Annotated in this window: 96 protein-coding genes (1 of these 96 running past the window's edge); 39 read left to right on the top strand and 57 right to left on the bottom strand. The window is 33.9% G+C overall.

Going from position 1 to position 115,343, the window contains the following annotated elements:
* Positions 1–325 precede the first annotated feature (325 nt).
* From IE051_RS14225 to IE051_RS14285, 13 genes are all read left to right on the top strand, one after another.
* Positions 326–2,053 (top strand): hypothetical protein, encoded by a 1,728-nt coding sequence (locus IE051_RS14225; RefSeq protein ID WP_189361824.1) that lies wholly within the window; start codon positions 326–328, stop codon positions 2,051–2,053.
* A gap of 188 nt (positions 2,054–2,241) precedes the next feature.
* Complete coding sequence (locus tag IE051_RS14230; RefSeq protein WP_189361826.1) at positions 2,242–2,688, top strand: DUF1572 family protein; 447 nt, start codon at positions 2,242–2,244, stop codon at positions 2,686–2,688.
* 92 nt (positions 2,689–2,780) lie between these two features.
* Positions 2,781–4,154, top strand: a complete 1,374-nt coding sequence (locus IE051_RS14235) for a serine hydrolase domain-containing protein (RefSeq protein ID WP_189361829.1) — start codon at positions 2,781–2,783, stop codon at positions 4,152–4,154.
* 468 nt (positions 4,155–4,622) lie between these two features.
* Entirely contained in the window at positions 4,623–5,147 is a 525-nt protein-coding gene (locus IE051_RS14240) for a hypothetical protein (protein ID WP_189361831.1), read from the top strand.
* A gap of 127 nt (positions 5,148–5,274) precedes the next feature.
* A complete protein-coding gene (locus IE051_RS14245; RefSeq protein ID WP_189361833.1) occupies positions 5,275–5,961 on the top strand; it encodes a DUF4386 domain-containing protein in 687 nt (228 codons plus the stop codon).
* Positions 5,962–6,185: 224 nt separating this feature from the next.
* Positions 6,186–6,344: a hypothetical protein gene (locus tag IE051_RS14250; RefSeq protein WP_189361834.1), complete on the top strand. Its 159-nt coding sequence runs from the start codon at positions 6,186–6,188 to the stop codon at positions 6,342–6,344.
* 171 nt (positions 6,345–6,515) lie between these two features.
* Positions 6,516–7,046, top strand: coding sequence for a GNAT family N-acetyltransferase (locus tag IE051_RS14255; protein WP_189361836.1), 531 nt, complete (start codon positions 6,516–6,518; stop codon positions 7,044–7,046).
* Between the two features lie 530 nt (positions 7,047–7,576).
* Positions 7,577–8,269 (top strand): DUF6090 family protein, encoded by a 693-nt coding sequence (locus IE051_RS18625; protein ID WP_229796826.1) that lies wholly within the window; start codon positions 7,577–7,579, stop codon positions 8,267–8,269.
* A 43-nt stretch (positions 8,270–8,312) separates the two neighbouring features.
* Complete coding sequence (locus tag IE051_RS14265) at positions 8,313–8,924, top strand: MarC family protein (RefSeq protein ID WP_189361838.1); 612 nt, start codon at positions 8,313–8,315, stop codon at positions 8,922–8,924.
* A 99-nt stretch (positions 8,925–9,023) separates the two neighbouring features.
* Complete coding sequence (locus IE051_RS14270; protein WP_189361840.1) at positions 9,024–9,803, top strand: hypothetical protein; 780 nt, start codon at positions 9,024–9,026, stop codon at positions 9,801–9,803.
* Between the two features lie 42 nt (positions 9,804–9,845).
* Entirely contained in the window at positions 9,846–10,355 is a 510-nt protein-coding gene (locus tag IE051_RS14275; RefSeq protein WP_189361842.1) for a GNAT family N-acetyltransferase, read from the top strand.
* 23 nt (positions 10,356–10,378) lie between these two features.
* Positions 10,379–11,044 carry a PH domain-containing protein gene (locus IE051_RS14280; protein ID WP_189361844.1) on the top strand — a complete coding sequence of 222 codons (666 nt, stop codon included), beginning with the start codon at positions 10,379–10,381 and terminating at the stop codon, positions 11,042–11,044.
* Positions 11,045–11,176: 132 nt separating this feature from the next.
* Entirely contained in the window at positions 11,177–12,088 is a 912-nt protein-coding gene (locus IE051_RS14285) for a 3-keto-disaccharide hydrolase (protein WP_189361846.1), read from the top strand.
* A gap of 103 nt (positions 12,089–12,191) precedes the next feature.
* Here IE051_RS14285 and IE051_RS14290 read toward each other — a convergent pair whose 3' ends face one another.
* Positions 12,192–13,139 carry a nicotinic acid mononucleotide adenyltransferase gene (locus IE051_RS14290; RefSeq protein ID WP_189361848.1) on the bottom strand — a complete coding sequence of 316 codons (948 nt, stop codon included), beginning with the start codon at positions 13,137–13,139 and terminating at the stop codon, positions 12,192–12,194.
* Positions 13,140–13,270: 131 nt separating this feature from the next.
* Between IE051_RS14290 and IE051_RS14295 the strand changes: the two genes are divergently transcribed.
* Complete coding sequence (locus IE051_RS14295; protein WP_189361850.1) at positions 13,271–14,272, top strand: NAD(P)H-dependent glycerol-3-phosphate dehydrogenase; 1,002 nt, start codon at positions 13,271–13,273, stop codon at positions 14,270–14,272.
* A gap of 44 nt (positions 14,273–14,316) precedes the next feature.
* Here the strand turns inward: IE051_RS14295 and IE051_RS14300 are convergent, their stop codons facing one another.
* The 3 genes from IE051_RS14300 to IE051_RS14310 all read right to left on the bottom strand — a co-directional run bounded on the left by IE051_RS14300 (position 14,317) and on the right by IE051_RS14310 (position 16,281).
* Entirely contained in the window at positions 14,317–14,712 is a 396-nt protein-coding gene (locus IE051_RS14300; protein WP_189361853.1) for a hypothetical protein, read from the bottom strand.
* A 4-nt stretch (positions 14,713–14,716) separates the two neighbouring features.
* Positions 14,717–15,736 (bottom strand): phenylalanine--tRNA ligase subunit alpha, encoded by a 1,020-nt coding sequence (gene pheS, locus IE051_RS14305; RefSeq protein ID WP_189361855.1) that lies wholly within the window; start codon positions 15,734–15,736, stop codon positions 14,717–14,719.
* A gap of 188 nt (positions 15,737–15,924) precedes the next feature.
* Positions 15,925–16,281 (bottom strand): hypothetical protein, encoded by a 357-nt coding sequence (locus IE051_RS14310; RefSeq protein WP_189361857.1) that lies wholly within the window; start codon positions 16,279–16,281, stop codon positions 15,925–15,927.
* Positions 16,282–16,359: 78 nt separating this feature from the next.
* Here IE051_RS14310 and IE051_RS14315 point away from each other — a divergent pair, with 78 nt between their 5' ends.
* Positions 16,360–16,884: a CvpA family protein gene (locus IE051_RS14315; RefSeq protein ID WP_189361859.1), complete on the top strand. Its 525-nt coding sequence runs from the start codon at positions 16,360–16,362 to the stop codon at positions 16,882–16,884.
* A 160-nt stretch (positions 16,885–17,044) separates the two neighbouring features.
* On the opposite strand, the gene IE051_RS14320 is transcribed toward IE051_RS14315, so the two are convergent.
* The 13 genes from IE051_RS14320 to IE051_RS14380 form a co-directional block, all read right to left on the bottom strand.
* Positions 17,045–17,674 (bottom strand): carbonic anhydrase family protein, encoded by a 630-nt coding sequence (locus tag IE051_RS14320; RefSeq protein ID WP_189361861.1) that lies wholly within the window; start codon positions 17,672–17,674, stop codon positions 17,045–17,047.
* A gap of 15 nt (positions 17,675–17,689) precedes the next feature.
* Positions 17,690–19,552: a SulP family inorganic anion transporter gene (locus IE051_RS14325; RefSeq protein ID WP_189361863.1), complete on the bottom strand. Its 1,863-nt coding sequence runs from the start codon at positions 19,550–19,552 to the stop codon at positions 17,690–17,692.
* Positions 19,553–19,634: 82 nt separating this feature from the next.
* A complete protein-coding gene (locus tag IE051_RS14330) occupies positions 19,635–20,429 on the bottom strand; it encodes a putative universal stress family protein (RefSeq protein ID WP_189361865.1) in 795 nt (264 codons plus the stop codon).
* Between the two features lie 7 nt (positions 20,430–20,436).
* Complete coding sequence (locus IE051_RS14335) at positions 20,437–22,029, bottom strand: SulP family inorganic anion transporter (RefSeq protein ID WP_189361867.1); 1,593 nt, start codon at positions 22,027–22,029, stop codon at positions 20,437–20,439.
* A gap of 86 nt (positions 22,030–22,115) precedes the next feature.
* A complete protein-coding gene (locus IE051_RS14340) occupies positions 22,116–22,418 on the bottom strand; it encodes a hypothetical protein (protein ID WP_189361869.1) in 303 nt (100 codons plus the stop codon).
* A gap of 53 nt (positions 22,419–22,471) precedes the next feature.
* Positions 22,472–23,227: a tetratricopeptide repeat protein gene (locus IE051_RS14345; RefSeq protein WP_189361871.1), complete on the bottom strand. Its 756-nt coding sequence runs from the start codon at positions 23,225–23,227 to the stop codon at positions 22,472–22,474.
* A 1-nt stretch (position 23,228) separates the two neighbouring features.
* A complete protein-coding gene (locus IE051_RS14350) occupies positions 23,229–25,007 on the bottom strand; it encodes a BatD family protein (RefSeq protein WP_189361873.1) in 1,779 nt (592 codons plus the stop codon).
* A gap of 49 nt (positions 25,008–25,056) precedes the next feature.
* Entirely contained in the window at positions 25,057–25,905 is an 849-nt protein-coding gene (locus IE051_RS14355) for a tetratricopeptide repeat protein (RefSeq protein WP_189361875.1), read from the bottom strand.
* 94 nt (positions 25,906–25,999) lie between these two features.
* Entirely contained in the window at positions 26,000–27,037 is a 1,038-nt protein-coding gene (locus tag IE051_RS14360; protein ID WP_189361877.1) for a vWA domain-containing protein, read from the bottom strand.
* 15 nt (positions 27,038–27,052) lie between these two features.
* Positions 27,053–28,057 carry a vWA domain-containing protein gene (locus tag IE051_RS14365; RefSeq protein ID WP_189361879.1) on the bottom strand — a complete coding sequence of 335 codons (1,005 nt, stop codon included), beginning with the start codon at positions 28,055–28,057 and terminating at the stop codon, positions 27,053–27,055.
* Positions 28,057–29,715 carry a BatD family protein gene (locus IE051_RS14370; RefSeq protein WP_229796827.1) on the bottom strand — a complete coding sequence of 553 codons (1,659 nt, stop codon included), beginning with the start codon at positions 29,713–29,715 and terminating at the stop codon, positions 28,057–28,059. The genes IE051_RS14365 and IE051_RS14370 overlap by 1 nt, the downstream gene beginning before the upstream one ends.
* Before the next feature lie 14 nt (positions 29,716–29,729).
* Entirely contained in the window at positions 29,730–30,596 is an 867-nt protein-coding gene (locus tag IE051_RS14375; protein ID WP_189361881.1) for a DUF58 domain-containing protein, read from the bottom strand.
* A 104-nt stretch (positions 30,597–30,700) separates the two neighbouring features.
* On the bottom strand, positions 30,701–31,702 hold the full coding sequence (locus tag IE051_RS14380) for an AAA family ATPase (protein WP_189361882.1): 1,002 nt from the start codon (positions 31,700–31,702) through the stop codon (positions 30,701–30,703).
* Between the two features lie 259 nt (positions 31,703–31,961).
* On the opposite strand from IE051_RS14380, the gene IE051_RS14385 reads away from it, so the two are divergent.
* The gene (locus IE051_RS14385; protein ID WP_189361883.1) at positions 31,962–32,711 is read left to right on the top strand and encodes an SDR family NAD(P)-dependent oxidoreductase; all 750 of its coding nucleotides are present in this window, start codon (positions 31,962–31,964) and stop codon (positions 32,709–32,711) included.
* 20 nt (positions 32,712–32,731) lie between these two features.
* Entirely contained in the window at positions 32,732–33,865 is a 1,134-nt protein-coding gene (locus IE051_RS14390; RefSeq protein WP_189361884.1) for an ATP-binding protein, read from the top strand.
* 155 nt (positions 33,866–34,020) lie between these two features.
* Here the strand turns inward: IE051_RS14390 and IE051_RS14395 are convergent, their stop codons facing one another.
* The 6 genes from IE051_RS14395 to IE051_RS14420 all read right to left on the bottom strand — a co-directional run bounded on the left by IE051_RS14395 (position 34,021) and on the right by IE051_RS14420 (position 41,457).
* On the bottom strand, positions 34,021–35,211 hold the full coding sequence (locus IE051_RS14395) for a DUF1501 domain-containing protein (RefSeq protein ID WP_189361885.1): 1,191 nt from the start codon (positions 35,209–35,211) through the stop codon (positions 34,021–34,023).
* 2 nt (positions 35,212–35,213) lie between these two features.
* Positions 35,214–36,590 (bottom strand): DUF1800 domain-containing protein, encoded by a 1,377-nt coding sequence (locus IE051_RS14400; RefSeq protein WP_189361886.1) that lies wholly within the window; start codon positions 36,588–36,590, stop codon positions 35,214–35,216.
* A 153-nt stretch (positions 36,591–36,743) separates the two neighbouring features.
* On the bottom strand, positions 36,744–38,297 hold the full coding sequence (gene amaB / locus IE051_RS14405; protein WP_189361887.1) for an L-piperidine-6-carboxylate dehydrogenase: 1,554 nt from the start codon (positions 38,295–38,297) through the stop codon (positions 36,744–36,746).
* Positions 38,298–38,437: 140 nt separating this feature from the next.
* The gene (locus tag IE051_RS14410; protein ID WP_189361888.1) at positions 38,438–40,252 is read right to left on the bottom strand and encodes a T9SS type B sorting domain-containing protein; all 1,815 of its coding nucleotides are present in this window, start codon (positions 40,250–40,252) and stop codon (positions 38,438–38,440) included.
* A 178-nt stretch (positions 40,253–40,430) separates the two neighbouring features.
* On the bottom strand, positions 40,431–40,973 hold the full coding sequence (locus tag IE051_RS14415; protein ID WP_189361889.1) for a YciI family protein: 543 nt from the start codon (positions 40,971–40,973) through the stop codon (positions 40,431–40,433).
* Between the two features lie 10 nt (positions 40,974–40,983).
* A complete protein-coding gene (locus tag IE051_RS14420) occupies positions 40,984–41,457 on the bottom strand; it encodes a CYTH domain-containing protein (RefSeq protein WP_189361891.1) in 474 nt (157 codons plus the stop codon).
* Between the two features lie 812 nt (positions 41,458–42,269).
* On the opposite strand from IE051_RS14420, the gene IE051_RS14425 reads away from it, so the two are divergent.
* Both IE051_RS14425 and dinB read left to right on the top strand, forming a co-directional pair.
* A complete protein-coding gene (locus IE051_RS14425; protein WP_189361893.1) occupies positions 42,270–44,258 on the top strand; it encodes a DUF5916 domain-containing protein in 1,989 nt (662 codons plus the stop codon).
* Between the two features lie 155 nt (positions 44,259–44,413).
* Positions 44,414–45,514: a DNA polymerase IV gene (dinB, locus tag IE051_RS14430; RefSeq protein ID WP_189361895.1), complete on the top strand. Its 1,101-nt coding sequence runs from the start codon at positions 44,414–44,416 to the stop codon at positions 45,512–45,514.
* Between the two features lie 24 nt (positions 45,515–45,538).
* On the opposite strand, the gene IE051_RS14435 is transcribed toward dinB, so the two are convergent.
* Positions 45,539–46,879 (bottom strand): deoxyguanosinetriphosphate triphosphohydrolase, encoded by a 1,341-nt coding sequence (locus tag IE051_RS14435; protein ID WP_189361897.1) that lies wholly within the window; start codon positions 46,877–46,879, stop codon positions 45,539–45,541.
* Between the two features lie 273 nt (positions 46,880–47,152).
* Here IE051_RS14435 and IE051_RS14440 point away from each other — a divergent pair, with 273 nt between their 5' ends.
* The 3 genes from IE051_RS14440 to IE051_RS14450 all read left to right on the top strand — a co-directional run bounded on the left by IE051_RS14440 (position 47,153) and on the right by IE051_RS14450 (position 51,971).
* Positions 47,153–47,533: a carboxypeptidase-like regulatory domain-containing protein gene (locus tag IE051_RS14440; RefSeq protein WP_189361899.1), complete on the top strand. Its 381-nt coding sequence runs from the start codon at positions 47,153–47,155 to the stop codon at positions 47,531–47,533.
* Positions 47,534–47,852: 319 nt separating this feature from the next.
* Complete coding sequence (locus tag IE051_RS14445) at positions 47,853–50,609, top strand: TonB-dependent receptor (RefSeq protein WP_189361901.1); 2,757 nt, start codon at positions 47,853–47,855, stop codon at positions 50,607–50,609.
* A 168-nt stretch (positions 50,610–50,777) separates the two neighbouring features.
* Complete coding sequence (locus IE051_RS14450) at positions 50,778–51,971, top strand: beta-helix domain-containing protein (protein WP_189361902.1); 1,194 nt, start codon at positions 50,778–50,780, stop codon at positions 51,969–51,971.
* Positions 51,972–52,046: 75 nt separating this feature from the next.
* On the opposite strand, the gene IE051_RS14455 is transcribed toward IE051_RS14450, so the two are convergent.
* A complete protein-coding gene (locus tag IE051_RS14455) occupies positions 52,047–52,364 on the bottom strand; it encodes a toxin-antitoxin system YwqK family antitoxin (RefSeq protein ID WP_189361904.1) in 318 nt (105 codons plus the stop codon).
* Positions 52,365–52,743: 379 nt separating this feature from the next.
* Between IE051_RS14455 and IE051_RS14460 the strand changes: the two genes are divergently transcribed.
* Both IE051_RS14460 and IE051_RS14465 read left to right on the top strand, forming a co-directional pair.
* Positions 52,744–53,946, top strand: a complete 1,203-nt coding sequence (locus IE051_RS14460; protein WP_189361906.1) for a porin — start codon at positions 52,744–52,746, stop codon at positions 53,944–53,946.
* A gap of 71 nt (positions 53,947–54,017) precedes the next feature.
* Positions 54,018–56,363, top strand: a complete 2,346-nt coding sequence (locus IE051_RS14465; RefSeq protein WP_189361908.1) for an inorganic phosphate transporter — start codon at positions 54,018–54,020, stop codon at positions 56,361–56,363.
* 39 nt (positions 56,364–56,402) lie between these two features.
* Here IE051_RS14465 and IE051_RS14470 read toward each other — a convergent pair whose 3' ends face one another.
* Positions 56,403–58,190, bottom strand: a complete 1,788-nt coding sequence (locus tag IE051_RS14470) for a Na/Pi cotransporter family protein (RefSeq protein WP_189361910.1) — start codon at positions 58,188–58,190, stop codon at positions 56,403–56,405.
* A gap of 120 nt (positions 58,191–58,310) precedes the next feature.
* Between IE051_RS14470 and ppnP the strand changes: the two genes are divergently transcribed.
* Complete coding sequence (gene ppnP / locus IE051_RS14475) at positions 58,311–58,592, top strand: pyrimidine/purine nucleoside phosphorylase (RefSeq protein WP_189361912.1); 282 nt, start codon at positions 58,311–58,313, stop codon at positions 58,590–58,592.
* Positions 58,593–58,771: 179 nt separating this feature from the next.
* Here the strand turns inward: ppnP and IE051_RS14480 are convergent, their stop codons facing one another.
* The 6 genes from IE051_RS14480 to trhO all read right to left on the bottom strand — a co-directional run bounded on the left by IE051_RS14480 (position 58,772) and on the right by trhO (position 65,589).
* Complete coding sequence (locus tag IE051_RS14480; RefSeq protein WP_189361916.1) at positions 58,772–61,117, bottom strand: penicillin-binding protein 1A; 2,346 nt, start codon at positions 61,115–61,117, stop codon at positions 58,772–58,774.
* Positions 61,118–61,178: 61 nt separating this feature from the next.
* Positions 61,179–61,676: a gliding motility lipoprotein GldH gene (locus IE051_RS14485; RefSeq protein WP_189361917.1), complete on the bottom strand. Its 498-nt coding sequence runs from the start codon at positions 61,674–61,676 to the stop codon at positions 61,179–61,181.
* Positions 61,663–62,913 (bottom strand): PSP1 domain-containing protein, encoded by a 1,251-nt coding sequence (locus tag IE051_RS14490; RefSeq protein ID WP_189361919.1) that lies wholly within the window; start codon positions 62,911–62,913, stop codon positions 61,663–61,665. The genes IE051_RS14485 and IE051_RS14490 overlap by 14 nt, the downstream gene beginning before the upstream one ends.
* A 116-nt stretch (positions 62,914–63,029) precedes the next feature.
* Positions 63,030–63,260 carry a ferredoxin gene (locus IE051_RS14495; protein WP_189361921.1) on the bottom strand — a complete coding sequence of 77 codons (231 nt, stop codon included), beginning with the start codon at positions 63,258–63,260 and terminating at the stop codon, positions 63,030–63,032.
* Positions 63,260–64,504, bottom strand: a complete 1,245-nt coding sequence (locus IE051_RS14500; protein ID WP_189361923.1) for a peptidase U32 family protein — start codon at positions 64,502–64,504, stop codon at positions 63,260–63,262. Before IE051_RS14500 ends, IE051_RS14495 begins: the two co-directional genes overlap by 1 nt.
* Before the next feature lie 11 nt (positions 64,505–64,515).
* Positions 64,516–65,589 (bottom strand): oxygen-dependent tRNA uridine(34) hydroxylase TrhO, encoded by a 1,074-nt coding sequence (trhO, locus tag IE051_RS14505; protein ID WP_189361925.1) that lies wholly within the window; start codon positions 65,587–65,589, stop codon positions 64,516–64,518.
* Positions 65,590–65,961: 372 nt separating this feature from the next.
* Between trhO and recA the strand changes: the two genes are divergently transcribed.
* From recA to IE051_RS14520, 3 genes are all read left to right on the top strand, one after another.
* Positions 65,962–66,963, top strand: a complete 1,002-nt coding sequence (gene recA, locus IE051_RS14510) for a recombinase RecA (protein WP_189361927.1) — start codon at positions 65,962–65,964, stop codon at positions 66,961–66,963.
* Between the two features lie 239 nt (positions 66,964–67,202).
* On the top strand, positions 67,203–67,745 hold the full coding sequence (locus tag IE051_RS14515) for an RNA polymerase sigma factor (RefSeq protein ID WP_189362269.1): 543 nt from the start codon (positions 67,203–67,205) through the stop codon (positions 67,743–67,745).
* Positions 67,746–69,224, top strand: a complete 1,479-nt coding sequence (locus IE051_RS14520; RefSeq protein WP_189361929.1) for an outer membrane beta-barrel protein — start codon at positions 67,746–67,748, stop codon at positions 69,222–69,224.
* 13 nt (positions 69,225–69,237) lie between these two features.
* Here the strand turns inward: IE051_RS14520 and IE051_RS14525 are convergent, their stop codons facing one another.
* A complete protein-coding gene (locus IE051_RS14525) occupies positions 69,238–69,987 on the bottom strand; it encodes a lysophospholipid acyltransferase family protein (RefSeq protein WP_189361931.1) in 750 nt (249 codons plus the stop codon).
* Positions 69,988–70,161: 174 nt separating this feature from the next.
* Here IE051_RS14525 and trpS point away from each other — a divergent pair, with 174 nt between their 5' ends.
* Positions 70,162–71,130, top strand: coding sequence for a tryptophan--tRNA ligase (trpS, locus tag IE051_RS14530; protein ID WP_189361933.1), 969 nt, complete (start codon positions 70,162–70,164; stop codon positions 71,128–71,130).
* Positions 71,131–71,144: 14 nt separating this feature from the next.
* Entirely contained in the window at positions 71,145–72,617 is a 1,473-nt protein-coding gene (locus tag IE051_RS14535) for a hypothetical protein (RefSeq protein WP_189361935.1), read from the top strand.
* Here the strand turns inward: IE051_RS14535 and dprA are convergent.
* Entirely contained in the window at positions 72,614–73,717 is a 1,104-nt protein-coding gene (gene dprA, locus IE051_RS14540) for a DNA-processing protein DprA (RefSeq protein ID WP_189361937.1), read from the bottom strand. The two genes, IE051_RS14535 and dprA, sit on opposite strands and share 4 nt — an antisense overlap.
* A gap of 105 nt (positions 73,718–73,822) precedes the next feature.
* Here dprA and IE051_RS14545 point away from each other — a divergent pair, with 105 nt between their 5' ends.
* Together IE051_RS14545 and IE051_RS14550 are read left to right on the top strand one after the other, a co-directional pair.
* Complete coding sequence (locus IE051_RS14545; protein ID WP_189361940.1) at positions 73,823–74,755, top strand: HU domain-containing protein; 933 nt, start codon at positions 73,823–73,825, stop codon at positions 74,753–74,755.
* A gap of 172 nt (positions 74,756–74,927) precedes the next feature.
* Complete coding sequence (locus tag IE051_RS14550) at positions 74,928–75,437, top strand: acyl-CoA thioesterase (protein WP_189361942.1); 510 nt, start codon at positions 74,928–74,930, stop codon at positions 75,435–75,437.
* A 65-nt stretch (positions 75,438–75,502) separates the two neighbouring features.
* Here IE051_RS14550 and IE051_RS14555 read toward each other — a convergent pair whose 3' ends face one another.
* From IE051_RS14555 to IE051_RS14665, 23 genes are all read right to left on the bottom strand, one after another.
* Positions 75,503–76,732 carry a murein hydrolase activator EnvC family protein gene (locus tag IE051_RS14555; RefSeq protein WP_189361944.1) on the bottom strand — a complete coding sequence of 410 codons (1,230 nt, stop codon included), beginning with the start codon at positions 76,730–76,732 and terminating at the stop codon, positions 75,503–75,505.
* Positions 76,729–77,499, bottom strand: a complete 771-nt coding sequence (gene lolB1 / locus IE051_RS14560) for a lipoprotein insertase outer membrane protein LolB1 (protein ID WP_189361946.1) — start codon at positions 77,497–77,499, stop codon at positions 76,729–76,731. The genes IE051_RS14555 and lolB1 overlap by 4 nt, the downstream gene beginning before the upstream one ends.
* Positions 77,499–78,833 carry a tetratricopeptide repeat protein gene (locus tag IE051_RS14565; RefSeq protein ID WP_229796828.1) on the bottom strand — a complete coding sequence of 445 codons (1,335 nt, stop codon included), beginning with the start codon at positions 78,831–78,833 and terminating at the stop codon, positions 77,499–77,501. The genes lolB1 and IE051_RS14565 overlap by 1 nt, the downstream gene beginning before the upstream one ends.
* 22 nt (positions 78,834–78,855) lie before the next feature.
* Positions 78,856–79,173 carry an antibiotic biosynthesis monooxygenase family protein gene (locus tag IE051_RS14570; RefSeq protein ID WP_189361948.1) on the bottom strand — a complete coding sequence of 106 codons (318 nt, stop codon included), beginning with the start codon at positions 79,171–79,173 and terminating at the stop codon, positions 78,856–78,858.
* Positions 79,174–79,190: 17 nt separating this feature from the next.
* Positions 79,191–80,210: a sugar phosphate nucleotidyltransferase gene (locus IE051_RS14575; RefSeq protein ID WP_189361950.1), complete on the bottom strand. Its 1,020-nt coding sequence runs from the start codon at positions 80,208–80,210 to the stop codon at positions 79,191–79,193.
* A gap of 35 nt (positions 80,211–80,245) precedes the next feature.
* Positions 80,246–80,680, bottom strand: a complete 435-nt coding sequence (gene dut, locus IE051_RS14580; RefSeq protein ID WP_189361952.1) for a dUTP diphosphatase — start codon at positions 80,678–80,680, stop codon at positions 80,246–80,248.
* Positions 80,677–82,143, bottom strand: coding sequence for an oligosaccharide flippase family protein (locus IE051_RS14585; protein WP_189361954.1), 1,467 nt, complete (start codon positions 82,141–82,143; stop codon positions 80,677–80,679). The genes dut and IE051_RS14585 overlap by 4 nt, the downstream gene beginning before the upstream one ends.
* Positions 82,144–82,305: 162 nt before the next feature.
* A complete protein-coding gene (locus IE051_RS14590; protein WP_189361956.1) occupies positions 82,306–82,872 on the bottom strand; it encodes a hypothetical protein in 567 nt (188 codons plus the stop codon).
* Positions 82,857–83,348 (bottom strand): RNA polymerase sigma factor, encoded by a 492-nt coding sequence (locus tag IE051_RS14595; protein WP_189361958.1) that lies wholly within the window; start codon positions 83,346–83,348, stop codon positions 82,857–82,859. Before IE051_RS14595 ends, IE051_RS14590 begins: the two co-directional genes overlap by 16 nt.
* A 3-nt stretch (positions 83,349–83,351) precedes the next feature.
* Positions 83,352–84,197 (bottom strand): alpha/beta fold hydrolase, encoded by an 846-nt coding sequence (locus tag IE051_RS14600; RefSeq protein ID WP_229796829.1) that lies wholly within the window; start codon positions 84,195–84,197, stop codon positions 83,352–83,354.
* A gap of 135 nt (positions 84,198–84,332) precedes the next feature.
* Positions 84,333–85,193, bottom strand: a complete 861-nt coding sequence (atpG, locus tag IE051_RS14605; protein ID WP_189361962.1) for an ATP synthase F1 subunit gamma — start codon at positions 85,191–85,193, stop codon at positions 84,333–84,335.
* 45 nt (positions 85,194–85,238) lie between these two features.
* A complete protein-coding gene (gene atpA / locus IE051_RS14610; RefSeq protein WP_189361964.1) occupies positions 85,239–86,819 on the bottom strand; it encodes a F0F1 ATP synthase subunit alpha in 1,581 nt (526 codons plus the stop codon).
* A 29-nt stretch (positions 86,820–86,848) separates the two neighbouring features.
* Positions 86,849–87,385: an ATP synthase F1 subunit delta gene (atpH, locus tag IE051_RS14615; RefSeq protein ID WP_189361966.1), complete on the bottom strand. Its 537-nt coding sequence runs from the start codon at positions 87,383–87,385 to the stop codon at positions 86,849–86,851.
* A gap of 6 nt (positions 87,386–87,391) precedes the next feature.
* Complete coding sequence (locus IE051_RS14620; protein WP_189361968.1) at positions 87,392–87,892, bottom strand: F0F1 ATP synthase subunit B; 501 nt, start codon at positions 87,890–87,892, stop codon at positions 87,392–87,394.
* Positions 87,893–87,967: 75 nt separating this feature from the next.
* A complete protein-coding gene (atpE, locus tag IE051_RS14625; protein ID WP_046746066.1) occupies positions 87,968–88,159 on the bottom strand; it encodes an ATP synthase F0 subunit C in 192 nt (63 codons plus the stop codon).
* Positions 88,160–88,195: 36 nt separating this feature from the next.
* Positions 88,196–89,272, bottom strand: a complete 1,077-nt coding sequence (atpB, locus tag IE051_RS14630; protein ID WP_189361970.1) for a F0F1 ATP synthase subunit A — start codon at positions 89,270–89,272, stop codon at positions 88,196–88,198.
* A gap of 102 nt (positions 89,273–89,374) precedes the next feature.
* A complete protein-coding gene (locus IE051_RS14635) occupies positions 89,375–89,773 on the bottom strand; it encodes a DUF6168 family protein (RefSeq protein ID WP_189361972.1) in 399 nt (132 codons plus the stop codon).
* On the bottom strand, positions 89,770–90,003 hold the full coding sequence (locus tag IE051_RS14640) for an AtpZ/AtpI family protein (RefSeq protein WP_189361974.1): 234 nt from the start codon (positions 90,001–90,003) through the stop codon (positions 89,770–89,772). The genes IE051_RS14635 and IE051_RS14640 overlap by 4 nt, the downstream gene beginning before the upstream one ends.
* The gene (locus IE051_RS14645) at positions 89,960–90,379 is read right to left on the bottom strand and encodes a bactofilin family protein (protein ID WP_189361976.1); all 420 of its coding nucleotides are present in this window, start codon (positions 90,377–90,379) and stop codon (positions 89,960–89,962) included. Before IE051_RS14645 ends, IE051_RS14640 begins: the two co-directional genes overlap by 44 nt.
* A 17-nt stretch (positions 90,380–90,396) precedes the next feature.
* Positions 90,397–92,949, bottom strand: a complete 2,553-nt coding sequence (gene porW, locus IE051_RS14650; RefSeq protein WP_189361979.1) for a type IX secretion system periplasmic lipoprotein PorW/SprE — start codon at positions 92,947–92,949, stop codon at positions 90,397–90,399.
* Positions 92,950–93,228: 279 nt separating this feature from the next.
* Positions 93,229–93,924, bottom strand: a complete 696-nt coding sequence (locus IE051_RS14655; protein ID WP_189361981.1) for an ABC transporter ATP-binding protein — start codon at positions 93,922–93,924, stop codon at positions 93,229–93,231.
* Positions 93,925–93,947: 23 nt separating this feature from the next.
* Positions 93,948–95,420 (bottom strand): DUF5687 family protein, encoded by a 1,473-nt coding sequence (locus IE051_RS14660; protein WP_189361983.1) that lies wholly within the window; start codon positions 95,418–95,420, stop codon positions 93,948–93,950.
* 62 nt (positions 95,421–95,482) lie between these two features.
* Positions 95,483–95,890 (bottom strand): DUF2059 domain-containing protein, encoded by a 408-nt coding sequence (locus IE051_RS14665; protein WP_189361985.1) that lies wholly within the window; start codon positions 95,888–95,890, stop codon positions 95,483–95,485.
* Positions 95,891–96,262: 372 nt separating this feature from the next.
* Here IE051_RS14665 and IE051_RS14670 point away from each other — a divergent pair, with 372 nt between their 5' ends.
* The 7 genes from IE051_RS14670 to IE051_RS14700 form a co-directional block, all read left to right on the top strand.
* On the top strand, positions 96,263–97,318 hold the full coding sequence (locus IE051_RS14670; RefSeq protein ID WP_189361987.1) for a ferredoxin--NADP reductase: 1,056 nt from the start codon (positions 96,263–96,265) through the stop codon (positions 97,316–97,318).
* A 665-nt stretch (positions 97,319–97,983) separates the two neighbouring features.
* A complete protein-coding gene (locus IE051_RS14675) occupies positions 97,984–101,052 on the top strand; it encodes a SusC/RagA family TonB-linked outer membrane protein (protein ID WP_189361990.1) in 3,069 nt (1,022 codons plus the stop codon).
* A gap of 12 nt (positions 101,053–101,064) precedes the next feature.
* Positions 101,065–102,639, top strand: a complete 1,575-nt coding sequence (locus tag IE051_RS14680) for a RagB/SusD family nutrient uptake outer membrane protein (protein ID WP_229796830.1) — start codon at positions 101,065–101,067, stop codon at positions 102,637–102,639.
* Between the two features lie 80 nt (positions 102,640–102,719).
* Positions 102,720–106,028: a VCBS repeat-containing protein gene (locus IE051_RS14685; protein ID WP_229796831.1), complete on the top strand. Its 3,309-nt coding sequence runs from the start codon at positions 102,720–102,722 to the stop codon at positions 106,026–106,028.
* 40 nt (positions 106,029–106,068) lie between these two features.
* Positions 106,069–110,271 carry a hybrid sensor histidine kinase/response regulator transcription factor gene (locus IE051_RS14690; RefSeq protein ID WP_229796832.1) on the top strand — a complete coding sequence of 1,401 codons (4,203 nt, stop codon included), beginning with the start codon at positions 106,069–106,071 and terminating at the stop codon, positions 110,269–110,271.
* Positions 110,272–110,311: 40 nt separating this feature from the next.
* Positions 110,312–112,606 (top strand): sulfatase-like hydrolase/transferase, encoded by a 2,295-nt coding sequence (locus IE051_RS14695; RefSeq protein ID WP_189361992.1) that lies wholly within the window; start codon positions 110,312–110,314, stop codon positions 112,604–112,606.
* 1,180 nt (positions 112,607–113,786) lie between these two features.
* Positions 113,787–115,343: the 5' portion of a SusC/RagA family TonB-linked outer membrane protein gene (locus IE051_RS14700; protein ID WP_189361994.1), read on the top strand. Its footprint extends 1,497 nt past the window's final position; 1,557 of the gene's 3,054 nt are visible here — the first part of the coding sequence; its start codon is at positions 113,787–113,789; its stop codon lies beyond the right edge, outside the window.

Consider the following 115,343-nt stretch of genomic DNA (forward strand, 5'->3'; position numbering starts at 1 on the left):
AAAAGAGAGGGGATTTTCAATGTTGACGAGATCTATAGTCTCTGCGTATATAATAACCTTAATCCTCTCTTTTGTGCTTTCTTATTTATATGCCTGAATTTAGTATTTTTATTAAAATGCTAACTTAAGTAGTATATAAAAAATTGCTACTTTGTGCTAAACCAATGTGAGTTGCTTTGTTTGCTTGCATCCGATTTTCCTTCGGAAAATCCTCGCACACTAACACTCACTATTCTTATACCTACACGTTATACCTGATTAAAACTTAAAAAGTGTAACAATTCTTTTCTTTATTAGTCATTCTTATTAAGAAATAAGAATTAACATGAAAAAAATAACTATTACGAGCATAATCCTTTTCCTTTTAATAAATATAAATTATACGTTTTCCCAAACTAAAAATAACACTATTCAGAACCCTTTAGAATATGCCAATCAAAGAACTAAAGCAATAAGCCTAGTTAAGAATGAAAAATGGCAAGAATCTATTGAAATTTTAAAAACCCTAACCACGCAATATCAAAACGATGCTGATTTATTTTATTTATTAGGATTGTCCTATTATGAAACTGGACAGTTTAAAAGTGCAATTATTGTATTAAAAAAAACTATTGAATCTGGAGGTACAATATTAAGGGATATTCCAACAGGTTCAGCACCTTCAAATGATATAATGATTAAAATTGCCAAAGCCTATGCTGAAGATGGAGATAAGGAGCATGCATTATTATGGCTGCAAAAAGGTTTTGCATCTCGTTATGACGAAAAACCGTTTTTAGAAGGCGAACCTGCTTTTAAAAATTTCAATACAGATGATGAATTTTTAGCCCTATTTGGGAATGATAATCAAACAAAAATTACAAGAGAAGAAAGCTGGACTAAAGATCTTTCATATTTAGAAAAAAGAATTAACGAGTTACATTATAGTCCTAATCACTCCATTTCCAAAACAGAATTATCAAAAGAATTTCAAAATTTAAAAACAAAAATAGCAACATTAAATGATGAACAGATAGTTGTAGAATTAATGAAAATTATTGGTAGTATGGGTAATGGCCACAATTTAATTATTCCAACATCCCCAAACAAAGGCACTTTAAAAAAGTTTCCTGTTCAGTTTTATCAGTTTAATGATGGATTATTTATTGTTGATGCTGAGGTAGGTTATGAACAATGGATTGGTTATGAAGTAGAGTCGATTGAAAATACAACTGCTGAAGAAGCACTTCAAAAAACAAATAAAGTAAATGCTAAGGATAACGATATGCAAAAACTTTGGTTGGGTCCATATTATTTAGGACTACCAGATGTTTTAAAAGGTTTAGGAATTGTTGAGAATGCTAATCAAGTAACAATTACTTTGAATGACAGAAATGGAAAGTCTCAAAAGGTAATAATGAATCCGGTATCTTGGAACTTTTCCGGCTTTCCAAAAATGCCAAAACTAAAAGACAGTGAACAACCATTATTCCTATCGAAAATAGAAGACCCTTATTGGTATAAATTGATTCCAGAAAATAATAGTATATATGTTCAGTTCAATATCGTAACACAAAAGAAAACCCAATCTTTAGAAGATTTTAATATCGAATTACGTAGAAAGACATCTAAAAATAACGTACAACATTTAATTTTAGATTTGAGACATAATCATGGAGGAAATGGTTCTATATTGCCGCCAATGTTAAAGACCATTATCAATTTTGAAGTTATGAATCCAGATGGAAACGTCTTTGTGTTAATGGGTCGAGAAACTTTTTCTGCAGCTCAAAACTTATTAACGGATATTACAAAATACACTAATGCAATTCTTGTAGGAGAACCCAGTGGTTCAAAACCAAATCATATAGGAGAAGCAGGATGGTTTAAGTTACCATATTCAGGATTAATGGGACTTATTTCGACACAATTTCATCAAACTTCAAAAGCAGAGGACCATCGTAAATGGATAGCTCCTCATATTCCAATAAATGTATCATCAACCGATTATTTTAATGGAAATGATAAAGCTTTGAATACCATAATGGAAGTGATAAAGTCTTATAAAAACTAGGTATAACAGGGTGTATAGCTCATTGCGACTGCATTCCTAATCGGAATTCATTGCAATTCGGTATCTTTAGGTTTCAGCGGAAAATCATAGCTTACTTTCCACAACGAGCCATACACAGCATCAGAATCTGATTTACGCTTCGAGATATATAAGTCTTAAATACTAATGAAAATTAATAGATTTTACAAATGAATAAAAACGAGTTAATAACCTTTTTTGAAAGTGACCTGAACAACTTAATCACTGAAATAGAACTTTATAAGAATGAAGAGAATATTTGGCGAATAGAAAAAAGCATCTCTAATTCAGCAGGAAATTTAACTTTGCATTTAATTGGGAACTTACACACTTTTATTGGAAAAGAAATTGGAAAAACAAACTATATTAGGAATAGAGAACTTGAATTTACTCAAAAAAAAGTTCCAAGAATTGAATTGATTAACGGTATAAATACCACCTTAGAAATGGTTAAAAAATCACTGTTATCTATTACAAACGAAGAATTGAAAAACGATTATCCAATTTTGAAGTTTTCCAAAGTAGAAACAAATGAATACTTACTAGTTCATTTAATAAAACATTTGACTTATCATCTTGGACAAATAAATTATCATAGGCGGCTAATAGATGAATAAAGACTACCACTATCAACGTATATAAAAAACCGTTTCGACTGTAACAAATTAAGCTTTTGCATGTCTTACTGATAATTAATCAAACAATCAAAATGAAAAGCAAAAGTTTAACTTTAATATTAGTACTTATAATCTCAATTTCAGGATATTCTCAGAATTTTGAAAAAGAGTTTGACCTTTTACTGAGCAAGAAATATGAAACCTCAGATCCCGGTGCCACAGCTTTAGTAGCAGTTAATGGAAAAGTCATCTATAAAAAAGCTTTTGGAAAAGCTAATTTAGAATTGGGTGTAGATATGTCAGATAACAGTGTATTTGAAATTGGATCAAATTCAAAGCAATTTACTGCAGTCTCTATATTGATGCTTGCTGAACAAGGGAAATTAAAAATAGACGATGAGATTACTAAATATATAAAAAACTATCCTACTCATGGTCATAAAATAACAATACACCATTTACTATCTCATACATCGGGTATCGGCAATTTTACATCTTCAGATGAATGGTGGAACAACAGAAAAAAAGATTATACTAAAGAAGAATTTATCAATTTATTTAAAAAACTACCTATGCTTTATGCTCCTGGTGAAAAATATCTCTACAGTAATACTGGTTATTTTTTACTTGGTGCAATAATTGAAGAAATCTCTAATAAAACATACGAAGAATTTATTAGAGAAAATATTTTTAAACCTTTAGAAATGAATAATACTGATTATGGCAGCAGATCAAAAATTATCTTAAAGAGAGCATCAGGCTATGATAATGTATATGATAAAGGAGGTGAAAAATTTAATGAAAATGAAACTGTTAATGCAGAGCCAATAAGCTTTATCCAATGGCACAGTGCAGGTGCTATTGTATCAACCGTTCATGACCTTTTTCTATGGAATAGAGCTATAAGAAATAACAAGCTTATTAGTGAGGAGAATAAAATAAAAGCATTTACAAACTATCAATTAAAAGACGGAAAACACACAAATTATGGATACGGATGGGCTATAGAAGATATCAACGGCATCTCATCCGTCGAACACAACGGAGGTACTATGGGCTTCAGAAGTACTATTATTTATTTGCCTAAAGAAGATGTTTTTGTAGTTGTTTTGTCTAATCAAACATATAATGCCCCTGATTACGTTTCTGCGAAAATGGCCGCCATTGCAATCAATAAACCTTACCCTGAGATCGATACAAACAAAGTAAATACCGACCCCGCATTTCTACAAAAAATTGCTGGGACTTATGAATTTGATGATGGTTCGGTAATAATAATCTCAGAGGAAAACAATAAGTTATACAGTCAGAGACCTAATGGAAGTAAATCTATAATTTATTCAATTGAAAAGAATAGGTTTTATTTTCTCAATAGTTTTTCCAGTTTAACTTTTGATGTAAATAAAGAACCTTCTGTTATTTATAAAAATAGAATCTATAAAAGCAAAGGGAGAAAAGTGAAGTAAAACAGCATAGAATAATGTATAATCGTAAAGACTTTAATGAACACCTGTGCAAAATTGGAAACAAAAGACGAAAAATCAAGAATCAAAGCCCTTCAAAAAGAAATTAAACAGCTTAAAAAACTAGTTCTTAAAAAGGATCTTGACCATATTTACATGAACGTCTATTATATAGAACCAATTCAGAAAGCATTACAATAATTAGATAATGATAGATGTCCTCTAAAATATTATAAGGCATACGCTATGGAGGGATTACAGGGAGTGGACCCATACAGTACAATGAGTACAAATGGTTACGATGAAGCTCTTAAATTGAAAGTAGAGGTTGAAAATGTGAATTAACTTTGTGAATAAAATGAAAAAAATAAATATTCAAATCTCATTTTATTTTATCTTATTTATTACTGTATTTTATGTAATATAAACACGGATGAAACTAATAAAGAAAGTGTTGCAATCATAACATTATTGTATAATAATCAATTGTTATATTTTCATTCTCCGCCACCTCCTCCACCTCCGAAAGACATTCCATTTGATGAAATTAAACCAGTAGAAAATACTGAAATAAAAAAATATGATTCTGACAAAATCATATTGGAAGGAAAGTTTGCTATCGTAATGGACAATGAGAATGATTTAAAAAAATCAGATTTAAAAATGTTTCCAACCGAATTTAAGGAAATATATGCAAACCCATATCATCTAATATCTGTCGAACAATTAAGAAAAATAGATTTAAGAGATAGCTTTAATAAAAAAATTCCAATTCTAAATAAACAAGGAATAAAAATTCAAGATTTGGCAGAAAAAAATAAGGTTTTAGGTATTCTTTTTGTTTCTGAAATTAAATTTAATAAAGAATTTAATAAAGCTATTTTGATTTTTGCAAGTTATACGCATGAATTGGCAGGAAGTACAAGTGTAATTGGCTTAAAAAAAATAAAAGGAAAATGGGAAATTAAACATGGTCAAATTTTATCTGAAAGTTAATTAATGCAAGCCACAACACGGCATGTAAATATGCTACTTTTCTTATACAAGTAGGTTAAGACAAAGCTGTAACAATTACCCTCTTACATCGTCAAACTTTAGTATGAATTACTAAAAGTAAACAAATATGGATGTAAATAAAGAACAGAAGAATTTAATTAAGACCGCTAGAATAACGGGGTTATGGTATTTAATGATGGCTATTACAGGAATTCTAGGGTTTATGGTCTATCATTCTCAAATATTTGTATCTGGTAATCCTGCGCGAACGCTAACAAATTTAGTAGAATTAGAATCTACTGCAAGAATTAGATTGCTATTAGAGTTTGCTATCGTAATAACTCAAGCACTTACCGCAGTTTGGTTTTTCAAATTATTTAAAGATAATTATGAATGGGAAGCTTGGACTTTAGGTATATGGGGAATGGTAAATGCTTTGGCTATTATGATAAGTGCAATTTCAATCGCTACGGCAATAGGTATTGCAAATTCTGATATAAGTGCTACAGAAGACAAAGTTTTACTAATTCAGGTTTTTCAAAATATTATTTCAAATGCTTGGGGTATAGGCGGCCTATTTTTCGGGTTATGGCTATTTCCCATGGGATACATAGTTATCAAATCTAAAAGGTTGCCTGTCTGGTTAGGAAGAGTTATTATTTTAGGTGGTATAGGTTATCTAATTTCTACAGTTATACGCTACGCCGGAATTGATTTTAGTTACAATAGATTTCTTATTCTACCTGCAACCATTGGAGAATTTTGGATGATAGGTTATTTACTAATTTTTGGCATAAGACCTAGTATTGAGTGAAATTATATTAAAACCGCACCCAGTTATAACTATAAGTAATTGCTTTTCTTGTCTACCTCTGAAAATCCTCGCGAATTTTCTATTCGGTTTGTATTTGCTAATTTAGTTTCTGAAACACGTAACGACATCAGACACAAACACGTTGCTTACAATTATGAAAAGAATCCTGTTTACATCAATATTAGTATTTATTTTCAATTTTGTTTTCTCTCAAAATTTGCTTAATGATAAATATTAAACAATTAGAGCTTTATGAAAAAACAAAAACAGGAGATATTTACGGAAGTGGAATTACAGCGAAATTAATAGCAACAGAAATGATAAAATTAAATTTAAGTCCATTAAAAGCAAAAGACCGAATTGAAAAAGCATTGAGAAAATAACTGTGGGCAACAATATGCTTAGTTAATGGCATTGGCTCGTACTCACTTGGAAAATTTCTTCGGAATTTTCTTGCGTCCAATTTTGTTTACTAACTTAGTTACGTAAAATTCATTTTTAACCTGTAGCCCTATTTCAACATAAACGGATCACAGAAGCAACCAGAAAAACAAATGGAATTAACTATAAGAAAAGAAAATCCAGATGATTTTAAAATGGTCTTTAACCTTATAGAAAAGGCATTTGAAAATGAACCAATGAGCGACCAAAAGGAACAGTTTTTAGTGGAACGGCTGAGAAAATCAAATGTTTTTGTTCCCGATCTTTCAATGGTAGCCATAATAGAAAACAAAATTGTCGGACATATTTTACTGACCAAACTGAAAATAAAAAATGGCCAAAATGAATTTGACTCTTTGGCTCTTGCTCCAGTTTCAGTACTTCCGGAATATCAAGGGAAAGGAATTGGTGGAATGCTTATAAAAGAAGCTCATAAAAAAGCAAAAGAATTGGGATTCCATTCGGTCATATTACTCGGTCACGAAAAATATTATCCGAAATTCGGATACAAGAAAGCCAAACTATTTGGAATTGAATTGCCATTTGAGGTACCAAAAGAGAATTGTATGGCAATCGAACTTACCGAAAACGGATTAAAAAATGTTAGCGGAACAGTTGAATACCCAAAAGAATTTAGTGAATAAAACCAATTGAACCGACAACTGAACTGAAACTTGATACTTTGAATGCAGACAATTACAATGTTCTTTTCTTTCATCCAAACCAATCTGAGTTTAATGAATTTCTGAAAAGGAATGGGGAAGCATCTGGACTGTATGAGGTTGACATCAGGATTTTTCCAGAATTTGATGTATTTAATAGAAACTGCAAATAACATGGTATTAATAAATTTGCTAGTTTTATACTAAATAAATGTTAGTTGCTCGTTTGCCAACTTCTGATTTTCCTTCGGAAAATCCTCGCGCAAAAGCACGCAACAAACAATACATTTGTTGAATTATTAAAATAAAAACGTTTGCTAACAATGTGTAAAAATAATGCGTAAGTTTATTCCCCAATCGTAAGTCCGTGCCGATTTGCTTGCGTCCGATTTTCCTTCGGAAAATCAAACTCTCTCAAATCCGCACTATTCTTACACCAACCGTTGTGCTTCATTATGAGAAACCGTTAACCAATGATAAAATTCTTTAGAAAAATTCGCCAAAACTTGCTTATGGAAAATAAAACTGGAAAGTATTTTAAATATGCTATTGGTGAAATTGTTCTTGTTGTTATTGGAATTTTGATCGCATTGCAAATTAATAATTGGAACGAAAACAGGAAATCATCTGCTACAGAATTACTTCTATTAGAAGAATTAGATAAATCATTAGAAAACAATAAAGATATTTTATCTTCTCGTATAGAGAAGTTCAAGTTAATAGAAAAAGAGGCGGAATTATTAATTGAACACATAGATGCTAAAAAAGAATATAATGATTCATTAGCTAGCTATTTTTCTTTACCATTAAGAAATTTTTCTTTTAGATTATCTTATGCTTCTTTTGAAAATCTCAAAAGCCAAGGATTCGAAACTATCTCAAATGAGAGTTTACGCCTAAATATTATAAAATTATTTGATGAGGATTTTGGACTGGTTTTAGATAATGAAAATAAAGCAAGTGACTTATTTATACCTTATACTACATTTCTCAATAAACATTTTAGGACTATGATAGAAAATAATATTGTAATTGTAATTCCGAATGATTACGAATATATACTATCATCATCAGAGTATAAAAACATAATTTCTTTTACTAAAGTGTTATCAATTTTGTTCAATTCTAGATCTAAAGAAGTTATAGAAAGAATAGAAATTTTGAAAAATGAAATTTCATTGGAAATAAAATCAAAAACTAAATAACGAAAGCACAACAATGTATATATAAATTTAAAAAACTATCATCATGTTAGATGCTTTATTAACATCATTCATTACATTTTTCACAGTAATTGATCCAATTGGTACTATACCTGTTTTCATAGCCGTTACTTCATCCGCAAACAAAAGCGAAAGAAAAAAAATCGCTATCAAAGCGGCTCTAGTTGCAGCAGGAGTTCTATTATTTTTTATCGTATTAGGGGAGTTAATTTTAAATGCTATAGAAATTCCTTTACCAACTTTTCAAATTGCTGGTGGTATTGTTTTATTCCTTTTTGCCCTCACCATGATTTTTGGAGAGAGTAAACCCGAAACAGAATTATCTGATATTGATAAAAAAGAAGATAAAGCGATTTTTCCATTGGCTATGCCTTCATTGGCTAGCCCAGGGGCAATACTAGCAGCAATTCTACTTACTGAAAATAGCAAGCATAATATTCTGGATCAATCACTAACTGCATTAATGATGTTAGTTGTTGTGGCTATCGCCTTAATCCTGATGGTCTTGTCAGCAAAGATATTCAAATACATAGGTAACAGTGGTGCAGCAATAATTAGTAGAGTAATGGGTCTTCTTCTTTCAGCAGTGGCAGTTTCCAACATCCTTCAAGGCTTTAAGATATACTTTAATCTTTAACTCATAATATTAACGGCATACAACACTGCATATGGATATATTAACCTGAACCAAGATATCAACGGAACGATATTTGATTAGAGTTTAAAAACTAACACAATGAAAAAAATCACCTTTCTTTTTCTGCTGATATTTGGAATCAAATTTGCTTATGCCGATTGTGACACAAGAGGAATATCTTTCTTTCCAGAAACAAAAGAAATAAGCTTGAATTCAATGTTTATTATTCAAGGTTATGCCTTTAGCCAAAAGACAATAAACACTTTCAGAGACAGAACAATCTATTTAGAAAGTGAAAACAGAGAAATAATTAAACTGAATGTTAAAGAAATTCTTAACGGTCAAATGGATTTGACGCAAGCCATTTTATGCCCTTTAACCGAATTAAAACCATACACAAAATACTACCTAAAATATTCTAATCAAACCGAAAAAGAATCAAATGAAATGAGACATTGGAATTCGGACAAAAAAGAGTATGAAAAAGTATTTTGGAAAACAACAAACAAAAAATCATGGGCTACTTTAAGTTCAAATTTAACTCTTGAATTTGATAAAACAGAAGTCATCCATTACGGTTGTGGACCAAGCGCAAAGGCAATCTTTAACATAAAAAATAAATCAAGTTCTGAAGTTTGGTATAAAACGGAAGTAATTGACATTAAAACTAATAAACAAACTACATTTTACATAAAAGAATGGAATAACCGGTTACATGTTGGACATGGCATGTGTGCAGGAGCATTTACTTTCCATAATAAGGGTAACTATAAAGTGAGATTTACACCATCGAATATTGACGGTAAATCATTAAAAGCAACTAAATGGTTCACTTTTGATAGCCCTTTTATGGTTGACAAAGGCCAATTCGGAAATTAAAAACACTCAAAATCGTTGTACACCATTTAAAATCAACAAGAAGTGGAAGAAAATATTAAAATAAGACCTCTCAAAATTTCGGACAAAACAGAATTAGCAAAACTTGCAAATAATAAAAAGATTTGGGATAATTTAAGAGACTACATTCCTTTTCCATATGGAGAAAATGATGCTGATCTTTTCATTACTTTGGCAAGGATAGAAAACCCAAAACAAACTTTCGCAATAGCATACAAAGGAAAACTATCTGGCATAATAAGTTTAGTCATTCAAATGGACGTTTATCAAAAATCGGCTGAAATTGGATATTGGATTGGCGAACCATATTGGGGAAATGGAATTGCAACAAAAGCTATTAAATTGATTACAGCATATGGATTTGACAACCTTGACTTAAAAAGGATTTATGCCGGTGTATTTGAATATAATATGGCATCAATGAAAGTCCTTGAGAAGAATGGATATGAAAAGGAAGGCATATTCAAAAAAGCGATTTTTAAAAATGATAAGGTCTGTGATGAACATAGATTTTTTAAACTGAATGCAAAGTAAAAAAAGCTTACAACGCTCATTTAATGAAAACAAATTTTTACATAGTATTTTTATTCGCGTTTTTAAGCAATTGCGATCCCTATACTGAAAAAGAGCAGTCAGAATGGGATAATGAAACAACGGAATTGATTTCAAACAGTTTTATCGAAAATCAAAATCAATCGGACTTTGAAATAATAAATCTTGATTCTCTAAAAAACTTTAGGGAACTAATAAAAAAAATGCAAAAGCTATCGTGTGAGGCTAAGTCCATTGGACTGGAATTTAAACAGAATGACACCATTTATAAGCTCACCGGATGGGCAGCTTGCCCATCTAGCAATGTAACATCTTGCCACTTTAATCGCAATACCATTTACATAAAAAACGATTCTCTAAAAAACTTCTCTGGAAACTGGGACAAAATGGTGCACATAAACCATCTAGATAGTGAAATCAAAAATATAACCTTGAAAAATCACCACTTTCAATACAATAAAAACATTCTAAAACCCGCATTAATACATTTACACATTGAGGATAAGTTTTCAATTTCAAAAACAAAAGAAGTTCTTAAAGAAATAACACGACAATTCGAAAAAATTAATGCCGAAAGGCCGGACTTTTTTCGTTACAATATTTTATTTGAGGGATTCAGTTGGTTGGACATACCACCACCCCCGCCCCCACCTGAACTGAAAAAAAAATAACTACCATTTGGAAATCCTAGAGACAACATTGAGCATATACTGACATCCTTTTAGTAGTTAAAAACGGAAAATTGTATAACAATAAATAAGGCAATCACCACAATGTATCAAAAATAGCAGCCCTTTAAAAAAATGAAAATAAAAACATTATACCTTCTTTCTCTTATAACAATACTTTCTTGTCAAAGCGAGAAGAAAAAACAAATGAACACTATTGATGAAGAAGCATGGATTTCTCTTTTTAATAAAAAAGACCTATCCAATTGGACCATTAAATTTACTGGTGAGGACTTAAAAAAGAACTATAAAGAAACTTTTGTTGTTGAAGATAGTATGCTACGAATAAGGTATGACCACTATGAAAACTTTGATAATAAGTTTGCACACATCTATTACAACACGCCGTATTCGTATTACAAACTAAAATTTGATTATCGCTTTACTGGTGAACAAACCGAAGGAGGATCTCCTTGGAATGTAAGAAATAGCGGTGTTATGCTTCACGCCCAATCAGCAGAAAGTAATGACTTCAATCAAAACTTTCCTGTTTCGGTAGAATTGCAACTTCTTGGTGGACTCAATGACCAAAATCAACGTACTACAGGTAATGTGTGCACACCAGGAACAGTGGTGGTTATGGGAGACACCCTCAATTACAAACATTGTATTCCCTCGAGTTCAAAAACCTATTTTGGAGACCAGTGGGTACATGCCGAAGCTATAGTTATGGGCGGAGAATCTATGACTTTCATTGTTGAAAAAGATACCGTACTAAAGTTTAAATCCCCACAAATTGGTGCTTCAAAACCCAATGCTCATTATGAAGGTGAATACTGGAATAACTGGGGCATAAATCCTGACACCTGGAAAGATAAAGCAGGAGAAATTATTACTGAAGGGTATATCGCTCTGCAGGCCGAAAGCCATCCTATAGATTTTAAAAATATAGAATTACTAGATCTATGCGGTTGTAAAGATCCAAAAGCAAAAAACTATAAATCTTATTATGTAAAGGACGATCCTAAATCTTGTATTTACCAGTAAACGTTTAATGCATCAAAAACTTAAAAACCATAGATAAAAAAGAAACCGCCTAAAGTTGAATACTTTAAACGGTTTCGAACTAAATAACCAACCAAAGTTACTATTATACCCTTGTTTTTTCTCTCGGGTTTTCTATTCTATCTTTTTTAAACTTACGTATCTTGTTTTTTTGTTCTTTTTTACCATCAGTTGTTTTTAAATACTGAATATATCCTCTTCCTTTAAATTGATAAATGGTTTCAGATGCCGGATGAAACAACTCTATGGTCTTGTCATTTATAACGGTCAATTCAAAAAAAGCATTGCCCATGTAATCATAATCTAATGTTAAAGTTTTTAGGTATAAATTATCAGTGATATTTCCAACGCCATAAAGCCCAATATAATCCCAGAACACATAATTAGGATTCATCCCTATATCATCTTTCGAACTCCTAAATGTTGAATCATTGCCTCCAGCCAAAAATTGTAAATAATTTTCACTATCAAAGGCATTTAAAGCACCAAACTCACTGGTATAGACTTTCTCCCAAGCCTCATATTCTTGTAAGAAATAATGAATATTATCATAAAAAACAAAATCATAATCAAATTCATCACGCTGATATCCTTCTAAAAAGTATGATGTATCATTATCTGGGTTGTATAACTCTATTCTGCTATTATTAATTTGAAACACATCAAAAGTTGAAAACCCATCTAAATCATGATTGACATCTAATATCATTTTATAGGCATCATAATTTGCAACATCAATACCAAATCCATCGCCACTATTACCAATACCCACAATATTGTTATTTGCATATAAAACACCATTTAAAAAAGAAATGGTAAATGCTTTCTGCAAAAATGGGGTTTCACCATAGCCAAGAGTAGCGTTTATATCTACATACCAAAGTTCATAAGAACTTAATAACTCATTAACCGTAAGTGGAATTGGTTCAATGGGCTGCTCAATAATTACTGTTTCAACCAGCGTTTCTCTGTAACAGGACGTAAATAGCATTGCTGCTAAGGTGAAGATGCCAAGTAATTTTATTGTTTTCATAGTACATTCATTTAGGGTTCTTGTTTTATAGGTTCCAAAACGCGTGCCAAAAAAGAAATCATATCCATAATATAGTTTCAATACGCTTTAATATTTTATGTATTTTTGAATAAGGAATTGATTTACTTTTTATGGATAAACCTTTAAAATATGCGGTTTTTGGCGCTGGTAGTTGGGCAACAGCTATTGTAAAAATGCTTTCTGAAAATTTAGATGAAATTGGTTGGTATATGCGCAGTGTTTATACCAAAGAGCATTTATTAAGGGAACAGCACAACCCTAATTATTTAAGTTCGGTTGAGTTCCATTTGGAGCAATTAAAATTAAGCAATGACATCAACGAAATTGCAGAATACGCCGATGTCTTAATTTTTGTGATTCCCTCTGCTTTTATTCATAGTGAATTAGAAAAATTAAGGATTGATATTTCTAAAAAAATCATTGTATCAGCCGTTAAAGGTATTATGCCTGAAACAGGATTACTAGTAGGCGAGCATTTCCATGATGTTTATAATATACCTTATGATAATATTGCAGTAATAGCTGGTCCATGTCATGCTGAAGAAGTGGCTTTAGAACGTTTATCGTATTTGACTATTTCATGCTCTGATGCTGATAAAGCCAAATCCATAGCCGAAAATCTATCTAGTGATTATATAAAAACTAAAATAAGTGATGATATAATAGGCGTTGAATATGCCGTTATGCTCAAGAATATTTATGCTATAGCGGCAGGCATAGCGCATGGCTTGGGGTATGGTGATAATTTTCAAAGTGTTTTGATGAGTAATGCCGTTCGGGAAATGAAACGGTTTATAAAGAAAAGACATAAAATGAAACGTAATATAAATAACTCCGCTTATTTAGGGGATTTATTAGTAACTGGCTATTCGGTATTTTCAAGAAATAGAATGTTTGGCAATATGATTGGAAAAGGCTACACGGTTAAATCTGCACAAATGGAAATGAATATGGTGGCCGAAGGTTATTATGCCACAAAAAGTGCGCACTTACTCCATGAAAAAAGTGCAAAAAAATCGCAAATCCCAATTATCAATGCGGTTTACCAAATTTTATACGAAAACAAAAACCCTAAGAAAGTATTTAAGCGTTTAACTGAAAAGTTAGATTAATACCGAATAAAAATCTACCGTAGTAGTTTCTAAATAAAAAGATATTACTTGGCTAAAACGCCTTTCACGGCCATCAAAGGAATAGACTGTAACGCTTTAAGATTAATAGTGTTTTCCCGAAACAAGTAGGTCTTATCAAACATTTGATTGCCCTCAAAAAATGTCACTTTAAAGGTATTGTTTAATGCAAATAATTCTTCTTGCATCAACTCAATTTTAGCATAGCTTTGTTTTGGCAACTTATCTAACTTCTTCCTAAAAACAGATGTGGCTTTCTTTTTAGAGTAACCACTGGTTACAATCAATACTAGCTCTAAATCCACGGCCTTATTATTAATGATGTAGGCATTCCAATCTTGTGTTTTGTAAATAGCATTGTATTCATTGACGATAGCAATGTAAACATCTTCAACGACTGGAATATGAATGTCCTTTTTCATTAACTTATAAAGCTGACTTAAACTGCTCTAAAAACCTCACATCATTTTCACTCAATAGGCGGATATCTCCTATTTGGTGTAATAACATGGCAATACGATCTATTCCAACACCAAAAGCAAAACCAGAATACTCGGTTGCATCTATTTTACAGTTTTCTAATACATTGGGATCAACCATACCACAACCACCAATTTCTAACCAACCGGTGCCTTTAGTGATTTTATAATCGGTTTCTGTTTCTAACCCCCAATACACATCAATTTCGGCACTAGGCTCTGTAAAAGGAAAGTAAGACGGACGTAGTCGTATTTTAGATTTCCCAAACATTTCGGTGGTGAAATGTTGCAAGGTTTGCTTTAAATCAGCAAAACTTACATCTTTATCAATATACAAGCCTTCTACTTGATGGAAAAAACAATGTGAACGTGCAGAAATAGCTTCATTTCTATACACTCTACCCGGAGAAATTGTACGAATAGGCGGTTTATTATTCTCCATATAACGCACCTGCACAGAACTGGTATGTGTACGTAATAAAATATCAGGGTTCGTTTGAATAAAAAATGTATCCTGCATATCTCGTGCAGGGTGATATTCAGGCAGGTTTAAGGCTGTAAAGTTGTGCCAGTCGTCTTCAATTTCTGGACCTTCACTTACATTAAAACCAATACGCGAAAAAATATCAATAATTTGATTTTTTACAATAGAAATTGGGTGACGTGCTCCAATTTGAACAGGTGCTCCAGGTCGGGACAGGTCGCCATAAACACCTTTAACCTCCTCTTTACTTTCCAGCTCCTCTTTTAAAGCATTTACTTTATCTTCCGCCGTTTTTTTAAGCTTATTTATAGTTTGACCAAATTCTTTTTTTTGATCGTTCGCAACATTTTTAAATTCGGCAAAAAAGTCATTCAACAAGCCTTTTTTACCCAAATACTTGATACGAAAATGCTCTACCTCTTCCTTTGACTGCGCTTTAAAAGCCTCAGCTTCTTCTATAAGTTCTTTTATCTTATCTATCATGACCTATTTCAAAATGATGGCAAATTTACTATTTTTTAAGTGAATGGCATTAGGGATTACATGGGAATTCCGTTTAATGAGGCGTGAATAAATAGATTCTTAGAATACCCATATGCTCAATAACTCGACAATAACAGGCGAAAAACATTAAAATAAGTTTGCCACCTAGTTTAATCCAACTAATAACTTTAAATAATATACTCTGCTTCTAGAAAATACCCCACTATAGCCTCCTTCATTAACACACTTTGCTCTCCAGCCTTTAAATGTGGTAACTGCTCTAACATTTTATAATGTGGCCAGCCTTCATCATCTACAAAATCTAATTCATAATAGCCATAAGGCACCAGTAATTTGCAGATTGCAATATGCATCAGGTCTAATTTCTGGTCTTTTTTAAAAGTCCGTTCTAATTGCCCTAACTCTTGAACACCAATTAAATAAATAATGGCATCAAGATCTAGGGTATCCCCATCAGCAAATTGGTCAGATAATTTGGTAACTACTAACTCCCAGCGTTCTTTTAATTGTTCGTCTCTAGACATAATAATTTGAAAGCTGCAAAGTTAATAAACCATATGGTGACTATTATTTATATTTGCTAAAATTGTGAAGGGATACTTATGGGTATAATTGATATTGTTTTAGGGGCTTTAATATTATGGGGGCTTGTTCGAGGTTTTATGAAAGGCCTATTCGTTGAAGTCGCGTCATTGTTAGCTTTGGTTGCTGGTATCTATGGCGCCATTCATTTTAGCCATTTTGCTTCTGAATTCCTAAAATCGAAGACAAATTGGGATGAAAACACAATCCATATAGCGGCATTAGCCATAACCTTTGTCATAATTGTTCTGGCCATTGCATTAGCCGGAAAGGCATTAACCAAATTGGCGAATTTTGCTGCTCTAGGGATATTAAACAAACTAACTGGGGCTATTTTTGGAGCTTTAAAAATGGCACTTATACTTAGTATTGTTTTGAATCTTTTTGATAAAATAAACAGTACTATTTCGCTTGTTGATGAAGACCGTATTGAGAATTCTAAATTCTATGAACCTGTGCTTAGCCTAGTTCAAATTATCATTCCTGATATATGGGAGCCTACCATAGAAATCATTGAGGATTCGCCACTTTCAAAAGACGCATAATAAAGAGACTGTTTGAAAAGTATATTAAAACGTCATTACAAGAGTTTAGTATATAGAAGCAACCTCTTAATCAGTAAGTTGGTTTTAAAAGATTCCTTCGCTTCGCTCGGAATGACGATTTTTCAAACAGCCCCATAAATCGCTGTATTATTTGATTTGCTTATATCATTTCTACTTTCCCAGTTGAAAGCATATAAACACCACCTACAATTTGAATTTCTCCATTATCTTCCAAATCCTTCAAAATAGGGCTTCGCTCTCTAATTCGGTCTATGGTAAGCTTTACATTGTTTTCTACTGTCTTAGCTACAAAGTCTTTATTTGAAGAATCTAAGTCCCCATCAACTTCATCAGCACTTTTCTTAACGGCCGGTAAAATATTGCCCAACATAGCGGTTATATTGCCTAATTCTACACCATCACATGCTGCCTTAACAGCGCCACAACTTTCATGTCCTAAAACCAAAATCAATTTACTCCCTGCCACTTTACATGAATATTCTAAACTTCCTAGAATATCAACATTCTCAAAATTACCTGCTACCCTAGCTACAAAGATATCTCCTATGGCTTGATCTAAAACGGTTTCTACAGGCACCCTAGAATCAATACAAGATAAAACAACTGCTTTAGGGAATTGTCCGCCTTCTGTCTGTGAGACTAAAGCTGCCTGATCAACAGGTTGCATTTTATTACTAACAAATCTTTGATTTCCATCTAATAAGTCAGTTAACACACTTGAAGGCGATAATGCGATTTGTACCTCTTTTGTTATTGCTAAATTTTTCATACTTCTATATTTAAATTAATATTTATCTTCTACGTTATTTTTAATCCATATTAAACATTCACTAAATGAGTCAAATATATGTTCATTTGGAATGAAATCTGGAATAATATCAATGCGTTCCATCATGTAACGCGGTTGCTTTAATAGGTCTACAAATAATACTTCAACACCTTTTTTTCTTAAATCTTGTAACATATCCTCCATGGCATAAAGACCAGATTGATCCATATATTGCGTACGACCTAATCTTAAAATCACGGTCTGAGCAGTATTAGGTATTTGCGCATAAAGTTGCTGAAAATCACTGGTAGAACCAAAAAACAAAGGTCCTTTAAGGTGTTTTATAAACACTTCTTCTTTTAAATTCTCCGGAAAATCAAATTCATCATCCCAAGCCTCTTCTTTGAGTGGTTTAACATCGGATCGCTCAGCAGTTAAATCGCCTATTTTTTTCATAAACATTAAAGAGGCTATAACTAACCCTATTCCTACGGCGTAAACTAAGTTCCAGAATGTTGAAAGCACCATAACTACCAACATAATTAACACCTCAGAGCTCAATTTAAATGGACCTATCTTAATATCTTTAGGAAGATTAGGAATCGCTTTTATACCTTTATAGTCCATTACACCTATGCCCACGGTTATTAATATCCCAGCAAGAACCGCTGCAGGAATCCTAGAAGCAATTGGTCCTAATCCTAATAAAATTGCGAATAGCAAAATCCCTGCTATCATACCAGATAATTTTGTTTTACCCCCAGAGGTAATATTGACCACCGTTCTAATAGTTGCACCCGCGCCTGGAATACCACCAAAGATTGCCGCAATACTATTTCCTATACCTTGCCCAACAAGTTCTTTATTTGGCTTATGCTTTGTTTTAGTCATATTATCGGCAACAACACTGGTAAGCAATGAATCTATGGCTCCCAAAAGGGCCAAAGTCAATGCGGTAAAAATATAAGGGGTAATGGTCTTCAATTTAAAACCTGTAATAATCTCCAAATTAGGCAGTGGTATACCACTTGGTATCTCTTCAATGGGCTTATATTCCATGCCAAAGCCAACGGCAATGCCCGACATTACCACCAAAGCAACCAACGTACTTGGTACCGCCATAGTAATTTTTTTAAAACCATAAATAATAAAAATGGTTCCAAGCGCTAAAACTAGTTCTAGCCAATTAATGTTTTTTATAGCTCGAGGCACTACTTTTATTGCTCCAAGTGCACCTGAAGCTTCCTTTGCCGCTAATGTCTGAGATTCTATTAGAATAGCATCAGACGAAATTTCCTCCGCCCGCTCAATGGTCTCCTCGAAATCTTCTAAAACCAAAATCCCCTCTCCTGCTTCTTCAATTAAAATGTTTTCTAAAATAACTTCTTCTGCCTGAGCTTTAAAGGTGTTTACAAATTCAATATCTTCTTTAGGATAATAGCCTAAAGCCGGTAAAATTTGAGTTAACAAAATAATGATACCTATAGCCGTCATAAACCCCGAAACTACGGGGTAAGGTATATATCTTATGTATTTCCCTAAACCTAAAACACCCAATCCAACCTGCATTAAACCCACCAAAAGAAATACGGTCAAAATAGCGGGTAAAGCCTTATCTACATCCCCATCATTAGTAGCTACAATCCCAGCTATAACCACCATACTTACGGCTGTCATTGGAGCTGTTGGCCCAGAAATTTGAGTATTAGTACCTCCAAAAAGGGCAGCGAAAAAACTAATAAAAATAGCACCATAAAGTCCCGCTGTGGGACCTAATCCTGAAGACACCCCAAAGGCCAATGCTAGTGGTAAAGCCACAATACCAGCTGTGATACCACCAAACGCGTCACCTCTTATATTAGAAAACAGGTCCTTCATAGGTCTCTTAGATTAATAGCCTAAGTTAATTTAATTAGTGGCAATAAAAAAGTCAATATCTATTCATGTGGAATTGCCACAATTAGGATACTAAAATTGAAACATTTAAATGTTCTAAAACCCGGTCCATATTAATTATGGCATAATCGCTCTCGGTCTCATTGGCACCTAAATCTAAGCACAGCACATTAATGTTATTTAAGCTTAGGTATTTAGATAAATTTCTAATAGAATTATCTCCTTTCTCAAAAACATACTCCACTGTCTTTCCAGTATTCTTCGCATTTAAATCCTTTGGTTTTATTCCTTTATTTACAATTTTAAAAGACTTCAAAGGGGTATGGCTTGTTTTAAATAAATCTTCCAAATATGGCAAACGCGGGTTTGTAGACGAACTATTAAGTGTAGCTACTACAACATCTTCTTTTGGTCTAATTCTATTTTTAGGGTCAACAACCAATACACCACCTGCATGATTCTTCAAAACATACTTGACCATATTATCGCCCATAAAAGAAAACGTCTTTGACACTGGTTTCCCTAATACAATAATATCAGGTTGACTATTTTCCAATAGCTGATCTAATTCATGTTTAACATTGCCAATTGCAAAAGCGTATTTAATAGGAATTTGATGCGCTTTTGAAATTTCATTAACCAACAATTTTATCTTTTTATCCGTTACATTATAATCACTATTTATAGCTCTTACTGCTGACAATTGATTTTCCCGTTTTACAATATCAGTTGCCTTTTTAACATGAAAAAGAGAGATTTCTGCATTAATTTTCTTGGCTAACTCAATCGCGCTAATTATAATACCATCTGTGAATTCATTTAAATTAACAAGAACAAGTATTTTATATTTAGCGCGCATAATTCAATTAGCTTATACTCATATTAGATTGTGGTCTCGTATTGAAAAACTCAATAAAGCTTTCTGGGTTTTCCACTACGCCCCGCTTTGACACCAATTTAATGTCTATATGACGTTCTTTTGCCTTTAATAAAAAGTCCTCAAGAATTTCAATAATATCATTATCAAGATATCTGGTGTTCATTAAATTTATTTCTAAATTCGTATCAATAGGCAAACTATCTAGCTCCTTAAGAATAGCCCCTTTATTAAAAAAGGTAACCTCCTCTGCCAAGGTCATTTTTATTTTATGCTTTCCATTACTTTTATCTTCAATATGAAGAAAGTGAGAGTTTTGATAGCTTTTAAGCAATATTACAATAATGCCTACACCAAGTCCTAAACCGATACCGTAAAGTAAATCAACGAATACAATCCCTAAAACCGTAACCACAAATGGTACAAATTGCTTCCAACCCAATTGATACATTTTTTTAAATAAAGCCGGCTTAGCCAGTTTATAACCCACAATCAATAAAATAGCTGCCAACACAGATAATGGAATCATATTAAGCAACTTAGGAATAAGAATTACAGAGATTAATAAGAAAAAACCATGAATAATGGCCGACATCTTTGATACACCACCAGATTGTATATTTGCAGAACTTCTTACAATAACCTGAGTTATAGGAAGTCCGCCAATAAGACCCGAAATAATATTTCCAGTACCTTGAGCCAATAGCTCTCTGTTAGTTGGTGTTACATTTTTATGCGGATCTAATCTATCCGTGGCTTCTACACAAAGTAAGGTTTCTAAACTAGCCACCAAAGCAATAGTAAATGCAACAACCCAAACTTCAGGATTGGTAATAGCGCTAAAATTAGGAAAACTAAATTGACCTAAAAAAGAGTCTAAATCATCAGGCACAGGCACACTCACCAAATGCGTTGAACTAATACCTAAAGAGTCATTCCCCTGGGTTACGACGAAGAATACTATTCCTAAAACAACCGCTACAAGGGGGCCCTGTATCAACTGAAATATTTTACCTTTTTTTGACAACACCTTATCCCATAAAAGTAAAATACCTAACCCTAATATACCTATCAAGGCAGAACCTAGTTGAATGTGATTAATAGAATTCAGTATTTCAGAAAACGTGTTTTCTCCATCCACTTGAACAAAGGCAAAATCGCCTTCAGGATCAGAATCATATCCAAAAAAATGAGGTATCTGTTTAAGTATGATTATAATTCCAATACCAGTTAACATGCCCTTTATAACGGAAGACGGAAAGTAATACCCAATAATACCAGCTCTTAAAACTCCAAATAAAAGTTGAATAGCTCCTCCCAATACAACAGCTACTAAAAAATTCTGATATCCGCCTAAAGTGCCTATGGCCGTTAATACAATTGCGGCAAGTCCTGCCGCTGGTCCACTAACTCCAATATTAGAACCACTCAAAGCACCTACCAATATTCCCCCAATTATTCCAGCAATTAATCCTGAAAATAGAGGTGCTCCACTGGCCAGGGCAATACCCAAACATAGAGGCAGAGCAACAAAAAATACAACTATACTCGCAGGTAAGTCATTCTTAATAGTTTTAAACATATTACAATAATTATAACCCTTGGAATAAAATACCAAAAGCTGTTAAAAAAATAGATTAGGCTACAATGCCTTTAATAAATTACAAATTACACTATGCCTAATTCTGGCGGGGGGGAGACTAAGTTTAAATGCGGTTTTTGGTACTTTTTAAAGATATATCTCATGTTATGCTCCATATCATTTGAAACAAAATCTGACTGATTTATTGCCAAATCAAGAAACATGACCTCTAAATCTTTATTCTTTTCGAGTCCCTTATCTTCCTCTTCTCCAGAAGTATAAAAAAATGACACATCTACCGTATCATCTATTATAACAATAACCGAAGGCGCCAGAACGAAGCCCATAAAAATTATTGATAATATAACAGACGTAATACTTCTTGTCATTTTAATTCTAGATTAGAAAAGTAAATATATACTTTTTTAATAAAGAATTATGACTAATCCTTCAACAATTTAACATCTTCAGCAGTTACCCAGCCCGTTTTCCCGTCTGTTAACTTAATTTTTTGCCAATTGTTATAAGATTCAAGAACTTGAACTTTAGTACCCTCATGCAACCTAAAAGCTTCTTCTCCATTTGGGTTGGGTGTGTTTTTAACTTTACTTTCTTGCACAAAAACAATGGCCGGGTTGTCTTTTTGGTCTAAATTGTATTTATGAAATGCTAAAGAAAGCGTGATACAAACAAACAGTAATGCCACTAAACTACTTATAAACGCAAACCGCTTTCTCATAGTAGAATAGGCAAAATAATAGCCTAAAACTAATACTACATAACAAAAAACAAGCACCACTGCAATTATGGCCCAGGCATCAAAAGACATTGTGTTTGTGATATTTTTAACAATCTTAGCTAGTCCAGCCTCAGGTATATGATCAATAACATCAATGGTCATATTTTTAGCAAATGCGATATTAGCCTTTATATCTGAATCATTTGGCGCTAGGATAAGTGCTTTTTCATAAAAATATATACTAGGTGCAATATTGTTTAACTTATAATTAGCATTGCCCAAATTGAAATATAGATCAGCAGAATGATATCCCGTCTCTAATATGGCTTGATAATTATCAATAGCTTCGGCATATTTACCATCATTATAAAAAGCATTGGCTTTATCAAACAAATCTTGATTTTGAGCACCCCCAAAAAAAGGCAGCAAAAACGATAATATGTATATTATATGTTTCATTTTAACGTGCTTGTTTATCTATTAGAGCTATGGTTTTACCTGCCTTCTCATAGTCTTCTCTCATGGTTACAATATCAATAGGCGTATATCTTGCCAACTCGCAGCTTTCTAGAATACTATTAAAATCTTTAATAACCTCAGCTTCTACGTTTCTTTCTAAAAGCAATTCTGTTATTTTATCCTTACTTAAATCATTAGTCTCAATATGTAACTTCGCCTTTAAATAATTATGCAATGCTTTTTCTAAAGCGATATAAAACGCTTCTTTTTGTCCTAATGACTTCTTTGCTCCTTTCAAATATTTCCTAGCCAATTTATCAGCTTTTCTTATTCTATTACCATAAACGTCAGCCGCCCTAACTGCCTTCTTTCTACGAATAACTATGGCTAATGGTATAGCTAAAAACGGCAATAATAATAAACTCCAAAACAATTTCGTCTTAAAAAAATAGCTTTGATTTATTTCTGAAAAATTGGTACTTGTCTTTATAAATGCAAACTGATCGCTATTGAGAACAACAGCTTGTTTGTTGTTTCCAACTGAAATTGAAGTATCATTACTTGCAGAATTACTTGACGGTCCATTTAAAACATTTATCACTATTTCTTCAGATGACAAACGCTTATAAGACTCTGTTTTTAAATCGAAATAAGAGAAGGATATACTAGGTATGGGGTATTTCCCTTTGTACTGCGGCACAACCGTGTAGCTATCAGAAATACTGCCCTGCATACCAGATAAATTTGTTTTTACCTTTTCTTCATGCTCGGGCTCATAGACCTCCAAGGAACTAGGCAACGACACTTTAGGCAACTTAAACAATTTTAAATTACCGTTTCCTTTAACCCCCACTTTTAGTTGTAGTGACTCTGTAGCATCTAATTCAGTCTTCGAAGTAGACACATCAAAAGAAAAATCACCAACAGCTCCAGTAAAATCAAGCGGCTTACCAGCTTCAGGAAGCGCTTTTACATTTATCGTTTTTCTTCCTGCCGAAACTGTTTTATTAGCCCGCGACATCAAAACACTTCCAAAAATATCACGTCTATTCGTAGGAACCCGCAGAGAAATATCCAAACTCAATGGCTCGATATCTAGCTTACCCGTTTTTTGCGGATATAATACGGCCTTTTTATATACAACATATCGGTAATCTTCACCGTTGTAAGTGCCACTTTGTACTTTTTGATTTTTAGTATCTATACTTTGACTCCAAAAATCATTATATCTAGGTGTGTCTATTTCATTTACATTATCAACCGCAATTTTGTGTGATATGTAAAGTTTATAAACCACCGTAATAGCTTCATTGAGATAAGGGCTTGTATTAGACACTTCTGCCACTAAATGAATATTTTGAGACGCCAAATAATTAGGATCATTAGGGTCCTTAGGCACTTCTACTGCAGCCGTAACTTCTATCCGTATTGGTGACGTTTTATAGGCATTGCCATCAATAAAAATAGTAGCTTGAGAAATACTAAATACACCACGTTTTTTGGGTGCCAACCAATAACTATATGTTTTTTTATAACTTCTTACGCCATTAATCCAGGAGTTACTAACGGATTGATTAGGACCACCAACCACATTAAACATTGAAAAATCAGGAGGATTAAAATTATCGCCATCCTGATTCATTACAAAATCAATACGCAAACGCTCATTAATACCCAACTTTTGCTTGCTTACTTTGGCAACAAACTCCACTTCTTGAGCCATGATTACACCTGCAAAAAGCGTGCATATTACTATAGAAATGTATTTAATAAACTTCATGTTCTGTTAGTAAGATTTCCGTGTTTATGGAAATGGTAAATCTAGTCATTTACCAATCTTTATCAGTTTTTATTTTTACTCCTTTTTGTTTTTCAGCATTCATTTTCTCCTGAACCTTTTGTTCTTGATTGTTCATCGCTTCCAATAAACTATTTATTTGCTGTGGTGACAATTGACCAGGTTGAGGTTGCGGTTTTTGTGGCTGCTCCTTTTTTTCCTTATCGCCTTTATCTTCATCTTTTTTATCCTCTTCAGGTTTACCTTCATCATCCTGTTCTTCATCACCATCCTGCTCATCTTGGTCCCCCTTGTCTTTTTCATCATCCTCATTATCACCTTCCTGATCCTGATTTTCCTGATCTTCCTTTTTATCCTGATCTTCTTGGTTCTCGTCGTTCTGATCTTGGTCCTGATCTTTGTTTTGATCTTCTTGCTCTTTTTGTTCTTCAGCGCATGCTTTAGCGACGCTTAGGTTGTATCTCGTTTCGTCATCAGAAGGATTGTTACGCAAGGCACTTTTATAAGCTTCTACCGCTTCCTTGCATTTTTCATTCTGCATTAAAACATTTCCCATATTATGAAACGCTTTATGTTTTTCACTTTTAGATGTAGATGTTTTAACCACTTGATCAAGACGAAATAAAGCCTCTTCAGGATTTCCGTTCTCTATGTAAGCGTGTGCTAAATTATAAGTTCCTACGGCCAATGAAGATTGCTCTGAAATAGCCCTTCTATATTCCATTTCGGCTGAAATGAAGTCTTCTTCACTAATCAAACTATTTCCTTCGTAGACATAGTTATTAGCCCTTTTCATAGCTAACTCTTTTTCTTTATCTGTTTCCTGAGAAAAAGATAAAAACGATAAAAAAAGTAATACGAATGTAACTGTCTGTTTCATTTTTGTTTCTAAAGTATAAAACCTATACTTTTCTGTGAGTTAAATTTTTTATAAAATACGCGCTTTAATAAAAAGATTCTCATTGGTATTTCTACTATAGGTTTTCATTAAATAAATTCAATTTCTTTAGCCAGGCCGTCTTACGTTCTAAAAGAAAAACATCCAATAACAAGAAGAAAATTCCAAAACCTAAAAACCACTGAAATTGATCTTTAAAATCGGCAAATTGTTTTGCCTCAAATTCAGTTTTATCCATAGCGTTTAAAATCTCTCTGATGTTATCAACCACTTCATTGGTATTTCTTCCATTAATGTAAACTCCATTAGCCTCACTTGCAATTTCGCGAAGCGTCTCTTCATTCAACTTCGTAATAACGGTTTCGCCTTGACTATCTTTTTTATAATTGAGCACTACCCCATTTCGCTTTTCTGGAATAGGGCCACCTTTAACATCTCCTACCCCTATGGTAAAAATCTGAATGCCGTCTTCACTGGCTTCTTCAGCTACTGCAGCCGAGGCTTCGCTATGATCTTCCCCGTCTGAAATAATAATGAGCACCCTATTGGTCTGCTCTTCATCATCAAAATAGGTCCTTGATAATTTTATGGCTTCATTTATCGCAGTTCCTTGTGATGACAACATATCGGTATTCATACTCTGCAAGAACATTTTTGCCGATGCATAATCTGTTGTTATAGGTAATTGCGGAAATGCCTTTCCGGCATAGGCGATTATTCCAACGCGATCACTGGCTAAATTATTAATGATTTGAGTGACTAGCTGCTTTGATTTTTCCAATCGGTTGGGCGCTATATCTTCAGCCAACATACTTTTTGAAACGTCAATTGCAAATACAATATCAACACCCTCGCGCTTCACTGTTTCTAACTTCGTTCCAATTTTCGGGTTTACCAAAGCAATGGCCAAACAGCCGAAAGCTAGACTTAATAAAACCATCTTTAATACCCCTTTAAAGATTGATCTATTAGGGCTAAGTCTTTTAAGTGACTTTTTATCGGCAAACTTCTTTTGAGCTCTATATCTCCAAAATTGAAGCACCAAAAAGAGGAGTATTATTACAGGAATAACACCCAACACCCAAAACCATATTTTTTCTTCTAATTGATACATTAATTGCTGTTCATTTTAAACAAAACTTCTAAAAACAGTAAAACGTAATAGCAGTTCAATCAATAATAACAATCCTGCCAGCAGGACTAATGACCTATATTTTTCGTCATAATTATAAAATTTAAACTCTTCTATTTCCGTTTTCTCTAACTTGTTGATTTCATCATAGATTTCTTCAAGCTTTTTGTTATTAGTTGCTCTAAAATACTTACCTCCGGTGGCACTAGCTATTTCCTTAAGCAGCTCTTCGTCTATTTCAACTTGGGCACGTGCATATTGAAAGTTGCCATTTTGTAAAATAGCTACAGGCGTTAAGGCCATGCCATTAGTTCCTAAACCAATGGTATACGTTTTAATACCATATTCTACGGCCAATTCACTGGCAATCTTTGGATCAATAAATCCAGAATTATTAACACCATCTGTTAAGAGGATGATTACTTTACTGGTTGCCTTGCTATCTTTTAATCTATTCACAGCAGTAGCTAAACCCATGCCTATGGCAGTCCCACCTTCTATTATAGTATTATAGCGTATACTTTTTAAGGAACGTAATACAATACCTTTATCACTTGTAATAGGTGTTTTAGTATAACTTTCTCCGGCATACTCTACCAAACCAATGCGATCATTGGGTCTACCTTTGATGAATTCAGCAGCTACTTTTTTCAACGCTTCCAATCGGTTGGGCGATAAATCTTTAGCCAGCATACTTGCTGATACATCTATAGCCATTACTATATCTATACCGCGTGTTGTTTTAGTTTTGGTAGACACGTCAACAGATTGCGGTCTTGCCAAAGCCACGATAAGTAGCCCAATAGCCAAAATTCTCAAAGCAAAAAGGGCATGTCTAAATTTTGGTAACCAAGAGCTAGTAACTTTAAACCCTTTTAAACTTGATATTTTTAACTCTGCAGTCTGCTTTTGATGTTTTAAAACATACCAAAGTACAGCAATAGGCAAAGCCAATAACAACCAAAAAAACTCTTTATTTACAAATTCAATTCCTTGAAACATTATTTTTCTGCATCTTTAAGTTCAACTGAATTTAAAATTCGTTCTACTATTTGTTTCGCATAAACATCACGTTGCTCATGGAAAAGCATAATTTGTTGTATCACATTCTCAGCAGTAAATCCTAAAATGACATACTCCCCCTTTTCCATCTGATCTGTATTTGGAATAGGGATATCCATTGTACCATAAACTTTAAGGCCTTCTGCGCCATTAGGTGTAACAAACTTATCTTTTTTAGTTATAATGTTTTGAGCACCATTATTTTCAAACATCTTCAAGCTACCGTCTACAGCCTGTTCTATATCAATTTTTTCTTGACCGGCATTTTTAAGCCTTGTTGTAGCCACCACAATTTGAAATTTATCAATGATACTACCATAAGTAAACTGAGTAAGATCCAATTGCTGTGCTTGTTGTTCACTAAGCTCTGGTGTTGTTCTTTTTAATACTTTTGGTGTTGCTAAAGTAACCGGAGGAAAACCGTATTGACTGCTTACCCAATCTCCTTCTAATAGCGTCTTACTATCATGGCCAATAATAGTATCCTTTACATAATTGAATCCAAATTTTAATGAAAATCCTGTAAAAGTAGCCACTAACAAGAAAACGCTAATGCCAATGGTTAGCCACATTTTTTTGCGCTTTTTACGTTGCTCTTGCTCCGCTCTGTATTGCTCGTCTAAAAGCTTTTCTTCTTCAGTAGGTTCTGGCAAGGCCTCTTTAACATGATCAATCTCAATATCAATAGTCTGCCTATCCATTTTGGCGAGTTCAATATCTGGTGCAGATTTTGCAAATTTTACTAAATCGGCCCGTTGAAGAATACTTTCTAATTTCCTGATATCCTCTTTATCAATATCTATTTGGTTGCCTTCCATTAAAAGATTAAGGCGCTCAATAAGTTCGTTTGTTGTGCTTTCTAAAGCGCGATCATAAACTTTCTCTTCAAGATATTTTCTTATGATAAAGGTCAATTCAGAATAGTAATCCTTTAGATTTTCATGCTCCAAATACGGACTTTCATCTAGGTTTTTAAGCGCCAGCTTTGCACGATCATACGGCGGAAGTAACGCAATTTGTTCTTCTTCGCTTAATGCTTTTTTACGCCAAATAAACCAATACATTAAAAAGGCTATGACCGCTACAATTAGCAAGGTAATTAACACATAAACCCACCAATTATTGCCGGTTTTCTCAACAGCAATAATAGGCTTAATTTCAAATAAACCTTTCGTACTATCAATAACCACAGTGTTCACCTCAACCTGCAGAGAATCGGTAAAAAATGTTTTATCACCAATAATAATTTTTTGACGTGGAATGGTATAGGTTCCCGAATCAAATTGTGTTAAACCATATTTCTTAATCAGGTTAAACTTGTCTTTATTTTTTAATGTATCAATGTCATAGGACTCAATCATTTCTAAAGGGGAAAAGGTTTGCCCTTCAGGAAACACCACCAGTTTAGAAGTATCTGTTTCCACTTGAATATGATATGTGATTTGTTCTCCTATTTTTATGGAAGTAGAATCAATAGTAGATTTTACCTGCCCCATAGCAAGGTAAGAGCATAAAAAAAAGAACACAGAACAAATGACCGATGACGGTAAACCGAAAATCAAATATTTTCTATTTATAAATCGTAATTCGTTAATCATAAATCAGTATACTTTTAACCTCTTCTTTTAAAATACCCCAATAGTTTTTTAACATAACTTTCGTCTACCCTACAATCCATAGCGCCTGCACCAGATTTAGAGAAGCTATCTTTATAATAGGCCACTTTGTCGTTATAAAATTTCTCGTAATTAAGACGAACTTTTTTTGATAATGTATTAACCAGCATGTATTCACCTGTTTCTTCATCCTGCATTTGCACCACACCTATATTTGGAATGGTTTGCTCACGTTTATCATAAACACGAATACCTGTAACATCATGTTTACCAGAAACAATTTTCATGGTTTGATGATAATCATCCACAATAAAATCAGACAAGACAAAAACAATGGCTTTCTTTTTCATGACATTTTGCATAAACTTTAAGGCCTCTACTAAATTGGTTTTCTTGCTTTCTGGAGTAAACTCAATTAGTTCTCTAATGATTCGAAGAACATGCGACCGTCCTTTTTTAGGGGGAATATATAACTCAACTTTATCTGAAAATAAAATCAAGCCAATTTTATCATTATTTTGTGTCGCAGAAAACGCAAGCGTAGCCGCAATTTCTGTTATCACTTCGTTTTTAAACTGTTGCTCAGTACCAAACAATTCAGAACCTGAAATATCAACCATTAACATCATGGTGAGTTCACGTTCTTCTTCAAATACTTTTACATAGGGCTCACTATAACGCGCAGTAACATTCCAATCAATATTCCTAACATCATCACCAAATTGATATTGCCGCACCTCACTAAAAGTCATACCACGACCTTTGAAGGTAGAATGATATTCACCACCAAAAATGTGATCAGACAAGCGCCGTGTCTTAATCTCAATTTTACGTACTTTTTTTAGTAATTCTTTAGTATCCATCCTTTTAGTAAACAGTTTTCAAACGCAATATTCATTTATCAATAAACCGTTGGTTTTTTTGTATTCAGCTGAATTAGTCCTTCTAAACACTAAAAAACTTCTATTTATGGCACTTCTATTTCGTTTACTATTTTATTGATGATATCTACTGAAGTGACATTTTCAGCCTCAGCTTCGTATGTAATTCCTATTCTGTGTCTAAGCACATCATATACAACAGCTCGCACATCTTCAGGAATCACATAACCACGACGCTTAATAAAAGCATAGCATTTAGCTGCCGTAGCCAAGTTGATACTTCCTCTTGGGGATGCACCAAAAGAAATTAGTGGTTTTAAATCAGCCAATTTATATTTCTCTGGGTAACGTGTTGCAAAAATAATATCAAGTATATATTTCTCGATTTTTTCATCCATATAAACCTCGCGAACAACACTTTGAGCTTTTATAATCTGCTCAACAGAAACTACTGGGTTTACTTTGTCCCAAGCCCCTTTAAGGTTGGCTCTCATAATTAATTGCTCCTCATTAATTTTAGGATAATCAATAACGGTTTTAAGCATAAAACGGTCTACTTGCGCTTCAGGCAATGTGTAAGTTCCTTCTTGCTCTACAGGGTTTTGTGTAGCCATTACTAAAAAAGGCTTGTCTAGTGGAAAGGTTTCATCTCCAATAGTTACTTGTTTCTCTTGCATGGCCTCTAATAAAGCCGACTGTACTTTTGCTGGTGCTCTATTAATCTCATCAGCCAATACAAAGTTTGCAAAAATTGGCCCTTTCTTTATTGAGAAATCATTCACCTTCATATTGTATATCAACGTACCCGTAACATCAGCAGGTAGTAAATCTGGTGTAAATTGTATTCTACTAAAACTACCATCTACAGCTTGCGCTAGTGTATTAATAGCCAAGGTTTTTGCTAATCCAGGAACACCTTCCAAAAGGATATGCCCGCGGCCTAATAAGCCTATTAACAAACGCTCCACCATGTGCTTTTGACCCACGATGACTTTATTCATCTCTAACATTAATAAATCAACAAAAGCACTTTCCTTTTCAATTTTCTCATTAATTGATTTGATATCAATTGTACCTGTTTCTTCCATCTTTTTTTATTTTATTAAAAGCCCGAATATACTGCCCTTATTTGAGCATTGCAAAATGTTAAAAAAAAAGTTCATTCTTTGTTAACAATAGGTTAAAATATCAGGGCTGACTGCGTTAATTATAACTTAAAGACAAAAAACAAAACCGTAAATAAACGGTATTGATGAGCGAACATTTAAATTCATTAATTATTAAGTAATGATTACTGCATTTAAAAGCTAGTTTTAAGTATTTTTATACATATTAAAGCAAGTCAAAATGAAAAAAACGGCACTAATTACAGGAGCTACAAGCGGCATAGGAGAAGCCACAGCTTATGAGTTTGCAAAACAAGGCATAAACTTAATTCTTTGCGGAAGACGTCTAGAGCGATTAATTACTATTCAAAATGCTTTGGAACGATTAACCAACGTTCATGTTTTAAATTTTGACGTTCGTGATAAAGTAAAAACGAACACCGCTATAGCCTCTCTGCCTGAGCAATTTAGTCGCATTGATATCCTCATTAATAATGCAGGCAACGCGCATGGCTTAGATCCTATAGAAGATGGTAATGTTGATGATTGGGACGCCATGATGGATATTAACGTAAAAGGGTTGCTTTATGTAAGCAAAGCTGTGATTCCTCAAATGACCGAACGAAAATCAGGACATATCATTAACATAGGATCATCGGCAGGCAAAGAGGTCTACCCGAAAGGCAACGTGTATTGCGCTAGTAAGCATGCGGTATTAGCGATCACAGAGGGTATGCGTATCGATTTAAACCCCTATGGCATAAAAGTAGGTTCTATAAATCCCGGATTGGTAGAAACCGAGTTCTCTAAAGTCCGTTTTAAAGGCGGAGCTGCTGCCGACCATGTTTACACAGGCTTTAATGCCCTGCAAGCAAAGGATATTGCTGAAATAATTTATTTCACCGTGTCGAGACCGCCTCATGTTAATATTGCCGATGTATTGGTATTTCCAACAGCTCAAGCTAACAGTGTCACGGTTAAAAAAGAATAGCCCTCTAAGAAGTCTAACTCATGATTAATAAACGCCTACTTATCAAACATCTGCTTGCTCATAATGATGAGAACAGTTTTTATGATAAAAAGCGTAAAGTTGATATTAGTCACAAGGAGGGGAAAGCCAAGTTTTTAAAACACATCTGTGCACTTTCTAATAGTAATCCTAAAAACAACTCCTTTATTGTAATTGGCATTGAAGATGAAGATAATAATATAATAGGCGTAGATTTCTTTGATGATAGTAAAATACAAAACCTCATCAATGCGTATTTAAATCACCCACCTATTGTCCAATACGAGAATATTCCGTTCCCCCACCTGCCTGAAGATAAAGTTGTTGGCTTAGTAACCATCAGGCCTACTGCAAAATTAACATCTTTAAGGAAAAATATATGGAAATACTACGGCGGCTCTGTATTCTTTAGAGATGGCAGTATGAGTATGCCAAAAGTGTTTGACATTAAGATTGAAGATGTCAACTCTAAAATTGTGGCTGCCATTGAAAAACATGCACAAAACAATATTGAACACACCTTAAACCGCGTGTTTCATTTTATGGAAACCCGAAAAGATTATGGTGCCCAGTACAAAGTCTTTAAGGAGTATTTTGTTGTTTGTTGGTCCGGCCAAAAAAAGATAATTAAAAACCAAGTGTTCTTTTCTAGGGTAGATATAGAATTAATAAACGAACAGGTACGACTATTCTTTTCTACCTTAGATGAAGTGTCTATTAACTATAATGAGAATAGTTTTAAAATTATTGAATATGTAAATTTAGGGCTTCAAGGCACAAACAAATACTTCCCCTTAGAAGAAACTTTAATTACATTTGAAGATAACGCTCATTACACCATTGAGACAAAATTACTTTTTGAAGCGCCACAATACGACATTAAGGTATTGCATCACATCTATAACGCTAACAATGCCATTCTGGAAAAACTAAAAAAAGGACAAAACCTCAGGAAAAGAGAACAAATAGACCTAAAAAACTTACCAGCCACCTATGTTATCTGCTACTTGAACCTCTTTCATGAGGCCATAAACAAGCTTAATGAAGCAAAACCTTATCTAAAACAATATAATCCTGAAATATATAGCCTCTACAAAGAGTCTCAACGCATTCTTAGAAAAGTAAAATATAATTAATGCAGATATGTTAACGTTTTCTTAACGTTGTACACCCTACTCCTGTGAGAAAAAACAATAAATTTGTCCCGCTATTAATCTTTTTTTAGATATAACCTTGGCTCTTAATTAAGTTTTTAATTTTGGTCAAGGTTTTTTTATGTCTTCAATTTACTTTAAATAAAATCTAGCTGACTGAATGATTTATTTAATACGGTTTTATCATTTACTTCCAACCATTTATCTAGAACCGTAGCATAGATTGATCTAAAATCAATTTCGAATTTGATGTCCCCATTATCATCTAAATCACGAAGTTTAGGGGCTTCATTATAAAATCCTGGTCTTTTCAATTGCTCACCAACCACAAAGACATTGTTCGCCGTGCCATGATCTGTGCCCACATTAGCATTTTGTTTTACCCGACGACCAAATTCTGAAAATGTAATAACTAAAGTGTCCTTAAATGTGCCTTCAGCCTTCAAATCTTCCACAAAAACCTCTATACTTTCAGCATACATTTTAAGCAAGCGTTTTTGTGCATTCAGCTGATTTACGTGGGTATCAAACCCACCCAAAGAGGTATAAAACACTTTAGTATCTATTCCAGAATTAATAAATTGAGCCGTTGTTTTCATTTGTTTGCCAAAGCTATTATTTGGGTACGCCTTTAAGGTATTGACTGTCTTACTAGTTTCAAAAATATATTTTGCCGAAGACTGCGCCTCAATCATAGTTTTATATAAATACCCTAAATTATGCTCACTTAAATGCGCCTCATTACCCATGGGATTAATGTTCTGAAAATAAGGATCTTTAGTTAAATTATAAAGCGTTTTTGGATTTTGAGTCGCAATTCCGTTAAAGCGCTCACCTTTCATTGCTAGTGATAAACTTTCGTCAACTTCAATAGCCGAGTAGGGTTGCTTTCCGTAATTATCTAAATAGCGGCCCAACCATCCACTTTGCGAGAATGTGTCTGAATCACTTGCAGTTTGCCAAATATCCATAGATCTAAAGTGCGACCTAACAGGATTAGGATAACCTACATTATTTATAACCGACAAATGTCCATTATCATACAAACGTTTTAAAGATGTTAAACTGGGATGTAGTCCTAATTCATCATTCAGCTTAATAACATCAGATTTAGGAATTGCCAAATTAGGGCGTTCCTTGTAATAAATATCATTTCTATAAGGCACCACCGTATTTAAGCCATCGTTTCCTCCAGATAATTGAATTATAACTAGGCGCTTATACCCTAAACGGCTACTTGCCACTTCTTCAAAAGCTTTAACAAAACTTGGAACAAAAAATAAGCTACTCGCTAAAGACGATTGTTTTATAAATTTTCTTCTGTCCATAATTAACACATTTGATATTCTGGTAATGACATTAACTGAATGCAGTATTCCCTTTTAGATGATTTATCTAAGGTATTCAAATACAATGCTGTGTTGTGGCTTAGAGTACCACTAATCACATAAAAGGGTAAATCTTTAGTATCAACATCAACAAACTGTTTGCTAAATGAATCCCAATTTGTTTTGGTCTTAAAATACTTTCCGTACTTCTTTTTAAAAGCCTCCTTTCTGTAGGCTTCATCGTTAGTTGCTCCAGCTTTTACTTTAGAAATATAAGCATCATTCAACAAAATAGAAGGCAACTTTAATCTTAATGCAATTGTGTTGCTATCAATCCAGTTTTTACCGCCTTTCCATCCTGCAACATTAGGTGGGTTTAATAAAATTTGACCCAATTGCTTTTGAATATATAGCAGTTGCTTTTTATTCTCAAATTCAACCGGTACAATCATTTTTAATCCAACCAAAAATTCAATAGGTGATTTTATTTTTGAACCGATGTTTTCTTCTTGATAAAACCAATCTGACATAAAAACGTAGGACATCAGTTTTGTAATATCATAATTTTGGTAAAACACTTCAACCATTTCATCAATATGGTTTTCATTTAAAGTGTCATTTACAAAATAACGATATATTTTTTCGCAAATAAATTGGGCACATTGCTTTTGTTCTAGAATAATATCAATAATATCATCACCAGAAAAATTGCCTGATTTACCAAAAAAAGTTTTCGTGGTTTCATCATGTTGACGCTTTTTAAAAACAAATTCGCCTTTTAGGTTATGACTATACCCTGTAAATGCTTTGGCACTTTCCTTTATATCCTTTTCTGAATACTGTCCTTCGCCAAGCATGAAGAGCTCCATTAGTTCTCTTGCAAAATTTTCATTGGGTTTTTGCTTTCGGTTTTGTTTGGTGTTTAAATACTTTGTCATGGCAGCCTCCTTAGAAATCGCCTTTACAAAATCCCCAAAATGACCTAAAGCATGCTGCCGCAAAGTATTGTTAAATTGCTGAATGTAAACCACATTATTATCCTCACAAACAAAAATATTTGCCCAAAACAAAGTCATTTTTTCTCGAAGCAAAGTCTGACCTTCTGCAAGTCTATTTATCCAAGCTCTATTTAAATCTATGGTCTTTTGTCTGCTTAATTTTTGAACCTTTTTCCGGTTTTCAGGTGATATTTTAAAACCATCGCTTAAAATAGTTTTAATTTCAGTTGTATCGACCTCAAGCGTTGTCATAGATTTTGAATCTTCAAACAGCTGATTAACAATTTCTTTTTTCTTTTTTTTAGAAAATAGTTTAAGCTGATTTGGCGAAATTCCGAATCCTACACGCCAGTATAAATGTTGAATATGATTTGGTTTCATGAGAAAGCGTATCTTGTTATTTATTAAACATAACAATTCGTGTATTCTTTTGGACTCCTATACTTTAAAAAGGTTTAACTGCCAAACTATCAAAATACAAAAAAACCGTTTCAATAATTTTGAAACGGTTAATAATCATAACACTTAGCAGCTCTATAAATCAAACTTTATGCCCTGAGCTAAAGGCAATTCCGTAGTATAATTAATCGTATTGGTTTGCCTTCGCATATACACTTTCCATGCATCTGAACCGGACTCACGTCCGCCTCCTGTATCCTTTTCACCACCAAAGGCGCCACCTATTTCTGCACCAGAAGTACCGATATTGACATTCGCAATCCCACAATCAGAACCTTGAACAGACAAGAAACGTTCGGCTTCACGCAAGTTATTGGTCATAATTGCAGAAGATAATCCTTGTGCGACTTCATTTTGTATTTCTATAGCATTTTCAACGTTACCTTTATATTTCAATAAATATAAAATAGGGGCAAAGGTTTCGTGTTGTACAATTTCAAAATTGGGAGCTGCTTCAGCAATGGCGGGCCTCACATAACAACCACTTTCATAGCCTTCACCTGAAAGTACTCCTCCTTCAACAATAATATTTCCACCCTCTTCAACTACCTTATTTAAAGCATCATCATACATTTTCACAGCATCGGTATCAATTATTGGTCCCACATGATTGTTTTCATCTAATGGATTACCAATTCTTAATTGTTTGTAGGCATCAACAAGAGCATGTTTAACCACCTCATAAATTGACTCATGAATAATGAGCCTACGTGTTGAAGTACAACGTTGTCCGGCTGTACCTACGGCTCCAAAGACAGCTCCAATAACGGTCATCTTTATATCGGCATCAGGCGTCACTATAATGGCATTATTCCCGCCTAATTCTAAAAGTGACTTACCTAATCTACCCGCTACTTGTTGGGCTACAATTTTTCCCATTCTGGTAGAACCTGTAGCCGAGAGTAATGGTATTCTTTTATCTTTGGTCATAAATGCACCTACATGATAATTGCCATTAATTAAGCAACAAACCCCCTCTGGCACATTATTCTCTGCAAACACCTCAGCTGCTATATTTTGACAAGCTACACCACACAAAGGTGTTTTTTCTGAAGGTTTCCAAACACAAACATCACCGCAAATCCAAGCAAGTGCCGTATTCCAAGCCCAAACAGCTACCGGAAAATTAAAGGCCGAAATAATACCAACCACGCCTAAGGGGTGATACTGCTCATACATGCGATGTCCCGGACGCTCTGAATGCATGGTTAGACCATGTAATTGACGTGATAATCCAACGGCGAAATCACAAATATCAATCATTTCTTGAACTTCACCTAAACCTTCTTGATAGCTCTTACCCATTTCATAAGACACCAATTTCCCTAAAGCCTCTTTTTTAGCTCTTAGTTTATCTCCAAATTGACGTACTATTTCTCCGCGTTGTGGAGCAGGCATCGTGCGCCATGTTTTAAAAGCTAAAGTAGCACTAGTCATTACTTTCTCATAATCGGCCTCTGTGGTTGTTTTTACTTTCGCAATTAACTGCCCATCTACAGGAGAATAAGACTCAATAATCTCACCGTTTGAAAAACAATTTGAACCTGTTGAAGTTCCTTCATTTATAGCATTAACACCTAAGGTTTTAAGCGCTTTATCTATACCAAAATTGATTGCAACCGTACTCATGAATTAGTGATTTATTGATTTTAATGACATTATTTGCGAATATAACAATAAATACTTGATTTTATTAATATTAATAAATTACAGTAAAAGCGTTAAACTTCTATTTTCTTAGAATGATGAACCTATATACGAAGGTCACATTAACGCTTCAAAGTCACATGACCTGTAAATTTCTGATTATCAATTACGATAACATACCAATAATCGGATGTAGAAAGGCGCTGCCCATTAAAAGTACCATCCCAGGAAAAAGGCCCATTTCCGCCACTTTTTAAAAGTTTACCATATCTATCAAAGATGGAAACCGATGAAGATGCATAATTTTCAATACCGCTTAAATCAAAGTAGTCATTTTCGCCGTCGTTATTGGGTGTAAAATACTTAGGTATATAAAAATGCAAATATTCTGTTGTGATAACTTCCGAACAATCTTGGTGTTTCACGTAAATAGTATAAAGCCCTCCATCTACATAAGTAAACCGATTACTCAATTGGAAATTTCTACCATCCAAAGCATATAAAAAATCACCTACGTTAGCCGTTTTTATGACAATATCTTTACCATCTGATGTTACATTTTCTATTACCGGATTATCAATTTCGGTTAAAGCAATTGTTTTTGTGACCACGCAAGCATTATTTGCTACTTCCACGCTATACGTTCCAGGGCTAGATACACTAATCGTTTCTGTAACCTCACCTGTACTCCACAAATAAGAAGTAACAATTGAAGGGTTTTCAGGATTGGCACTCAAATTAGTTGATGTGTTTGCACAAAATGTAAGTGCTTCGTCTTCTACTAACGGTGTTTCTAAATATTCCAATTTCAAAGCTGTCCTTAAAGCAGACAAACATGCAGCATTAACCGTTTCAGCTTCGGCATAATAGGTCCCAGCAGCAGTAGGTTTATACGTGGTACTATTTTGTAAGAGCAAACGCCCTCCAACTGCAGCGTCATACCAATTGACAATAACCCCCGAAGGGACACTAACAGATAGCGGTGTAGCGTCATCCTCACAAATGAGCAAATCGCCATTGCTTACAGGACGGTCCGGCAGGGGAACAACGCGTACTTCAAAAGTTTCAGATAATAAATTACAAGAATCATTATTAACATTAATTAGTGCCTCGGCTACCTTAACCCTAAAATAAGTCGTTCTGTTTACGGGTGACGTTATTAGTGTATTATTAGTTTCCCCTGATATATCCGTCCAATTAACATTATCAATACTTTCTTGCCACTGATAAAAATGAGAGTCAAAAATACTATTGTCTGGGGTGGCTGTTAAAACAGATTCATATGGCAATTCATCCTGACATATTTCGGCTATTTTGACATTTGATGAATCTTCAATAACAACATTATCTCCACAAGACTTAAAGACGATATCATCAAGCGCTAAATCATTACCACAGCCTCCAACACCATTGTTAAGCATTTTTAATATGATAGATGTTTGCCCAGGTAAACTCTGAAATACTAAGGCATATTGTCCCCATCTCGGGCTTGAACTTGAAAAAATATTACCAGTATCACCACTGGCTAATAAATTAGTATTGGTATTGTCCCATATTTCAAATTTCACATTTATGGGTATGGAATTACCTCCACAACTGGAAGTAGGTGTTAAATTCATCATCCAGGACGAAAACTCATAGGAGGTGTTTTCACAAAGACCACTAATGGCCGTTTGGTAAAACTCTCCTGGCGTAAAATCGGCATTAACGATAAGCATACGCCCATTACTAGACGTTCCCGTATGATCATCAATATCATGCCAACCGAACCAATTAGTATTACTTGACACGTTGTAAAATCCATCATTAGGCTGACCACTGGCATAAGTATAAGATGTTATTCCGGGTGCTAATGGCGTTGTAGCTCCTGAACCAAAATCTTCAACAAATATGGGGTCTCCAGAATTTCCAGAACAAAAACCTAATTGTGCATACATATCCTGCTCAAAAAAGGGACTGAAAAGAATTAGAGTGAGGAAATATTTAATTTTAATATGCAGGGTCTTGAGAGATTTAAAAGAAATTTCAGTTTTAGTATTTCAAAAACATAAATGTAACCTATTTCTTGGCTTTTAGAAAATAAGCTTGGTTATAATCACATTTCAAATAATATATTTATCTCAAAGAGAACCCTTTAGCTGCCCACCAAGGATGAACCTCTATGGTTAATCGGCCTGCTTTAACCATTGGATCCGATTTGGCAAGACTATCGGCCATTTTTAGAGTGGGTACATTATAAATAGTTATGCCTCTTATCTCACCATCATCACCAAAAGGTCCTGATATATCCGCATATCCCATAGTATACATTTTTGCTAAATGCTCCATATGAAGTTTCTGCAATTCTTCCGATTCTTCTTCATTCTGTCCTCTAATAGAACCCATTTTCAAAAAGGCAATAAAATACTGTTGCATTAAAACAGTGTCCTTTGTTTTTTCATCAACATAATCAAAGGTCTTAAAACCTTTTCTTGTTAATTCTTCCTTGATTTGTTTGGAAGTTTTAACAATAGGTTCTATTTCCTTTTCTACAACCGAATCCTTTTCTATTGGAGTTTCCGTTAGTATGTCTTTCACTTCAACAGGTTCAGTTTTAGGCTCATTTTTACATGACGCGAGAAAAAGTAATAGTAATGTCACCAGGCCAAATGTTCTCATAATATAATATTTACGAATCCCATGTACAATAAGGATGCTTACTTAATAATGAATTATAATATTTTATATCTCCAGTGACTTCCTCACCTAACCAGTTAGGTTTGTCAAAGGTTTCTTTTTCTGTTTTTAACTCGACCTCAGCAACTAGTAAACCTTGATTGTCTCCAAGAAATTCATCCACCTCAAAAATATGCTGCCCCACCTTAACTTCAAAACGGATCTTATCAATGATAGTGGGTTCACAAAGCAACAATAAGGCCTCCGCTTCTTCTACCCTAATCTCTTTTTCCCATTCAAAACGAGATAAACCGTCTTTGGAGGATCGTCCTTTAACCGTTATAAACCCGAAATCCCCTTTAATTCTTACACGAACTGTGCGGTCTTTATGCGTATTAAGAAAGCCTTGAGTAATTCTTGTATTTTTAAATGCCTTTTCCTTAAAAACATTTGAATTTACTAAAAACTTTCTTTCAATTTCTATCATCAATACGTCTAGGTTATAGCATTAATTATGCATCCCGAAAGATAGTAATTAAAACATATTTAATAGTAAAAATTTACGCTATGCTTGCTGATACTCATTACAAAGAATTTTTAAAATCATTATGACATTTATTGAAAACATGTAAGACATTGTCATTTGTTCAATAAATGGGGCCTTTAAACCTAGAGGTTTAAATATATAGAAGATCTAACCGATTAACGAAGCCCTTTCTTGTCTAATAAAAACCACCGTTTTCTATACAGGTTAAGTAATTGGGCTAATGTTATTCATTTTATATCTAATCCATTTCACTGCGACTAACTCATGACTATGAGGGAGGAGTAAATATCAGAATTCTAAAATAAGTACACTATTGAATAAATAGGCTTTATTAAAAAATTAAAGAATAAAAATTCACAAGTATTTATACTAATCTCAGGAACAAGGGAATATTCCATATTCTTGAAATCATCGGAAAAATAACCTAACTTCGTTCAGCGTTGGATATCCATTCTTATACTTGGAAATGACATATAGGAAATTGATATAAAATAAGTCTTGCTAAATGTTAAAAATTTAATCACATCTAATCTCATTCTGCCATCAGAAATCTTTTATTAATATTTGTTTTTACAGCACTAATACAAGCATATGCTCAAAAAAGCATTTCTGTAAAATATGTTGATCATAATGAATTTAAAATTGATGGCGTTTTAGATGAAGCCATCTGGCAAGATGCTAAACCATCTAGTGATTATACAGAATATTTTCCAGCTGACAATAAGCTAGTAGAATATCAAACAGAATTAAGAATGCTTTATAATGAAAGCTTTTTATACATTGGGATTAAAGCCTATGCACCTGGTAAAGACTATAAAGCGCCATCATATGAAAGGGATTATAGTATTAGTGGTGCTGATGTTATTAATCTTATGTTTGACACCTACTCTGATAGGGCAAATGCATTTTTATTTGGAATAAACCCTTTCGGAGTGCGGCGTGAGGGTCTTATTTCTAACGGTGGAATCTCTGGAAATCTTGATCTTAGTTGGGATACAAAATGGCTTGGAGAAACAGTTATTCATGATGATTATTCTATTTCAGAAATTAGAATCCCTATGTCTTCATTTAAATATAAAGAAGGGGTTACCCAATGGAAATTTAATTCGATGCGTTCAAACACCCAATCGAACACAAAAAGTTCGTGGTCAAAGGTCCCGCAGAATCAAGATCAATTAAACCTTGGCTATTATGCTCCTATGGTTTTTGAAAAACCCTTAAAAAAATCCAAAAACCCAATATCTATAATACCTTACATTACGCCATCTTACATTGACAACAGCATTAAAGACGAAGAAACATTTGAATTTAAAACAGGGTTTGATGTTAAAATACCAGTAAAAAGTAGCTTTATGTTAGATTTAACTGTTAGCCCTGACTTTTCTAGTGAAGATGTTGTACCAGGTCAAAATAATGTAACGCGATTTGAGATTAAGCAAGATGAAACCAGGCAATTTTTTAAAGACAATGGGGATTTATTTAATGAATTTGGTCTTCCAGACGACGCTCTCGCTTTTTATTCTCGTAGAGTTGGTGTAGGACGAGATACAAATAACAATGATGTTATTGTACCCATAACTGCTGGTGTAAAATTTACCGGTAAGATAAATAATGGCTTAAGAATTGGTGTTTTAGATGTACAAACCAAAGGTGATGAAGATGAATTAATTCCAAAAAACAATAATTTAGTTCTGGCCGTTCAGCAAAAAATATTTTCAAGATCTAATGTTGGTTTCTTTTTAATCAATCGACAAGTTACCAATCCAGAAAAAGAGTATTCTGGAACAGAATATAACCGTGTAGTTGGATCAGATTTAAATTTCTTCTCGAAAGACAATAGTTTTGATGCCCAGATATTCCTCCACAAATCATTCACTGAAGGCATAGAAAGTAATGCCATATCAACAGGAACATATTTAAATCTCGAAAAACGACGATACACTTTAAGGTTTACTGGGCAATATGTTGATGAAGGGTTTCAATCTGATCTAGGCTATACTAGACGAAAAGATATTGTTAGAGCTAATCCCTTTAGTGAACTAAATTTTTATCCTGAAAACAATTCAATAAATACCATAATATTAAAACTAAGTAATAATTTATTTTGGAAGCCTTCTGATGATATGAGGTTTGTTCACTCCGACCTATTATTAGCTGGTACTACTAATTTCACAAATGGAGCATCGCTAGGTCTTACTGGCGCATTGCGGTATGAATATCTTGATGAACCCTTTGACCCTGTTGGTGGTGGAGATGGTGAACTATTACCTATTGGTGGTTACAACTATCATGATGTTAAACTTGATTTTAATACGGATAAAAGAAAAGCCTTTTGGTTTGAGGGCAATACCAAATATGGCACTTTTTATACTGGGAATAAATTTACAGCAGATGTTACTTTTCAATATCGTTTTCAACCCATTTTCTTTGTATCCTTAAAAATGCAATATGACGACATTTCACTTCCTGAACCCTACTCATCCGATGAATTATGGTATTTAGGTCCAACATTTAATTTCACCTTTACCAAATCATTATTTTGGAATACTGATATACAATATAGCTCTCAATCTGAAACCTTCTTTGTTGTATCAAGAATACAGTGGCGATATGCTCCACTTTCTGATATATTCCTAACATACAGTGATTCCCGTGCCACTTCACCCTTAGATCCAATTGAAAGAGGCGTATTCCTTAAAGTCACATATTGGTTTGATATTCTTACTAAAAAAGGGAAATAAGAAACCAGAAATATATGATGATTACTTCTACCTAAACATCTGAATTTACCAAAAACTTGCTTTCAATTTCTATCATCAATACGTCTCAGATAAAACTTAAATTATGTATCTGGAAAGATAATAATTAAAACACATTTAATGGTTAAATTTACGCTATGCGCGACGAACTACCCATTCGAAAAATTATTCATGTGGATATGGATGCCTTTTACGCATCGGTAGAACAGTTGGATAATCCTGAATTAATTGGTAAACCCATTGCAGTTGGAGGCGGTGGCAAACGCGGTGTAATAAGTGCTGCCAGTTATGAAGCTAGAAAGTTTGGAGTTAAAAGTGCCATGGCTGGAAATTTAGCAATTAAATTATGTCCTGAACTTATTTTTGTAAACCATCATTTTGAAAGATATACAGAAATATCGAAGCAGATAAGACGCATTTTTTATGATTATACTGATTTGGTAGAACCACTCTCTCTTGACGAAGCCTATTTAGACGTCACCGAAAATAAAAAGGGCAACCCAAGTGCTTCTTTAATTGCCAAAGAGATAAGAACTCGGATATTTAATGAAGTAGGACTAACGGCTTCGGCTGGTATTTCAATTAATAAATTCATAGCTAAAATAGCAAGTGATTACAATAAACCCAATGGACAAAAAACAGTAAACCCCGAGGAGGTGATTCCCTTTTTAGAAGCTCTCGAAATAAGAAAATTTTACGGCATAGGTAAGGTTACTGCCGAAAAAATGTATCAAAAGGGCATTTTTACTGGCTTAGATTTAAAACAAAAATCATTAGATTATTTGGAAAAAAATTTCGGCAAATCTGGACACTTGTATTACTACATTGTTAGAGGGATTCACAATAGTGAGGTCAAACCAAACCGTATTAGAAAGAGCTTAGCAGCAGAACGTACATTCAATGAAAATTTATCTTCTGAAATCTTTATGCTCGAAAAACTAGATCATATTGCTGAAGAAGTCACTAAACGCTTGTCAAAAAGTAACGTTGCGGGAAAAACAGTCACCTTAAAAATTAAGTATAGTGATTTTACGCTTCAGACGAGGAGTAAAACACTGCCCTATTATATTAAAGATAAAAACATAATTTTGGAAACCGCAAAAGACTTACTGTATCAAGAAAAATTGAATAATTCTGTTCGATTGCTCGGTATTTCTTTATCCAATTTAAATACAGAAAACAAACCCAAAAAAGAAGACGACAAAAGTGTCAGTGTTCAATTGAAATTTGAGTTTTAGGTATTCTTCTATGAGAATAACACCTTAAAAGCTTATGCCCTTTATTTTTTTATAATCCAATATCGCTTTACTATCAGACAAGAGCGAAACGTAGTAACAAACACTTGATAAACGATTATACATGCTAGTATCAGAGGTATTTATGCTGTCTGGCAATCCTTTGAGAATAAGTTTATCATAATTTGAAGCCGTATTATTAAAGCAGTTATTTACAGCTGAAGTATAGGTGCTTAAAAGCGTATTAATAACACCATACCCTGCAATTTCTTTATCTACCACCTCCGTAGATTGATAAATCTTCTCGATACTTATTTTAATGATATCATTGATTTGAGCCTCGTATTTACTTTTGTCAAGCAGCGCAGAATCAAACAAACCATTTAGTATATCTTCTTCATGTTTCATGAAAATTTCAACAGCTTCATTAATAAGTGTGCCTATTGCTAGCGCGCGTAAATAACTGACGCGGTCTTCTTTTGTATTAAGCGCATAATAATTTTCAGTTTTAATCTTATCTCTAACAATATTAATAAGATACTCAAGCGCAAATTCTTCTTGAATAAGACCTAGATTTATACCGTCTTCAAAATCAATAATAGTATAACAAATATCATCTGCTGCTTCTACAAGATAAGCTAAAGGGTGCCGGGCATAATTCATGTCGGCATCACTTCGTTTTATTAAACCCAATTCATTAGAAACATCTTCAAAAGCCTTCTTTTCTGATTGAAAAAAACCATACTTTTTATCGGCTATATGTTTTGTTGGCTTTTTAGGTAAGGATTCTTTAGGGTATTTGGTAAAGGCACCTAGTGTAGCATAACTTAAACGCAATCCTCCTGAACGCCCTGCTCTACTTTGAGTTAGTATTTTAAAGCCGTTGGCATTACCTTCAAAATCGCATAAATCTTGATATTCTTTTGAACTCAATTCAGATTTATATTTTTGACCTTCGCCATTAATAAAAAACTCACCTATAGCCTTTTCACCGGAATGTCCAAAAGGGGGATTCCCAATATCGTGTGCCAATGCTGCAGCTGCAACTATGGCACCAAAATCATTAGCTTGATATCCATGAACACTTTTCAAATGCGGATGCTTTTCAAGCAACTTCTTACCCACTAAACGGCCTAGAGAACGCCCCACAACACTAACCTCTAAACTGTGCGTAAGGCGCGTGTGAACAAAATCAGTTTCCGATAACGGAATGACTTGTGTTTTATCCTGCAAGCTTCTAAACTCTGAAGAAAAAATAATACGATCATAATCCACTTCAAAACCTAAACGGGTTTCATCTTGTTCTTTTCTAATTCGTTTATTGTTATCGCCAGAGCGTTTTAAAGAGAGGAGTTGTTCCCAGTTCATCGTTATTTTTTAAGCAGAGGCAATATAATAAAGAATTTGATTTAAATTGATTTAATCAACACTTAGCTTTCCAAAATCTTTATCCACAAAAAAGGAATATAACCTCGACAAAACACATAAAACAAAGACGAATAACACTGTTGCCAAACTCCAAAAAGACCAATACCCTTTTCTTAACATTAAGGTAACATTTTAGTCATAGTTGTTTAATCTTTTGATAACACCCTCCTCCTATTTACTAGCTATTTTTGCAAAGACTTAATAATGAAATTAATGAAACATATTATAGTAATAGCTGCCTTTTTTATATCAGCACTTAGCTTTGCTCAAGAATCAGGTCATGTTATTGGTCATTTATTGGATTTAGAATCCAACAACGCCCCTTTATTATACGGTTCAGTTCTTATAAAGGAAAATGGACAAAAGGTATTAACGGATGAAAATGGTTTATTCAAATTCGAGAATTTAGCCGAAGGCACTTACACTTTAATTAGCAGTTTTACAGGTTATGAAACTAAGGAGACCACAGTAGAAATAACTGCAAACAAATCAACAAATATTACGCTTAACCTTAATGCAAGTACAATATCTTTAGATGACTTAATGTTGGCTATAGCGAGTACAGAAACAGAAAGTACAAGTTCTAATAACTAAACTTAGTTATTTACACCTGAAACATAACAAAATTCAAAAAACAACTTTCTAACGAAAGTTGTTTTTTTTGCACCAAACTCTAGCAATTTGACGTCTTGTAATTCCATCTACTTTTTTGTCGTCTGTAGAAACTAAATTTAAAAACCAAACAAGAGCAAGGGTTTAAGTCTTCAATGTTAATTTAATGTAACGTACTTGGAAAATAAATGCGTTTTTCATAACAATTACCTAACGCATTTGTTACCGTTCTTTAACTAATTGGTAACGGTTTGTTCATAATATCTGAGTTCCTTTGCGGCAAGAATTATAGATAATAAAAATGAAAAAAATCACATTTCTGTTTATACTTTTAGCAACAGTATTTACTTACGCCCAAAGCACAGGTTCTGTGTCAGGGAAACTAACAGACAAAGAATATAACAATGAACCTTTAGCCTTTGCAAATGTTTTAATAAAAGGAACAACTACAGGAACCACTTCAGATTTTGATGGCCTTTATGCCTTTAACGACCTTGCAGTAGGCGATTACGTTTTACAATTTAGCTTTGTGGGTTATGAAACACAAGAAATTCCTGTGACCATTGTGGCGGGAAAGGTTACTGAGGTCAATGTACCTATGGGGGCCAGCGCAGCGTCACTTGATGAAGTTGTTATTACAACCACAACCAAAAGAGAAAGTGAAACGGCTTTGCTTTTAGAACAAAAGAAAGCGGTTATTATGAAGCAAGCCATTGGCGCCCAAGAACTAGAGAAAAAAGCAGTTTCTGATGCCGGTGCAGCAACATTAAAAGTAACCGGAGTTAATAAAAAAGAAGGCTCTAGTAAAATTTATGTTAGAGGTTTAGGTGATAGATATAACAGCACCACTTTAAACGGACTCCCTCTTCCATCTAATGACCCTAGAAATAAAAACATTGACTTATCATTATTTAGCTCTGGCATAATTGAAAACGTTGGTATCTCAAAATCCTTTTCTTCAACATTCTCTTCAGATGTTGCGGGTGCTAATGTAGACATTGTGAGCAAAGAAATGTCAGGACAAGAATTTTTTAAGGTATCCTTATCTACTGGTATGAATACACAAACTACTTTTAAAGATTTTAAACAAATTAACGGATCTAATTGGATTGGCGTTAATACTGACACAAAACACAAGGTTAGAGATTTAACAGTATATAGTTTTGATAACAGCTTTACACCCAATGCAATTAAGGCAAGTCCTAATGTTGGTTTGAGTTTAAACTACGGAAACAAGTTTCAATTAAATGACGAAAGTAGTATTAGCTTCTTTTTAGTTGGATCTTTTGACAATTCTTATCTTTTTCAAGAAGGACGTAATGAAAACATCATTGATGCTGGAAACGTTGGAACTCAATGGGACACAGAAACTTATAGCTACGGTGCTTCTAAAATGTTAATGGGTAATGTAGCCTACAAGATTAACAATAATCACCAATTAAGTTTTAATCACGTATTTATTCACTCAAACACTCAAAAAATCGAAGATTTTGTTGGTACAACTCCTGATATTGGTAGAGATGAAGACGATAACAGATTGGTTAATTTAATGTTACAAACTGAGATTCAAAACAAACTATTTACCAACCAACTTTTGTCAACAAACAAATTTGGAGAATCTGTAGATGTAAATGCTGGATTAAGCTACAATGCCATATATAATGATGAACCTGACAGGAGAAAAACAACTTTCATCATTGATAATGACTTAGAAAAAACGAGAATATCACAAAATGCTGTAAGAGATAATAGTAGATTTTATGGTAATCTATTTGAAGATGATATTGCAGGAAATGTAAATTTTATCAAATATTTAGGAGAGCGTTTTGAAAACAAGGGACAAATCACTCTAGGTTATAACGGAAGATTTACACAAAGAAAATTTGACGGTATGTATTTTGACCACAATTTTACAAACCCCAGAAATACGTTTGTTGATGTCAATAATTTAGATGCTACATTTAACCAAACGAACTTGGACAACGGTGTTTTTGGTGTAGAAACATCTAGAGGTAGAAACAATGATGATGCTGAAACCTTCTTACCACAATTATATGATGCAGATAAAACAACACATGCTGCTTTTGGTGATGTTGTATATAAATTCAGCGAAAAATTTACTGCTAATGCTGGTTTAAGAGCTGAAAATGTTAAAATGAACGTAGCATGGGATACCAACATTAGCTTCCCAGGGTTTACAAACAATAGTGAAATAGCACTTGACAAACAATACTTTTTACCCGCTTTAAATTTAAAATATCAACTGAATGATAAAATTAATTTAAGAGCCTCTGGTAGCATTACTTATACCTATCCACAATTTAAAGAAATTGCACCTTTTACTTATGAAGGTATAAACTACCAAGAATCTGGTAACCCTGCATTACAGCCATCAGACAACTATAACGCCGAACTTAAATTTGAACTATTCCCGAAAAAAAGTGAGGTAATTGCTGTAGGTGTTTTTGGTAAGTTAATTGAAAATTCTATTAACCGACTTGAAAGAAACTCAGCTATTGAGCGTGATTTCACATTCGATAACTCAGGTGACGCTACGATATTTGGGGCTGAAATTGAAGCAAAATTAGATTTATACAACAAAGAGATTGATGATGAGAAATCTCAAAATTTCAGCTTTGGTACCAATGCGACCTTTATGCATACAGATCTTAAGTTTAATACTAATAATACTGCTTTTAACTATACAGGAACAAGTTCTCAACTAGAAGGCGCTTCTCCTTTTACTATTAATGCAGACCTATCATACAAATTTACAAACGGAGAAAAAGAAACTATTTCAACCTTAGTATTCAATTACCAAAGTGATAAAGTATACAGTATCGGAACAAACTTCAAAGAAAACATTATTGAGAAAGCAGTTCCTATTTTAGACTTTGTATTCAGACATAATTTTAATGAACAAATTGGAGTTAAGTTTAACGCAAAAAATTTATTGAATCCTAGTTTTGAAAGATATAGAGACATTCCCGAAAAGCTCACCATGAATTCGTACAAAAACGGACTCACTATTACAGCAGGGGTGTCATTTAACTTCTAACAAAAAAGCCTCCTTAAAAAGAGGCTTTTTAGGCTAAAAGCACTTTTAAGATTTGTGCACAATGGCTTAACATTGCTTCAAATTCTTAACATAAAACTAATATAACCGTAAGGTTGAATTTAAGATATATCTCGTGATTTGTATCACAATAAAAACATAAAACATAAAATGAAAACTTTAAGAAATTTATTTATTATTCCTCTAGCAACCTTAATTATTGGATGTTCATCTGATGATTCAAATAGAACTATAGACCCTCCAAATGATGGTGGTGATATTATAGGTAGCGAATTAATTGGCGATATCACAGCAGATAGTAAATTATTAGCAAGTGTAGACTATATTATGACAGGATCTGTAACAGTAAAAGCAGGCGCTACTTTAACTATAGAACCAGGAACAACTATTAAAGCAAAAAGCGGAAGAACGGATGTATTTTTGGCCGTAGAACGTGGTGCAAAATTAATCGCGAAAGGAACAGCTTCTAATCCTATTGTATTTACTTCTGACGCTAGCTCACCAAAAGCAGGTGATTGGGGTGGACTTGTTCTTGCAGGAAAAGCGCCTTCAAATAAAGGACTTGATGTACAGTCTGAAGTAGCTGGATTATTATACGGCGGAACCGAAACCAATGACAATTCAGGAGAATTAAGCTATGTAATAGCCGAGTATACTGGTGCTAAAATTAATGGTGAACAAGAATTTAATGGCATTTCATTCTTTGGTATTGGTAATCAAACGGTAGTTAATAATATTGTAGTAAGCAATGGTAATGATGACGGTATAGAATTCTTTGGAGGTACTGTAAATGTAACAAACGTGTACTGTGCTAATATTGCTGATGATATGTTTGACTGGACAGGTGGTTACACCGGAACAATCACCAACGCATTTGGGGTTCGTAACCAAGGATTTGACGCAGCAACTGATGATCCAAGAGGTATTGAAGGCGATAGCAATAGTTCTGATGCTACTGCAGCACCAATCTCTACACCAACACTAAACAATGTTACTATATTAAACCTTAATCCTGATGTACAACTTAAAGCAGGCGCAGAAATTAGAAGAGGTACAGTAGCTACCATCAATAATATCTTTTTTGCAGCCTACGGATCTGCTTCTTATGGAAACAGAATTGATACTAAAGATGATAAAGGCAATGGATTCTTAACAGTACTTAACGCAAATGCTCAAGGAAATGTAGGAGATGACAAAGAAGGTGGTGCTATAAACGGAACGGTAACGGAAATCACAGATGGTTTCACCGTACCTGCAGATAATACTATTGAATTCAAAGCTGGTATTGGAGCTGATTTAACTGCTTTTGATTGGGCTAACCAAAGCTTTGTGGTTACCAAATAAAGACATAAAAATATTATACAATAAAAAAGCATCCCAATTGGGATGCTTTTTTATTGTATTCAAAATGCAGCTTCCTTATAAGGAAGCAATATTCTTACTATAATCTACTTCTTTAGGAACACCGTCTACCCAGTGAATCCATTTGCCGACTTTTTTACCATTATCATAATTTGCAGAAACGATTTTCTTACCTTCTGTGTCAAAACTTAACCAAACGCCTTGTAATTTTCCATCTGTAGTATAAGACCCTGTTTGGCTTACAACTCCATTGTCATGATAGTAAACGACATCTATTAAATTAGTGTCTGTATTATGTTTTAATTCTCTCTTTTGTTGCGCAAAAGAAACCACAGTAATTAAAAAGGTAAAAAGTAATAAAATTGATTTCTTCATAATTATGGGGGTTTTAACATTATATAACAAAGATATAAATTAGTTAACTTTTAAACAACACTTACGTAACATTAAATTAACATTAAAACTATAAACAGCTAATTATCATGGTTTTACGCATTAATATTTAACATTGAAAGATTAATAATTAGTTAATATTAAGGTTACATTCATATTAAGATAAACTTGGATATTTGCTAGGTCTTAAGACCACAATTAGTATTTCATTATAATCTATTAGTTTTTGTCGACTACATTATTATGATTTCTAATAAGACTGCCCTTTTAGGGCAGTCTTTTCTTACACTATATTTAACATTAAGGAAACATTGGGTTGAAAATATTATTAGTTCTTTGCAGCGACAAAAACTAATAATTAATGAATATCAAAACTGCCCTTTTAGGGGTGTTTCTCCTTGCCTGTACACTTCTTAATGGGCAAGAAATTAAATCAGGAAAATTTGGCAAAGGCCTTTTAAATATAGTCGGTAAAGACAGTTCATTTACCATGAAAGTTGGATTTAGGTTTCAACTTTTAGGTAGAGCTAATTTTATTGAGGGCGGAGACAATAACACTAACTTTTTAGTAAGACGCTCAAGGTTAAAATTTGATGGTTTTGTTTTAAACCCTAAATTAAAGTACAAGTTTGAGCTGGGGCTCTCCAACAGAGATATTTCAGGGGTTTCTATTTATAATAGAAACACACCCAGATATATCATGGATGCCATGATTAAATGGAATTTTTACAAAAATTTTGAATTTTGGGTTGGACAAGGAAAACTACCAGGAAATAGGGAGCGTGTAATATCATCGGGGGATCTGCAATTAGTAAACCGTTCTTTATTAAATGCTAATTTTAATATTGATAGAGATATTGGTTTTCAATTAAGACACCATTTTAACCTAACAGAATCCTTTATCATTAGAGAAATATTTTCATTAAGTCAAGGTGAAGGTAGAAATCAAACCATTGGAAATTTAGGTGGTCTGCAGTATACCGGTAGGCTAGAATTTTTACCGTTTGGAAACTTTGCAAGTAAAGGCGACTATAAGGGCTCTGATTTAAAACGAGAGCAAACACCTAAATTATCTATTGGAGCTACCTATGATCATAATAACAATGCGGTAAGAGCCAGAAGTAATCAAGGCGCTTATATGCTTATTGATGATGAACAAGGGCTTTACCAAACCAATATCAATACGGTTTTTGTTGATGGCATGTTTAAATATAAAGGCAATTCGTTTATGTTTGAATACGCTAACAGAACAGCAGAGGATCCCATTGTTAAAAACTCTGATGGTACAGAAACAGGCGAATATGTTCGAATTGGCCATTCTGTAAACCTACAAGCAGGACATTTATTCCCTTCTAATTGGGAGGTCGCAGGGCGTTATACCAATACCTATATGGAATATCCTATCTTAGCAGATGCCCACAATACAACAGATATGTATACCTTGGGTATTTCAAGATTTATTATTGGACACAAACTAAAAATTCAAAGTGACGTAAGTTATTTAGATATTGCACCTAATCGTGATGATATTATGGTACGACTTCAAATGGACATACATTTTTAAAAAATAACAATTACATAACACATTAGTTAATTATGCTTATGATATTTGCAAACTTATTTCAATTAAATACTATGGATAATATTTATTTATATATGATTATTGCTTTAGCCATTTTAGCCATTGCTGATTTGGTTGTTGGTGTAAGCAATGATGCCGTTAACTTCTTAAATTCGGCCATAGGATCAAAGGCTATTTCGTTTAGGACCATTATGATTGTGGCTAGTGTTGGTGTTGCAGTAGGGGCGGTATTTTCAAGTGGTATGATGGAAGTAGCACGAAAAGGTATCTTCAACCCTGGGGAATTCATGTTTGATGAAATCATGATAATTTTCATGGCTGTAATGATTACAGATATTCTTCTATTAGATTTCTTCAATTCAGTGGGTATGCCAACATCTACAACGGTATCTATTGTATTTGAGTTATTAGGAGCAGCGGTAGCCATGGCACTTATTAAAATAGGCCATAATAGTGGCGATTTTAGTGATGTTATTAATTACATAAACACATCAAAAGCGTCTCAAATAATATTTGGAATCCTACTTTCGGTGGTCGTCGCGTTTTCTATAGGAGCCTTAGTACAATGGGTTTCAAGAGTACTATTATCTTATAATTTTGAAAAGAAAGCACATTGGGTTGGTGCCTTATTTGGAGGATTTGCCTTAACAGCCATTACTTATTTTATTTTTATGAAAGGCTTAAAAGGCACTTCATACGCCCAAGAATCCTTTGAAATTCTTGGCGGCGGTACCATGAAAGACTTTTTAGAAAATCAGGTCTTGTCTATTGTAATTGTCTGTTCATTATTTTGGTCTATATTATCGTACATCCTAATTGCTATAGTAAAAACAAATATTTATAAATTAATTATCATCGTAGGTACATTCGCTTTAGCATTAGCCTTTTCAGGTAATGATTTAGTTAATTTTATTGGGGTACCTGTGGCCGCATACAACGCCTTCTTAGAATGGACTGCCTCCGGTCTACCAGCAAATGCCTTCTCAATGGAGGTATTGGCCAAAAAGGTCCCAACAAACAATTGGCTTCTATTGGCAGCTGGAATGATAATGGTGCTAACACTTTGGTTTTCTACCAAAGCTAAGAATGTTGTCAAAACCTCTTTAGATTTATCTAGTCAAGGCGAAACAAAAGAACGTTTCCAACCTAATTTCTTATCTAGAGGATTTGTAAGATCGGCCATGTTAATGTCACAAATGACATCCTACATGTTACCTGAATCTTGGCAACAAAAAATAGACAAGCAATTTGAAACCCCGGCCTTAGCTTTGTCTAAAACTAAAAAAACAGATATACCCGCCTTTGATTTAGTAAGGGCTGCCGTTAATTTAATGGTTGCGGCCGTACTAATTTCCATTGCAACATCCTATAAATTACCCTTATCTACTACTTATGTTACTTTTATGGTTGCCATGGGTACATCTTTAGCAGATAGAGCCTGGGGAGCAGAAAGTGCCGTTTACAGGGTAGCAGGTGTAATTAACGTTATTGGCGGATGGTTTTTTACGGCCATAAGTGCTTTTTGTGCCGCCGCTTTAGTTGCCTACTTGTTGAACCTTAATATACAGGTCATGTTCCCTATATTATTAGCTATTGCCTTTGCTTTGCTTGTAAGAAGCTCAATAGTTCATAGTAAAAAGTCTAAACAAGTAAGAGCAAGTGATAGTCTAAAAAAGGCAGAAAGTAGCTCTATTCAAGGTGTTATTGTTGAGAGTGCAGGGAATATTGCTAATGTAGTTAAGCGTGGCAATAAAATATATACTAATTCCATTAATGGGTTAGCCAAACAAGATTTAACCTTACTTAAAAAGAACAATAAGCAAATTGTAAAATTATCTCAAGAAGTTGAAGATTTAAGAGATAACATTTTCTATTTCATTAAAAACTTAGATGATTCTAGTGTAGGCGCCAGTAATTTTTACATTAATATTTTAGGGTATTTACAGGACATGACACAGTCTCTAGAGTACATCTCTAAAGTAAGTCACAAACACGTTAACAACAACCACAAGAAGCTTAAATTCAATCAAATAAAAGAGTTAAAGGAGGTTGATGAAGTGCTTGAAAAACTATTTAATGCCACCAAAGAATCTTTTGAAACACAATCTTTCGAACAAATTGGTGAAATACTTGGTAGCAAGAATAAGCTCTTTAGTTTAGTTACTGAAAAAATTCAAAAACAAGTTGAGCGTACACGTACCGAAGAATCAAGCCCAAAAAACACAACGCTTTATTTTGGTGTTCTGCTAGAAACCAAAGATTTATTGAATGCAACAATGAACCTGTTAGAGGAATATCACGAAGCTCATGACAGCTCGGTAAAACCGGCGACTATCGAAGTTAATGAACCCATAGTGACACAGGTAGAGGACGCGTCAAATAGTACAGAAGAAGAATAAATACTCTCAAATTAAAAAACACTTGAAATCCATTTGATTTCAAGTGTTTTTTTTATCACCCTCGTTTTCTTCAAGTATAGAATCAATCTTACCATACAAAAGCTCTGCTACATTAATAAGCTTTTTAATCATATCATTCACATTAGTATAATCATTAAATAAAGAGGACGCTTGTTCTGCTGACACCAAATCCTTGCGTATTAATCTGTCTATAGATTTATTACTTTGTCTTGTGTTTGCCTTAGCCTCTGCCTTTAATTCCTTCAATTTTAAAGCATACTTACTTTCATTATTTCCATTATCTGTTCTAAACAAATAAATCACCCTTAAAACCTTTGTTAGCTTTTTTCTATAAGCATCATATTCATTCTGTAAATGTATATTCTCGGTATTTAAAACTACCGTAATATTTTTATTGAGCTCTCGAGCATCTTTAATAATCTCAACCATTTTTCTATTGGCTATTTTTATTTCAGTAACCGCTTCAATTTGTTTCGGACTTAAGTTTAATTCACTTTGCACTAAAGATGCATATTTTATAATCTCACCATAGATTGTTTTTACCTTGGAATAATACAACCCTTCAATATCAATTTCAAAGTCTTCATTAGACCTATTGATTATTGAATTCAGTTTTTCTTTTGATTTTATATCCGAAATATGAATATTTAAAGCGTGAGCCACAATTTTAAAAATACTCTTCTTATAAAGATATTTTGATTCTAATAGCAATGACGTTATTGCTGAGCCCGGAAATTTAAGAACGGCTTTATTGAGGTACTTGGGCTGACTCACATCTAAAACCTCTGTTTTCTCATTAAAAAAGCGCATTAAGAACCGTTCAAGCTTTTTAATAAAAGGGAGCATTAATAGAACCCCCAAAACATTAAATATGGTATGAAAAATTGCGAGCTTAATGGTATAATTATCTACTGCTAAATCAGTTAATTCTGCAATATTATTCACCAATCGTGCTAAAGGATAGATTAAAATGATAGTTGCTAATCCCGTTGATACATTAAAAATAAGATGTGCCAATGCCAAGCGTCTTCCTGCACTATTGGATCCTAGAGACCCTAAAACTGCCGTAATTGTAGTTCCTACATTCGCTCCAATAGCCAACGCCAAGGCATTTTCATATTCAATCTGTCCAGCGGATAATGCAGTCAAAATTAAGGCCAAAGTGGCACTGCTAGACTGCAATACGGTAGTAATAATAATTCCAAGTCCAGTATATACAAAAACACCTAAAAATCCAGATATGGCATACTGTGATAAGTCTATATAATCTTTAAAGACATCAAAGCCTTCTTTCATATAATGAATGCCCAAAAAGAAAAAACCTAATCCGGCTAACACATTTCCAATACCCTTGAGGGTCAACTCCTTTCTAAAGGAAAATACCACGCCAAAAACGAGCATAGGCATGGCTAAGACGGAGATTTTAATTTTTAATCCAAAGCCAGCTACCAACCACGCTGTAGCCGTTGTACCAATATTGGCTCCAAAAATTAATCCTAAACCACCTGCTAAAGAAATTAAGCCAGCACTTATAAAGGATATGGTTATAACTGAAACCAACGAACTCGACTGAATAAAAGCAGTTACCAAAGCACCAGCCGTAATACTTTTGTATAACTTGTTGGTCGCCTTCTTTAAAATAGTTTGTAATGGGCCTTTCGTGAACACTTTAAAGCCCTCTTCAAGCATAACCATTCCGAATAACAAAATCGCGATACCCGTTAAGATAGTCTTTAGATTGGGGTTATAATACAGAGCTATGCCCAAAACAATTAAGAGTATCGCAAAAAGTATTTTTCTAAGCATTTAAGTGTAGTTATATCATCAACGAATACTCTAATATAGTAAAGTCTCATTTAATATTTTTTTAAAAAGACTTGATTTATAGGCAAGCTAATTAAGTACATTTGTATCAAAATACAACTTATGATTTCAACAAATGAATATTTTGACGGCCAAGTAAAATCTTTAGGCTATACCACTTCAATTGGAAATTCAACCATTGGCGTTATGGAACCCGGAACTTATGAATTTGGGACATCCACACATGAAACTATGCACGTTATTGAAGGAGAAATGATTGTTAAATTACCTGGAAGCACAGCATGGCTGACTTTTAAAGCAGGTGCATCTTATGAAATTGATGCCGATGAAAAATTTCAGGTAAAAGTATCGGCACATACCGCATATTTATGTCAATATAAATAAGACTAGATAGTAGTGTTTTAATTCCTAAGACGGATCAGGTTCCTGCCTTTGGTCTACTTGAAAATAAAATACCTCCCTACTTAAGACAAACCTGTAAAAAGGCGACTATAAAAAAAGCTTCTCATAATATGAGAAGCTTTTTTTAGTATGTATTATATAAATATTTCTTCCTAGATGATTTAAAATTCTAAATCATCAGGCAATTCTTCTTTTTCATTGTCTTCAACATCGCCTTCTTCAACTTCAGAACAATCTACTTTGATCGATAGATTTTCAGGCTCTACAAACTCAGCTGTTGAAATATTTAATGCTTCATCGGCATAACAGCTCTTCATATATAACCCCCAAATTGGTAATGCCATAGCCGCACCTTGACCATAAGTTATAGATGCGAAGTGGGCCGCTCGATCTTCTGCGCCAACCCATACTCCGGTAACTAAATTAGGCACCATTCCCATAAACCAACCATCACTTTGATTTTGAGTAGTTCCCGTTTTTCCAGCTATGGGATTTGTAAATTCATAAGGGTAACCCGTAATTATTTCTCTGTAATCTGCTCGATAAGCTTCCCTTCCTTTGCCTCTTAATCTAGCACCTGACCCAGATTGGGTCACACCTTCCATAAGTTTAACAGTAACATAAGCCGTTTCAGCACTTAGAACGTCTCTGGTTTCTGGTTTAAACTGATACAAAAGGGTTCCATTTTTATCTTCAATACTCGTTACCATAACAGGTTTGGTATATACCCCTTGATTTGCAAAGGTTGCATATGCACCAACCATTTCATATACACTAATGTCTGGTGTACCTAATGCTATGGAAGGCACAGGTAGCATCTCTGAATCTATACCAAGTTTCCTAGCTAAATTAACAACCGTTTGTGGTCCTACTTTATCTATCAACCGCGCTGTTATAGTATTTACAGAGTTAGCTAGCGCGTTTTTTAAAGTTCTTGTACCACCGTAATCATTTTCACCATTTGAGTTTCTAGGACACCATTCTTCAGGGTTTCCATATTTATTCGCTTCAATACAAAAAGGAGTATCAGGAAATTCATCGCAGGGCGAGAAATGTAACTGATCTATAGCAGAGCTATAAACTAAAGGCTTAAAGGTAGAGCCTATTTGACGTTTTCCCTGTTTAACCATATCATATTGAAAATGCCTATAATTCATACCACCAACCCATGCTTTAACATGCCCTGTTTGTGGATCCATAGACATCATACCTGTTCTTAAAAAAGACTTATAGTAGCGCATAGAATCTACAGGCTTCATAATCGTATCAATTTCAGTAGGTTGCCCATCTTTCCAAGCAAAAACAGACATTTGAACTGGTTTTTCAAAAGACTCCTCAATTTTCTTGTTAGACTTCTTCAAATCATATTTCATATGCCTCCAACGCTCAGATTGCCTCATTGATCGCCACATCAAGGTATCAATTGCACCTAGAGTAAGATCTAAAAAGGGTGCTGTAGGATTTCGTTTTGGTGTGTTTTGGTGAAAAAACTCAGCTTGCAATCTTGGCATATGCTGTTGTACCGCTTGTTCAGCATAGGTTTGCATACGTGAATCAATGGTTGTATAAATTTTTAACCCGTCATTATACAGATTGTATTTTGTACCATCAGGTTTTGGATTCTTCTTCATCCAGTCTTTCATAAAACCGTCTAAATACCCTCTAAAATAAGTAGCAATACCCTCACGGTGTGATTCTGGCGAATAGTTTAAATCTAAATCTGTTTGTTGCAGTGAATCTTTTAGTTTTTCATCTATAAAATCATACTTATACATTTGGGCTAAAACCACGTTACGTCGTTCTTTCACCAATTCTGGCCGCCTTCTAGGATTAAAAAGTGACGAGTTCTTAAACATACCCACCAACATAGCAGCTTCCTTCAATTCTAAATCTTTAGGTTCTTTACCAAAGTATATTCTAGAAGCACTTCTAATACCATCCGCATTATTTAAAAAGTCATAAATATTAAAATACTGTGCAATAATTTCTTCCTTGGTATATTGACGCTCTAATCGAATGGCTATAACCCACTCTTTCAGTTTTTGAAGCACGCGTTCAACAATATTTTTAGATCCTTCCCCATGAAACAACTGTTTTGCCAATTGCTGAGAAATGGTACTCGCTCCACCACCACTGCCTAGTTTTACAGCTGCTCTTAGTGTGCCACGGGCATCAATACCTGAATGGTCATAAAACCGAGCATCTTCTGTTGCAATTAAAGCTTCCACCAAATATTCTGACAATTCATCATAACTAACAGGAGTTCTATTATCATTAAAATAAAACTTCCCTAAAGTTTTTCCATCTGAAGAAATAATTTCGGTGGCTAAATTAGTTTTTGGATTCTCTAATTGGGTGTGATCTGGCATTTCACCAAAGGCACCCGATGAGGCCAATAGGAACAAGACACCTACTGCTAAGATTCCACCTAAAAATAAAATCCAAAACCATCGAACATATTTTGAAAACCCTTGCTCTACTTTCGTTTCTTTTTTTGCTTTTGCCATGCACTATATATTCATACATCCTGATGCTATTCCACTAAGGTGAAATCACGAGATGCGATATTTATTTACTATTTGCAATACTTTCAATTCTAAATCCAACATCGGTAACACCTTCTAATTCTTTCACCCCATTTACTTTTCCACTTTCTCTCATGGCATGTTGAATGTTAACCGTATATTCTCCTGTTTCATTAAAAACAACCTGTTCCTTATACCACAGTTTATTTTCCTTCACATCAGTAAAACCTGTTCCCAATAGTTTACCACTAGGTTCGGCCATCCTATATTCCAACGTATCTTTTACTGTTTTCCCATGAGGAAAAACCATTTCTACGATAAGGAATAAATTATTGTATTTATAGGCGTTTGTATTTCTTAAATTAACAAACAAATTATACGCTTCGGTTGAATCTGGAGGGGTTATTTTGAAACTAATAACAGAATCCTTGTCCCACTTATTTGGCACCGATTGGTACTTATCAAAAACATGATGCTCATCACAACCTATAAAAACAAAACAAACAACTAAAAAAAATAATATGATTTTATTTGGAAGCATTTTTATTATTTTGAGGTTTTCTTCTGGTGTTTTTGTTTTTTTTCTGCTGGTTAGGATTCTTATTAGAGACCGTATTCTTATTCGAAGCTGTATTTTTGTTCCCTTGATTACCCTTCCGTCTATTATTTCTACGTTTTTTATTGCGTTTTGGACCATCAAAACGTGTTAAACTATCTTGACCTACAACGTTCTCAAACTCCGTTTTAGTATCTTCTATGAGGTCTGAAGCGTATTCCTCTAGGCTTGCAATTTTTTTCTTTTTCTTATTTAACTCTATAATTTCATTGGCCTGAGTGGTTGTGATTTTATGCCAATTCATCCATTCCCCTTCATAAGCATACCACATATGGCCTTTGAAGATATCTGTTTTCTGGCATACAGCAGTTCCTTTTTCAGTGTATAATTTTGTATCGTTTTTAGGAAATGCCTTTAAGGCATCTAAATAGGTGTCCAACTCGTAGTTTAAACAGCATTTTAATTTACCGCATTGACCTGCTAATTTTTGTGGATTCAATGATAATTGCTGATAACGTGCAGCTGATGTACTTACTGAACGAAAATCAGTCAACCATGTAGAGCAGCATAATTCACGCCCACAAGACCCAATACCACCAAGTCTCGCAGCTTCTTGCCTGAACCCTACTTGTTTCATCTCAATTCGGGTTCTAAACTCACGCGCAAAAACTTTAATAAGTTCACGAAAATCTACCCGCTCCTCTGCGGTGTAATAAAACGTAGCCTTACTTGCATCCCCTTGAAATTCAATATCTGAAATTTTCATAGACAGTTTCAAATCAATGGCGAATTGACGTGCCTTAACCTTCATGGGTTCTTCCTTGTCTCTGGCAGCCGACCAAATATCAATATCTTTCTGAGATGCTTTTCGGTAAATTTTAAGAGCTTCTTCTGGCACTACTGGTATGTTTTTGCGTTTCATTTGAACACGCACAAGCTCACCAGTAAGCGTTACCATTCCAATATCATGACCTGCCTTAGCCTGAGTTGCAACAACATCGCCTATACTTAAGGTTAAATTTTCAGTATTAAGATAGTACTCTTTTCTACCATTTTTATAACGGACTTCAACCCAGTTAAAAGGTTTTTCTCCGTTAGGAAGAGACATGTTTGATAACCAATCAAAAACGGTTAATTTATTGCAACTGTCTGTTCCACAAGTACCGTTATTTTTGCAACCCTTTGGAGAGCCGTCTTTAGTTGAGCAACTTGCGCAAGCCATATTTTATATATTGAATTCGCTAATAATTAAATTATTACGAATGGAAGTTCATACCTTTTTTCTAATCTGTAAATATATGATTATTATCAGGACTTAAAAAGGAAGATTACAACAACTTAGACCTGCTTAACAGATATAATCTTTACAGGGCAGGCCTTTGCCGCATTGTCTGATGGCTCAAAAATTAACTCGTCATTTGATTTTAAAGTAAAAAAACCCTTTTTGTCATTGGCATGTAATAAAACGCTCTTTCCATCCTTCTTAGACATCTGGAACTGATCTGGCGCTAGCTCTACGCAGTAATTACAGCCAATACATTTTTTTCGTTGTAGTGTGATGACCACCATTAGGCTTCAACCTTATTTTCAATTAATTTATATAATTTATCAGACTGCCGAATTCTAAAAGGCAGCTTCATGGTTATCATATCGCCTTTTGTGCCTTCACTTAATTTTTGATCGTTTACTAATAATTCTTCAACAACCAATTCTTGTGCTCCTGTAGTTGGACCCGTAATTAAAATGGTATCACCAACGTTTATATTATACGCTTCAATCTTAAATTCCCCCACCTGGGCTTTTGGGAAAAAGTGCGTGCCTTTACCAATATAAACCTTCTTTTGTTTGGCATGAGATCCTGAACCTTTACTCCACTCACCTAATTTTTGTCCTAAATAATACCCACTCCAGAACCCTCTATTATAAACTGTTTCTAAAGTTTGCATCCATGAAATAACCTCATCTTTACCGTAGCTACCATTCTCAATACTATCAATAGCTTCGCGGTAGCATTTAATCACTTTAGCAACATATTCTGGTGCGCGTCCCCGCCCTTCAATTTTTAAAACCTTGATTCCAGCATCTACAACCTCATCCAAAAAATCAATGGTGCACAAATCTTTGGGAGACATGATATACTCGTTATCTAGCTCCATTTCAAAACCTGTTTCCTGATCAATGACCGTGTATTTTTTTCTACAGTTTTGCTTGCACGCTCCTCTGTTAGCAGAGGAGTTTTGAGAATGCAAACTCATATAACATTTCCCCGAAACAGCCATACACAGCGCACCATGTCCAAAAATTTCTATTTCAACCAAATGTCCTGAAGGGCCTTTTATTTGCTCTTTTTCAATTTGCTCAGTTATCTTTTTTACTTGACGTAAACTCAATTCCCGACTCAACACCATAGTGTCGGCAAACATGGCATAAAACTTAACGGTTTCTATATTCGTAACATTAATTTGGGTTGAAATATGCACTTCCATCTGAGCTTCTCTGGCCATAGCAATCACAGCTTGATCCATGGCTATGACAGCAATAATATTAGCCTCCTTAGCTTTATTTACTAAAGTTTTTACAATAGATAAATCGTGATCGTAAATAATTGTATTAAGCGTTAAATAACTCCTTACGTTTTTTGACGCACAGCGGTTTGCTATTTCAGGCAAATCATCTAAAGTAAAGTTAATAGATGCTCGAGCGCGCATATTGAGTTGTTCAACGCCAAAATAAACCGAATCTGCGCCATTATCTAAGGCGGCCTGCAACGACTCAAAGTTACCTGCAGGGGCCATTAATTCTATCTTTTGCATACGTTTCAGGATTATTTTTTATCCACTTTGAACGTTTCAAAAATATTTCGTAAATCTTTTTTATAGGGTAAGTGGTCTGCACGTCCTTTTTTGAAAATATCATTGCTATTTCCCTGTCCCTTCCGAAGTGCTTTTTGTTCTTCAAAAGGTAAGGCATGAATGTCCTTGCAATTTGTAGAACAGCAATTATTCATTTCTGCTTTACACGCATCACATTGAATAAATAATAAATGACAAGCATCATTAGCACAATTGGTATGGACATCAAAAGGAGTGCCGCACTGATGGCAATTTGCTATCACATCATCACTAATTTTTTCAGCACGACGTTCATCAAAAACAAAATTCTTGCCTATGAATTTATTTTCAAGATTTTTTTCATTTATCTGTCGCGTATATTCTATAATGCCGCCTTCTAATTGATAGACATTTTTAAATCCTTTGTGCTTAAAATAAGCACTAGCCTTTTCGCAACGAATACCACCGGTGCAATACATCACTAAGTTTTTATCTTCCTTATGATCTTTCAAGTCATCTTCAATAATATCCAAAGATTCCCTGAAGGTATCCACATCTGGTGTCACAGCGTTTTTAAAATGGCCTATCTCACTTTCGTAATGGTTACGCATATCAACCAATACCGTTTTTTCATCTTCTATAAGTTCATTAAAAGCATCAGCGCCAACATGAATTCCTTTATTGGTAACATCAAACGTTTCATCATTTAAACCATCTGCTACAATTTTGTTACGCACTTTTACCTTTAGTTTTAGAAAAGACATATTATCTTGCTCTACAGCAATGTTTAATCTGATATCTTTAAGAAAATCTCTGGTATCTAAATGCGCTTTGAATTCATTAAATCGATCTGCTGGCAGTGATAACTGGCCGTTAATACCTTCGGTAGCCACATAAATACGACCCAAAACGTCTAATTTATCCCAGACAATAAATAATTGATCTCTAAACTCTTGAGGATTGCCAATTTTGGCATATTGATAAAAAGAAAGTGTTAATCGATCTTTACCTGCTTTCTCGATTAATTCTGCTCTTTCTTTTGCGCTTAACTTATTGTACAGTTGCATGCTATACTAATTTTTAAGGTTAAAGTCGCACACGGCGACATAAAGAAATATTTTAATGGGCAAAAATACAATTTTAAAAGTTTGAATCCATTTTTGCCATAAAAAAAAGCACTTAAATCATTATTTAAGTGCCCTTTCAAGTTAGTTTGAGTTAGTCGTATAGAATTTATTTTGATACTTTGGATAGCAAAAAAACTTCTTACTTATTAGTAAGATACATGAGTTTAAAAAAGGTTGCGTCTAAAGCAAAGAATTATTTTTTAACACCATTTTTTATGAGCTGAATTTTAAAAATTTATGTTGAAAACTATTATTGTGATATGACGAAAGATATAGTAATTTAGCATTCGTAATTCAGAAAAAATTAGAGCAATGAGCAATGAAAAAGACGCTAAATTAAAGGCGCTTAAACTTACATTAGACAAATTAGATAAAGCTTACGGTAAAGGCACCGTGATGAAAATGAGTGATGCGGCTATACAGGATGTAGAGGCAATTTCTTCGGGCTCATTAGGTTTAGATATCGCTTTAGGCGTTGGGGGGTATCCTCGCGGCAGAGTTATTGAAATTTATGGTCCAGAATCATCAGGTAAAACAACCCTTACCCTACATGCAATTGCTGAAGCTCAAAAAGCAGGAGGTATTGCTGCTTTTATTGATGCCGAGCATGCTTTTGATAGATTTTATGCTGAAAAATTAGGTGTAGATATTGATAACTTAATCATATCACAACCTGACAATGGGGAGCAAGCTTTAGAAATTGCTGACAATTTGATTCGTTCAGGTGCTATTGATATTGTTGTTATTGATTCAGTTGCTGCTTTAACACCAAAAAGTGAAATAGAAGGCGAAATGGGAGATTCAAAAATGGGACTTCATGCGCGTTTAATGTCTCAAGCATTGAGAAAATTAACAGCTTCTATTAGCAAAACCAACTGTACCGTAATTTTCATTAACCAATTACGTGAAAAAATTGGTGTAATGTTTGGAAACCCTGAAACAACAACAGGAGGTAATGCTCTTAAATTTTATGCTTCTGTAAGACTAGACATTAGACGCTCTACTCAAATAAAAAGCACCGATGGTGGCGTTATGGGAAATAAAACTAGAGTTAAGGTGGTTAAAAACAAAGTGGCACCGCCTTTTAAAATGGCTGAATTCGATATTATGTATGGCGAAGGTGTTTCTAAAGTTGGTGAAATTTTAGACTTGGCTGTAGACTTTGAAGTTGTAAAAAAGAGCGGTTCTTGGTTTAGTTATGAAGACACCAAATTAGGACAAGGTAGAGATGCCGTAAAAGCACTTATAAAAGACAATCCAGAACTCATGGATGAACTTGAAGCTAAAGTACGAACACTAGTTTCAGAAAAATAATTAAAAAACCCCGTTAGTTCGGGGTTTTTTTTTGATTTCACGCAACCTTTTTAAATATTATTCATCTTCATTATACAACATGTATAGATGACTAGTTTTGCCTTTAGTGAAAAATTTATTGTAATTTGCTAGAGGTTTGATTTCTAGGCGAAATAATCTTAACTGAATTTTGTCTTTTACTTTCACAAAAGTATTCAGGACCGAATCAATTGATGAGTATTAATTAATACATGTTTAATTTGGGTTTAGAACAACTCATAGAAAATTGTAAAAAGCAAAATACGAAAGCACAAGGTGAATTGTACAAGCTGTTTTCCAGCAAACTTTTCGCCATATGCTTGAAGTATTCGCGAAATCGCATGGAAGCAGAAGATAACCTGCAAGATGCGTTTTTAATAATTTTCAATAAAATTGAACAGTTCAAAAATAAGGGCTCATTTGAAGGCTGGTTGAAACGTATTACCGTAAATACCGTTTTACAGCGTTATAGAAATGAAAAGGTTTTTGAACTTATTAAAGAAAATACAATTGAGGATGTTACAGTAGATATTGAAGAAGATACTATTTCTATTGATTATTTATTGGAAATCATTCAAGAGTTACCGGATAGGTATAGGTTAATATTTAACCTTTATGTTTTGGATGGATATTCGCATAAAGAAATTGCAAAAATGCTAGACATAAATTTAGGAACCTCTAAGTCAAATTTAGCACGAGCTAGACAAATATTAAGACAAACTATCGCGGATTTTAAAATTGCGCAGCAGTCACAGTCATTATAAATGAGTGAAAAGAAACATATTGACAGAGTATTTCAGGAAAGCTTTAAGGACTTTGAAGTTTCTCCTAGAGATGCCGTTTGGGCAAATATCGAAGCTGAACTTAAGAAGAAGAATAAGAAGCGTCGTGTTATTCCTGTTTGGTGGCGCTATGCTGGCGTTGCAGCTGTACTCCTTTTGTTTCTGTCTTTAGGTGGTATGTATTTTAACAATACTAAGTCTAATACAAATTATCAAATTGTTGACGATAACTCCATCGAAAACAAGACTAATTCTGACACCAACTCTCCCATTCAATTAGGTGATACAGGCACCAGTAATACGTTTATAACGAAAAATAATTCAGCAGAACCAGCTGACCATTCAGAGGTATTGCCACAAGAATCTTCAGCTATCGCAGTTTCAAATTCTGAAGTTATTGCTAAAACTCCAGTTTCTGTAAATAATAATTCGAATAAACCTGAGCCAAACAAGAATACTTCTTTCGAGGAGTCCATTGCTTTGACAAACACCCCTAATGGTAGTAGTGCCATCGCAAATTCCAAAACTGACGAATCCATTAAAACAGATGACTTTAATACGCCTTTAGTCGACGATAAAAAACAAAATGAACTCATAGCAGGAAATTCTAAAAACAATATTGCCCTTAATGACAATGACAGGATAAAAGAACTTCCTGAAAACAACATTCAAAACAACTCAAAACAAAAAAACAGTTTAACCATAGAAGAGGCTTTAGATAAAAACAAAGATGTTATTGCCGATAACACCCCTGAAAGCAGGTGGAGCGTAGCACCAAATATTGCACCGGTTTATTTTAACACGCTAAATGAAGGATCTTCAATAGATAACCAGTTCAACTCGAATTCTAAAACAGGAGACGTAAACATGAGTTATGGTATCGCAACAAGCTATGCTTTAAACAAAAAACTTAAAATTCGATCTGGAATTAATAAAGTAAATTTAGGCTATAATACCAATGACGTGGTTGTTTTTCAAACTACTTCAGGTAGCAGTAGTAGCTCCTTAAAAAATGTTGACAAATCTGCTTCTAGTATAGCGGTTGGTAGTAGTCAAAATTTAGAAAGCAATGCTTCGGCACCCCCTATTTCAGACATAAACACCTCCATTAATCAATCCTTTGGATATATTGAAGTACCGCTTGAAATTCAATATACTTTTATTGACAAAAGATTAGGCCTTAATGTAATTGGAGGTTTTAGCTCATTCTTTCTAGATAGCAACGAGATCTATTCTGAAAGAGATAATGGTGTAAAAACATACTTAGGGGAGGCTAATAATATTAATGATGTTAGCTACAGTGCGAATTTTGGGCTTGGCTTAAATTATAGGTTTACCAAGAAAATTGATTTGAATTTAGAACCTACATTTAAATATCAATTTAATACATTTAGTAATACTACTGGTGATTTCACACCCTTCTTCATTGGTGTTTATACAGGATTTGCCATAAAATTTTGATGGCATCCCATTCTCAGCTATTTACTTTTGGATTAAAAACTTGAAGCTGTTTCAATATAACCTCTTTAGTTTCATCTTTTAAAGGCTTTGTGTCCTCAATACCCAATCCTTTCGTTGTAATAAATTCATGCATTTTTACACGCATTATTCCAGGGCCTCCACTAAAGAAAGTATAAGACAATCGCTTTTTATTATCTGCAAATGTTATAGGCACAAGAGGAATTTGATGATTAATAGCTAAACGAAAGGCTCCATTTTGAAATTCATCCAATTCAATATGCTCTTCAGGAACCCCACCTTCTGGAAAAATACAAATACTCAAGCCCGATTGCAACCTTTTTTGAGCTCTTAAAAACACGGCATGCCTACTTTTTGGTGAACTCCTATCAACCAGAATACAGGTTCTTTTATAAAAGAATCCAAACAATGGTATTTTTGCTAATTCAGCCTTCCCCACAAATACAAACGGGTTTTTTACAGTAACCAACATAAGCATTATATCTGCCATGGAGGTATGATTAGCAACAAACATATAGCTTTCATGCGCCTTAGGAATTTCATCCCGATTAATGCTATAGGTAAATCCCATTCCGAGAAGAATAAACTTGGCCCAAAAACGCGCTAATCTAAAAAAGAGGGGATACCATGATTCCTTTGAAATTGAAATTAATAGAATAGGAAACAATACAAGTATTGGTAAAGTTACCAAAACATAAAACCAAATGCGATAAAGCGTCCAAAATATGTATTTCAAAATTTTCATGCGCCCTAAAAGTACTATTATAAATTGATTATTTTTAAGACACCTAAACTAAAAATATTGATATATGGCATACTTATTCGAGTCACACAGAAATGCTCGATTTAATTAAAGTACTTATTGTCTCTTTTTTTTATTGGAGAACTTATCTTTAAATTTGCGCCTTATTAAAAAACTATGGCGCGCATACTTACAGGAATACAAAGTACAGGAACACCTCATCTAGGAAATATTTTAGGAGCTATACTTCCTGCTATTAAAATGGCAGAAGACCCGCAAAATGATTCTTTTTTATTCATTGCAAATTTGCACACCTTAACGCAAATTAAGGACGCAAATGTACTGCGTGAAAACACTTATTCCACAGCGGCCACTTGGCTAGCATTTGGTTTAGATGTCAATAAGACTGTATTTTACAGACAAAGTGATATTCCTCAGGTCACAGAATTATCTTGGTATCTCAGTTGTTTTTTTCCTTACCAACGTTTAACGTTAGCACATAGTTTTAAAGATAAAGCCGATAGACTGGAAGATGTTAATACTGGTTTATTCACTTATCCAATGCTTATGGCGGCTGATATTTTATTATATGACGCCGAGATTATTCCTGTTGGAAAAGATCAATTGCAACATATTGAAATGACACGTGATGTAGCCTCGCGCTTTCAAGCAAAAGTTGGTGAAACCTTTGTATTGCCAAAAGGCAAAATTCAAGAGAATACCATGTTGATTCCTGGAACTGATGGTGAAAAAATGAGTAAAAGTAGAAACAATACCATCAATATTTTTCTAACGGACAAAAAGTTACGCAAACAAATTATGGGTATTCAAACCGATAGCACACCTCTTGAAGATCCAAAAGACTGGAAAACATGTAACTGTTTCGCTATATACAACTTATTGGCTAACGCATCCCAAATTGAAGCTATGAAAGCTAATTATGAAAATGGCAATTATGGTTATGGTCATGCAAAACAAGCACTTTATGAACTCATCGTGGAAAAATTTGCTGTTCAACGCGAAAAGTATAACTACTTTATGAACAATCTTGAGGAGGTTGATAAAGCATTAGCCATTGGAGCCCAAAAAGCAAGCATAGTAGCCAATACTGTTTTAAAACGAGTTAGAGAAAAAGTTGGTTATTAATTAAACCTAAACATATGTACAGAAAAGCTTTATTATTATCGTTAATAGCTGTCTGTCATTTTCATGCCCAAAATGGCCTGCCATTTTCTTCAAATAAAAAAGTATATTTAAAAGGGCACTCTGTATTAATAGGAAATAATATAGTGAGTACTCATGCCACTAAGCCTTATGATGGCAAGTCTTTCAATGATGTATTGAAATTAAAATATATTGATATCGATGAAGACAAGAGCACTTTCAGTTCTAGTGAAGCAACATTAAAGACCAATCAAAAAGAGCTAAAAATAGAATATGCTGCATTATATTGGAGTGCTATTTATAAATATGAAAAAGGACGCACATCCACTAAACAACTTAAAGGTAAAAATAAGCATATTAAACAAACCATTTATGAAGGCTCTGAAAGGCAGTCCACAGATGTCAATACTATATTATTAAAAACACCAAATAGCACTTATACCCCAATTAACGGAACCGTTATTTACGATAGTTATAATCACGAAAAATCATTTCCTGACATTAAGCCCTATGTTTGTTATGCTGATGTGACTACAATATTACAAAATGCAGAACAGGTTCATGGCAATTATACTGTGGCCAATATAAGAGCCACGCAAGGTCAGGTTTCAGGCGGATCAGCAGGTGGTTGGTTGCTTTATGTTATCTATGAGGATGAACAAAGCAAACCAAAATACTTCACCACATATAACGGATTTGTTGATGTTTTTAAAAAGCCTGTAGAAATCACCTTCGAGGATTTCAAAGCATCAGAAACTGGCGAAATAAAAACCTCCCTTTTACTTGGCGCTCTTGAAGGCGATCAAAAATTTAAAACCGATTTTTGTTCATTCTTAGACTATAAAAATGAAACCTATATTCCGTTATTTAACAAGGCTAGACCTAAACTTAATTTTTTTAACAGCAGTATATCTATGGGGGAAGGTGTTTTTACCGATAGAAAACCTAATAGCAAAAACACCTTAGGTTTTGATCTGTTAAAAATTCAAATCCCAAATACTAACAATACTATTATTTCAAATAATATGAGGCATGCTCAGGTTAGATTTAACTCGAAAGCCGACCGCTTTTATTTGTTTTTCGTAGCCTTTGAAACCGAAATAAATCCAATTTTTTTAGAACCTAAAACCAATACAGAATCTATTCTAGTTATTGATAAAAACACCAAACCAGATGTAGACGAAAATCTTCAAAAAATAAAAAATATTAAATCCGCCGCGATTCCATCTATTGAAAAAGGCTATTACCTAGTAACCAATGTATTTTCATCAAAAAAAAATGCGTCCAATTGGATGAGCAATTTAAAAGAAAAAGGATTTGATTGTAATTCTTATGTTAACCCTAAAAATGATTGGACCTATATTTATCTCATACATGATGAGGATCCAAGTATCATCTATGAAAAGCAAAAAGAGCTTTCAAATCTAGATGATTTCGAAGATATCTGGATTTTGAAAATCAACTTTTAAATGGCCTCAAACAATTTACCCGGTAAGGGCCTAATCACACCTTTCAGCTCCATAGTGAGAAGCATACTAGCAACTTTATAAATAGGCAAAGCACAAGTAATGGCAATGACATCGAGTTGCTTTTTGTTTTCAGTTTTTAGGTAGTTATAAACTAATTTTTCATCAGCGTCTAGTTCCACAAAAAGTTGCTTCTGAATTGCTGGTTTTATATCATCCTCTAACTGCCAATTCAACAAATAAGGAATATCAAATGGCGTTGTAATCATATGAGCTTTTTGCTGTTTTATGAGATTATTACAACCTATGCTTTGACTATCCGTAGGCCTTCCGGGAACTGCAAAGACATCACGATTATACGAATTAGCAATATCAGCAGTAACTAAACTCCCTCCTTTTTCAGCAGATTCAATAACAATGGTTGCTTCGCTTAAACCTGCAATAATTCTATTTCGTTTTAAAAAATTGTTTTTATCAAAAGTATCGGTACTCCAAAAATCAGAGAAAAACCCACCATTTTTCTCCATATCAACCATATATTTCTTGTGAACTTTCGGGTATATTTGATTTAATCCATGTGCTAAACAAGCCACGGTTTGTAAATTATGCTTCATGGCTGCTCTATGTGCGGTGATATCAGTTCCATAGGCAAAACCAGATACAATTACCGGGTTATATGGGGCCAAATTTTCCACTAATTTTTCACAAAAAGCAATGCCATTATTGGTTATTTTACGGGTACCTACAATACTCATGATATGTTGTTGTTTTAGGTCAATAGCCCCTGACTGAAACAGTAATATGGGGCCGTCAATGCAGTGTTTTAACTTTTCGGGATAATTTTCCTCTTGAAAGTAAGAGACTTCTAGACTATTTCTTCTGATAAATTCAATTTCTTTTTCAGCCTCTTTGAGATGATTCTTATTATACAATTCACTTAAAATATATTGGCCAATACCGGTAATTTTAAGCAATTTTTGTTTCTTTTCTTTAATAACAGCTTCAGCAGATCCACAATGTGCAATCATTTTTTTTGCCGTTACACCCCCAATATTAGGCACATGCTGTAAGGCTAATGTATAAAGTAAATCATTTTCGCTCATGGTATCCTATTGATTACTAAAGCACAAGTAAAGAAATTTTTACACTGTTAATAAATTCTTTCGTCGAAATTTTTAATAAAAGTATAATTTTTTAACTTTGATCTTATGCAACTAGAAACCTACATAAGCGATTTACTATATAGATATGAGTGTGTCACCGTTCCTGAATTTGGTTCGTTTTTAACACAATCTGTATCTGCCACTATTGATGAAGAGTCAAATACCTTTTATGCACCTAAAAAAGTGCTCTCTTTTAATGAACAAATTCAGCAAAATGATGGTTTATTAGCCCATTATATTGCCGATGTGGAAAAGATCCCTTTTGAAGATGCCAATAAAAAAATAGCAAGACGGGTTAAGTTATTGAAATCATATTTAACACAAGGAGAAACCCTTACTTTTAAGCATATTGGAGAGGTTGTTTTGAATAACGAAGGTAAAATTCTATTTGAGCCCGAGTATCATTTGAATTATTTAACTGATGCTTTTGGTTTGTCTCAGTTTGTAAGCCCTGAGGTAACACGGGAGAAACTCAAGAAAGAAGCTGAAAACATTGAACGTGTTATTCCTATTGCTTTAACTCCTGAAAAACGTAAGGCTAAACCTTATTTAAAATATGCGGCTGTAGCTCTAATTGCCCTTACACTTGGTGGTTTTGGTGCATCTAAATTTTATGTAAATCAAATTGAAACACATAATCAATTAGCACAAGAAGAAGCTACAAAATTACTTGATACTAAAATACAGGAAGCCACTTTTAATCTAAATCCGCTTCCAGCTATCACCTTAAACCTTACCAAACAATCAGGGAACTATCATGTTGTTGCTGGTGCGTTTAGAGTTGAAGAAAACTCGGTTAAAAAAGTTGAACAACTTAGGGCCTTAGGATATAAAGCTAGAAATATTGGCATGAATAATTCGGGCTTATATGAAGTTGTTTATGGTAGCTATGAAACTGGTAAAGAAGCCTTAAAAGCCATTCGCGTTATTAGAAAAACGCATAATAATGATGCTTGGATAAAGGTAGACAACCTTTAAGACCTAGTAGTTAGGTAAAATACCTTATACTTTTTAACCTTATACTTCTCATTAGGAAGCCTGTTTTAGTTCCTTAATTTGCCTATAAACTCATAGGACAATACCCTAATATTTATCACTTCATTTTCGTCTTACATAAATATTCGTTTTACCTTTGCCAAAAAAACGTGTAATGAAGGCAAAGACCCCAGAACAATCAAAAACAATAATGACTGATTTGGTTTTACCTAGTGAAACCAATCCTCTAAATAATTTATTTGGTGGCGAGTTGTTGGCTCGTATGGATCGTGCAGCCAGCATTTCTGCAAGACGACACTCAAGACGTATTGTGGTAACTGCTTCTGTAAATCATGTGGCCTTTAACAGGGCTGTACCTTTAGGTAGCGTAGTTACCGTTGAAGCTAAAGTGTCTCGGGCATTTAAAACCTCAATGGAAGTATATATTGATGTGTGGACCGAAGATCGAGAATCTGGTGAGCGTACCAAAGCTAATGAAGCTATTTATACTTTTGTTGCCGTAGATGAAACTGGAAGACCTATAACGGTTCCTGAAGTCATCCCTGAATCGGCGCTTGAACAAGACCGCTATGATGCTGCTCTGCGAAGAAAACAACTGAGTCTCTTACTTGCGGGTAAAATAAAACCTTCTGATGCTACCGAATTGAAAGCATTGTTTTATTAATTTCCAAGGAGGGTACTTTGTATTTAGAATTTCAAAGGATCATAATAAGATTCAAATAAAAAGAACTACATCTTATAAATCCAACTTTCTGGGTTTTCTGTTGAAAATCCTTTAGAGATGGTAAAACTCAAGATGGTTTCTCCATTACTAGGATTGGTAAACACCTCGCCAATCTCTTGCTTAGTAGTTACCTTTTCTCCTTTCTTAACATACACTGATGTTAGGTTTTTATAAATAGTCAAATAATTCCCGTGGCGAATCATAACAATAGGATTCACATTTTTAAGCTTTAATATTTCACTAACCTCTCCATTAAAAACGGCTCTTGCCTTTGCACCTTTAGAGGTGGCAATCCGCACACCGTTACTTTTAATGGTTAATGATCTATTAATAGGATGTCTTTGTGTACCATAACCAAGTCTTACTACGCCACGTTCTACAGGCCAAGGTAACTTTCCCTTGTTAGCAATAAAATTTGATGCTAATACCTTCTCCTCAGCAGTAAGTGCAAAACTTGTGGAATTTGCTTTTTTGCCCGCCTTAGCATTTGACTTTGCAATTGCAGCCCTAATTATTTTATCAATTTCTCGATCAATTCTAGCAGCTTCTCTTTGTTTTTGTTTGATTTGCGCTGCGTACAATGATAAGTTCTTTTTAATTGATGTCATCAATTCTCGGTGCTGTGCTCGCTCTTTTTCTAAAGACTTTTGCACCTCCCTATTTTCAGCTATCAGTGTTCGTTTACTCTCTTGCTGTTTCAATAGCTTAATATTCGTTTCCTGTAATTCAGTGGTTTTACTCTTAATAATATCTCCTTGTTTTTTCTTATAGTCTGAATACTGCTTGATATATTGCAGGCGCTTATAGGCTTGTTTAAAATCATTAGAGGACAACAAAAACATAATCCTGCTTTGCTGATTTTTACTTTTATAAGACTTCACTATCATCGCTGCATAATCGGCCTTAAGCTGCTTTAATTCGTCTCTTAAACTCGTTATGTGCTTTTGATTTGTATTAATTTCTCTTGTTAATAAATTTGCCTGCTGATTTGTTACTTTAATTAAATTTGATAGCACACTTATTTTATAATTAAAATCTTCAATTAAAGACAATTCAGACCGCTCCTTAGATTTATTTTCGGTACGTAGCGCGTTGATTTTTTGAATTTCTCTACGCAATTCTTGGCGTCTAGATTCTAACTGTTTTTGCTTATTGTTTTGCGCTACAACCATAGTGCTAGAAAACAAAAACAGCAGTAAAAAACAGAATTTATATGCGGACTTTATAGATATCATTCAAGTTGTATTTTTTTAAAACCTGAAGGTATTTTAAACGGAAAACGTAGCTGATCATTGAAAGCAAGATTTTTATACTCCAATTTAATCACTATTTCTTCATTGCCTTCAACAGCTATCACTTTTATTTGTTCTGGCATGATGTATTTATCAACCTCCTGGTAAACCAAATAATCTATTTGTAAATGTCTAAATTCTTTAGCTTGCGAAATTTGTTGAGATTTCACCTTAAAATTGGTAGGGTATAACAGGAAAAATATTTCGAATAATTCTTGTTGGTCTTTGGGCTGAACAATGTATGATTCATCATCTACAGATGAGGTGTAATCACTAGATTTCAATGTATACAAAGTCTCTCCAAATAGCAAATTTTGAACCTTCTGAAAATCCAATTCAGTCCCTAATAAATCACTCAGGTATTGGAAATCACCATCAAAATAGGTATTGTCTAGCTTATTATAAAAACGCACCTTTTCAGGGGTTACCATAGCCCTGATAACCGAAAATGAAGCATTTATCCATAATACTTTATCTTTTTCGGCTCTAAAACTAACGGCATGCGTTTGCGACTTCCCCTTTTCTTCAACAGTTATTTTGAGCTTGGCTTGTAGGGTCTTGAATTCAGCAGCTTGTTTTGCATTTTCCTTTATGAGTTGTTTTGTAGACAAATTAAAATTCTCATTGCCAACAGCCACAGACTTAGTTGATTTACATCCAAAACTCAACAGTAAAACAGTGCTAATAATTACATATACGTATTTCCCCATTAATTTGTAGATTGTATTTGTTTTGCTTTATCACTAAACGCTTTTGCTTTTACAGTATTGTTTAACGACCCATATGCTTTACTCATTTGCTTATAAAAATCAGCTTCCATATGAACATCGTCAATAATGTAATCTAAACCTATTTCTAGAGCATCTAGAGCGTTCTGAGGTTTATTTAGCGCATTATTAGAAACCCCATTGATTAAATAAAATATGGGCTGTGATGGATAATTTTCAAGAGCGCCATTACTGACCTTTTCGGCAATATCATATTTTTCAAAGTCGATATAAAGCAAAAGTATATTATTTAAAACACTAAAGTTATTAGGCTCCAATTTCAAGGCTTCTTCAAAATAATTTAAAGCCTTAACCTTATCTCCTTTAGCTAGATAATACTGACCTAACTCAATGACCGTCTTACTATCGTTTGTATTACTAGCCATTGCTGTGGCTTCAACCAAATCTCCCTCATACTCGGGATGCTCTCCAACAAAATTCACAAAGTCAGTGAGTACTTTAAGCTTGGCTTCAGACTTAATTTCTGGGCTTTTCACTACAATTTTCATAGACTCTATAGCTTTATCAATCTCATTATCATCTAAATAAAATTTATATAAGGCTAAATGAACCATTTGTGAATCCGGATTTATTTTTAAAAGGGCCTGCGCTGTTTCAAAGGCTTTTTCCTTTTCGTTATTTTCACTATAACGGAAAATAAGGGCTAAATAATTAGCCTCTTTTTCAGGATTGCTTTCAACGCGATCTTGTAAATTTTTAATTTGATCGTCTTTCCTTCCTGTCGCTTCGTAAATTCGGTTTCGCAAAATATCGCGACTCACTGAAACACCATATTCAGCATCCATTTCATCCAATATTAAAAGTGCAGCATCATACTGTTCTGTTCGCACATAAAGGGCAGCTAAATCCTCCTTATAATCCGGATGATATTCTACGAGTTGTTTTACTGTTTGAAGTGCTTTTTCATGTTCATTTTGGGACGCATAAAAACCATAAAGCTCATCAAGAAACCATTCATTATCAGGGTCTTTTTCAACGGCCTTTTTTAACGCCTCTTCAGCGGATGAATAATTATTTAGGCTGTTATAACATTTTCCTAATTCAAAATATAAAACCGGGATAGACTGGTCTAAAGCAATACATTTTAAAAATGCTTCAGCCGCTTTATCATAGTTTTCAATGCCTTTCTGTTTTAATCCCTCATAAAAAAGTTCTTGAAACTCATCTGCATTATCACCTAAATCATCATCTGGTGTTTTATTAAAATCAACTTGAGCATAATTCAAGTGCGGCATTAATAAAATCCCGAGGAACAAAACTAATATATAAAACTCCTTTTTAATCATATAATTTATCGGCAAGTAAATCTTCAACTACTTCAAATTTATGCAAAATCTCTATTTTACTGCAAGATTTACGCATTAGACCTCTAAATTTATCAGCCTGTTCTTTAGGAAGGTTTCCTCCAGAGTTATCAAATTGATCTTTACTTGGCCATTGCGCATAAGCAATATATTCTAAGGTGTCTTCTTTATGCAAGCGTGACCCTAAACTTCCTTCATGCTTATAAATTAATGCAGTTAACCCCTTCCACCCTTTAAGAAAGCTCTCTTCCTGCTGGGGCTTCACTTGAAATGAATAAAGAACAACGTACATAATTTAATGCGCTATTTTTATTCTAAAACAGAATAATCACCAATACTAATACTGGTAAATTCACCATTATACTTCACGTAATTACCAATCATAGCATTATTTAAATTGGCATTCCTGATTTCAGTATTTGTTTGAATTAAACTATTCTCAATAGTCGAATTTTCAATAACCGAATCATTTCCTATGGATACAAAAGGTCCAACCGTTGAATTTTTCAACACGACGTTTTCACCAATAAAACAAGGCTCGATGATATTTGAATTTTCTAGTATAGCCGAAGAAGCAACAAGCTGTTCTTCACCATCTGACTTTAAAAAACCTAACATGCGTTGATTAGTTTCAATGGTAATGGCTTTATTTCCACAATCCATCCACTCATCAACAGTTCCTGTTTTGAACACCCTACCGTCTGCCATCATTCGCTTGATACCATCGTTTATTTGGTATTCCCCACCATTCATTATATTCTCATCTAATATCTCTTGCAGCTTTGCTTTCAAAACGCCAACATCTTTAAAATAATAGATTCCTATCACTGCTTGGTCAGACACAAAGGTTTCAGGTTTTTCAACAAGTTCAACAATCTCTTCGTTTGTGTTTAGTTTTACAACACCATAAGCTTCTGGATTATCTACTTGCTTCGTCCAAATAACACTATCAGCCTCTGGGTCTAAATCAAATTCAGCTCTAATCAAAGTATCGGCATAAGCAATTACTGCAGGACCGGATAAAGAAGGTTTTGCACACATGATAGCATGACCTGTGCCTAAAGGTTTATCTTGTCGGTAAATGGATGCTTTGGCACCTAAACTTGTTGCTAACGTTTTAAGACTTTCTACAACATCATCACCAAACCAAGCGGGGTCTCCCAAAACAAAAGCTATCTCATCAATAGGTTGTTTTAAAACTTTGGCAATATCCTTAACCAATCTGTGAACAATAGGTTGGCCAGCCACAGGTATTAAAGGTTTAGGTACTGTTAAGCTGTGAGGACGTAATCTTGAACCGCGTCCAGCCATTGGGACAATAATTTTCATTTTTCTACTGTTTAGTTTTATTAATAGCTATTTTATTATTTGACTCCAGTACTACCAAAACCACCTTCACCTCTATCGGTTTCAGAGAGTTTTACTACTTGCTCCCATTCTGCTCTTTCATGCTTGGCAATAACCAATTGAGCAATACGTTCGCCGTTTTGTATAGTGAAATTTTCATTCGATAGGTTAACTAAAATAACACCAATTTCTCCTCGGTAATCCGCATCAATTGTTCCTGGTGCATTGAGTACTGTAACCCCTTTTTTTGCCGCTAATCCACTCCTAGGCCTTACCTGGGCTTCAATACCAACAGGAAGTTCTATATACAAACCTGTGCCAACAATACTTCGTTCTAAAGGTTTTAAAATTCTATCTTCTGATAAGCTAGCGCGTAAATCCATCCCCGCAGACGCTACGGTTTCATAATGTGGTAAGTCGTGATTGGATTTGTTTATGATTTTGATTTTCATACTTTCTTATTTAAAAGTTTTCTTATTTCCTCTCGTTCTGAAAAATAAACGATGCTCAAAAATACAATTAACATAGTTACTCCAATAAAATAATTACCTCTAAATTGATAGAAAGATACTATTGAAAATGTAATACTTAGAAGCATGTATAGTCCTATTTTCTTTAAATTATAAGGTATGGGGTAATATTTTCTGCCAAAATAAAATGATAATAGCATCATAGATGAATATGCCGCTAAGGTTGCTATAGCAGATCCCTTATAACTCATTATAGGAATTAACCATAAGTTTAAGATTAGGGTTAAAACCGCTCCAAAAACAGAAATATATGCCCCAAATTTAGTTCTATCCGTTATCTTATACCAAACAGATAAGTTATGATAAATACCTAAACAGAAATTGGCTAGTAATAAAATAGGCACAATCCACATGGCTGACCAATACCCTTCATCACCAATAAGAATGACTTTTAATACATCGGCAAAAACAATAACACCAAGCATAATTAAGGCACCAAAAATGACAAAAAACTCCAAGATTTTGGCGTAATTCTTTTGCGGGTTTTCAGCCTTAGCATGACTAAAAAAATATGGTTCTATACCAAGCCTATACGCCGTAGCAAAAAGGGTCATAAACAGAGCCAATTTATAGCAGGCCGAATACATTCCTATTTGTGTTTCGGCAATATCTTCAGGTAATATTTTATCGAGTAGAATACGATCAAAAGTTTCGTTCACTGAAAAGGCAAGTCCTGCAATAAAAACTGGAAATGCATAACGCATCATCTTTTTCCAGAGTTGTTTGCTAAAGATATAATTTACCTTGAAGTAAAGCGGTAACATGATTAGCAGTGTCACCGCACTGGCAATCAAGTTTGCAATAAGAATATAATTTATTTCAAAATTTGGCCTATAAATCGCATCAAAAATAGGAGACTTTAATGCCAAATTATCCAACCAAATAAGAAAAAACAGGTTTAAACCTAAATTGATTATAACGTTTAATATTTTAATTACCGCATAACGTATGGGTTGAGCATTAGCTCTTAACCATGCAAATGGCATAATTGCTAGGGCATCAAATAATAAAATCCAAATGACTAAATTGATATATTCTAATTTAATATCTACAATATTGGAGATTTGATTTCTGAATACTATAGCAGAAACAAAAAAAGCTAAAGATGTAAATATCAGGGATATTACAGAGGTACCGATAACGGTATCTTTATCATCCTCCTTATTGTAAAACCTAAAGAATGCGGTTTCCATCCCATAAGCCAGAATAATATTAAATAAAACAAAGTAAGAATAAATAATGGATACGCTTCCGTAGTCTGCAACTGTTTTTAATACTTCATCATCTGTATGGAGTCTTACTAGCAGAAAGCTTAACATTCTGGGTAATACGGTTGCTAATCCATAGATGAATGTTTGCTTAAATAATGACTTAAGTGCGCTCAATACTTATATTTTTATGCCGCTAAAAGTACGTTTTTCACCAATGCCAACCAAAGATTAGTTATCGCATGAACGTATGGATTTCATTCAAAACTACCAATCCTTATTTAACCTCATTAAAAAGCCTGAATGTGCCGCTTTATATTCTTAGTTAAGTTAGCAAAATTAGGCTTGCATCTGTTTTAAAATTGATATTTCATTTAAGACTTGTTTTCTAATAAAAATACCCATTACTATAAAAAATGCGAATCCAGATACTAGGATATAATAATAAAACCCTGTAGATAAACCTTCTTTAAAAAATGGCAATAGCAAAGAAAAACCTAAGAAGTATGCAGCAAACACAATAGGTGTAATAATATAGTGCGTCTTAATACGCTGTTTATAATAATTGGTTATTATATTTTTAAAGGTATTTGCCTTAACAGCAAGATTAACTTGCCCAAGTTTTTCAATACTAAAACGCTCTATTATTATTCTTGTCAATAAAGATCCGACCATTAATCCTAACGCTAAGGCTACTTTAACATTATTATAGGCTGCGATATAAAAAAAGAATCCAATTAGAACTACTATTGTAACTCCTAATACAACATTAGTTATACGTTGCTTCTTTTTTAATAATGCTGTTTTCTTAACAATCAATTCTACTCCATTAGGGGGTGCTATAACGGTTGGCTGCTTTTCCCATTGAGATTTTAATTCTTCAAAATTCATTATTTCTTTACACATTTAGTTAATTTTTCCTTTATTCTGTGAATTCTCACGCGGATAGCTTCATGGCTCATCCCCATGACATCAGCAATTTCTTTTTGCGGCAGACCCTCAAGTTCAAGTAGAATAATACTTTTACCATGACTATTAAGCGTATTAATACAGCTATATAATTGTTTTATTTTATTCGACTTGTCCTCTTCTTGGACGGCATCCTCTGTGCTTTGTAATACATTAAGATGGCTTGAAATATCAACAGGTTTCTTTTTCCGAAGACTCATTAAGCATGTATTTACTGTTATTCTGTAAATCCATGTGGGTAAACTAGATTCATTCCTAAAAGTTCCTAAATTTTCCCAAACTTTAATAAAAACATCTTGGGTTATATCCTTAGCTAATGCCTCATCACCATTGGTATAACCTAAACACAATCGGTGTACTTTAGGGTAATTAGAATTGTATATGATATCAAACTTAGATTGTAAATCACTCATAAATTATTCTAATTCAGTTTTAATTTGGTTTAAAAACCATTCTGGTTGATCATACATTATAAAATGCGCTGAACCTTTGGCGTATTTAATAGTATAGTTATCAAGATTCATATATTGCGTGTTATAGTTCTTTTTAGCATTTTCTTGACCATATGGTTCAGTAGCCGCTAAAATAGTCACAGGAACCTTTATGGCTGCAATAGGTTCCCGCAAATCTAATTTCATTAAATCTGTATAACCATAGACATAAGTCGCTCTATCTGCCTTTAAAATCCAATCTTTAATGAGCACTTGCTTATCTTCTTTTGAAGTCATACCCTTTGCCATTTGGGTAGCCATGGTTCCAAAAGCCTGAGCATTCATTTCCAAAGATTGCCTGTTATAGGGGTTATCATACTTTACGTTTTCACTTTTAAAATTAGGCATCATCAAAGCACCAATGGAAGGTAAGGCATCTACAACAATTACTTTTTTAAACTTGGCGTCTGGATCAGTAGCCAACCACAATCCAAGAGAACCTCCTAAACTATGACCTATAATTATTGATTCTTCTAAATGCTTATCAGATATATACCTTGCCACCCCTTCTTTAACTTTTGGTAACCATGGCTTTTCTATAGGTGCTACATCACCAAATCCGGCAAACGTAAATATATGGCATTGATTTGTTTTTGATAGGTCCTCTACAAGGTCATTCCAAACATCACCAGTACACGCAAATCCAGGGAATAATAAAACGGGGGTGCCATGCCCAACAACATCTACTTTAAAAGATGGGTTTTCTCCAGCATTTAACAACATACTGAAAGACATAACTATTAAAAATACAAAGGTTTTAATTAATTTCATGATATACATTTTAAATTGATTTTCCCTTTAGATTCAAAATCAAAAAAATGTTACATAAAATTTAAAAAAATAAAAGCCCCACTAAAAAGTGAGGCTTTCATATATGAAGATTCTTCAGTATTCCGAAGAATTGTTTTAATTATTTAAAGCTTCAGCACCACCAACTATCTCAAGGATTTCATTAGTAATCGCCGCTTGACGCGCTTTATTGTACGTTAATTTTAATTGATCTCTCAATTCGGTAGCATTATCCGTTGCTTTATGCATCGCCGTCATACGAGCTCCGTGTTCTGAAGCAAATGAATCTCTAATACCTTTGTATAACTGAGTTTTTAAAGACTTAGGAATAAGTTCTTCAACAATCTCAATTTTAGAAGGTTCAAAAATATAATCTGCATTATTATTGGCATCACCTTCAACAGGAACAATTGGTAAAAACTGTTCAGTCATTACAATTTGGGTCGCTGCATTTTTGAATTTGTTATAAACTATTTCAATTTTATCAAACTCACCTGCTACGAATTTATCCATTAAAAGTTCGGCGATTTCAGCAACATTTTCAAATGTTAAATCATCAAATACTTCACTTTTATTGGCTATAACCTTATCCGTTTTTTTAAATGCATCATTTGCCTTTTTACCTATAACTAAATAAGACACTTCTTGATTAGCATAAGTTTCAGAAGTAAGTCGATTAACTTCCTTAATGATGTTTGAATTAAAAGCTCCAGCTAAACCCCTATTTGAAGTAATAGGCACAAGAAGCACCTTCTTTAATTCACGGTTTTCAGAATAAGCACTGCCAGAATCTGCATCTAAAGTTGCACTTAAACTTTGTAAAAGTTCTGTTAACTTATCTGCATAAGGACGCATTGCTGTAATAGCATCTTGTGCCTTCTTTAACTTTGCAGCCGATACCATTTTCATGGCACTGGTAATCTGCATCGTTGAAGATACTGATGATATTCTGTTACGTATTTCCTTTAAATTTGCCATATTTTAAAATATGAAATAGGATTCCCACTTTCGTGGGAATCGTAATTATGCTATATATTTTCCTGATAAATCTTTTGCTACAGCTGTTAAAGTATCTGTAACCTCATCAGTTAATTTTCCTGCTTTTAATGTGCTTAATACATCTGCATGCTTAGCTTTCAAGAATTCTATAAAATCTCTTTCAAATTCCTTAACTTTTTCAACAGGCACATCTCTCAATAAGTTTTTAGATCCTGCATAAATGATAGCAACTTGATCTTCAACTGTAAACGGATCGTTTTGAGCTTGCTTTAATATTTCAACGTTACGTTTTCCTTTTTCAATTACATTTAAAGTAACAGCATCTAAATCAGAACCAAACTTAGCAAAAGCTTCTAATTCACGAAACTGCGCTTGATCTAATTTTAATGTACCAGCTACTTTTTTCATAGATTTAATCTGAGCATTACCACCAACACGAGACACTGAGATACCTACGTTAATAGCTGGACGAACACCAGAGTTAAATAAATCTCCATCTAAGAAGATCTGACCATCTGTAATAGAAATTACATTGGTTGGAATATATGCAGAAACGTCACCTGCTTGTGTTTCAATAATTGGTAAAGCTGTTAAAGAACCACCACCTTTTACTAATGGCTTTAATGAATCAGGTAAATCATTCATGTCTTTAGCAATAGAATCATCATTGATAACTTTTGCAGAACGCTCTAATAATCTAGAGTGTAAGTAGAAAACGTCACCTGGATACGCCTCACGTCCTGGTGGACGACGTAATAATAAAGATACCTCACGGTAAGCAACCGCTTGCTTAGATAAATCATCATAAACAATTAAAGCTGGTCTACCAGTATCTCTAAAATACTCACCAATCGCAGCACCTGCCATTGGGGCGTATACTTGCATTGGAGCAGGATCAGATGCGTTTGCCGCAACAATAGTAGTATAAGCTAATGCGCCTTTTTCTTCTAATGTTTTAGCAATTAAAGCTACTGTTGATGCTTTTTGACCAACGGCAACATAGATACAATAAACAGGCTCACCTGCATCATAAAATTCTTTTTGATTTAAGATGGTATCAATACAAACAGCTGTTTTACCAGTTTGACGGTCACCAATAACCAACTCACGTTGACCACGACCTACAGGAATCATCGCATCAATAGATTTGATACCAGTTTGTAATGGCTCAGTTACTGGCTCACGGAAAATAACACCAGGCGCTTTACGCTCAAGTGGCATTTCGTAAGTCTTACCAGAAATTGGACCTTTACCATCAATAGGATTTCCTAAAGTATCAACAACACGCCCAACAATTCCTTCACCAACATTGATAGAAGCAATACGTCCTGTACGTTTTACTGTAGAACCTTCTCTAACACCTACAGATCCACCTAATAACACGATACCAACGTTATCTTCTTCAAGATTTAGTACAATACCCTCTAAGCCGCCTTCGAATTCCACTAACTCACCATATTGAGCGTTAGACAATCCGTAAGCACGTACAATACCATCACCTACAGTTAATACAGTTCCTACTTCATCTAATGAAGCACTAGCCTCAAAACCTGAAAGTTGTTTTTTTAAGATTGCTGATATTTCAGCTGGTTTTACTTCTGCCATCTTATTATTTATTTAGATATATAAATATCTTAGTTTAATGTAAATTCTCTTTTTAAATTGTTTAACTGATTTGCAACACTTGCGTTGTATTGCATATCACCTATACGTAAAATGAAACCACCTAAAATGCTTTCATCAATAATATTTTCTACTTCAACAGTTTTGCCTGTAAGTGCTTTAGCTTTAGCTAATACTTGCTTCTTTAAATCTGCTGTTAAAGCTACTGCTGTTGTTACAGTTCCAAACTCGATACCTTTTGATACATCAAATAACGTATTGTACTTTGAAGCAACCTGTCCTAAAAGGTCAATTCTGTTATTTGTGATTAAAACATCGATTAAGCTTAATGTAGTTTTGTTAGATTTTGAAAAAACTTCTAATAAAACTGCTTTTTTAGCTGAAGAAGGTACTACAGGACTTTGAAGCATCTCGCTTAAATCTTTAGTTTCTAAAATGGTATTTGCAATTAGCTTCATATCAGTATTCACAACATCCGCTGTTTTTTGATCTGATGCTAAGCTCAGTACCGCCTTTGCGTAACGTATTGCTGCTCTTGCTCCCGCCATTATATCTTATTTTGAGGTTTTTTCAGCTAACATAGTCTCAACCAATTCTAATTGCTTGCCTTTGTTAGATAATTCAGTGCGTACTACTTTCTCAGCTATCTCCAATGATAAACTAGCAACGTGATTTTTAAGTTCCTCCATTGCTGCTTTCTTTTCACTTTCAATAGCCGCTTGTGCTTGCTCTATTATTTTATTAGCTTGTTCTTGAGCTTCACCCTTAGCAGTTTCAATTGTATTGTTTTTGATATCACGTGCTTCTTTTAACATTGCCTCACGTTCTGCTCTAGCTTCTTTTAATAACTTTTCATTATCAGCTTGAAGATTAGTCATTTCTAATTTTGCCTTTTCAGCAGAATCTAAGGCATCTTTAATACCATCTTCACGCTTTTCAACAGCATCCAGAATAGGTTTCCAAGCAAATTTTCTTAAAAGCAAAACTAGTCCTATGAACAATACCAATTGCCAGAAGAATAATCCTATTGAAAACTCATTAATTAACTTTTCCATTTATCTATATTAATTTTAATACGTAATCATTTTAAAAAACAGCTTTAACCAACCGTTAAAGCTGTTTTTGTTTTCTTAAGCTGCAAATAAAGCAGCAAATCCAATACCTTCAATAAGTGCTGCTGCAATAAGCATAGCTGTTTGGATTTTTCCAGAAGCTTCTGGTTGACGTGCAATGGCATCCATTGCAGATCCACCAATTTTACCGATACCTAAACCAGCACCAATAACGATTAAACCTGCTCCTACAATGTTTGGAATTGTCATAATGTATATATATATTAAAAATTAAACATTCTTTTTTTAGTGGTCATCATGATGTTCTTCAACAGCCGACCCGAAATACAAAGCAGATAACATCGTAAAGATATACGCCTGCAATGCCGCAACTAAAAGTTCTAACAAGGACAAAGCAAATGCTAAACCAAATGATAATGAACTTCCAATCCAGTTTTTAAATATGAACATTAAACCAATGATACTCATTAATACAATGTGACCCGCAGTAATATTAGCGTACAAACGAATCATTAATGAAAATGGCTTAATAATAGTTCCCAACAATTCTATTGGTGCTAAAATAATCTTCATGGGTGTTGGCACCCCTGGCATCCAGAATATGTGCCCCCAGTAATTTTTATTAGCAGTAAATGTTGTTAAGAAATATGTTATTAATGCTAAAGCTAATGTTACAGCAATATTATTAGTAACATTTACCCCTAGTGGAGTCAATCCTAATAAGTTAATAATCCAAATAAAGAAAAATACAGTTAATAAGTAAGGCATATACCTTTTGTATTTCTTCACTCCAATATTAGGAACAGCAATATCATCTCTAATGTACAAGATAATTGGCTCTAAAAACCTACCCATTCCTTTAGGCATACTTCCTGTTTTGTATTTCTTAGCCATTCTGCTAAACATAACAAACATGAATAGGCCTACTAAAAATATTGTGAATACATTTTTGGTTATAGAGAAGTCTATTGGCTTTACATTTGTTGGGTGGTGGTGATCATCAAGATCAATAGTTCCAGCAGCGTCGGTTTTGTATACCTTATTGTGATATAAAGCATAATAATCTCCGTTAACTTCAGCTACAGATTCACCGTGGTGAAATTTTGAAGATGAAAATACTTTCAACCCATTATCCCATAAAATAACTGGCAAAGGAAAACCAATATATTTATGCTCTCCAGCATCTGTTGTATAGGATGTTAAACTAAAATCATGCGTATCGAGTAAGTGATGATTTATGTATTCTTTTATTTCAGTTTTTATATCTCCCTCTCCTTCATGTTTTTCTTCTTTTGCAAAAGAAAATGCTGTAACCATTAAGAAGAATAAACAAATCGTTTTTCTAGAAATAATATTTTGCATATCACTTAATATAAATAGTGGCTTAAAAATCGGTGCAAAGGTATGTTTTTATCTCAAAAGCAAAAAACAAATTTTAATATTATTTATGAGCTTCTATTTAAACTATTTAGAATTATCCAAACTATTCAGAAACTTTGATAAAACAACGCTTTCTGTAATGAGGCAAATGGCATACGGAATAAAAAAAGTTAAAAACTCTAAGCGCGTTAAATCACCATCAGCATTATATTCAGGATAGAATAGCACAAAAAAGAATACAAACTTTAACAGACTAGCCCCCATAAACAAAAACCCCAATTGGTCTTGAAGTTTTTTCTTAAAAACAAACAAAAGAATTATCACCCCACAAGCCAACAGGATGTTAATAGCATAGGAATATAGCAATTGATAAACTGTAACAGCACTCTCAATTAACCGGTTTATTAAAAAATGAATTAAAAAGGCAATGGCCCCAACAATAACTACTGTAAAGCAGTTACTACTAAGTGTTTTTAAAGTCAAGGGTTTAGCTTCTTTATTTGTTTTAGCACGGCGTACAAAGAAATACCCACGCCTAATAAGGTGAAAATAATTAAAAAGGTCTTACCGGAATTCCCTAACCTAACATCTAACCATTTACCAAATATCACAAAAAGATAAATGGTAATACCCATCTGAAAGGCAATTCCAGATAAAGCAGCAATTTGTTTAAGCTGTTCTTTCCGATTTTGATTTTTGTTGTTGCCCGCCATTATTAATATCTTTTACCGAGCCTTTCATTACACAGGTCACATTAAATGTTGCTCCTGGCTCAACAGCAAGTTTTCCAACTACAACTTCGCCTTCAACATGTGCTGAGGACTTTAATGTTAATGTACCTGACAATCCTAATTTTCCAGAAAATTTACCTTCAAAATAAGCATCAGTACCGTTTAAATTACCTTTAATCAAACCTGCTTTTCCAACAACAACCTTGCCTGATGTATTAATATTACCTTCTATAGTACCATCAATTCTAAAATCACCTTCACTATTAAAGTCGCCTACCATTTTTGTGCCTTGAGCTACAATATTTTGGCTTGTTGATCCTTCTGTCATTTGTTTGTCTTTTTTATTTTCTGAAAACATAGTAATACTTTTTAAGGTTAATTATTATAGAGATTCAAATATGCATCCAAATTTTTATGAATTTGAATTATTTGATAGTTTGTAGATGACACTACAAAATAGGGGGGTTTTATTTTATTCTTATCTTTTTTCACAATGAGTTGCTCAAAGTTTTCTGCGACTTGCTTAGAATTTATACCATGAACAATAACAAAACTTGTTTTGGGGTCATAAACATCTAATGATGACTTCAATTTATAATATTTTACATGTTTTAAAACCGTATCTAAAGTTGTCTTAAATCCTAATATTTCGTCTTGCTTTTGCTCGTTAAATTTGAAAACAACTTTATGTCCAACTGACAGACTATCAACAGATTCAACAAATTCAGTGCCCGCTAATTTAGGCAAAATATTTGATTCTATGTTCTTAGCTTGTTTCCCTTCTGGCGTATTGGCATAAGTCACTGCTAAATAATTTATAGCTTTTTTATAGGTTTCATAACCGTATAAACGGCCTTTTGCAGTAGCTTTTAATAATTCAAACTTTGGCACAATGGCATCACCATCAAACCTATTGATATAATCCTCACTTTTTGAAATAACCTCAGCATATTCTTGGTTTTCATGCTGAACATATAAGGCTTCATACAAACTTTGTGGACTATTTTCATCTCGTCCTGACACCAATTCAGGATTCTTTAAAATCGTTGTATACCTTGAATCTGGGTATGTGTTTATAATATTATTTTTCGCTATTTCAGCTTCATCATGCTCACCAAGTAATTCATAAATCTTGTACAAATTATATTTAGAAGGCAATATGAGTCTTTCCTCTGGATTACTTTCAAGCAGATTAAGAAACTTACTTTTAGCTAATTCATATTCCTTAAATTTCTCTTTATAAATAAGTCCCAGCTGATAATAGGCGTAATTTCTATCTTTTGAAATGCTATCAATTTCTTTCTCTTCAGTTGGAATTTTTGAAATATAAAAGTCTGGGTTAAACTTTTCATCATCAGAAACGGGTGCTACGATATCAATATCAGTATTACCAGGGTTTAAACCAGAAACACCTTTACTAGACAATCTCCAATTATCTTCTAAAGGTCTATTTCCCCATATCTTCACAAATTCATTTTTTCCATAGGATACAGTCGTGGGGTTATAAAAATAAAACAAGGTCGCTTGGTCTGAACCGCCTTGCGCACTGCGTCCAATTTGATTATTAACCGTAACTAAGCCATTATTTCGCTCTGCGGCTTCTGTACGCTCTTTTTCTTCTTCAGCTTTCCGTTTTAACTCATCTACGTAATTATTAAAATATTTACTACGTTGATCATCCGGCATATGTACCAAATTTAAAACACTATCATTTACTCGAGCAACACCCTCATAGAAAATAACATCATTTAAATTATCTCGTTTTCTTTTTATAACACGATATGGTTTTGAATTTAGCGGCAAAACACTCATGGTGCTGTCATAATACTCACCGGCATCAGCATAAACTGAACCATCAAAATACATATCACCAAGGGTTTCATAGTTTTTCGCCTTCAGATAACTATCTTGAGAATTCGTTCTTAGTGATTTATTGTAATAAGCAATGGCCAATGAATCTGATTCTATATTTCTATAAAACTCAGCGGTATGGTGATATATCTTATCTAAAAACGGACGATTTTCTCTATTTTCTTCCAATTCTCGCAAAAATGCCGCTACCTCATATCTATCATCATGTTCAGGATCAAAATTCTTAACCTTTTCAAGATGCGCAGCAATCATATATATTCTTGGTGTCTTTCTATTTAATTCAATGACTTTATCAAAAACACTATTTGCGCTGTCTTTTAGTCCTAATTTATTATATAATTGACCTTGAATAAAGCGATACCTTCCTCGTTCATCATGACTGGTTGTAACTTGAGAAGCCGTTTCTAAATGCGTAATGGCGGTATCTATAACTTTAGTATTTATGTAGGCTTGGGCTAAAGTTGAAGTTGCATCTGCCAATTCTTGACCCTCAATATCTTCCTGTCGCAACAAACGCTTTAGATTCTTTATGGCTAACTCATTATTATCCAAACGCATATTGGTTTTTTCCCTCCAAACCTTTGCCTGATTAATTTTATCACTTGCCGCGTATTTATAAAGAATATAGTTAAAGGCCTCTAAAGCGGGAATAAAGCGTTCATCGAAATATCTCGATTTCCCTAAGAGCATATAGGCCTCATCCATTTGAGGGTTTTTTTCCTTACCCTCTATATTCATGCTGTGTTTCTGAATGGCCTTGATTGCTTTTTCCTCAGCTCTTGTGAAATTTTCGTTTTTTGATTGTCCCGGTATTATAATTTCTTCTGAAAGTTGCATGCGCTCTACAGGTAGCACATCCCAATAATTATCAAAGTATGATGCGTTTAGCGCTTCTTTCCCTTGCTCTAAGGCAATAGAGCCATTGTACAAAATATTATATTCAGTACTAAGGGCATGCATGTTTCTGCTCACAAACTTGTCCTTTTTTCTAGAACAACTTAATGCGAACAAGGCACAAATGGTAAAGGTTAATATGACTTTAAAAGATGTTTTCATTTACTCGAAAATTTCTATTCCATTGGAATAAAACAAAAATTCATACATAAATCAACCACTTTACTTTAGTATAAACCATTAAATTTCTCATAAATTGTCAAGAAAGATAATCCTTTAAACACGTTTCAACACTGGCATTTTTAGTCTGAATAATAACTGTAATATGCTGTAATTATTATATAACTGGGTAAAAATAAACATCTTTTTGAATTATTGCCTGTAATATGCAGAAATTACATGAATTCAATAATAAAAGGCTAGGTAAAAATTTAATATATTCTAATTAGAAAAATGAGTTTCTAACTCTTTTAAAGTCGCTGCACTTGTAGCTAAGTCTTTAACAACTTCACCTTTTTCCAAAACTACAATACGTTCGCAAACGTCTGTTACATGCAATAAATCATGACTAGAAATTAAAACGGTAACGCCTTTTGCTTCTGCTAAATCTTTTATTATTTCTTTTAGTCGTATTTGAGTTGTTGGATCTAAATTAGCAAAAGGCTCATCCAATATCACCACCTCCGGATTACCAATAAGGGCTGCAACAATGCCTGCTTTTTTCTGGTTTCCCTTACTTAAATCACGTAAATACTTCTTTTGACCTAAAATTTCACCATGAAAAAAATCTTCAAACTGTGCTACAAGTGCATCCACATCGGCCTTACTTTGCCCACGCAATTCACCAATAAAGTAAAAATATTCTTCAGCGGTTAGGTAACCAATTAAAAAACTTTCATCTATAAAAGCGGATGTAAAGGGTTTCCAATCTTCACTGGCATTAACAGAAACACCATTGTTATTTATAAACCCTGTAGTAGGTTGTATCAAATCTAAAAGCAAACTAAAATACGTTGTTTTTCCTGCGCCATTATTACCTACCAAACCAAAACTTTGACCTTTAGGAATCTCTAAGTGTTCTATACTTAAAACTAGATTCTCGTTATATTTTTTTGAAAGATTAGTTGTAACAATCATGATTTAAATAATTTTTAAAAGACCTACTTTTTTTCTGCGAAAGCAGCAATGGTTTTATACTTCCCTTTTTGATAAACCCCTTCAATTTTACTTAAAAAGAAATTTCTGAAAACAATGCCTAAAACACCACTTAAAGCAAGAACAATAAGCCCTGCTTGAAAGTTTATAATTTTGTAAGGCACATAAAAAAGCAGCATAGGCAGCACTAATTTAGGCAAAGCAATGAGCATCTGTGTAGGATTGAATCCATTGGTATTACTAAATGCTTTGGCCTTTACATTCAATTCTATAGGCACTCTATTTAATGCACCTCCAAACAATGTTATAAATGAGTTCAACCCAATATTAAATAGGGCTCCAGCGGCAATCATTCCAAAAATATCCCATCCAAAATATAAATATGGGATGCTCAGAATAAAGGAAACAAAAACTGCAACAACCATTAAATACCATTTCGATTCTAAATATTTACTATATGGTATATTCTGACTCATTAACAACTTATAATACTCGCTATCCCAAGAAGGCACCAATTGCCCAAATGTCATTAAAAAACCTCCTGTTACAAACATAGAGGCAAAAGCCAAAAAAGCAGGCATGTTTTTGTACGCACTTTGCGTATAAAAAAACAAGCCATAAAAAAGGAACAACCCCGACATTAACAACACTTGTTTTGGTCGTGCATTTCTCAAAATTAAACGTATATCGTTTTTTAAAAACACAGCTACACTACCAAATCTATTTACCCAATTTAAATCTAAACTTTTTACACGATCTGCCTTTTTAGAAATAGCGCCATCCAAATAAAACCCTTTTCTTATATCCGAGTAATTTTTTTTGTACAATAAAAACAAGAACAATAGTGGTATAATCACTAAATAAGGTTGCTGATAAAGCATATTAAAAGCTTTACCAATAGGCTCTGAAATTTTAAAAAAACCATAGGTTTCTAAACCTAAAAAAACGAACAAAACACCTGCAATACTGTAAAAAAATGTGTTGTTTTTATTAATCAAAAAATTTATAAAATTGACACAAAATGTCAAGATAATAATAGATAAAAACCAACAAAACACATTGACAACCGCATAGCCTTGTACTAATAGCACAATACTAAAAGGTAAAAAGATAAAAAGGGCAATACAATTAAAAAATGACAAGGCGGTTTTTCCCAGTAAATAATGAATAACTGTGTTTCGCTTTATTGGAATAGTCATCAAAGGTTTAATATTCATCACAGGCAGCTGCTGTAGAAAAAACCGGATCACTATATCAAATAAAAACCAATAAATTAAAAAATTATTAACGAGAATTATTGGGTCTAAATCAGGCTTAATTTTTTTGGCAATAAAAAACAAACCAACGCCTAACATGATGGCAGCACCTCCAAAATATATGGCAGCCAAAAACAGTAGTATTTTAATGGCAATACCCTTTTGAAAATAAGAGGCTCTGCTAAACTGTTTCCACTCTAAGTTAAAAAACAACCGAATCATAAGGCGTTTTGTTTTCGTTTAAGACTATTATCTAGTTGACATCCACACAATGAATCTCAAGATTACATCATGTGTTTTTGCGCAATTTTCTGAACTTTTGCTCCCCAAGCCTGTCCAAAAGACATCGCTCTTTGGGTTAGGTCTAACTGTTTTTCTGCTAATTTCTTTCCTAAATCTGTTTCATAAAAGACAACCAATGCTTTAATTTCTTCTTGAGTAAATTCAGTCATATACAATTCTGCTATTTGACCATATATATCGCCTAAAGTACCTTGAGCCTCATTTAAATAGGCCGCTTTATTGGCTTCTGGTACCATAGTACCAATTTGAGTAATGGCGTTTTCAAAGGCTGCGCCAGCTCCTGTAGTTTTAATAAATTCAACAGTTTCTTTTTTGAATTCAGAATTTTCTTGTGCTTGACAAAAACTAACAGCGATTAAAACAAGGCTAGCAAATAAAAAATTTTTCATTTTAAAAAATTAAATGGGTTATTGAAAAGGTTATATGTTGGTACAACAAAAAGTTGAAACGTTACAATGTTTTTTTGAAATGAATAACTAAATATACATGTTTCCAAATTTTATAGACTACATAATTTGCAATATAAAACAACCATATACTAAATAAAAATACCACCTGTCTAATTTTAGACCTTCGCACCAATAGATATACCCAATATCATCATTATGTCTTAATTTATATTAAACTGAACAGCATAAAACTATTTGTTTGTTGAAAATCATCTGCCATAATTATAACTCAGTATCTTTCCTCTTGCTTTTTTTACGAAAAGTGTTCCTCATTTTTAAAGGCTTCACTATTTTTGTAGAAAATAATTTTACATGTCTTCATTCTATAAACTTTCGGTTAAAAATATTAATAGAGAAACTGATAAAGCAATTAGCATTTCATTTAATATTCCAGAAAACCTAAAAGACACATTTGCTTTTAAAGCTGGTCAATATATAACACTAAAAACCGAAATTAATGGCAATGAAGTACGACGTGATTATTCCCTTTGCGTTGCTCCAAAAAGTGGAGAAATAAAAGTAGCCGTTAAAGAAGTTAAGGACGGTACCTTTTCGGCTTATGCAAATAAATCTTTAAAAGTGGGAGACTCTATTGAGGTAGCACCACCTAAAGGTCGTTTTGTTTTTGAACCCAATGATTCAAAGACAAAAAACATTGCTCTTTTTACAGCTGGTAGTGGTATTACTCCTATTTTAAGTATTATAAAATGTGCTTTAGAAGAAGAAGTATATAGTAAAGTTATTCTAGTTTATGGAAATAAGACTACTAAAGACACCATGTTCCTTAATGAGCTTTTAGATTTACAGCACCAATATAAAGAACGTTTCTCTATACAATTTGTATTTAGTCAGCAAGATGAGGAAAATGCAATTTTTGGAAGAATTGAGAAGAGTACTGTGAATTACGTAATGAAGAACGAGCACAAACACATAGAGGTTGACGCCTATTATTTATGTGGACCAGAAGGCATGATTCATACGGTTAAAGATGTGTTAGTTGAGCATAATATTGACGAGAATAAAATTCACTTTGAACTTTTTAAAGCCGCAAAGCCAGCTGAAGTGAAAGAAGAAGTAGTTGCTTCAGGTAACACAAGCATATCTATTACGGTTGATGAAGAAACAACGACTTTTGATATGTCTCAAAAACAAACTATTCTTGAAGCGGCTTTAGATGAAGATTTAGACGCTCCTTATTCATGTCAAGGTGGAATTTGCAGCAGTTGTTTAGCCAGAATCACTGAAGGCGCAGCTACTATGCGTCAAAACAACATTTTAACCGAAAGTGAAGTAGCTGAGGGGCTTATTTTAACCTGTCAAGCACATCCTACTACGTCAAAACTAGTCATAGACTTTGATGATGTTTAAAGGATAATTTTCAATTCTAAATTAAAACAACCGCTCTTATTAAAGTATTAGAGCCTTTTAAAAGTCAAAGGCTATTTTTTGCTTAATCCCAAATTATTTTGCGGATGACCCCGATGTTTCCGTACGTCACGTAATAGAACGCCCTAGTCAAAACAAAGATTCACAGTTTGAATCCTAGATACCATTGTACTGATGTTGTTCACATCAAATCTTATCCCTAAAGTACATACAGAAATCAACAAAGCCCACGTATACAATTACAAACAAAACATATTTTGGTGGATTAACATGCCTTAGGTTTTTGAATTCAGTTATGCTGCTCCTTCAGAAAATCATTTCAATATGAATTTCTCAGAATATTGGTATTTCAAAAAATTCAAAAAGTGATTTCTCATCTAAACCAATCTTCGTAGAAAACAATCCAACTTTACAAAACTGCATCAAATTCACATAAACTCAAAAAAGATATTCGTTTTATGTGTTTAATTAAAAATTACCACCCAATACATTATAATCTTTCAATAAAACCCTGTAATTCTTGAGTGTTTATTTATATGTTACATGCTTTTGACTATATGTTGTATGCCTGAACTTATATCCATGCTAAGTTTGTCTTGATATTTTATTTAACTATTTATTAACTATACTAAGAGACATTGACGCTTATGAAATCAACAAAATTACTCAAGCTAAAATTTCAACATCGTTTCCTGATGTTGTTCATGGCTTTGCTAGCTGGTACCGCGCTAGCAAGTGCCCAAAACCTATCAATTAGCGGTACAATTACTGATGAGAATAACCAACCTTTGGCAGGCGCAAACGTATTGGTAAAAAACACCTCTAATGGTGCTCAAACAGATTTTGATGGCAACTTTTCTATTTCAGCTGCAACTGACGCTATTTTAGTCATAAGCTATATGGGATTTGTTACACAGGAAATTCCAGTGAACGGTAAAACCACTATAAATGCAATTCTTATCGAAGATGCCAGTCAGCTTGATGAAGTTGTAATAGTAGGATATGGTAAACAAAAGAAATCTGATTTAACTGGTGCTGTCGCACAAGTGGGCTCCAAAGAAATTGAAAAATACACCTACAGTGATGCCACACAAGCCTTACAAGGACGTATGGCTGGTGTAAATGTATCGCAACAAGGAGGTGCGCCTGGGGCAAATTCAGTAATAACCATTAGAGGTACTGGAACATTCTCCAATAACGGACCTCTATTTGTAATAGATGGTATGATCACCGGAAGTATGGATTCTGTCAACCCTAATGATATAGAAAGTGTTTCGGTTTTAAAGGATGCCTCTGCAACTGCAATCTACGGTTCCAGAGCAGCAAATGGTGTTGTTATTGTAACCACTAAAAAGGGTAAAAAAGGCCAAGTAAGTATTGAACTTGACACAAACTATGGTTTTGATAAAGTTATAAATGAGGTAGATTGGGCTGATGCCAGACAATATGTAGATATTGTAAACCGCGCGAATGACACAGATGGTGTACCTAGAAAACCAGCGAATGATACCGAATTCGACCCGAATTATACGAGCAACTTATATGACGACTCTTTTAGAACAGCAGGTGTATCTAACACAAACCTTAGAATGTCTGGTGGTGGAGACCATAGTGCATACGCTCTATCTTTAAGCCACTTAGACAAAGAAGGAATTGTAAAATCTTCGGAGTTTGAAAGAACAACAGCAAGAATAAACACCAGTTTAGATAAAGGGCATTTCAAAATGGAAGCCAATGTTGGTTTAACAAGAACAATTAATAGACCAAATGTTTATTTTAATAAGGAAAGAAACCTTTTACCTACCATAAGATTAAGAAACGATGCTGGTGAGTGGAGTGCTGATGATAGAGCCGATAGAGGTATAACAACAGCCTATGGTGCTTTCTATGGTCAAGGAACCATAACCAATGAATTAGCTCTTGCTGAATTAGAACAGCGAAAAGTTAAAACAAATAGAGTAATAGGTAATATTGCAGGTTCTTATGAAATTATAGAAGGATTGACGTATAAGCTCAACTTAGGTGTTGAATCTGCTGCACGAAATAATTTCAGATTCAGTCCTGATGAACAAGTAATTTATGACGGTAGTAATAAAGCAACTTCCGAGTTCTTTGAAGAAAACAGCAATACGTTTAATACATTAATTGAAAATACATTAAACTATAATAAAACATTTAATAAACATAAAATTGATGTACTAGCTGGGTTTACACAACAAGAAAACAACAGAAGGTTTTTAGGTGTTAATGCTATTAATGCTACCAATGGCATTAGCGTTGGCCAGGCTTTTTCTAAGGACAACCTACAATCATCTACTGGACAAGATATCACATCTTCAATTCAATCCTATTTTGGTCGATTAAATTACACCTATGATGACAGATATTTACTAACGGCTAGTATTCGTCGTGATGGTTCTTCATTCTTTAAAGAAGATTTAAGATGGGGAGAGTTTCCATCATTTGCTATAGGTTGGAATTTAAGCAATGAGCAATTTATGGAGAACTTTGATGCCTTAACAAATATTAAATTAAGAGCAGGTTATGGAGAAATAGGCTCTAACAACGTTAATGCTTACGTCACTGAGCCTTCAATTAACTTGTTTAGCACCTATGTTTTAGGAAACCCAAGTTCAAGAGAAACGGGGTATGCAGTAACAAGAGGTGTTAATGAAAATATTTTTTGGGAAACTACAAAAACCACGAATGTTGGTCTAGAATTTAATGCCTTTAAAAGTAAATTAAATATTACTTTAGATTACTTTATTAAAAAGTCTGAAGATATTTTAGTCGATATTCAACTCCCTTTATATACTGGATTTGCCAATAGAATTCCATTTAATAGAGGTAGTATCGAAAATAAAGGTTTTGAATTTTTAGCTACCTATTCAGATTCATTTGGAGACTTTAATTTCAGTGTAACAGGTAACTTCTCAACCTTAGACAACAAAGTAACGTCTTTAGGTGGGCAAGCCCCAATAGTAGGCGGTGGGTTTACCTCAAACGGACTGCAAGGTACAAGAACTGATATAGGAGAACCCATAGGGTCTTTTTACGGTTATGTAACCGATGGTATTTATCAAACAGATGCCGAAGCTGATGCTGCTAATGATCAAGAAGGCAGTCCTCAGGCTGGTGATTTGAAGTTTAAAGATTTTGATGGTAATGGTATTGATCCAGAGGATCGAAGATATTTAGGCAGCCCCATTCCAAATTTTGAATATGGCTTAAATATCTCTGCAGACTATAAAAACTTTGATTTAAGTTTATTCTTTAATGGCGTTTCTGGAAACAAAATATTGAACTCTTCTATTTATAGAGGTTACTTTGATTTTAATGGTAATTATTTAGCAGATGCTACAAATGCCTGGACACCATCAAACACAAATACTAATGTACCCAGGAACACTCAAGTAGACCCAGGTTTCAACCGTAGAATGTCAGATTTTTATCTTGAAAACGGTGCATATTTCCGCTTAAGAAATGCACAAATTGGTTATACTTTACCAGACAACGTACTTGAAAAAATCAAATTACAAAAAATAAGATTATATTTTTCTGGAACAAATGTATTTACCATTTCTGATTACTCAGGATACTACCCAGAGATTGGAAGAAATTCAAGAGGAGGGACAAGTCAATTTAACAATGGCGTAGATGAAGGCGCATATCCAGTGCCAAGAACATTTCAATTAGGATTACAAGTTTCTTTTTAAAAAATGCAAAACATGAAAAAAAATAGAATACAAACTATTACAAAGGGTATGCTAGCTCTATTAGCATTATTTGCCCTTAACACGAACTGCTCAGATGAAATTCTGAACCAAAGCAATCCAAATATACTGTCTCCAGCATCATTCTGGCAAACGGCTGATGATGCTAAAAAAGGAATCATTGGAGCCTACAGCCCTTTTGTTGCGATTACCTACTATTCTAGATTTGAAGTGTTTCTTTCAGATTACAGAGATGATGTGGTTAACGGTTATAATACTTCAGACAGAACTGCGGCAGGTTATTTTAGTGCAACAGCCGACAGAAATGCACCAAGATGGACCTGGGAAGCCCAATACAGAGGAGTAGCTAGAGCCAATGATGTATTATTTAATGTTCCAAACATAGACATGGATGCAACAGATAAAGAAAACATACTAGGTGAAGCTTATTTTATAAGGGCTTACAACTATTTTCAATTATTAAATAACTTCTTAAACGTGCCTTTAATTACAGTTCCTATTGCGCAAATAGAAGCCCCCGATTTATTGCCTCAGGCGCCACCAGCCTCGGTATGGGCTCAAATTGAGGAAGACCTAAAAATGGCACAAAGTAAATTACCTGCGGCTTGGCCTGCAGATGATTTAGGCAGAGTAACTATTGGATCTGCAACTGGAATGTTAGGAAAAATATACTTATACCAAGGAAAATACGCTGAAGCCAAAGCTGAATTTGCAAAGGTTATGGATGGTAGTTACGAATTAATGGACGACTATGCACATAACTTTACAGAAGAGTTTGAAAACAATAAAGAGTCACTTTTTGAAATTCAATTAGTAGCTGATGGTAATCAAGGTTGGGGAGCAGATAACGCCAATAGTGGTTCTGGTTCTGCTTATCAAGCCGATTTAGCACCTGTAGGATATACAAACCAAAACACTATGCGTGTAAACCAATGGGCGCTTGACTTATTTTTAGATGAGCAAACTACCAATGGTGAGGTTGACCCTAGAACATATACCACATTTTTCTGGAATTATCCGGATTCAACCCAATATCAAGGGAAATTCTTAAAATCTAGAACCTACCTAAATGTTTCTTATGGCGACGCCTATGATCCTTCTGAAACTACTATTTACGGTAACAAATATGCAGATTGGGAATATAACGGAAAATCACAATCTAGAGATGGTGGCTGGCATGCATCCGGTAATAACCTGAGAATATTAAGATATGCCGATATATTACTTATGTTTGCTGAGGCTGAATTTATGTTAAATGGTTCTACGCAAGCAGCATTAGATGCAATAAATGAAGTGCGAGCAAGAGTTGATTTAGCACCGCACACATCTATAACCATGCAAGATATTGATGATGAACGTGTTAAAGAAATGACTTTTGAACGTACTAGATATTTCGATTTATTGAGATGGGGACGCGTAAAATCCAGAATTGTTGACAACCCTGAGTTTAAATCTGAAAGCGGCGGGACAGGATCTTATAAGCCGGGTAGAGAATACCTAGCTATTCCACTAACCGAGCTTGATGGTAATAACAATGATGAAGGGTTTAAACAAAACCCAGGTTATTAAAAGTATAGTTTACTGTTTGTTTAAAATGCCATCAAACCATATTTTTGGGTTGATGGCTCATTTTTAATTATTAAATTCATATGTTAAGATTTTCATTAATTTCAATGCTTTTATCCTTTTTTCTATTGGCCTGTGGCAAAGAAAATAAGACGCCTATAAAAGCTTCAGGTTTTAGTGAATTAAGTCCTAGCATTTCTTCCATTGACTTTTCAAATAATATTATTGAAAACGATACTCTAAATTATTTTAACTATCCTTATTTGTATCTTGGAAGTGGCGTATCTGCAGGAGATATTAATAATGATGGCCTAACAGACCTCTACTTTACAGGCAATCTTGTTCCTAACAAATTATACCTTAATAAAGGCAATTTAAAGTTTGAAGACATCACTGAATCTGCAGGTATTTCAGGAGATTCAAGATGGTACTCCGGAACAACGATGGCCGATGTGAATAATGATGGCTTTTTGGATATCTACCTCAGCGTATCAGATAAATCAGAACATAGTGCGAATCAATTATTTATTAATAATGGCGATAATACATTTTCAGAACAAGCAAAATCGTATGGTTTAGCAGACACAAGTAAATCTATTCAATCTACTTTTTTTGATTATAATAATGATGGTTTACTTGATGTATTTGTAGCAAATTATCCTAATGTATTGGTAAGTCAAGGCAATATTTATTATAAATTAAAAATGGAACAAAATTCATTTCAAGATTCTGGCCATTTGTATAAAAACAATGGTGATGGCACATTTTCAGATGTAACCACTGCATCTGGAGTACAGAATTTTGGTTTAACTCTTGGTATTATTGCTTCAGATTTCAATAATGACGGCAACACAGATTTATATTTATCAAATGATTTCAATGTTCCAGACTATCTTTATTTAAACAATGGTGACGGAACATTTTCAGAGGTATCAAAAAAAGTAACAAGACAGACTTCCATGTTTGGAATGGGCGTAGATGCGTCCGACTTTAATAATGACGGCCTCATAGACATACTTCAAGTAGACATGACACCCGGTGATTATAAACGTTCTAAAACAAATATGGCTAGCATGAGCCCTGAAACCTTTTATCAAGCCATTGATATGGGATTTAACTATCAATATATGCAAAACGCCTTGCAACTTAATAATGGTATATTGAAAAACAAGTATCCATCTTTTAGTAATATAGCGAGATATGCAGGTATAGCCACAACAGATTGGAGCTGGGGAGCCATTTTTTCTGATTTTGATAACGACGGACACAAAGATGTTTTCATTTCTAATGGGGTTAAAAGAGACGTAAACAATAATGACGTTAATGCAGCATATAATTCGGAAGCTATGTTTGGAATTAAAAAACCCAAGGATTTTACTAAAATGCCAAGCACACCAATATCAAATTACGCTTTTAAAAATAATGGTGACTTCTCTTTTACAAATAGCACTGAACTTTGGGGATTAAACAAAAAAGGCTTTTCAAATGGATTCTCTACTGCCGATTTGGATAATGATGGCGATTTAGAACTTATAGTGAATAATATTGATGCTCCTGCTTCAATATATGTGAACAACCTCAATGATTCATCAAACAATTACCTAAGAATAAAACTAATTGGTAATAAACTAAACCCTTTCGGTATTGGTTCGAAAATTACTGTAAAGTCCAATGCATCTTCTCAAACTCAAGAATTAACCCTCACAAGAGGCTATCAATCTAGCGTAGAGTCCATTTTACATTTTGGACTTGGAGACACTGATGTTATAGAGGAGATAAACATTGTTTGGCCTCTTGGAAAAACCCAAACACTTCGAGATGTTAAAGCAAATCAACTTTTAGAAATCGATTATAGAAATGCCGTTTCTCCAACCAAAAACCATATAGAACAGACGGTGAATTTTCAAGATATCACAAAAATATCAGGCATTTCTTTTAAGCATATTGAACCCTTTTATGATGATTTTCAGCATGAACCGCTTCTACCTCACAAATATTCCACCATCGGACCAGGACTGGCTGTTGGAGACATAAACAATGATGGTTTAGATGACTTTTTTATAGGGAATGCTTCCGGAAATAAAGGCGCTTTATATCAGCAAAAAAACGATGGTCTTTTTGAAGTGATTCCAGGACCTTGGGAGGAAGACAACAACTTAGAAGATACTGGTGCCTTATTTTTTGATGCAGATAATGATGGAGATATGGACTTATACGTAGTTAGCGGTGGAAATGACAAAACACAACCAAAAAACACTTTTCTGGATAGGTTATACCTAAATACGCCGAGTGGATTCATAAAATCAAAACAAGCCTTACCAAAAATATATTCAAGTGGCAAGGAAGTAATCTCAGCAGATTATGATAATGATGGTGATTTAGACTTATTTATTGGTGGTAGAATTATCCCTGGCAAATACCCACATGCTCCAAAAAGTACAATTCTAAGAAATGATGGTGGTGAAAATCTTAATCTAAAATTTACCGAGGTTACTTCTGAAATTGCCCCCGGATTAGAATTTACTGGAATGGTAACCTCAGCAGTTTGGGATGACTATAACACTGACGGTAAAGTAGATCTAATAGTGGCAGGTGAATGGATGCCCATCCGGTTTTTCAAAAACACTGGGGCAGGTTTTGAAGATGAAACTGAAAAACTCGGTTTAGAAAATGATACCGGTTGGTGGTATAGCTTGGAAAAAGCGGATATGGATGGTGATGGAGACCTCGATTATTTAGCAGGGAATTTAGGTTTAAATTATAAATACAAAGCTAGTACTAAAGCCCCTTTTGAGGTTTATGCCAATGACTTTGATAAAAATGGATCTTCTGATATTGTTTTAAGTTATAAAAAATCTGGAATGAAATTGCCGTTAAGGGGTAGAGAATGCTCATCACAACAAATTCCAGCAATTGCACAACGGTTCAAAACCTATGAATCTTTTGCTAATGCCAACTTAACTGAGATTTATGGCGAAAATATGCTAAACAATTCATTACATTATATGGCCAATACTTTTGCTCATCATTGGATTGAAAACAAAGGTGAAGGTCGTTTTGAAACTCATAAACTTGATGAGTATTTACAACTCTCTTCAATTAATAATTTTACGCTGTTTGATTATAATAACGATACTTTTTTAGATGTTTTAGTTGGTGGAAACTTGTATAATTCAGAAGTAGAAACACCCAGAAATGATGCCAGTATTGGATCTATCATTCAAGGAAGCAAAGACGGCGGCAAAGTGCTTTTACCCAAAGAAACTGGACTTTGTATTACTGGAGAAATTAAAGACATTAAAATAATAACCATTGGAAAAGATCAAAAACAAGCAATTCTTTTCGCCAGAAATAATAATAGCTTAAAACTAATCATGCCAAAAACAAATTAAACCTATTAGGACACCTTTTCTAGGCTGAATTCTTTTATATATGAACAGAATAAAAATGACAATTAAGCGTGTTTTACCTAAAACCCTATTTAATAAAAGCATGGTGAGACTTATAATATTCCTAGCTTTCTGTTTCATACATGTTTCTGCGACAAGTCAGAATTCAAATCACTTTGAACGGATTACAACAAACAACGGATTATCACAAAGTGATATAAATACAATTATACAAGATCAAGATGGGTTTATGTGGTTCGGTACTCATGACGGCTTTAATAGATATGATGGCTATAACTTTAAAATATTTAATCCAGACCCCAAAAAACCAGGTGCTATAACTAGCAACCTCATTTATGATCTTGAACAAGACCTAGATGGTAATTTTTGGATAGCAAGTACTGGGGGTGGACTAATTTTTATGGATCGCTCTACTGAGAAATTTACAACCTTCAAACATGACAAAAATGATGTAAATACTATCAACAGCGACCATGTAACCACAGTGTACAGAGATAGAGAAAACAGGCTATGGATAGGAACTAGTGTTGGTTTAAATGTCTTAGACCTCAATCAAAATAAAGATTCTTTAAAATTTAAACGTTTTAGTGCAATAGAAGATCCCTTTGTGGTTAATAGAGAAATAAGATCTCCAATCAGTATTTTTCAAGATAGCAAAGGCCAGATTTGGTTAGGGAGTTTTAGCGGTATATATATGCTTTCTAGAGATTCTAATGGAAATCCATATTTCAAATTCATGAATGAAATATTTGGATTCCCAAGTTTTTCAGTTCGATGTATAAATGAATTTAAAGATGGCCGATTAGTTTTTGGTGGAGAAAAAGGGTTTTACGCGCAATCAAAGGATAAAGAGGGCTTAAAATTTGAAAAAATAATTGATGACATTTCTATTACCAGAATACTAACAGACAATAACAAAATCTGGGCAGGAACAGACAATAAGGGGCTTTTATTAATAAAAAACAATCCCACTAATGGTAAATTTAATCTATCTAAGACCTTTGTTTATGATCCAAAAGACCCGCATAGCATAAGTAAAAATCGTATTACATCGTTGTATAAGGATAAAACAGGTATTATATGGGCAGGAAGTACAGGGGGTGGAATTAATAAATTTGATCCCCATAGAAAACAATTTTTTCATGTACGTAAAACAGAAGACCCCAATAGTTTAAGCTATGATAAGGTAAGGGCTTTATATGCCGATAGTAATGATAATTTTTGGGTAGGCACCGAAGGCGGCGGTTTAAATTTGCTCAAAAAAGACCCGGGTAAAAATACGTTTGAAAAAATCAATTCAATTCCAAGTGTTTATGCCATCGCAGAAATTAATTTAGGTCGTAAAAAGTTTTTACTGTTCGGTGGCCCTAGTCTACCTTCTCTTTATAGCATTGATATCACTGACCCCGACAAACAACAAAAAACAGTGCCATTTAATGACTTTGACACTAGTGTGTTTTCATTTCTAGTGGATAGTAAAAACACACTCTGGATAGGCTCCTATAACGGCGGCGCATATAGGTGGGTATATAATACACAAGACCAAACCTTCATAAAGGATCAGTTTAAATCCGATATTAATGACCCAAAGAGTATATCCGCTAACATTATTCGGGATATAATGGAGGACAAGAAAGGTAATATTTGGTTTGCTACAGCCAACGGATTAAGCATGCTATCACAAAATGAGGCAACAAAAAAATACCCAAAGTTCACCGCGTTTAAAAACGATTTAAACAACCCTAATTCCATAAGTCATAATTATATTCTATCGATGTATGAAAGCACCAATGGTACACTATGGATAGGTACTTTTGGCGGCGGACTTAACAAAATAATTCCTCAAAATGACAATGAAACTCTAGTTTTCAAATCGTACTTAAAAAGTGATGGCTTGCCTAATCAAGTTATAAAAGGTATTCTTGAAGATGATGAAGGAAATCTTTGGCTATCCACAAACAAAGGCATTTCAAAATTTAACCCAGAACTAGAAACTTTTAAAAATTATGATGTAAATGACGGTTTACAGAATAATGAGTTTCAAGAGTTAGCTTGCCTAAAAAGAAAAGACGGTGAAATGTTTTTTGGAGGTATTAATGGCTTTAATTCATTTTACCCAAAAAACTTAAGAGATAATACATTTGAGCCCGAGACGGTATTAACCAATTTTTCTATTTCAAATGTAGAGGTTCCCATAGGTCTTGAAGTAAACGGCAGGGTAATTCTTGATAAAGACATCAATGAGACAAATGACATTGAGTTAAACTATGATGAAAACAATTTGTCATTTCAATTTTCTTCGCTTCATTATGCCGCACCACTTAAAAACAAATTTGCTTATAAACTGGATGGCTTTGACACGAATTGGAAACATACCTCCTCAAACATTCGATATGCTTCATATACTAATTTAAGCCCGGGGAATTACACGTTATTGGTTAAGGCCTCAAATAATGATGATGTCTGGGATAGTACCCCATCAAGTATTAACCTATACATAAGTCCTCCTTTTTGGTTAACAAAAATAGCCTATGTTGTCTATTCACTTCTTTTTTTAGGTTTATTATTTGGATTTAGAAAATACACGCTAATAAACACTAATGAAAAACATAAATTAGAGTTAGAACAATTAGCCAATGCACAGAGTGAAGAATTGCAACAATCTAAGCTTGAATTTTTCACAAATATATCTCATGAATTGCGCACGCCATTAACCCTCATAAAAGGCCCCTTGGAGTATTTACAACAATCTTATGATAGCCTTGATAGAAATATTATTTTTCAGCAATTTAATGTTATGGATAAAAACACCGATCTTCTCTTAAGGTTAGTTAATCAAATCCTGGGCTTTAGAAAAATTGAAAAGGGTAAAATGAACTTATCCCTATTTAAAAAAGATATCATTCAATATATAAAAGAACTAGCTGAACCTTTTCAATTTCTGGGTCATAAAAATGAAATTAATTTTACAATAGAATCTTCTGAATCTGAATTAATCATATGGTTTGACTTTAGTGCCATTGAAAAGATTATGAATAATTTATTATCCAATGCCTTTAAACACACGCCAAAAAAAGGTGATATAACGGTAAAACTATTCACTAAAAATAATCATTTTGTAATTCAAGTTGATGATTCAGGTCCTGGTATTCCTCCTGATAAAGTAAAGCAGATCTTCGAGCGTTTTTATGCGGAAAAAGAAAGTATGCAAGGTGTTGGTATAGGTTTGAATTTTACAAAAAAACTTGTTGAACTGCATAAAGGTAATATTCATGTTGATGGTAGCACCTTTACTATTAATATCCCTATGGATGAAACGGCATATCAAAACGATGCTGAAATTACACTGAATTACAATGAAAGCATTTATAACAGTATGTTTCCTTCTTACCCTGAAACCTATGACAGTTATGTTCAGGATGAAACTATTGATAATGCCCTATCTAAACCAAAATCAAAACTACCGGTACTTTTAGTTGTTGACGACAATACAGATATTAGAAATTTTATTGCTCAAATGCTAAAGGAAGACTACCTCATCTACCAAGCTGAAAATGGAAAAGAGGCACTTGAACTCGCAAAAAGCTTACAACCAAATATTATTGTTTCAGATGTACTAATGCCTGAAATGAATGGTTTTGAATTCTGCGAAAACCTAAAAACAAAGCCAGAAACTAGCCATATTCCAATAATTATGTTAACGGCTAAATCTTCAGACGAAAGTGAGCTAGAAGGCCTTAAATTAGGGGCTGACAGTTACATAAGAAAACCCTTTAAAATTGAGTTCTTAAAAACAAAATTAATCAACATAATTAATGAAAGAGAGAACCTCAGAAAACGTTTCAATAGAAAAATCATACTTCAACCCAATGAGGTGACCGTTACGTCTGTAGATGAAAAGTTTTTACAACAAGCCATAGCAATTGTAGAAAAGCATATGTCTAATACAGATTTCAATGTTGAAACATTAGTTCAAGAAATGAATTTTAGTCGTTCTAATATTTACATGAAATTTAAAGAATTAACAGGATTTTCCTCTAGTGAATTCATTAGAAATATAAGACTAAAAAGGGCCATGCAATTACTACAATCTAGCGGTTTAACGGTTAAAGAGATTATGTATATGACTGGTTTTAATACGGGTTCATATTTTTCGAAGTGTTTTAAAAAACAATTTGGCGTACTCCCTAGTGAATATTTAAAAAATAAAAATGAAAGAAAATAACCTTAATTAACAAGACATTTTCTTTCTTATAAATCTCATCATGAAATTCAATTCTATCCTACCTTTTGCGGCTCTTGTTTATATTCAACTATCATTTTTTAGTTGTAATACAAGTAATCAAAAAAGTAAAAAACCAAATATCATTCTGATTATGGTAGATGATTTGGGATATGAATGTATTGGTTCTTACGGCAGTACATCTTATAGTACGCCAAACATAAACAAACTTGCTGAAACAGGCATGCAATTTAATCAGGCATATGCCCAGCCCTTATGCACTAATACAAGGGTTAAGCTTATGACAGGGAAATATAATTATCGTAATTGGACAGCATTTGGCATTTTAGACCCTGGACAAAAAACATTTGGACACCTCATGCAAGAGGCTGGCTATACAACAAGTATTGTTGGTAAATGGCAATTACAAAGCTATGATCCCATTGAGTATCCGGGTTCAGAACTTAGAAGGGGTACAGGCATGGAAGTTCAGAATGCGGGCTTTGATGAATACTGTTTATGGCATACAGGACATACTGAAGATAAAGGATCACGTTATGCCAATCCCACTATATACCAAAATGGTGAATTTCTAACCAATACCGATGGTAAATACGGTCCAGATATTTTTTCAAAATTCCTGAATAATTTTGTCAACAAACAAAATGGTGATAAACCTTTTTTTGTGTATTACCCCATGGCACTCACCCATGACCCTTTTTCGCCTGCACCAGGCAGCGAAAAATGGAATAATAAGGACAGACGATTTGAAAACGACACTAGCAACTTTAAAGGCATGGTTGAATATACCGATAAAATTGTTGGAAATATTATTGAAAACCTAGAACGGCAAGGTATTAGAGATGAAACATTAATATTATTTTATTCGGACAACGGAACGCATCAAAAAATATATAGCAAAACCAAAGCTGGAATGATACAAGGTGGAAAAGGTTTAACTATAGAAACTGGAATAAAAGTTCCATTAATAGCCAATTGGCCAGGACATATAAAATCTGGCCAAATCACTGATGAATTTGTTGATGCCATTGATTTTCTGCCAACAATCTTAGACGTTGCCGGACAACAAATCCCTGAGAACCTTTTAACCGATGGACAAAGCTTCTTACCCGTTCTTAAAGGCGAAGCCATCAAAAGACGCGATTGGATATACATGAGCTACAATCCTAAACCAGGCGTTGGTAAAGATAATTTTCACCCCGCTGAGTTTGTGTTTAATAAAAACTATAAACTCTATGGCGATGGTAGGTTTTATAACATTGAACAGGATAAACTAGAAAAAAAGGTGTTATCCGATGCGGATATTTCCCAGGGCGCTTCAAAAACAAAAGCGCGATTTAAAGTACTCATAGATTCTTTAAAAAAATATCCATCCTACGGCTGGTTTGAGCGCATTGACCCTGCCTTTGACTCCTTGATATCGAAAAATGCAAGAATTGACTTAGTGGCCCAAGGTTTTAAGTGGTCTGAAGGCCCCGTATGGCTTCCTCGTGAAAAAACATTATTATTTACAGATGTCCCTGAAAACAAGGTGTATCAATGGAATGATCTAACAGGACTAAGCCTATACCTATATCCTTCAGGTTATACCGGACCGAAGATAGAACCTTGGGTTAAAGGCGGTAAAGGCGCTAACGGTTTAAATCTAGACCCTAATGGCTCTTTAATTTTATGTCAACAAGGAGATCGGGTAATTAGCAGACTTACCAGCCTTACGGACTCGCTCAGTCCAAAATACGCCCCTTTTATAACCAATTACCAAGGAAAGAAGTTTAACTCACCTAATGATTTAACTTTTGACGACTCAGGAAACATATATTTTACAGATCCTACTTATGGCCTGAAAGATGAGAAAGGTGAATTAGGATTCAGCGGGGTATATTTTTATTCACACCAAGGAGGAGCAGTTAAGTTATTGGATAAATCAGTTGAATTCCCCAACGGTGTTGCGGTGTCTCATGATGGTAAAACATTATACATAGGCGATTCTAACATTAAGTTTCCAAAAATATATGCATATGACATTCTAAGCCCCGGAAAAATAGCTAATAGACGCATACTTTTTGATGCCACTAAGCTTAGGGAACAAAGCATCAGTAAACAATGCCCTGATGGCATTAAGTTAGATAAACATGGGAATTTATTTTTTGCTGGCCCTGATGGTGTTTTAGTAGTAACACCTGAAGGGAAACACCTAGGCACTATTAAAACAGATAAAGCCACTGGAAATTGTGAATTTACAGAAGATGGTAGATATCTTTTTATCGTTTCAGATGATATGCTATTACGTGTCAATCTAAAACCATATGCCAAATAAATAACAAGGTTCCATTTTATATAAGAGGTCTAGGTAAGTTCTTTAATTGTAACTTTTACTAAGGCTTATTTCTTATTGTATAATTCATGATGTTATTAAGCTCCAAAAAAATTAACCCTGTAGATTCATTTAAGAACTTACAGGATTAAACTAACTAAACTCACAAAAAACTAAACTAACTCAAATTTTATTAGCTTCTAAGTGCCGGTTTGTCATAAAAAGAGAATGACAAATCTGTACACATAAAGTTAAATATTTAATTCATTGGATCTTACAACATATGTAGGAAATTGTATAACTCTAGGGTATTCCTTGAAAATATTAGAAGAAAAAAGAAAAGATTAAAGCGTGTTTTTTTGAAAGATCATAGATTTCTACTCTGCCTTATTCATGAACATAAAAAAAGTCAAAAACTACATTTTGATTAGAAATAACGTTATTCAAAATAAAAAAAGATTCGTCTTCCACTCTTGAGCTTGCTTACTAATAATTAATTTTTACCATCGTACTTAATGCTTGATTAGCCTTAAAACAAGGCTTAACCGACCATAACTCTTCAAAACTTCTTTTAACTAAAATAACAAAGTGTAGACCAGAAAAGATATTGCAATAAATAGGAAATAAATTACTCATCTCAGACTACACTAAAGATGAACGTGTTACAGAATTATATATATAAATAAACTCCTGTTTCACTCCAAATAATATGTTGCATTAAAAAACACATATGTTATAGGCCTGACTTCAGCAAAACAATTAAATTTCAAAAATCAAAACATGCGACCATTAATCTAAGGATCATAAAAAAGCAAATCCAAGCTATTTAAGGCTTTTGATGACCTTATGATTTTGTAAGAAAATTATTTTTATAAGAGAATCTTGGTTAGTCATCTTTGATAAATTGGATAATAAATGACTATCATCTGGTAATTTTAATCCACTTTAACAAGAATTAAAAAAGTTACATTTGGAGAAAGACCGAATATTTTATTTCATTAATTTTTAACAAATTTATTACTATGGTATATTAAACGTATAAAAAAAGCATTTATACAAACTGAACACACTTAAAAACTAAAATCAAAATTTACTTTGTAAAAATTACAAAGAATAACCGGACGTCTCTTGGTTTCAAACTAACGCCATTAACGTCGAAAACTAAACTTTAAACTATATAATTATGAAAAAACAATTTACAATGTTTTTTAGGAGCACTTTTTTTCTCGGATTGCTGCTTTTATTCACTAGCTTCCACGAAGCTAATGCACAACAAAAAATCTCAGGTACTGTAGTAGATGAAGCAGGCATGAGTGTTCCAGGGGCTAACGTTATCGTCCAAGGAACCACAACAGGAACTGTAACCGATTTTGACGGAAATTTTAGCTTAAACGCATCATCGGGTGATGTATTAGTTGTATCTTATGTAGGATACCTCAATCAATCAGTGACGGTTGGGAATGCAACATCAATAACGATTACCTTAAAAGAAGACGCAGCCCAATTAGACGAAGTGGTCGTGATTGGATATGGTACTGCTAAAAAGAGTGATTTAACAGGTGCTGTAGCTCAAGTAACAGCCAAGTCTTTTGAAGATCAGCCATTAGTACGTGTTGAAAGCGCCTTACAAGGTAGAGCTTCTGGTGTAACTGTTGCTGGATCAGGTGCTCCAGGTAAAGGCATCAAGATTCGTGTAAGAGGTGTAAACTCTATGACAGGTAATAACGACCCACTTGTTGTGGTTGATGGTGTTTTTGGAGGAGATTTAAGAACCATAAACCCAAATAATATTGCGTCCATGGAGGTGCTTAAAGATGCATCTGCATTGGCTATTTACGGGTCTAGAGGTTCTAATGGGGTAATCTTAATTACCACTAAAAAAGGTTCTGGTAAAGCTAAAGTATCTATTGATCAATTCCTTACTATTTCAAATGTTAATAGACGAATTTCTAGTTTAAGTTCTAGTCAATTTGCGCGTCAAGAAAACGCAGAGTTTATTGCCAACCCAGTTAATGACCCTGCTGATGCTCCTTACTCAGACGCACGAATAGCAGAATTAGAAGCCAATCCTCTTAAATATCAGGACTTAATGTTTCAAACAGGCTACACTAACAACACTCAAATTTCTGTGAGTGGTAGTTCTGATGATAAATTAAGATACTTCTTGTCAGGAAACTACATGGATCAAAAAGGAACTCAAATTACATCTAACTATAAAAGATACTCTTTTAGATCAAATTTAAGTAAAGAATTTAACGACAAATTTAGTGTTGCCGCTAATGTTACTGCCAGTAGAGAAATTACAAAAAACGATCAAGATGCCTTTGGTACTGCAGATGGAAGTTCTATTCTTAGAGCCATAACTTGGGATCCAACAGCTCCAGTTAGAGATGAAAATGGTGAATATATTTTGAGATCTCCAAGAGAGGTAGCAAACAACAACTACAACCCTATAAGAAGACTTGAACTGAGCGACCATCAAGTAACATCAGATCGTTTAAATATTACATTAAACGGTAAGTACAACATTACAAAAAACTTTAGCTATACGCTTATAGGTTCTGTAAGTACCATAAATGGCATTACAGAATCCATGCGTGTTGAAGGAGATTATGATCTTATTGGTTTTAATAATATTAATTTTAGAAACTTTAGAAGCACCAGTCATCAAGTAAGTAACATTTTAAATTGGAATAAAGCTTTTGATAAACATAATATTGATATAACTGGGGTTTATGAA

The organism is Algibacter mikhailovii (genome assembly GCF_014651495.1).
GTDB lineage: Bacteria > Bacteroidota > Bacteroidia > Flavobacteriales > Flavobacteriaceae > Algibacter_E > Algibacter_E mikhailovii.

Coding starts and splice junctions, on each gene's coding strand:
- IE051_RS14570 (WP_189361948.1), bottom strand. CDS start 79,173: ATGTACGTTGTTCTTTATTCATTTCAAGTGAAGCCCCAGCAGGAAGAG.
- dprA (WP_189361937.1), bottom strand. CDS start 73,717: ATGAGCGAAAATGATTTACTTTATACATTAGCCTTACAGCATGTGCCT.
- IE051_RS14460 (WP_189361906.1), top strand. CDS start 52,744: ATGAATATCAAAACTGCCCTTTTAGGGGTGTTTCTCCTTGCCTGTACA.
- IE051_RS14490 (WP_189361919.1), bottom strand. CDS start 62,913: ATGGCTTGCGCAAGTTGCTCAACTAAAGACGGCTCTCCAAAGGGTTGC.
- IE051_RS14655 (WP_189361981.1), bottom strand. CDS start 93,924: ATGATTGTTACAACTAATCTTTCAAAAAAATATAACGAGAATCTAGTT.
- trpS (WP_189361933.1), top strand. CDS start 70,162: ATGGCGCGCATACTTACAGGAATACAAAGTACAGGAACACCTCATCTA.
- IE051_RS14340 (WP_189361869.1), bottom strand. CDS start 22,418: ATGACAAGAAGTATTACGTCTGTTATATTATCAATAATTTTTATGGGC.
- IE051_RS14485 (WP_189361917.1), bottom strand. CDS start 61,676: ATGCTTCCAAATAAAATCATATTATTTTTTTTAGTTGTTTGTTTTGTT.
- IE051_RS14375 (WP_189361881.1), bottom strand. CDS start 30,596: ATGGATACTAAAGAATTACTAAAAAAAGTACGTAAAATTGAGATTAAG.
- dinB (WP_189361895.1), top strand. CDS start 44,414: ATGCGCGACGAACTACCCATTCGAAAAATTATTCATGTGGATATGGAT.
- IE051_RS14525 (WP_189361931.1), bottom strand. CDS start 69,987: ATGAAAATTTTGAAATACATATTTTGGACGCTTTATCGCATTTGGTTT.
- IE051_RS14325 (WP_189361863.1), bottom strand. CDS start 19,552: ATGAAGGACCTGTTTTCTAATATAAGAGGTGACGCGTTTGGTGGTATC.
- IE051_RS14675 (WP_189361990.1), top strand. CDS start 97,984: ATGAAATCAACAAAATTACTCAAGCTAAAATTTCAACATCGTTTCCTG.
- atpB (WP_189361970.1), bottom strand. CDS start 89,272: ATGCAAAATATTATTTCTAGAAAAACGATTTGTTTATTCTTCTTAATG.
- IE051_RS14600 (WP_229796829.1), bottom strand. CDS start 84,197: ATGAAATTAATTAAAACCTTTGTATTTTTAATAGTTATGTCTTTCAGT.
- IE051_RS14410 (WP_189361888.1), bottom strand. CDS start 40,252: ATGTATGCACAATTAGGTTTTTGTTCTGGAAATTCTGGAGACCCCATA.
- IE051_RS14620 (WP_189361968.1), bottom strand. CDS start 87,892: ATGGAAAAGTTAATTAATGAGTTTTCAATAGGATTATTCTTCTGGCAA.
- IE051_RS14255 (WP_189361836.1), top strand. CDS start 6,516: ATGGAATTAACTATAAGAAAAGAAAATCCAGATGATTTTAAAATGGTC.
- IE051_RS14420 (WP_189361891.1), bottom strand. CDS start 41,457: ATGATAGAAATTGAAAGAAAGTTTTTAGTAAATTCAAATGTTTTTAAG.
- IE051_RS14320 (WP_189361861.1), bottom strand. CDS start 17,674: ATGAAAAATTTAGCAATAACAAAAGAGGTACAAATCGCATTATCGCCT.
- IE051_RS14500 (WP_189361923.1), bottom strand. CDS start 64,504: ATGCAAAAGATAGAATTAATGGCCCCTGCAGGTAACTTTGAGTCGTTG.
- IE051_RS14670 (WP_189361987.1), top strand. CDS start 96,263: ATGTCTTCATTCTATAAACTTTCGGTTAAAAATATTAATAGAGAAACT.
- IE051_RS14290 (WP_189361848.1), bottom strand. CDS start 13,139: ATGAAAACAATAAAATTACTTGGCATCTTCACCTTAGCAGCAATGCTA.
- IE051_RS14390 (WP_189361884.1), top strand. CDS start 32,732: ATGATTAATAAACGCCTACTTATCAAACATCTGCTTGCTCATAATGAT.
- IE051_RS14455 (WP_189361904.1), bottom strand. CDS start 52,364: ATGAAGAAATCAATTTTATTACTTTTTACCTTTTTAATTACTGTGGTT.
- IE051_RS14245 (WP_189361833.1), top strand. CDS start 5,275: ATGGATGTAAATAAAGAACAGAAGAATTTAATTAAGACCGCTAGAATA.
- IE051_RS14440 (WP_189361899.1), top strand. CDS start 47,153: ATGAAACATATTATAGTAATAGCTGCCTTTTTTATATCAGCACTTAGC.
- IE051_RS14435 (WP_189361897.1), bottom strand. CDS start 46,879: ATGAACTGGGAACAACTCCTCTCTTTAAAACGCTCTGGCGATAACAAT.
- dut (WP_189361952.1), bottom strand. CDS start 80,680: ATGAAAATCAAAATCATAAACAAATCCAATCACGACTTACCACATTAT.
- IE051_RS14665 (WP_189361985.1), bottom strand. CDS start 95,890: ATGAAAAATTTTTTATTTGCTAGCCTTGTTTTAATCGCTGTTAGTTTT.
- IE051_RS14385 (WP_189361883.1), top strand. CDS start 31,962: ATGAAAAAAACGGCACTAATTACAGGAGCTACAAGCGGCATAGGAGAA.
- IE051_RS14645 (WP_189361976.1), bottom strand. CDS start 90,379: ATGTTTTCAGAAAATAAAAAAGACAAACAAATGACAGAAGGATCAACA.
- IE051_RS14400 (WP_189361886.1), bottom strand. CDS start 36,590: ATGAAACCAAATCATATTCAACATTTATACTGGCGTGTAGGATTCGGA.
- IE051_RS14415 (WP_189361889.1), bottom strand. CDS start 40,973: ATGAGAACATTTGGCCTGGTGACATTACTATTACTTTTTCTCGCGTCA.
- IE051_RS14265 (WP_189361838.1), top strand. CDS start 8,313: ATGTTAGATGCTTTATTAACATCATTCATTACATTTTTCACAGTAATT.
- IE051_RS14595 (WP_189361958.1), bottom strand. CDS start 83,348: ATGAGTGATTTACAATCTAAGTTTGATATCATATACAATTCTAATTAC.
- atpA (WP_189361964.1), bottom strand. CDS start 86,819: ATGGCAGAAGTAAAACCAGCTGAAATATCAGCAATCTTAAAAAAACAA.
- IE051_RS14590 (WP_189361956.1), bottom strand. CDS start 82,872: ATGTGTAAAGAAATAATGAATTTTGAAGAATTAAAATCTCAATGGGAA.
- IE051_RS14555 (WP_189361944.1), bottom strand. CDS start 76,732: ATGATATCTATAAAGTCCGCATATAAATTCTGTTTTTTACTGCTGTTT.
- ppnP (WP_189361912.1), top strand. CDS start 58,311: ATGATTTCAACAAATGAATATTTTGACGGCCAAGTAAAATCTTTAGGC.
- IE051_RS14395 (WP_189361885.1), bottom strand. CDS start 35,211: ATGGACAGAAGAAAATTTATAAAACAATCGTCTTTAGCGAGTAGCTTA.
- lolB1 (WP_189361946.1), bottom strand. CDS start 77,499: ATGGGGAAATACGTATATGTAATTATTAGCACTGTTTTACTGTTGAGT.
- IE051_RS14235 (WP_189361829.1), top strand. CDS start 2,781: ATGAAAAGCAAAAGTTTAACTTTAATATTAGTACTTATAATCTCAATT.
- IE051_RS14315 (WP_189361859.1), top strand. CDS start 16,360: ATGGGTATAATTGATATTGTTTTAGGGGCTTTAATATTATGGGGGCTT.
- IE051_RS14225 (WP_189361824.1), top strand. CDS start 326: ATGAAAAAAATAACTATTACGAGCATAATCCTTTTCCTTTTAATAAAT.
- IE051_RS14535 (WP_189361935.1), top strand. CDS start 71,145: ATGTACAGAAAAGCTTTATTATTATCGTTAATAGCTGTCTGTCATTTT.
- IE051_RS14295 (WP_189361850.1), top strand. CDS start 13,271: ATGGATAAACCTTTAAAATATGCGGTTTTTGGCGCTGGTAGTTGGGCA.
- IE051_RS14680 (WP_229796830.1), top strand. CDS start 101,065: ATGAAAAAAAATAGAATACAAACTATTACAAAGGGTATGCTAGCTCTA.
- IE051_RS14280 (WP_189361844.1), top strand. CDS start 10,379: ATGAAAACAAATTTTTACATAGTATTTTTATTCGCGTTTTTAAGCAAT.
- recA (WP_189361927.1), top strand. CDS start 65,962: ATGAGCAATGAAAAAGACGCTAAATTAAAGGCGCTTAAACTTACATTA.
- IE051_RS14365 (WP_189361879.1), bottom strand. CDS start 28,057: ATGTTTCAAGGAATTGAATTTGTAAATAAAGAGTTTTTTTGGTTGTTA.
- IE051_RS14270 (WP_189361840.1), top strand. CDS start 9,024: ATGAAAAAAATCACCTTTCTTTTTCTGCTGATATTTGGAATCAAATTT.
- IE051_RS14480 (WP_189361916.1), bottom strand. CDS start 61,117: ATGGCAAAAGCAAAAAAAGAAACGAAAGTAGAGCAAGGGTTTTCAAAA.
- IE051_RS14495 (WP_189361921.1), bottom strand. CDS start 63,260: ATGGTGGTCATCACACTACAACGAAAAAAATGTATTGGCTGTAATTAC.
- atpG (WP_189361962.1), bottom strand. CDS start 85,193: ATGGCAAATTTAAAGGAAATACGTAACAGAATATCATCAGTATCTTCA.
- atpE (WP_046746066.1), bottom strand. CDS start 88,159: ATGACAATTCCAAACATTGTAGGAGCAGGTTTAATCGTTATTGGTGCT.
- IE051_RS14380 (WP_189361882.1), bottom strand. CDS start 31,702: ATGGAAGAAACAGGTACAATTGATATCAAATCAATTAATGAGAAAATT.
- IE051_RS14370 (WP_229796827.1), bottom strand. CDS start 29,715: ATGATTAACGAATTACGATTTATAAATAGAAAATATTTGATTTTCGGT.
- atpH (WP_189361966.1), bottom strand. CDS start 87,385: ATGGCGGGAGCAAGAGCAGCAATACGTTACGCAAAGGCGGTACTGAGC.
- IE051_RS14360 (WP_189361877.1), bottom strand. CDS start 27,037: ATGTATCAATTAGAAGAAAAAATATGGTTTTGGGTGTTGGGTGTTATT.
- IE051_RS14445 (WP_189361901.1), top strand. CDS start 47,853: ATGAAAAAAATCACATTTCTGTTTATACTTTTAGCAACAGTATTTACT.
- IE051_RS14250 (WP_189361834.1), top strand. CDS start 6,186: ATGATAAATATTAAACAATTAGAGCTTTATGAAAAAACAAAAACAGGA.
- amaB (WP_189361887.1), bottom strand. CDS start 38,297: ATGAGTACGGTTGCAATCAATTTTGGTATAGATAAAGCGCTTAAAACC.
- IE051_RS14690 (WP_229796832.1), top strand. CDS start 106,069: ATGAACAGAATAAAAATGACAATTAAGCGTGTTTTACCTAAAACCCTA.
- IE051_RS14285 (WP_189361846.1), top strand. CDS start 11,177: ATGAAAATAAAAACATTATACCTTCTTTCTCTTATAACAATACTTTCT.
- trhO (WP_189361925.1), bottom strand. CDS start 65,589: ATGCAACTGTACAATAAGTTAAGCGCAAAAGAAAGAGCAGAATTAATC.
- IE051_RS14695 (WP_189361992.1), top strand. CDS start 110,312: ATGAAATTCAATTCTATCCTACCTTTTGCGGCTCTTGTTTATATTCAA.
- IE051_RS14545 (WP_189361940.1), top strand. CDS start 73,823: ATGCAACTAGAAACCTACATAAGCGATTTACTATATAGATATGAGTGT.
- IE051_RS14335 (WP_189361867.1), bottom strand. CDS start 22,029: ATGTTTAAAACTATTAAGAATGACTTACCTGCGAGTATAGTTGTATTT.
- IE051_RS14230 (WP_189361826.1), top strand. CDS start 2,242: ATGAATAAAAACGAGTTAATAACCTTTTTTGAAAGTGACCTGAACAAC.
- IE051_RS18625 (WP_229796826.1), top strand. CDS start 7,577: ATGGAAAATAAAACTGGAAAGTATTTTAAATATGCTATTGGTGAAATT.
- IE051_RS14425 (WP_189361893.1), top strand. CDS start 42,270: ATGCTTTATAATGAAAGCTTTTTATACATTGGGATTAAAGCCTATGCA.
- IE051_RS14685 (WP_229796831.1), top strand. CDS start 102,720: ATGTTAAGATTTTCATTAATTTCAATGCTTTTATCCTTTTTTCTATTG.
- IE051_RS14575 (WP_189361950.1), bottom strand. CDS start 80,210: ATGAAAATTATTGTCCCAATGGCTGGACGCGGTTCAAGATTACGTCCT.
- IE051_RS14355 (WP_189361875.1), bottom strand. CDS start 25,905: ATGAAACAGACAGTTACATTCGTATTACTTTTTTTATCGTTTTTATCT.
- IE051_RS14345 (WP_189361871.1), bottom strand. CDS start 23,227: ATGAAACATATAATATACATATTATCGTTTTTGCTGCCTTTTTTTGGG.
- IE051_RS14640 (WP_189361974.1), bottom strand. CDS start 90,003: ATGGCGGGCAACAACAAAAATCAAAATCGGAAAGAACAGCTTAAACAA.
- IE051_RS14465 (WP_189361908.1), top strand. CDS start 54,018: ATGGATAATATTTATTTATATATGATTATTGCTTTAGCCATTTTAGCC.
- IE051_RS14520 (WP_189361929.1), top strand. CDS start 67,746: ATGAGTGAAAAGAAACATATTGACAGAGTATTTCAGGAAAGCTTTAAG.
- IE051_RS14660 (WP_189361983.1), bottom strand. CDS start 95,420: ATGATTCGGTTGTTTTTTAACTTAGAGTGGAAACAGTTTAGCAGAGCC.
- IE051_RS14550 (WP_189361942.1), top strand. CDS start 74,928: ATGAAGGCAAAGACCCCAGAACAATCAAAAACAATAATGACTGATTTG.
- IE051_RS14470 (WP_189361910.1), bottom strand. CDS start 58,190: ATGCTTAGAAAAATACTTTTTGCGATACTCTTAATTGTTTTGGGCATA.
- IE051_RS14450 (WP_189361902.1), top strand. CDS start 50,778: ATGAAAACTTTAAGAAATTTATTTATTATTCCTCTAGCAACCTTAATT.
- IE051_RS14330 (WP_189361865.1), bottom strand. CDS start 20,429: ATGCGCGCTAAATATAAAATACTTGTTCTTGTTAATTTAAATGAATTC.
- IE051_RS14350 (WP_189361873.1), bottom strand. CDS start 25,007: ATGAAGTTTATTAAATACATTTCTATAGTAATATGCACGCTTTTTGCA.
- pheS (WP_189361855.1), bottom strand. CDS start 15,736: ATGATAGATAAGATAAAAGAACTTATAGAAGAAGCTGAGGCTTTTAAA.
- IE051_RS14310 (WP_189361857.1), bottom strand. CDS start 16,281: ATGTCTAGAGACGAACAATTAAAAGAACGCTGGGAGTTAGTAGTTACC.
- porW (WP_189361979.1), bottom strand. CDS start 92,949: ATGAAAACATCTTTTAAAGTCATATTAACCTTTACCATTTGTGCCTTG.
- IE051_RS14300 (WP_189361853.1), bottom strand. CDS start 14,712: ATGAAAAAGGACATTCATATTCCAGTCGTTGAAGATGTTTACATTGCT.